Genomic DNA, 98,455 nt, shown 5'->3' with positions numbered 1-98,455 from the left:
GATTCGCGAAGGTGGCCGTACCGTCGGTGCCGGTGTCGTTGCAAAGGTTATCGAGTAAATCGAGTAGAATAGTCGGCTTGCTGTAGAAGCTGTGCAGTACCCGGGCCTTTCCTGCGGCTCTCCGCCGCGGGAAAGGCCTACGCTCTTTATCTAGTCTGGCGGAGCAAGTCCGCCTCGCTCTTTTCAAGGAATTGTCATGCAGAACCAAAAAATCCGTATTCGCCTGAAGGCTTTCGACTACCGCCTGATCGACCAATCGGCTGCCGAGATCGTCGATACGGCGAAGCGGACGGGTGCAATCGTACGTGGCCCGGTGCCGCTGCCGACGCGCATCCAGCGTTTCGACATCCTGCGTTCGCCGCACGTCAACAAGACGTCGCGCGATCAGCTCGAAATCCGTACCCACCTGCGCCTGATGGACATCGTCGACCCGACGGACAAGACCGTCGACGCACTGATGAAGCTCGATCTGCCGGCTGGTGTGGACGTCGAAATCAAGCTGCAGTAAGACCCCCGGCGCCGCCTGGATTGCCAGACGGTGCTAAGTCTTTGATTGCTTGCGGAAAACGAGAAAGGACGTTATACTTGACGTCTTTTCGCGCATCTGCGCAAAAAATCGGTGTGTCCCTATCGAGCCTTTACCTCGAAAAGGGCAGGAAAAAGCACCGGTACTTTGTAAATTAGCCCCGACCAATCGCAGTCGGGAATGGAGAAAACGATGAGCCTTGGACTCGTAGGTCGCAAGGTTGGCATGACCCGTATCTTCACGGCCGATGGGGACTCGATTCCCGTTACCGTGCTGGACGTGTCCGACAACCGCGTGACGCAGATCAAGACTGTTGAAACCGACGGCTACACGGCCGTTCAGGTTGCGTTCGGTACGCGCCGTGCATCGCGTGTGACGAAGCCGCTCGCAGGTCATCTCGCCAAAGCTGGCGTTCAAGCCGGTGAAATCCTCAAGGAATTCCAGATCGACGCCGCAAAGGCCGCCGAGCTGTCGAATGGCGCCGTGATCGGTGTGGATCTCTTCTCGGAAGGCCAGAAGGTCGACGTGCAAGGCACCTCGATCGGTAAGGGCTACGCCGGTACCATCAAGCGTTACAACTTCGCATCCGGCCGTGCATCGCACGGTAACTCGCGCTCGCACAATGTGCCGGGCTCGATCGGTATGGCGCAGGATCCGGGTCGCGTGTTCCCGGGTAAGCGCATGACCGGTCACATGGGTGACGAGACCGTGACGGTCCAAAACCTCGAAATCGCACGTATCGACGCAGAGCGCAAGCTGCTGCTCGTGAAGGGTGCTGTTCCGGGTGCGAAGGGCGGCAAGGTTTTCGTGACGCCGGCCGTCAAGGCCCGCGTGAAGAAAGGAGCGCAATAATGGAACTGAAGCTCCTGAACGCTAATGGTCAGGAAGGTGCTGCAGTCAACGCGTCGGACGTCGTGTTCGGCCGTGACTACAACGAAGCCCTGATTCACCAGATCGTCGTCGCTTATCAGGCGAACGCTCGTAGCGGCAACCGCGCGCAGAAGGATCGCGAGCAGGTCAAGCACACCACCAAGAAGCCGTGGCGCCAGAAGGGTACGGGCCGTGCTCGTGCCGGTATGTCGTCGAGCCCGTTGTGGCGTGGCGGTGGTCGCATCTTCCCGAATTCGCCGGAAGAAAACTTCTCGCACAAGGTCAACAAGAAGATGCATCGCGCAGGTCTCTGCTCGATCTTCTCGCAGCTGGCCCGCGAAGGCCGCATCTCGGTCGTGGAAGAGCTCTCGCTCGAAGCGCCGAAGACGAAGCTGCTGGCCGAAAAGTTCAAGGCCATGGGTCTCGAATCCGTGCTGGTCATTACCGACACGGTCGACGAGAACCTGTATCTCGCGTCGCGCAACCTGCCCCACGTGGCAGTCGTTGAGCCGCGTTTCGCCGACCCGCTCTCGCTGATCTACTTCAAGAAGATTCTGATCACGAAGGCTGCGGTCGCCCAGATCGAGGAGTTGCTGTCATGAGCGAGATTCGCAAGAACGATCATCGTTTGATGCAGGTCCTGCTCGCGCCGGTGATCTCCGAAAAGGCGACGCTGGTGGCGGACAAGAACGAACAAGTCGTGTTCGAAGTCGCGCCGGACGCGACCAAGCAGGAAGTCAAGGCTGCTGTCGAGCTGCTGTTCAAGGTGGAAGTCGATTCCGTCAACGTTCTGGTCCAGAAGGGCAAGAACAAGCGCTTCGGCCGTTTCGTCGGCAAGCGCAAGGACGTGAAGAAGGCGTACGTCTGCCTGAAGCCCGGCCAGGAAATCAACTTTGAAGCGGAGGCCAAGTAATCATGGCAATCGTGAAAGTTAAGCCGACTTCGCCCGGTCGCCGCGCGATGGTGAAGATCGTCAACAAGGAATTGCACACGGGTGCGCCGTACGCGCCGCTGCTCGAAAAGCAATCCTCGAAGGCGGGCCGCAACAACAACGGTCACATCACGACGCGTCACCAGGGTGGCGGTCACAAGCAGCACTACCGTGTGATCGATTTCCGTCGCAACAAGGACGGCATTCCGGCAAAGATCGAACGTCTCGAGTACGACCCGAACCGTAGCGCGAACATCGCGCTGGTTCTGTACGCAGACGGCGAGCGCCGCTACATCATCGCTCCGAAGGGTGCGACGGTGGGTCAACAGCTGATGTCGGGTTCGGAAGCGCCGATCCGCGCGGGCAACGCCCTGCCGATCCGCAACATCCCGGTCGGTACGACGATCCACTGCATCGAAATGCTGCCGGGCAAGGGCGCGCAAATGGCGCGTTCGGCTGGTACGTCGGCAATGCTGCTGGCCCGTGAAGGCGTCTACGCGCAGGTTCGTCTGCGTTCGGGCGAAATCCGCCGCGTGCACGTCGAGTGCCGCGCGACGATCGGTGAAGTCGGCAACGAAGAGCACAGCCTCCGTCAAATCGGTAAGGCTGGCGCGAACCGCTGGCGCGGTATCCGCCCGACGGTCCGTGGCGTTGCAATGAACCCGGTCGATCACCCGCACGGTGGTGGTGAGGGCAAGACAGCTGCTGGTCGCGATCCGGTGAGCCCGTGGGGCACGCCGACGAAGGGCTACCGTACCCGCAGCAACAAGCGCACGACGAGCATGATCGTCCAGCGCCGTCACAAGCGTTAAGGAGTAGGCAATGGCACGTTCTATCAAGAAAGGTCCGTTCTGCGACGCCCATTTGCTGAAGAAGGTTGAGGCGGCTGCAGCTACGCGCGACAAGAAACCGATCAAGACCTGGTCGCGTCGTTCGACGATCCTGCCGGACTTCATCGGCCTGACGATCGCCGTGCATAACGGCCGTCAACACGTTCCGGTGTATGTCACGGAAAACATGGTCGGCCACAAGCTTGGCGAGTTCGCACTGACCCGTACGTTCAAGGGTCACGCGGCCGACAAGAAGGCCAAGAAATAAGGGGCAATCAAGATGGAAGTGAAGGCAATTCATCGCGGTGCCCGCATCTCGGCGCAGAAAACGCGCCTTGTGGCTGACCAGATCCGCGGTCTGCCGGTTGACAAGGCACTGAACGTTCTGACGTTCTCGCCGAAGAAAGCGGCCGGCATCGTGAAAAAGGTTGTGCTCTCGGCGATCGCAAACGCGGAACACAACGAAGGCGCCGATATCGACGAGCTCAAGATCAAGAGCATCTACGTCGACAAGGCGGCTTCGCTGAAGCGTTTCACCGCGCGCGCCAAGGGCCGCGGCAACCGCATCGAGAAGCAATCCTGTCACATCACTGTGACGGTCGGGAATTAAGGAGCCATACGATGGGACAGAAAATTCATCCGACTGGCTTCCGTTTGGCCGTCAGCCGCAATTGGGCTTCGCGTTGGTACGCGAACAACAACAATTTCGCGGCGATGTTGAAGGAAGACATCGGTGTTCGTGAATACCTGAAGAAGAAGCTGAAGAACGCTTCGGTGGGCCGTGTTGTGATCGAGCGTCCGGCAAAGAACGCCCGCATCACGATTTACAGCTCGCGCCCGGGTGTGGTGATCGGCAAGAAGGGCGAGGACATCGAACTCCTCAAGGCCGAACTCCAGAAGCGCATGGGCGTTCCGGTTCACGTGAACATCGAGGAAATCCGCAAGCCGGAAACCGATGCTCAACTGATCGCCGATTCGATCACGCAGCAGCTCGAGCGCCGGATCATGTTCCGCCGCGCGATGAAGCGCGCGATGCAGAACGCGATGCGTCTGGGTGCCCAGGGCATCAAGATCATGAGCGCCGGCCGTCTGAACGGTATCGAAATCGCACGTACCGAGTGGTACCGCGAAGGTCGAGTGCCGCTTCACACGCTGCGTGCCGACATCGACTACGCAACTTCGGAAGCCAAGACGACGTACGGCATCATCGGCGTGAAGGTTTGGGTCTACAAGGGCGATACGCTCGGCCGCAACGACGCACCGGTGGTGGAAGAAGTCGCCGAAGAAAAGCGTCCGCGCCGCAACGCGCGCCCGGGCGATCGTCGTCCGCGCCGTGATGGCGAAGGCGCACCGGGTGCCCGTCGTGGCGCCCCGCGCCGTGGCGCTGCCGGCGGTGACGGCAAGACTGGAGAATAACGATGCTGCAACCGAAACGCAGGAAGTATCGCAAAGAGCAGAAGGGTCGTAACACCGGCGTCGCCACTCGCGGCAACGCAGTGTCGTTCGGTGAATACGGCCTGAAGGCTATCGGTCGTGGTCGCCTGACCGCGCGTCAGATTGAAGCGGCGCGTCGTGCAATGACGCGTCACATCAAGCGTGGCGGCCGCATCTGGATCCGCATTTTCCCGGACAAGCCGATCTCGCAAAAGCCGGCAGAAGTGCGTATGGGTAACGGTAAGGGTAACCCGGAGTACTACGTCGCCGAGATCCAGCCGGGCAAGATGCTGTACGAAATGGACGGTGTGTCCGAAGAACTGGCCCGTGAAGCCTTCCGTCTGGCTGCAGCCAAGCTGCCGCTGAAGACGGTCTTCATGGTTCGCCAGCTCGGCGCCTAAGGAGTGAATGATGAAGGCATCCGAACTTCACCAGAAAGACAAGGCCGCGCTCAATCAAGAGCTGTCGGACCTTCTGAAGGCGCAATTCGGCCTGCGCATGCAACTCGCGACCCAGCAGCTCACGAACACGAGCCAGCTGAAGAAGGTTCGTCGCGACATCGCACGTGTGCGGACCGTCCTGACTGAGAAGGCGAACCAGAAATGAACGAAAGCGTGAAAACCTCGCTTAAGCGGACGCTGGTCGGCAAGGTCGTCAGCAACAAGATGGACAAGACGGTCACCGTCCTGGTCGAGCGTCGCGTCAAGCACCCGATCTACGGCAAGTACGTCGTGCAGTCGAAGAAGTACCACGCGCACGACGAGTCGAACACGTACAACGAGGGCGACCTCGTTGAAATCCAGGAAACGCGTCCGATTTCGCGGACCAAGGCCTGGACCGTGTCGAAGCTGATCGAAGCAGCACGCGTCATCTAAACAGTGACGCAACACCACCCCGGGGCCGCAGGTTGCAAAACCTCCCGGGGCGGAGAAGTTGTTGAAATCGCTAACGATTTCGCTTGCTAGGCCAAGATTATCGAGTTATAGTCTTGGTCTTCCCTCTTTATGGGCTCGTTGTTGGCAAAGCAGCGGGCAAAAGTAGTGGGGGAGGTGGTTCGGGCGCCAGCCCGGATCTGCAAGATTCACCGGAATGCGATGGCCGGTTTCGTTTGCCGTCGCTGCTGTTCTAACCCAAGCAGCTGAGCGGTCGTTCTAGTGGCGGCGCGGCTGACGGGACCAAGACTGACCGGATGTGCCATGGTGGCGCGACCGGATTAAGTTGGGAAAGATAAACCATGATCCAGACCGAAACTCGGCTTGAAGTGGCCGACAACACGGGTGCACGTGAAGTCATGTGCATCAAGGTGCTCGGCGGCTCGAAGCGTCGTTATGCCAGCATTGGCGACATCATCAAGGTGAGCGTCAAGGAAGCAACGCCGCGTGGGCGCGTGAAGAAGGGCGAAATCTACAACGCTGTTGTGGTTCGCACTGCGAAGGGCGTGCGCCGTCAAGACGGCTCGCTGATCAAGTTCGATGGCAACGCCGCCGTGCTTTTGAACACCAAGCTTGAGCCGATCGGCACCCGCATTTTCGGGCCGGTTACGCGTGAGCTGCGTAGCGAACGATTCATGAAGATCGTTTCGCTGGCGCCGGAAGTGCTGTAAGGAGTCGCGATGAACAAGATTCGCAAGGGTGACGAAGTCATCGTCATCACCGGCAAGGACAAGGGCAAGCGCGGCGTCGTGCTGGCCGTTGGTGAAGAGCGCGTCACCGTCGAAGGCATCAACATCGCCAAGAAGCATGTGAAGCCGAACCCGATGAAGGGTACGACGGGCGGCGTGGAAGCCAAGGCGATGCCGATTCAGATTTCGAACGTCGCGCTGGTCGACGCGAACGGCAAGCCGTCGCGCGTGGGCATCAAGGTCGAAGGGGACAAGAAGGTCCGTTTCCTGAAGACGACCGGTGCTGTTCTGAGCGCCTGACGCTGCGGAGTAAAAAATGGCACGTTTGCAAGAATTTTATAAAGAGAAGGTCGTTCCCGGCCTGATCGAGAAGTTCGGTTACAAGTCGATCATGGAAGTGCCGCGCCTCACCAAGATCACCCTGAATATGGGTGTTGGCGAAGCCGTCGCTGACAAGAAGGTCCTCGAGCACGCCGTTGGCGACCTCACCAAGATCGCCGGCCAAAAGCCGGTTATCACGAAGTCGCGCAAGGCAATCGCCGGCTTCAAGATCCGCGAAGGTTATCCGATCGGCACGATGGTCACGCTGCGTGGCCAGGCAATGTACGAATTCCTCGATCGTTTCGTGACGGTTGCGCTGCCCCGCGTGCGCGACTTCCGCGGTGTGTCGGGCAAGGCGTTCGATGGCCGTGGTAACTACAACATCGGTGTGAAAGAGCAGATCATTTTCCCCGAAATCGACTACGACAAGATCGACGCGCTGCGTGGGCTGAACATCAGCATCACGACGACCGCGAAGACCGACGAAGAAGCAAAGGCACTGCTCGCCGGCTTCAAGTTCCCGTTCAGAAACTGAGGTTACCGTGGCTAAACTGGCACTGATCGAACGTGAAAAGAAGCGCGCTCGTCTGGCAGCGAAATTTGCGCCGAAGCGCGCAGCGCTGAAGGCGATCATCGACGACCAAAGCAAGTCGGAAGAAGAACGCTACGCAGCTCGCCTCGAACTGCAACAGCTGCCCCGCAACTCGAACCCGACCCGCAAGCGTAACCGCTGCGCGATCACGGGTCGTCCGCGCGGCACCTTCCGTAAGTTCGGTCTCGCACGTAACAAGATTCGTGAAATCGCGTTCCGTGGTGAGATCCCTGGCGTCACCAAGGCGAGCTGGTAATAGGAGAAACATAAATGAGCATGAGTGATCCTATCGCCGATATGCTGACTCGCATCCGCAATGCGCAGATGGTCGAGAAGGTTTCGGTGCAAATGCCCTCGTCGAAAGTCAAGATTGCGATCGCGCAGGTCCTGAAGGACGAAGGTTATATCGACGACTTCGCGGTGAAGACCGAAGGTGCGAAGTCGGAATTGAACATCGCGTTGAAGTACTACGCTGGCCGTCCCGTTATCGAGCGCCTCGAGCGCGTCTCGAAGCCGGGTCTGCGCGTGTACCGCGGCCGCAACGACATCCCGCAGGTCATGAACGGCCTGGGCGTTGCGATCGTGTCGACGCCCAAGGGTGTGATGACGGACCGCAAGGCTCGCGCCAATGGCGTGGGTGGCGAAGTCATCTGCTACGTCGCTTAACGCCGAAGGAGAAGAAACATGTCTCGAGTAGGTAAGAGCCCGATCGCGCTGCAAGGCGCAGAGGCGACGCTCAGCGACGAGAAGATTACCGTCAAGGGCCCGCTGGGTACGATTTCGCAGGCAGCGAACCGCCTCGTGAAGGTGGTGAACGACAGCGGCACGCTGAAGTTCGAGCCGACCGACGAAAGCCGCGAAGCGAATGCGATGTCGGGCACGATGCGCGCGATTGTCGCGAACATGGTGCAAGGCGTGACGAAGGGCTTCGAGCGCAAGCTGACGCTGGTTGGCGTCGGTTACCGTGCTCAGGCGCAAGGCGACAAGCTGAACCTGTCGCTGGGTTTCTCGCACCCGGTGGTGCACCAGATGCCGGAAGGCATCAAGGCCGAGACCCCGTCGCAAACGGAAATCGTGATCAAGGGGATCGACAAGCAGAAAGTTGGCCAGACCGCTGCCGAAGTGCGCGGTTATCGCCCGCCTGAGCCCTACAAGGGCAAGGGTGTGCGTTACGCCGACGAGGTTGTGATCCTCAAAGAAACGAAGAAGAAGTAAGGGTGCGCAATCATGGATAAGACTCAATCTCGCCTGCGCCGCGCTCGTCAGACGCGTCTCAAGATCGCTGAGCTGCAGGTCGCGCGCCTGGCCGTGCATCGCACGAACACGCACATCTATGCGCAAGTGTTCTCGCCCTGCGGCACCAAGGTGCTCGCCAGTGCGTCGACGCTCGAAGCCGAAGTGCGTGCGCAACTGGCTGACCAGTCGGGCAAGGGCGGCAACGTCGCCGCTGCCACGCTGATCGGCAAGCGTATCGCAGAAAAGGCCAAGGCTGCCGGCATCGAATCCGTCGCCTTCGACCGCTCGGGTTTCCGCTACCACGGCCGCGTGAAGGCGCTGGCTGAGGCTGCGCGCGAAGCCGGGCTCAAGTTCTAAGGAAGGAATTCGTCATGGCAAAGATGCAAGCGAAAGTTCAGGCTGACGAACGCGACGACGGCCTTCGCGAAAAAATGATTTCGGTCAATCGCGTGACCAAGGTCGTGAAGGGTGGCCGTATTCTCGGCTTCGCCGCACTGACCGTGGTTGGCGACGGTGATGGCCGCGTCGGTATGGGCAAGGGCAAGGCGAAGGAAGTGCCGGTCGCTGTCCAGAAGGCGATGGAACAAGCTCGCCGCAACATGTTCAAGGTGCCCCTGAAGAACGGCACGCTGCAACATGAAGTGCACGGCCAGCATGGCGCTTCGAAGGTCCTCCTCGCTCCGGCGAAGGACGGTACCGGCGTGATCGCCGGCGGCCCGATGCGCGCGGTGTTCGACGTGATGGGCGTGCAGAACGTCGTGGCCAAGAGCCACGGTTCGACGAACCCGTACAACCTCGTTCGTGCGACGCTGGACGGCCTGCGCAAGCAGTCCACCCCGGCTGACATCGCGGCGAAGCGCGGCAAGTCCGTCGAAGAAATTCTGGGCTAAGGGTGGGCACCATGTCTGAAAATACTGTCAAGGTTCAGCTCGTCAAGAGCCTGATTGGGACCCGCGAATCGCACCGTGCCACCGTGCGCGGTCTCGGCCTGCGCCGCCTGAACTCGGTTTCCGAGCTGCAGGACACGCCGGCTGTGCGCGGCATGATCAACAAGGTCTCGTACCTCGTTAAGGTCATCGGTTAAGCGCACGCGGACCAAAGACTCCAGGAGTTGAAAATGGAATTGAATAACCTGAAGCCGGCAGAAGGCGCGAAGCACGCAAAGCGTCGCGTCGGTCGCGGCATCGGCTCCGGCCTCGGCAAGACTGCCGGCCGTGGTCACAAGGGTCAGAAATCGCGTTCGGGCGGCTTCCACAAGGTTGGCTTCGAAGGCGGCCAGATGCCTCTGCAGCGTCGTCTGCCGAAGCGCGGCTTCACCTCGCTCACGAAGGAATTCGTGGGTGAAGTGCGCCTCGCCGACCTCGAAAAGCTGCCGGTCGACGAAATCGATCTGCTGGCGCTGAAGCAGGCAGGCCTCGTTGGCGAACTGACCCGGAGCGCAAAGATCATCGCCACCGGCGAAATCAAGCGCAAGGTCGTGGTCAAGGGTCTGGGTGCGACGAAGAATGCGCGTGCTGCGATTGAAGCAGCAGGCGGTTCTTTTGCCGAGTGATTGTGAGTGGTGCGCGCGGGTTCGCCCGCCGTCACTAGCATCTGCATCGGAGAAGCTACTTGGCTACTAGCCCGAGTCTCGCAAAAACCGGTCGCAGCGCTCCGAAGTTCGGCGACCTGCGCCGGCGTGCAGTGTTCCTGCTGCTGGCGTTGGTCGTTTATCGCATCGGCGCGCATATTCCGGTGCCGGGCATCGACCCGGACCAGCTGGCGAAGCTCTTCCAGAGCCAGGCGGGCGGCATTCTTGGCATGTTCAACATGTTCTCGGGTGGCGCGCTGTCGCGGTTCACGATCTTCGCGCTGGGTGTGATGCCGTATATCTCGGCCTCGATCATCCTGCAGCTGATGGCGATCGTCTCGCCGCAGCTGGAAGCGCTGAAGAAGGAAGGGCAGGCAGGACAACGCAAGATCACGCAGTACACGCGGGTCTTCACGGTGGTGCTGGCGACGTTCCAGGCGTTCGGCATCGCAGTCGCGCTGGAAAACCAGCCGGCGCTCGTGATCGATCCGGGGATGGTGTTCCGCCTGACGACGGTCGTGACGCTCGTGACCGGCACGATGTTCCTGATGTGGCTTGGTGAGCAGATCACGGAACGCGGCCTCGGCAACGGCATCTCGATCATCATCTTCGGCGGGATCGCAGCGGGCTTCCCGAATGCGGTCAGCGGCCTGTTCTCGCTGGTGCAGACCGGCTCGATGGGTCCGTTCTCCGCCATCCTGGTGGTCGTGCTGATCGCGGCGGTGACGTATCTGGTGGTGTTCATCGAACGCGGCCAGCGCAAGATCCTCGTGAACTATGCGAAGCGTCAGGTCGGCAACAAGATTTACGGCGGGCAGTCGTCCCACCTGCCGCTGAAGCTGAACATGTCGGGTGTGATTCCGCCGATCTTCGCGTCGTCGATCATCCTGTTCCCGGCGACAGTCCTGAACTGGTTCAGTTCGGGTTCGCGAAACAGCTGGTTCGCGGACACGCTGCACAACGTGGCCGAAGCCCTCAAGCCCGGCCAGCCTGTGTATGTGTTGCTGTACGCGTTGGCGATCGTGTTCTTCTGCTTTTTCTACACCGCACTGGTGTTCAACAGCAGGGAGACGGCCGACAACCTGAAAAAGAGTGGCGCGTTCGTACCGGGTATCCGTCCTGGCGATCAAACGGCCCGCTATATCGACCGCATCCTCACGCGTCTCACGCTGGCCGGTGCGATCTATATCGTGTTCGTTTGCCTGCTGCCGGAATTTCTGGTGCTGCGCTGGAATGTGCCGTTTTATTTCGGCGGAACGTCGCTGCTGATCATTGTCGTCGTCACAATGGACTTCATGGCGCAGGTGCAGTCGTACGTGATGTCGCAACAATATGAATCGCTGCTCAAGAAGGCTAACTTCAAGGGTGGCGGCGTCCCGATGCGTTAAAAAGGACCTATGGCCAAAGACGATGTAATCCAGATGCAGGGTGAGGTTATCGAAAACCTCCCCAATGCGACCTTCCGGGTGAAGCTGGAAAATGGCCATGTCGTTTTGGGACATATTTCCGGAAAAATGCGGATGCACTACATCCGCATTCTCCCGGGCGACAAGGTGACGGTTGAATTGACGCCTTACGATCTGTCGCGTGCGCGGATCGTGTTCCGGGCGAAGTGATTTAGAAAAAGGGTAATATCATGAAAGTGATGGCATCGGTAAAGCGCATTTGCCGTAACTGCAAAATCATCAAGCGCAACGGCGTCGTTCGCGTGATCTGCAGCTCGGACCCGCGCCACAAGCAGCGTCAAGGCTGATTAGCGCGCTTGCGCTTTTTGTTTGAGGAAAAACAATGGCTCGTATCGCAGGGGTTAACATCCCGAACCACCAGCACACGGAAATCGGCCTGACGGCAATTTTCGGTATCGGCCGCACGCGTTCGCGCAACATCTGCGTGTCCGCTGGTGTCCCGTTTGACAAGAAGGTCAAGGACCTGAACGACGCGGATCTGGAAAAGCTGCGTGAGGAAGTGGGCAAGTTTGTCGTCGAAGGCGATCTGCGCCGTGAAGTGACGATGAACATCAAGCGCCTGATGGACCTCGGCTGCTACCGCGGCGTGCGCCATCGCAAGGGCCTGCCCCTGCGTGGCCAGCGTACGCGTACCAACGCACGTACGCGCAAGGGTCCGCGCCGCGCAGCGCAGTCGCTGAAGAAGTAAGCGGAACTGACAGTTACAGGAAAACGTAATGGCTAAGGCTTCGAACAACACCGCGGCGCAACGCGTTCGCAAGAAGGTTAAGAAGAACGTCGCCGAGGGCGTGGTTCACGTTCACGCGTCGTTCAACAACACCATCATCACGATCACCGATCGTCAAGGCAACGCGCTTGCCTGGGCGACCTCGGGTGGCCAGGGCTTCAAGGGTTCGCGCAAGTCGACCCCGTTCGCAGCTCAGGTCGCAGCCGAGTCGGCTGGCCGCGTGGCGATGGAATACGGCGTGAAGAACCTCGAAGTGCGAATCAAGGGCCCCGGCCCGGGTCGCGAATCGGCGGTGCGCGCGCTGCACGGTCTTGGCATCAAGATCACCGCGATCTCCGACGTGACGCCGGTTCCGCACAACGGCTGCCGTCCGCCGAAGCGCCGTCGTATCTAAGGCGTCGCGTTAGCCGTTTGCCTGTACCGCCGGCAAGGCGTGTGCAGGCTCTCGGCGTTATTGAATTGACTAAGCCCACCGTTCGGTTCAAAGAGCCGGACTAGCGCGTAGGCAGGGTGTCCCCCGCTCCCGCGTGATTCATTATCGAAGGAAAGCAACGTGGCACGTTATATCGGCCCGAAGGCCAAGCTGTCCCGCCGTGAAGGCACCGACCTCTTCCTGAAGAGCGCACGCCGCTCGCTCGCCGACAAGTGCAAGCTCGACAGCAAGCCGGGTCAGCACGGCCGCACCTCGGGCGCCCGCACGTCCGACTACGGCACGCAGCTGCGCGAAAAGCAGAAGGTCAAGCGCATCTACGGCGTGCTCGAGCGTCAGTTCCGCCGCTACTTCGCGGAAGCGGACCGCCGCAAGGGCAACACCGGCGAAAACCTGCTGCAACTGCTCGAGTCGCGTCTCGACAACGTCGTGTACCGCATGGGCTTCGCCTCGACCCGCGCTGAAGCGCGCCAGCTCGTGGGCCACAAGGCTCTCACGCTGAACGGCGTCGTCGCGAACATCCCGTCGATGCAGGTCAAGGCAGGCGACGTCGTCGCCATCCGCGAAAAGGCCAAGAAGCAGGCTCGTATCCTCGAAGCCCTGTCGCTGGCCGAGCAAGGCGGCATGCCGGGCTGGGTCGCTGTCGATGCGAAGAAGTTCGAAGGTACGTTCAAGAGCGTGCCGGATCGCAGCGACATCGCTGGCGACATCAACGAAAGCCTGATCGTCGAATTGTATTCGCGCTAATCGGATTGACGGCCGGGGTCACCTCTGTGCTTCGCGCAGGAGGGAGCCTCGGCTGTTTTTTTCAGGTTGTTGCCATCTCAGCCTTATCGGTGTAACGAGCCGAGGGTATTGAAAAGGAAAACCTATGCAAACCAGTTTGTTGAAACCCAAGATCATCGCTGTGGAATCGCTCGGCGACAACCACGCGAAAGTGGTCATGGAGCCGTTCGAACGCGGTTATGGCCACACCTTGGGTAACGCGCTTCGGCGCGTGCTGCTGTCGTCGATGGTGGGCTACGCGCCGACCGAAGTGACGATCGCAGGCGTCGTGCATGAGTATTCGACGCTCGATGGTGTGCAAGAGGACGTGGTCAACCTGCTGTTGAACCTGAAGGGTGTGGTGTTCAAGCTGCATAACCGTGACGAAGTGACGGTTACGCTGCGCAAGGAAACCGAAGGCGTCGTGACGGCGGGCGACATCGAACTGTCGCACGACTGCGAAGTCATCAACCCGGATCACGTGATCGCGCGCCTGACGAAGGGCGGCAAGCTCGACGTCCAGATCAAGGTCGAAAAGGGCCGCGGCTATGTGCCGGGCAACGTGCGCCGCTACGGCGAAGAGTCGGCCAAGATCATCGGCCGTATCGTGCTGGACGCGTCGTTCTCGCCGGTTCGCCGCGTGAGCTACGCCGTGGAAAGCGCGCGTGTCGAACAGCGTACCGACCTCGACAAGCTCGTGATGAACATCGAAACCAACGGCGTGATCTCGCCTGAGGAAGCGATCCGCCAGTCGGCGCGCATCCTCGTGGATCAGCTGTCGGTGTTCGCTGCTCTGGAAGGCACGGAAACGGCGGCGGAAGCCCCGTCGCGCGCACCGCAGATCGACCCGATCCTGCTGCGTCCGGTGGACGATCTCGAACTCACGGTTCGCTCGGCGAACTGCCTGAAGGCCGAGAACATCTACTACATCGGCGACCTGATCCAGCGCACCGAGAACGAGCTGCTCAAGACCCCGAACCTGGGTCGCAAGTCGCTCAACGAGATCAAGGAAGTGCTCGCTTCGCGCGGTCTCACGCTCGGCATGAAGCTCGAAAACTGGCCGCCGGCTGGTCTCGACAAGTAATTGTAGGTGGCAAGGGCGCGGATTTTCCTTTAGAATCCGCGTCTTGCCTTTTTCACGTACCGGCCCGTGCCTTGGGGGTAACAATCCCAGCAAGGCGATAGAAGAGCTGGATCAAAACTTTGTTTCAAGGAAACTGAAATGCGTCACCGTCATGGTCTGCGGAAACTGAACCGCACGAGCAGCCACCGTCTGGCAATGCTCCGTAACATGTCCAACTCGCTGATCGAGCACGAAGTCATCAAGACGACGCTGCCGAAGGCGAAGGAACTCCGTAAGGTTGTCGAGCCCCTCATCACGCTCGGCAAGAAGCCGTCGCTCGCGAACCGCCGTCTGGCGTTCAACCGCCTGCGCGATCGTGACTCGGTCACGAAGCTGTTCGACGTGCTCGGTCCGCGTTTCGCGAACCGTCCGGGCGGCTACCTGCGCATCCTGAAGTTCGGCTTCCGCGTCGGCGACAACGCACCGATGGCGCTCGTCGAGCTGCTCGACCGTCCGGAAGTGGCGGAAGAGAACGTGCAAGAAGCGGAATAAGCTTCCGGCGGCGCTCGCGCCGTTGCGCACCGACGTTATGCAGAAAAGCCAGGCCTTGCCTGGCTTTTTTGTTTTGAGGCGCGGAATAAACGCGCACGGCCGGCGTTTGCCTTGCATCGTCCCCCGTTGCCGGGCGCGGCCGGAAGGCCAGGGCGGCCGGTGGTACGATAACGTCCTGCGTGAAATTTCGCGCCGGAGTTCGACGTGACCCTCAATGTGACCTTGATGCTGACCACGGTGCCCGACGCCGCAACGGCCGACCGCCTGGCCGCGGACGCGCTGGCGCAGCGGCTTGCTGCCTGCGTGACGCGGCAGGGTGCGGTCCATTCGCAGTATCACTGGCAGGGCAAGCTCGAATCCGCCGACGAAATCCCGTTGCTTTTCAAGACGAGCGTGGCCCGCGCGGCCGAACTCGAACAGTTCATCCAGACCCGGCATCCCTACGACACGCCCGAGATCCTCTCGTGGCAGGTGAGCGCGTCGAACGCGTACGGACAGTGGGTCAATGCCGAAACCCAGCGTCCCATTCATGTTTAACCGTTTCGAACGGCGCGTGCGCGCCGGTTTGCCTCTCCTGCTCGCGCTTGTCTGCTGCACGCTTTCATTGCTGGTCGCGGCGCCGCCTGCTCATGCCGACGACGATTTCCTGCCGCCCGATCAGGCGTTCAGCTTCAGCGCGGCCGAGCAGCCGGGCGAAGTGGACGTGCACTTCAAGATCGCCGACGGCTACTACATGTACCGCGAACGCTTCGCCTTCGCGACGCGCAACGGTACGGCCACACTCGGTACGCCCGATATTCCGCCCGGGCACGTCAAGTTCGACCCGACCTTCCAGAAGAACGTCGAGACCTACCGCAACGAGCTGACGATCCGCGTGCCGGTGAAAAGTGCGAGCGGTCCGTTCGACCTGGCCGTGACATCGCAGGGCTGTGCCGACGCGGGCGTCTGCTATCCGCCCGCCGAGCACGTTTATCGCGTGAGCGGTGCCGCGCTGCAGGCGGCTGCCTCGGGCACGACCCAGGGTGTCGGCGCGGGGCAAAGCGCAGCGGCACCGGCCGCCGCCGCGAGCGAACCTTGGTACGAGCGCGCGACGAGCGCGGACTACGCGCAGTCGCTGCTTCAGGGCGGTGGCTTGTTCGCCGTGGTCGGCCTGTACTTCGTCGCGGGCATCGTGCTGAGCCTCCTGCCGTGCTCGTATCCGATGATCCCGATTCTCTCGGCGATCATTGTCGGCGAGGGCGCGCGCGTGACGCGTGCGCGCGGTTTCACGCTCTCGTTTGTCTACGTGCTCGGCATGGCGCTCGTCTATACCGTGCTGGGCATCGCGGCGGCGCTCGTCGGCCAGAGTCTGGGGGCCTGGCTGCAGAACCCCTGGGTGCTGGGCGCGTTCGCGCTGTTGCTCACCGCGTTCGCCGTGACGCTCATCGCCGGCTATGACATCGTCTTGCCGCAACGCTGGCAGGACGGCGCCTCGCGTGCCTCGCAGGGGCGCTCGGGCGGGAAGTTCGCCGCCGTCGCGGCAATGGGGGCGATCTCCGCACTCGTCGTGGGCGCCTGCATGACTGCGCCGCTTTTCGCCGTGCTCGCGTTTATCGCGCACACGGGCAATGCCGTGCTGGGCGGCGCCGCGCTCTTCGCAATGGGGATCGGTCTGGGCGTGCCGCTCATGATTATCGGGCTTGGCGCGGGCACGCTGTTGCCGCGCGCGGGCACCTGGATGGAAGGCGTGAAGGTGTTCTTCGGCGTCGTGCTGCTGGCGGCCGCGCTGTGGATCGTCTGGCCGGTGCTTGGCGCCACGGCGCAGATGCTGCTTGGCGCGCTGTGGCTCCTGCTTGCCGCTGCCGCGCTCGGGCTCTTCTCGCCGCATGGGGGTGGGCAGGGCGTCTGGCGGCGCCTGGGCCGGGGCGTGGGTGCGGCCTTCGCGATCTGGGCGGCAACGCTGCTGGTCGGTCTCGCAGCGGGTTCCACCGATCCGCTGCGCCCGCTCGGCGTGCTGGCCGCGCGCATGGACGGCGCGGGAGTGGCCGCCGGCGTGGCCGCCTCGCCGAACGGACCGGCTGCCGGCGCACTGGCCTTCGCTACGGTGGCCACACCGGCACAGCTCGACGCAGCTTTGGGGACCTCGGGCAAAGGCTCGATGCTCGACTTCTACGCGGACTGGTGCGTAAGCTGCAAGGAGATGGAGAAGTTCACGTTCAGCGATCCGCGCGTCGCGGCACGGCTCAAGCAATTCGACCTGCTGCGCGCCGACGTCACCGCGAACAACCCTGCCGACCAGGCGTTGCTCAAGCGCTTTGGCCTGTTCGGGCCGCCCGGCATCATCTTCTTCGACGACAAGGGCCACGAAGTGCTGCGCGTGGTGGGCTACGAGAGCGCGGACCGCTTCCTCGCGCGCCTCGATCAGTTTCAGGCGCCGGCAGCGTCGCCTGTTCCGCAGTCCTGATCGATTCCGTTCGATAGCGGCTCGGCTCGCGTAAAGAGAAAAGGGCACGTCTTGATCGACGTGCCCTTTTTCTATGTGCGGTTTGCTTCGGAGGACTTAACAGCGGGTTTTACTTCTGCGCGCGCAGCAGCCGGGCGGCGTCGAGCGCGAAGTACGTGAGAATGCCATCGGCGCCTGCGCGCTTGAACGCGAGCAGCGATTCCATCATCACCTTGTCGTGGTCGAGCCAGCCGTTTTGCGCGGCGGCCTTGAGCATCGCGTACTCGCCGCTCACCTGGTACACGTAGGTCGGGTAGCGGAACTCGTCCTTCACGCGCCGCAGGATGTCGAGATACGGCATGCCGGGCTTGACCATCACCATGTCCGCGCCTTCCTCGATATCGAGGCGCACTTCGCGCAGTGCCTCGTCGGAGTTGGCCGGGTCCATCTGGTAGGTCATCTTGTTGCTCTTGCCCAGATTCGAGGCCGAGCCCACCGCGTCGCGGAACGGTCCATAGAACGCCGAAGCATATTTGGCCGAATAGGCCATGATCTTCGTATGGATGTGGTTCTCGCTTTCCAGCATCTCGCGAATGGCGCCGATACGGCCGTCCATCATGTCGGAGGGCGCCACGATATCGACACCCGCCTCGGCCTGCGTGCGCGCCTGCGCGACGAGGATCTCGACGGTTTCGTCGTTGATCACGTAGCCGTTTTCGTCGAGCACGCCATCCTGGCCGTGGCTCGTGTACGGGTCGAGCGCGACATCGCACAGCACGCCCAGATCCGGGAAGTGCTTCTTCAGTTCGCGCACGGCGCGCGGGATCGTGCCATCGGGGTTCGTCGCTTCGATGCCGTCCGGTGTCTTCAGTGCCGGGTCCACCGCGGGGAAGAGCGAGAGCACCGGCACGCCGAGTTCGACGCATTGCCCGGCGACGCCCATCAGGAGGTCGATCGACACGCGATCGACACCGGGCATGGACGGCACGGCTTCTCGCACGTTGTTGCCGGCGACGACGAATACCGGGTAGATCAGATCGTTGGTGGTGAGAAGATTTTCGCGCATCAGGCGGCGCGAGAAGTCGTCACGGCGCATGCGGCGCGGACGATGATGCGGATAGAAGCTCATGTCGGCGGATAGATCTGGATCGAACTGCGGTGTATCGAACTGCGTTCCCGGGGCTCCGGAAACTTTCCAGGACAATGGTATATCATACCGATCGAGCGAGGCGCTCTGCGCCGGACTCCCCGCTTCTCCTCCCTGAGCGGGTGCCTGTCGTTTTTCGATAAGGCTGTTTAACCCGCCGGCACTTACGGCGGGTTTTTTTATGTGCAGCCGAAATGTGCAGAGCGCGGGCAAAACGGGCGCGGCCGAACCTGTGGCGGGTGCCAGCGGGTCTGCGAAAAAGGGGTGCGGCCGGGCGTTCCGTGTGCGCTGCCGCACACTCGCCCGCAGAAATATCGTTAAGCGGCGGGGCCTTGGGCGGCTTCGCCTGCAGGCTCGCCGCCGGCGACCGGCACGAGCCAGCTTTCGATCAAGGCGTGCGCCTCCTCGAGGCCGACGCGCTTGAGCGCCGAGAAGAGTTGCGCGGTCAACTTGCCTTCATAGCCCTGCTGACGATATTCCTCGAAGGCCTTCTTCGTCGTGCGCAGCGAGAGCGTGCATTCCTGACGCGTCAATTTGTCACATTTGGTGAGGAGCGCGTGGATCGGTTTGCCCGTGGGAGCGAACCACTCGATCATGCGGCGGTCGAGTTCGGTGAGCGGGCGGCGCGCGTCCATCATCAGGATCAGGCCGCACAACTGGGCGCGCGTGGCCAGATATTGGGACAACAGCATTTCCCAGTGTGCCTTCGACGCCTCCGGCACCTGGGCATAGCCGTAGCCCGGCAGGTCCACCAGATAGCCGACGGGATCGTCCTCCGGGCCTACCGAGAAATAGTTGATGTGCTGGGTGCGGCCCGGCGTCTTCGAGGCGAAGGCGAGGCGCTTCTGGTTGCACAGCAGATTGATCGCGGTGGACTTGCCGGCATTCGAGCGGCCGGCGAACGCGATTTCCGGCCGCGCGGTGGCGGGCAGGTCGCGCAGGTGGTTCACCGTCGTGAAAAAGCGGGCTTGATGCAGCAGGAATGCCATCTGGGAAACCACAATATGAGACAACGTCGCGGCTTTGCCGCGGGCCCGGAGGCGGCCGGGAGGGAATCGGAGATATCGGGGCGAGGCCCGACTGGCGCGGTTGCGTCCACCGCGCTATTGTACAATGCGATGGTTTACTGAATACCCGTGAGGCCAGCGCGGGCCTTTCGAGGTAGATCGGTCGCTGTCGTACTTTGCAGAACCTGATTCCCACAAGACGAAACAAGGTGCGCGAATGAATCGACTGGGCAAGTCCTTGAAGGTGCTTGAATTTGCGATAGCGGCGGGTTTGACAGCAGGTCTTACGATGATGGCGGCACAAACGGCGGCAGCCGATCCGGCCAAACCGGACATTGCCCGCGGCCAGGCCATCGCCTCCCAGGTGTGCGCAGCCTGCCACGGCGCGGACGGCAACAGCACCGGCGGCGCCTATCCCAAGCTCGCCGGCCAGCACGCCGAATATCTCGTCAAAGAACTCAAAGACTTCAAATCGCAGGGTGGCAAGCCCCCTGCGCGTAATAACGCGATTATGGCGGGCTTCGCCTCGGCGCTGTCGGATCAGGATATGATCAACGTCGCTGCCTGGTTCGCCTCGCAGACACCGAAGCCCGGCTACGCGCACGATGCGAAAACCGTGCCGCTCGGCCAGACGATCTGGCGCGCGGGGATCGCCGACAGGGGCGTGCCGGCGTGCGCGGCTTGCCACGGGCCTACCGGGCAGGGCATTCCGATCCAGTATCCGCGCCTTTCGGGTCAGTGGTCGGAGTACGTCGTCGCGCAGCTCGACGCCTTCCAGCAGGGCACGCGCAACAACAACGAGGCGATGCACACGATCGCGCACCGGCTGTCGGACGACGAAATCAAGGCCGTGGCCGACTACGCGGCGGGCCTGCATTAACGGCCGGCGTCGATTACGCCGGCGGGGCGAAGAACAAGAAAAAGGGTGAAGGCGCCGTGTGCGAGCGGTGGCCCGTCACCCTTTTTTGCTGTCTGGCGAAGATCGGATCGCCGTTAGAAGCGGAGTTTGAATGAGCGTCACCACCTCGGGTTTGGAGTTGAACGTACGCCAGAAGGCGGTGCGAAGCGCGGTCGAGCTGATCAGTTCGATGCGTTTCGCCATCGCGCTGCTCGTGGTGCTGGCCATCGCGAGCATCATCGGCACGGTGCTGACGCAGGACGATCCGTACCCCAATTACGTCAACCAGTTCGGCCCGTTCTGGGCCGACATCTTCCGGTCGCTGAGCCTCTACACGGTCTATAGCGCCTGGTGGTTCATGATGATTCTCGGCTTTCTCATCGTGTCGATCTCGCTGTGCGTGATCCGCAACGCGCCGAAGATGGTCGCCGACGTGAAGAGCTGGAAGGACAAGGTCCGCGAAGGCAGCCTGCGCGCGTTCCATCACAAGGGCGAGTTCGCGCTTGCGGACGCCTCGCGCGAGCAGACCGCCGCGACGCTGCGCAAGCTCGTCGAGCGGCTCGGCTACCGCCTCGTCGTGCGCGAGTCCGAGGGCGCCACGCTCATCGCCGCCAAGCGCGGCGCGCTCACGAAGATCGGCTACATCTTCGCTCACCTCGCGATCGTGGTGATCTGCCTCGGCGGCCTGCTCGACAGCAATCTGCCCATCAAATTCCAGATGTGGCTCTTCGACAAGACGCCGATCCGCAGCAACGCCGTCATCAACGACATCGCGCCCGACCACCGGCTCGCCGCCTCGAATCCCACCTTCCGCGGCTACGCGTGGGTGCCCGAGGGCCAGTACGTCTCGACGGCGATCCTGAACCAGCCCGACGGCTCGCTGATCCAGGACCTGCCGTTCTCGATCCAGTTGAACAAGTTCATCGTCGATTACTACTCGACCGGCATGCCCAAGCTGTTCGCGAGCGACATCGTCGTGATCGACCACAAGACCGGCCAGCGCATACCGGCGCGCGTCGAGGTGAACAAGCCGTTCGAGTACGACGGCGTGTCGATCTATCAGTCGAGCTTCCAGGACGGCGGCTCGCAGATGTCGATGACGGCCTGGCCGATGGCCGGCGCGAGCGCGCAGAGCTTCCCGGTGGGCGGCACGATCGGCAACACCTCGCCGCTGAAGCTTCCGGCGGACGAAGCGGTGCCGGGCGTCGATGGCCAGACCATCGAGTTCGCCGATTTTCGCGCCATCAACGTGGAGAACATCTCGAACGGCAGCGGCGCGAACGACGTGCGCGGCGTGGCGCACCAGTCGTTCAAGGAGGCGTTCGACGAGCGCCTCGGCTCGGGCGCGAAGTCGTCGAAGCCGCTCGACCTGCACAACATCGGGCCTTCGGTGCAGTACAAGATCCGCGACAAGGACGGCCAGGCGCGCGAGTACAACAACTACATGCTGCCCGTCGACGTAGGCGGCGCGCGCATGTTCCTCGCGGGCATGCGCGATAACCCCGACGATCCGTTCCGTTATCTGCGCATTCCCGCCGATGCGGGCGGCACGCCGAAGGAGTGGATGCTGCTGCGCGCCGGGCTCGAAGACCCGAAACTGCGCGCCGAGGCGGCGCAGCGCTTTGCGGCGCGCTCGGTCCCCGATTCGAACAAGGAACTCCAGCAGCATCTGGAGGACAGCGCCCTGCGCGTGCTGACCCTGTTTGCGGGCACGGGCCAGCCGGGCGTGAAGCCCGTGGACCCGCAGGACGCAGGCGGCTTCCAGGCGGTAGCGGCCTTCATCGACAAGTCGGTGCCGAAGGACCAGCAGGAGAAGGCCGCGGGCCTGCTGCTGCGCATGCTGGAAGGCGCGACGTGGGATCTCTGGCAACTTGCGCGCGAGCAGGCGGGCGAGCCCGATCTCAAGCCCGACGCCGATTCCGCGCGTTTCGTGCAGGATTCGATCAACGCGATTTCGGACAGCTTCCTGTACGGCGCGCCCGTCTATCTACAGCTCGATTCATTCAGGCAGGTGCAAGCTTCGGTATTTCAGTTGACGCGCGCACCGGGCAAGAAAGTCGTGTATCTTGGCAGCCTGCTCCTCGTGCTGGGCATCTTTTCGATGTTCTACGTGCGCGAGCGGCGGCTGTGGTTCTGGCTCAAGGATGCAGACAGGGACAAGAATGGTCACGGCGTGGATGTCATCATGGCCATGTCGACCGCACGCCGGACCCTCGACTTCGAAAAGGAGTTTGCCCGCACCCGCGACGCGGTAGGCCGCGCGCTGGGCGTGGCGCCCCAGGCTGAGTCCGGCGGCAAGGACGGCGGGGGCGATGAAAGCGGGCCGGACCGTGCGCTTCGATCCACGGATTCTGACGATCAACACCGGTAAGCCCATGGACTTGACCCAGGTTTCCTCTTCCGCAAACGCCCGGCGCACGAGCCGCCCGGCGGCGGCAGGCGGTGCGCGCGACAGCGCGCACGACGCCCTTCAAGACGCGCTCTTCGACGAACGCCCTTTCCTGCGCCGCCTGTCGGTCGTGGACTGGCTGTTCGCGCTTGCGCTGGTGGGGGGCGCGGGTTTCGCGCTCTCGCGCTACCACGCGCACATGAACTACTACGACAAGCTGGTGCTGTGCGGCACGGTGCCGGCGCTCGTCGTGCTGGGCTGGCGCTGGAAGCCGTCGCGCCTCCTGATGGCCTCGATCGCGGTGCTCTCGATCGGCGCGATCCAGCTCTATCAGGGGGATCTTGCGCGCGCGGATTCGGCGTTCTTCCTCAAATACTTCCTGTCGAGCCAGTCGGCCATCCTGTGGATGAGCGCGCTCTTCGTGCTCGCCACGCTGTTCTACTGGATCGGCCTCGTGTCGCGCTCGGCAACGGGCGGCGCGATCGGCTCGCGGCTCACGTGGGCTGCGGTGCTGATGGGCTTCGTCGGCCTGATGGTGCGCTGGTACGAGTCCTACCTGATCGGCGCGGATGTGGGCCATATCCCCATCTCGAACCTCTACGAAGTGTTCGTGCTGTTCAGCCTCATCACGGCGCTCTTTTATTTGTATTACGAAAGGCACTACAACACGCGCGCGCTCGGCGCCTTCGTGCTGCTCGTGATCAGCGCGGCCGTGGGCTTCCTGATGTGGTACTCGATCTCGCGCGACGCCCAGCAGATCCAGCCGCTCGTGCCCGCGCTGCAAAGCTGGTGGATGAAGATCCACGTGCCGGCGAACTTCATCGGCTACGGCAGCTTCGCGCTTTCGGCGATGGTCGGCGTGGCCTACCTGATGAAGGAGCGCGGCGTGCTGGCGGACCGCCTGCCCGAACTCGACGTGCTCGACGACGTCATGTACAAGTCGATCGCCGTCGGCTTCGCGTTCTTCACCATCGCGACGATTCTCGGCGCGCTCTGGGCCGCGCAGGCGTGGGGCGGCTACTGGAGCTGGGACCCCAAGGAAACCTGGGCGCTGATCGTCTGGCTCAACTACGCAGCCTGGCTGCACATGCGGCTCATGAAGGGCCTGCGGGGCGGGATCGCCGCCTGGTGGGCGCTCACCGGCCTGCTCGTGACCACGTTCGCCTTCCTGGGCGTGAACATGTTCCTGTCGGGCCTCCATAGTTACGGCAAGCTGTAACTTTCTCCGCCCGCAGGACGAACTAACCGTCGGATGCTTCGCACCGGCGGTTTTTTTTCGTTCCCAAGGAAGGTTCGGGTAGCCCGCGTGTTAGTCCCGATGTGGACAGTGGCGGCCCGAACGACAAGGAGTGGCACTATGTGGACCAGGCGCAGCAGCAGGATCCTCCTCAATGGCGACGACATCGCCGCGAGCGAGATCACGCCTCAAAAGGTATTCGAGCAGCGCAGACGCCTGCTGCAGGCAGCGGGTGCGCTCGCGCTCGGCGGCATTGCGGGGCCATTCGGCGCCACGCGTGCGTTCGCCGAGTATTCGTCGCCCGACCCCAGGGCGCAAAAGCTCGCGGCAAAGACTGACGCGAAATTCGTCGCGCTCGACAAGGCGACGCCGTACAAGGATGTCACCACCTACAACAACTTCTACGAGTTCGGCACCGACAAGAGCGATCCGGCCGAGAACGCGCACACGCTGCGGCCGCGCCCGTGGCGGGTGAGCGTGGAGGGCGAGGTGAAGAACCCAAAGGTGTACGACATCGACGAGATTCTCAAGCTCGCGCCGCTCGAAGAACGCGTGTACCGGCACCGCTGCGTGGAAGGCTGGTCGATGGTGATTCCGTGGATCGGCGTGCCGCTGTCCGAACTGATCCGCCGCGCGCAGCCCACCGGCAACGCGCGCTACGTGCAGTTCATCACGCTGGCTGACCCTTCGCAGATGCCGGGCCTCGCGCAGCCGATTCTCGACTGGCCGTATTCCGAAGGCCTGCGCATGGATGAAGCCATGAACCCGCTCACGCTGCTCACGGTGGGCCTCTACGGCCAGGTGCTGCCGAACCAGAACGGCGCGCCCGTGCGTATCGTCGTGCCGTGGAAGTACGGCTTCAAGAGCGCCAAGTCGATCGTGAAGATCCGCTTCGTGGAGGCGCAGCCGCCGACGAGCTGGAACACCTATGCTGCGAACGAGTACGGCTTTTACTCGAACGTGAATCCGAACGTCGATCACCCGCGCTGGAGCCAGGCCACGGAGCGGCGCATCGGCGAGGACGGCTTCTTCACGCCCAAGCGCAAGACGCTCATGTTCAACGGCTACGGCGACCTGGTGGCGTCGATGTATCAGGGCATGGATCTGCGCAAGAACTTCTGACGCGCAAGCCCCGAGGCAGTCATGGAGCAACCGATGGAATCGACAACGACACCCGGCACCGCGCCCGCCGCGGCAACGGCCGGAACCCCGCGCGCGGCCGCGCAGCGTCCGGCCGGGAAAGTCCGCGCCGGAGCACCCGCGGGGCCGCGCTGGCTGCCGTGGGCGAAGGTGGCCGTGTTCGTGGCGGCCTGGTATCCGCTCGCGCGCATCATCCTCTTTGGCGTGACCGGGCAGATCGGCGCGAACCCGATCGAGTTCATCACGCGCTCGACGGGCCTCTGGACGCTCGTGTTCCTCTGCATCACGCTGGCGGTCACGCCGCTGCGCAAGCTGACGGGCTGGAACACGCTGATCCGCTTTCGCCGCATGCTCGGCCTCTATGCGTTTTTCTACGCCGCGCTCCACTTCACGACCTATATCTGGTTCGACAAGTGGTTCGACGTGGCGGCGATGCTCAAGGACGTCGGCAAGCGGCCGTTCATCACGGTGGGTTTCGCGGCGTTCGTGCTGCTGATTCCGCTTGCCGTCACCTCGACGCGCGGCATGGCGCGCCGGCTCGGGCGCCGCTGGCAGACGCTGCATCGGCTGATCTATCCGATCGGCGTGCTGGCGATCCTGCACTTCTGGTGGATGAAGGCGGGCAAGCACGATCTCGCCCAGCCGAAGCTCTATGCGGCGATCGTGATTGTGCTGCTGGGCTGGCGGGTGGGGGCGTGGCTCCTCGCGCGATATCGGGCGGGCGCGGGCGGCGGGACGCGGTCTGTGTAGGCGCGGTACGTCTCGGCACTGCGTTCCGCGTGCGCGTAAAAAAAGCGACGTCTCGTTCTTCGAGGCGTCGCTTTTTTGTTTCCTGCGCTCTGCGGCGCCCGGGGTCAGTCCGGCAGGATCTGTTCGCCGGCGAGCAACTGCGCCACGGTCTCGCGTGCGCGCGCGACATGCACGTGCGTGCCGTCGACCAGCACTTCGGCGGCGCGCGGACGCGTGTTGTAGTTCGAACTCATCACGAAGCCGTAGGCGCCCGCCGAGCGGATCGCGAGCAGGTCGCCCGGCTCGATCGCGAGCGTGCGGGCGCGGCCCAGCCAGTCGCCGCTTTCGCAGACGGGGCCGACCACGTCGTAGGTCTGTGCGGCCACGTTGCGCCCGGCCACGGGCTCGATCGCGTGGTACGCGTCGTACATCGCGGGACGCGCGAGGTCGTTCATCGCGGCATCGACGATGGCGAAATTCTTCTCCGCGCCCGGCTTCAGGAACTCGACGCGCGTGAGCAGCACGCCGGCGTTGCCGACGAGCGAGCGGCCCGGCTCGAAGAACACGTCGCGTGCGCGGCCCGTCTTCGCGCCATGCGCTTCGATGCGATCGAGCACCGTGCGCACGAACGCGCCGATTTCGGGCGGCGTTTCGTCGTCGTAGCGAATGCCGAGGCCGCCGCCGACGTCGATGTGATGGATCTGCACGCCGTCGGCCTCGATCTGGTCCACGAGTTCGAGCAGCTTGTCGATGGCGTCGAGGTACGGCGCGATTTCGGTGATCTGCGAACCGATATGGCAGTCGATGCCGACCACCTCGAGATGCGGCATGGCGGCGGCCGTGCGATAGGTGGCCCGCGCGTCGTCGAACGCCACGCCGAACTTGTTCGCCTTCAGGCCCGTCGAGATGTACGGGTGCGTCTTGGGATCGACATCGGGATTCACGCGCAGCGAAACCGGCGCCTTCTTGCCGAGCGCGCCCGCCACGGCGTTCAGGCGGTCGAGCTCGGGAATCGATTCGACGTTGAAGCACTTCACGCCTGCTTCGAGCGCCGTACGCATATCGTCGGCCGTCTTGCCGACGCCGGAGAACACCACGTTTTCCGCTTTGCCGCCCGCGGCCAGCACGCGGGCGAGTTCGCCGCCCGAGACGATGTCGAAGCCGGCGCCGAGGCGCGCGAACACGTTGAGCACCGCGAGATTGCTGTTCGCCTTGACGGCAACGTGCACGGACGCGCGGCGGCCTGCGCAGGCGTCGGCGTAAGCGTGCCATGCGGCAGTGAGGGCTTCGCGCGAATACACGTAGAGCGGGGTGCCGAACTGCGCGGCGAGATCGTTGGCGCAAACGCCTTCGACGTAAAGGGTGCCGTCGATGCGGTGGAAAGCGGGCTGGGTCATGCGAGCGTCTTATTCGGTTGGCGTGGCGCTGGAGGCCGGCTGCGGGCTGGCCGGTTCCGTCGGGGTGGTGCTGAGCCCGGTATCAGGAGACAGCGAGAGCGGCGTGCCGGACGTGTCGGGAATCGAGCCTGCCTCAGTGTCTGAGGCACCTGAAGCGCCCGATGCTGCATCCGCGGCGGCTGTTCCGGTGTCCTGCGTTTCGAAGTTGGGCTTGGCGGGAAGCGGCGGCACCGCGGGCATGTAGAGCGGCCCGCGTTGCCCGCAGCCGGCGAGTGCCGCGGCTGCAAGGATTGCCGAAATCGCTAGAATGGCGCCGCGCGCCGGTGCACCGCGCTTCGCCATGCCGGACGCTGCCACTCCGCGCGTCGCAGCGCGCATCCTCGAAATGGCACGCATAATTGTCCCTGAATGAATAACCGATGGAGTTTAGCATGACCGACAGTGACTACCTGAGCCGTGCGGAAGCCGTGCTGGCAGCGGTGGAGCGCGCCGTCGACGAGGCCGATGCCGATATCGAACTCGAACGCAGCGGCAATGTTCTGACGCTCGAATTCGAGAACCGGACCAAGATCATCGTGAACCTCCAGCCGCCGATGAGCGAGATCTGGATCGCGGCCAAGGCGGGCGGTTTTCACTACCGCCACATCGACGGCGAATGGCGCGATACGCGCGCCGGCACGGAGTTCTTTTCGGCGCTGTCGGCCTATGCGACCGAGCAGGCAGGCGAGCCGGTCAGCTTCGAGCCGTGATTGAGTGCGCCGGCGCGTGACGCCGGCGTGCGCGTTTTTCGCGCAGCATGGGTGAGAAGCGGCGGCGGCCCGCCAGGCGCCGCCCACCCGATCACCCGGTCCCCCGCCTGTTCAGTGCCCGCGGAACAGGTTCATGATGTCCTCCTTTTCCTTCGCATTCACCTGCTCCGGCTCCGGCGCCTGGGTTGCGTCGCCGGCACCGGTCACGTCCGAAGCGCCGCTCGCCGCGGCGTCGAGCGCGGCCTGGCTGATGCCGACCGTGGAGACGAAGCCGTTGCCCGGCGTCATGTCGGCGTAGTAGAGCTCGTCGCCGAGCGTCACCACGCCGTCGGGCATCGGCATCCGGTATTCCGGCACGCCGTTGAGCGCCTTCGCCATATAGTCGATCCACACCGGCAGCGCGAGGCCGCCGCCCGTTTCCTTGTCGCCGAGGCTGCGCGGGTTGTCGTAGCCCATCCACGCGATCGCCGCGAGCGTGTGCTGGTAGCCCGCGAACCAGGCGTCGCGCGAGTCGTTGGTGGTGCCGGTCTTGCCCCCCAGGTCGGTGCGCCTGAGGGCGTTGGATTTGGCGCCCGTGCCGCGCTGCGCGACGCTCTGCAAGAGGCTGTTCATGATGTACGCGTTGCGCGGGTCGATCGCGCGCGGCGCATTCTGCTGCGCGACGAGCGGCTGCGCCTGCGCCACCACCATGCCGCGCTGGTCGGTCACCTCGGCGATCAGATACGGATTCACACGGTAGCCGCCGTTGGCGAACACCGAATAGCCTGCCGCCATCTGCAGCGGCGTGACGAGACCCGCGCCGAGCGCCATGGGCAGATAGGCCGGATGGCGGTCGGCGTCGAAGCCGAAGCGCGTGATGTACTGCTGCGCGTACTTCGTGCCGATATGGTTGAGGATGCGGATCGACACGAGGTTCTTCGATTTCATGAGCGCCGTGCGCATCGTCATCGGGCCATCGAAGCCGCCGCCGTAGTTCTTCGGCTCCCAGGCCTGGCCGCCCGTTTCGGCGGCGCTGAAGAAGAGCGGCGCGTCGTTGATGATCGTGGCCGGTCCGAGCCCCTTGTCGAGCGAAGCCGAATAGATGAACGGCTTGAAGCTCGATCCCGGCTGACGCCAGGCCTGCGTCACGTGGTTGAACTTGTTCTTGTTGAAGTCGAAGCCGCCCACGAGCGCGCGCACCGCGCCGTCCTGCGGCACGACCGAAACGAAGGCCCCTTCGATCTGCGGCAACTGGGTGATCGACCAGTCGCCCGCGTCGTTGCGCACGAGCCGGACGATCGCCCCGGGGCGGATGCGCTGGCTGGGCTGCGCGCGCGGGCCGAGCGCGAACTGCGCGAAGCGCAGGCCGTCGCCCTGGAGCGTTGCCGTATTGCCGTCGATGAACGTGGCCTGCACCTGCTTCGGGCTGGCGGCGGTCACGACTGCCGCGACGAGTTCGCCATTGTCGGGGTGTTCGAGCAGGGCGTCGTCGATGGCCTGCTCCCGGTCGTCGGCGTCGGCGGGCAGGTCGATGAACGCTTCGGGGCCGCGGTAGCCGTGGCGCCGCTCGTAGTCCATGAGGCCCTTGCGCAGCGCGCGGTAGGCCACGTCCTGGTCGGCGGAATCGATGGTCGTTACGACGTTCAGGCCGCGCGTGTAGGCCTCTTCGTGGTACTGCGCATACATCATCTGGCGCACCATTTCGGCCACGTATTCCGCGTGAACGCTGTATTCCTTGCCTGCACTCTTGACGACGAGCGGTTGCTTCACCGCCTCGTCGTACTGGTCCTGCGTGATGTAGTGCAGCTCCAGCATGCGCTCGAGGATGTACTCCTGACGAACCTTCGCCCGCTTCGGATTGACGACCGGGTTATACGCGGACGGCGCCTTGGGCAGGCCCGCGAGCATCGCGCACTCGGCGAGCGTGAGGTTCTTCAGATCCTTGCCGAAATACACGCGCGCCGCGCTCGCGAAGCCGTACGCGCGCTGCCCGAGGTAGATCTGGTTCATGTAGACCTCTAGGATCTGGTCCTTCGAGAGCTTCGACTCGATCTTGTAGGCAAGCAGCATCTCGTAGATCTTGCGCGTATAGGTCTTTTCGCTCGAGAGAAAGAAGTTGCGCGCGACCTGCATGGTGATCGTGCTCGCGCCTTGCGTGGCGTGCCCGTTGGTGAGCGCGACGACACCCGCGCGCGCAATGCCGGTCAAATCCACGCCGCCGTGGTCGTAAAAGCGCGCGTCCTCGATCGCGAGCACGGCTTTCTTGAGATTGTCCGGCACGTCCTGGATGTGCACGATGTCGCGCCGTTCTTCGCCGAATTCGCCGATCAGCACGTGGTCGCGCGTGTAGATGCGCAGCGGCACCTTCGGCCGGTAATCGGTGAGCGCGTCGAGCGACGGCAGGTTGGGCGTCGCAACGATCAACGCATAGCCGAGCACCAGCGCCACGCAGGCGATGCCCGCCACGATCAGGCCCGCGAAGCCGATCAGCAGCTTGGCCCACCACGGGCGGCGCCGCCGCCCGGGAGCAGGCGGCGTGGGCGGCGGAACGGAGGACGGGGACGAAGTTTCTTGCATACGGATACCGGAAAAACAGTCCGGCGATTATAGCCGCCCACCCGTGTCGCTTTCTAAACGCTTACACGGGCGCGGCCGGAACCATGGGAACCGCCAGACGCATATCCGCACTCTAGACGCGGCCCTCGGGCAAGACCAGCGGCGGCGGTGAGGTTTGGCCGTTCGGCCGAGTATTCGCGGACCCCGCGGGTTCGCACAATGATCCTCACCGCAAATGCCGCGAATGGTTCGTGGCGGGCGTAGCGAGTGGGGGATTGCAATGAACTTCGGGAAACCGATGTTGCTGGGCGCGCGCCGTTTTGCGGCGGGAGTTGACGTGGCGGCGCGCGGAATCACGCTGGCGGTGCTGAGCCGGCGTCTGTTCGGCTCGAGCCCGTTGCGCCTTGAGTGGCTGGCGAGTGTGCCGCTGGCGCGCGAGGCCATGGCGGGCGGGGATATCGTCGATCGGGATGCGGTCGTGGAGGCTTTGCGCAGCGCGTTCGGGCAGGTGCCGCGCGAGTGCCTGGGCGCTTCGATGCGCTGCGCCATGGCGCTGCCCGCGAGCGCCACGCTCGTCGCGACCGTGCCGCTGGCGCAGCTCGCGCCTCTGGGCTGCGCGGCGGACGAATCGCGGATCTACGCCGAACTCGAACCGCTCGTGCTGGCGGAGGCGGAGCGCGTGGCCGGCATCGAGCGTCACGAGCTCGCCGTGGACTGGCGCGTGGCGCCGTGGGCCGGCGCGCTGCCGGGTGGCACGCAGGTCACGATCGCCGCCACGGCGCGGGCGCATCTGGAGGCGCGCATCGAATGCGCAGCCATGGCGGGCGTCACCTTGAGCGCGGTGGACGACGAAGCGCATGCCGCGCTGCGCGCGATGCGCCACGCGGCTGCGTACGAACTGTCGCCGCACGAGCCTTACGTGGCGCTGTGGATCGGCGCCGAGGGCATCCGCGGTTGGGCGATGGCCGACAACGCGATTGCGCGCGAGATGCGCTTTCCTGCGCTCGAATATGCGGACCTCGTCGAGGCGCTGCGCGACCTCGTGCGGGACGAACAGGCGGGCTGCGCGGTGGTTGCGGGCGACATCGGCCTGCTTCGCGGCGTGCACTTCACGCTCCGGGATATGGGTGACGTGCTGGGCTGCCCGATCCTGCCGTTCGAATGCGCAGCGCTGGCCGACCCCGAGCGGCCGCTGGCGGCGGACCTGCTGCACAACCCGGCCTGTGCGGTGGCATTCGGCCTTGCGCTGCGCGGAGTGAGCGAATGAGGGGCGGGGGCCGCAGCATTGGGAATCGCACGGCGTTGGGCGTGGGATTCAACCTGCTGCCGTGGCGGCAGCGAGAGATGCGCCGGCGGCGCCGCCACAGGCTATTCGAATGGTGCGCGGCGCTGCTGCTGGGATGCACGTGTGCGGCGCCACTCGCGGCATGGCAACGGTGGCTGCGCGGCGAGGCAGAGGCGAAGCGCGAGACGCTGGAGCAGGCGGCGGCGCGACTGAGCGCGCCGCTAGCCGAGGCGAGGCGGCTGGAGAGCGAGGCAACGGCGCAACGTACCGCTGCGGAACTGGCGCAGCGGCAAGCGAAGCCGCTCAATCATCTGGTGACGCTGTTCGATGCGCTGGCCAGTGAGGCAACGGTCGGTGTCGTGTTGCAGCAGGTCGCGCAGCACGACAACGAAACGGAGCTTCAGGCGACGGCCGCCGACGAGACCGCGGCCGCTGCGTGGCTCGAACGACTGCGGACCTTGCCCGAGGCTGACGCCGTGAACGTGCGCGAGCTGAAGCGGGCCGCCCCAGCGAGCGGCGCGAAACAACAGACTGCCCCGGTGCAACCGATCCGCGTGATTGCGCGGCTTGTCTGGCGCGACGCCGCGACAGCGGCAAAGCCGGTGGCGGCCAGTAGCGCCATGGAAAAGAGGAGTGCGAAATGAATGGTGTGTTGAGCGGGCGTGTGACGTTGTTTGAGGGCGGAAACGGCGGCGCCCTGCGCCGTTGGGCGCTTTTGCATACGTGGAATGCGCGGCAGCGGCTCGGTGTCTTCGTGGTGCTGGCGGCACTTGCCGCGGGGCTTGCAGGTCTTGCCTGCGTCGCATGGGATCTCGCCGGGCTGCATGCAGCCGAGGCGGCTTTGGCCAATGCCGCAAGCTCTCTTTCGAAAGCGCAGCGAACCGTGAGCAGTTTGCCTGCGCTCCGGGCCGCGGCGGCGTCAGGAGCGTCCAGGCCGCGCCAGTACGCGGATTCCGCGGCCGACGAGGTGCGCGGCGTGTCCGAGCTCGCAGTGAGATCGGGCTTGTCCTTGTTGTCGCTCGAACCGGCGGCGTCCGGCGGATCGGGCGCAGAGGCTTACCGCATGCTCAAGCTGACCGCGCAGGGCGGTTTTGCGCAGATGCAAAGCCTGCTGGTCGGACTGACCGTGGCGCCGGGTTTGATCGTTCCCGTCGAAATCTCGATCAAGCGCAACGCAGGCAACGGGCTTTCGATTAGCGCGGCGCTGCAGGTTTTTGAACGGTTGCCTGCTGTTCATTTGAGTCGCCACGCCGCCGGCAACGAAGTCTCGCAAATCGATCCGTTCGCGGATGGCCTGGCCGTGGCGGCAGCCGCAAGTTCGCTGCGACTCGCTGGCATCCTGCAGGACAGTGGGAATATCGTCGCGCTCGTCGAAACGCCGACGAGTACCGAGGCCGTGAAAGCCGGACAGCCATTCGGCGCGGGCCGTATCGAGCAGATTGCCCCGACGCACGTGCTGCTCTCGTCCGGCGGCGCGAGCCAGCGGCTGGCCTGGGCGGAGGAGCCGAAATGAGGGGCCTGCACGCGGCGTTATTGACGCTGGCTTGCGCGGGATTCGTGGTCGATGCCGAATCCGCCGTGCCGCCGCCTCTGCCCACGCTGGAAACCGGCGCACGCGCCATCGCGCGCTATTCGGTGCCGCCGTTGCCTGACGGTGCCGATGGAGACGGCGCCACGGGTTGGACGCCCAATCCTTTCGCGAGCGAGACGAACGGAGCGAGCGAGACGAACGGCGCCCCGGGCGCCGGGGCGCAAGGCGCGGTGGGACGCGCTGGCGACGCCCCACGCAGCGGCTCCGGTGCGAGTGCGGGCGCGGGAACGAGCACGGGCGCCGCAGCCACGGCCGGCGAGCCGCTGGAAGGGCCGCCCGTCCCAATGCGTGCGTTGCCGCGGCTGAGCGATCCCGCGTCGAAGTCCGATGGTTTGCCGCCCGACCGCCCGATCACGCTGAACTTCCAGCGAGCGGAGCTCTCTGCCGTGCTCCAGGCGTTCGCGGCCTTCACCCGACTCAACATCGTAGCCAGCGAACGCGTGCGCGGCCAGGTGACGCTGCGGCTGAACCGCGTGCCGTGGCGTGTAGCCTTCGATCTGCTGCTGGAGGTGAACGGGCTCGCGATGGAGCGCACCGGCAACGTCATCTGGGTCGCGCCGGCCGCCGATCTGGCCGCCCGCGAGCGGCAGCGTTTCGAAGCGCACGCGCGGGCCGCCGAACTGGAGCCGCTGGCGAGCCGCGCGTTCGAACTGCACTACGCGCGCGCCGAGGACGTCCGGCGCCTCCTGAACGGTTCGGGTACGCAGCGCGCCCTTTCGAAGCGCGGCGCCGCGGTGGCCGACGCGCGCACGAACCTGCTCTTCGTGACCGATCTGCCCGCACGCCTCGACCAGATGGCCGACCTGATCGAACTGCTCGATACGCCCGCCCGGCAGGTGCTGATCGAGGCGCGCATCGTCGAGGGGGAGGAGGGGCTGTCGCGCGAACTGGGTGTGCGGCTGGGACTCGCGTCCACGAGCGCCGATGGTCAGGTGCGCGGTCTGCACGGCGCTCAGGACGGCACGCTCTACGACCTCACGGCCGGCGCGCTCTCGGGCTTCGGCCCCGCGCAGGCCGGGATTTCGCTGCTGGCCGCGGGTGCCACGCGCCTGCTCGATATCCAGTTGAGCGCGCTCGAGGCCGAGGGGCGCGGGCGCGTGGTGTCGAGCCCGCGCGTCGTCACGGCCGACCGCACGCGCGCCATCGTCGAGCAGGGCACCGAGGTGCCCTACCAGGCGAAAGTCGCGCAGGGGGTGTCCGGCGTGCAATTCCGCCGCGCGAGCCTGAAGCTGGAAGTCGAGCCGCAGATCACGCCCGATGGACACGTGATTCTGGACCTCGACGTGGCCAAGGACAGCGTTGGCGAGCAGACCGCCGGGGGGCCCGCAATCAATACGAAACACGTGCAGACGCGCGTCGAGATCGAGGACGGCGGCACCGTGACGATAGGCGGCATCGACGCGACCGACGACCGCGACGATGTGACGCGTGTGCCGCTCCTGGGCAAAATACCCATCCTGGGCGCGCTTTTTTCGCATCGGGCGCACCGCGACCAGCGCAGCGAACTGGTGGTGTTCATCACGCCGCGCGTCGTCGGTGAGAATTGACCCCCAATTAACGCGAGCCTGTCGCAAAGAGCCGCGGCGGCCCGCGTGGACCGGCCGCGCGCCGCCGGCGGCCGCTGCCGCCACGGCCCGCAGGCTCGACAACCCCGCCGCTTTGCCAGTAAGCTGCGGCACCAACCTCAACCTGGAAACGCTGCAAGTGCGGGACGCAAACGCCAATGTTTTTTTCGTAGGGCTCATGGGCGCCGGCAAGACGACCGTGGGCCGGGCGGTCGCGCGCCGGCTGGAGCGTGAGTTTTTCGACTCCGACCACGAGATCGAGGCCCGTACGGGCGCACGCATTCCGGTGATCTTCGAGCTGGAAGGCGAGCCGGGCTTTCGCGAGCGCGAGGCCCATATGATCGACGAACTGACGAACCGCGAGGGCATCGTGCTCGCGACCGGCGGCGGCGCCGTACTGCGGCCCGAGAACCGCGCGGCGCTCAAGGCGCGCGGCTTCGTCGTCTATCTGCGCGCGACGCCGCACGACCTGTGGCTGCGCACCCGCCGCGACAAGAACCGGCCGCTGCTGCAGACCGAAGACCCGAAGGCGCGGCTGGAAGCGCTTTATGAAGTGCGCGACCCGCTCTACCGCGAGGTCGCCGACTTCGTCATCGAAACGGGCCGGCCGTCGGTGAACGGGCTCGTCAACATGGTGCTGATGCAGCTCGACATGGCCGGCGTCGCGCGAACCCCGGCGCGCTGAGGGCGCGTCAGTCATAATGGCCAGCATGATTACCGTCAACGTCGAACTGGGCGACCGCGCCTACCCCATCCACATCGGCACCGGCCTCATCGGTCAGACGGCGCTCTTTGCGCCGCATATCGCGGGCAAGTCGGTGACGATCGTCACGAATACCGTCGTCGATCCGCTGTACGGCGACACCCTGCGTGCCGCACTCGCGCCGCTCGGCAAGGACGTCAGCACCGTGGTGCTGCCGGACGGCGAGGCGCACAAGAACTGGGAAACGCTCAACGCGATATTCGACGCGCTCCTCACCGCGCGCGCCGACCGCAAGACCACGCTGATCGCGCTCGGCGGCGGCGTGACGGGCGACATGACGGGCTTCGCCGCGGCCTGCTACATGCGCGGCGTGCCGTTCATCCAGGTGCCGACCACGCTGCTTTCGCAGGTCGATTCGTCGGTGGGCGGCAAGACGGGGATCAACCATCCGCTCGGCAAGAACATGATCGGCGCGTTCTACCAGCCGCAGGCCGTGATCGCCGATATCGGCGTGCTCTCCACGCTGCCGCCGCGCGAGCTGGCGGCCGGCATCGCCGAGGTCATCAAGACCGGCGCCATTGCCGACGCCGGATTTTTCGACTGGATCGAGGCGAACGTCGAGGCGCTGAACCGCTGCGATCCGCAGGCGCTCGCGCACGCGGTGAAGCGCTCGTGCGAGATCAAGGCATCCGTGGTGGCAGCCGACGAGCGCGAAGGCGGTCTGCGCGCGATCCTGAACTTCGGTCACACGTTCGGCCATGCGATCGAGGCGGGTCTCGGTTACGGCGAGTGGCTGCATGGCGAGGCGGTGGGCTGCGGCATGGTGATGGCGGCCGATCTCTCGGTGCGGCTCGGCCATCTGGACGAAGCCTCGCGCGAGCGGCTCGTGCGCGTGGTGGCGGCCGCGAAGCTGCCGGTGCGCGCGCCCGCGCTCGGCGCCGGCCGCTATGTCGACCTGATGCAGGTGGACAAGAAGGCCGAAGGCGGGGCGATCAAGTTCATCCTGCTGAAACGCTTCGGCGACACGCTGATCACGCGCGCGCCCGACGAGGCCGTCGCGGCTACGCTCGCCGCCACGACGAAGGACTGAGCGCGCCGCCCACACAGCTTGCGGAGGAACCGGTGAGCGACAGTCGCAGCGAACATTCAGCCGGCCAGAGCCAGATAGGCGGCGCGAGCGCTCAGCGTGCCGCTGCGCTCGAGGCGGGGCTCGCGCCCTACGCGGCTCGCGCGAGCGAGACGCGCGGACGGCGCTATCCCGAGCCGCCGCCTGCCGCGCGCAGCGAATTTCAGCGCGACCGCGACCGCATCGTCCACTCCACCGCGTTCCGCCGGCTCGAGTACAAGACCCAGGTGTTCGTGAACCACGAAGGCGATCTTTTTCGCACGCGGCTCACGCACAGCCTCGAAGTCGCGCAGATCGCGCGCTCGGTCGCGCGCAACCTGCGCGTGAACGAGGATCTCGTCGAAGCGATCTCGCTGGCTCACGATCTCGGCCATACGCCGTTCGGCCATGCCGGGCAGGATGCGCTCAACGACTGCATGCGCGAGCATGGCGGCTTCGAGCACAACCTGCAGAGCCTCGCCGTGGTGGACGAACTCGAAGAGCACTACGGCGCCTTCAACGGCCTGAATCTGTGCTTCGAGACGCGCGAGGGCATCCTCAAGCATTGCTCGCGCGAGAACGCGCGGCGGCTTGGCGATCTGGGCGAGCGCTTCCTGCTCGGGCGTCAGCCGTCGATCGAGGCGCAGATCGCCAATATCGCGGACGAGATCGCGTACAACAATCACGACGTGGACGACGGTCTGCGTTCCGGCCTGCTCGCCATCGAGCAACTGGCCGAAGTGGAACTCTGGCAGACGCACTACGAGGCGGCGTGCGCCGACTTTCCGCGGATCGAGGGGCGGCGCCTCGTTCACGAGACGGTGCGGCGCATCATCAACACGCTCGTCGTCGATCTGATCGAGGAGACGAGCCGCAATCTGGCCCGGCACGCACCGCGCTCGCTCGACGAGGTGCGCGCCGCGCCGCCGCTCGTGGCCCACAGCGCGGGCGTGGCCGCGCAGGCCGCGGCCCTCAAGCGCTTCCTCTACCGCAACCTGTACCGGCACTATCGCGTGATGCGCATGGCGAACAAGGCGCAGCGCGTGGTGAAGGGCCTCTTCGAAGCCTTCTCGGACGATTCGCGCCTCCTGCCGCCCGCTTACCAGTCGCCCGACGCTTCGGCGCAGCCGCGGCTGATCGCGCACTACATTGCCGGCATGACCGACCGGTACGCATTGAAGGAATACCGGCGCCTCTTCGTCGTCTCCGACGACGTCTGACTGCAGCGCTTCTACTTTCCGGAGTTCAACGGATGAAATCCTGGCCGTATCCGCGCGTCTGCGCGCACCGGGGCGGCGGCACGCTCGCGCCCGAGAACACGCTGGCGGGTCTGCGCACGGGCGCCCGCTTCGGGCACACGCTGGTGGAGTTCGACGCCAAGCTGTCGGCCGACGACGTCGTCTTCCTGCTGCACGACGACACGGTGGCGCGGACCTCGAACGGCCAGGGCGCCGCGGCGCAACTGCGTTACGACGAAATCGCCGCGCTCGACGCCGGCAGCTGGCGCGATGCCCGCTTCGCGGGCGAGATCATGCCCACGCTCGCCCAGGTGGCCGCGTGCTGCCGCGAAGAAGGGCTGGCGGCGAACGTGGAGATCAAGCCGTGTCCGGGCAGGGAGCGGGAGACGGGGCGGCTCGTGGCGCTTGAGGCCGCGCGGCTGTGGAGCGGGGTGACGCCGCCGCCGCTCCTGTCGTCGTTTTCGTTCGATGCGCTCGCCGCCGCCTCCGAGGCGGCGCCCGATCTGCCGCGCGGGCTGCTATTCGAGCACGTGCCCGCGGACTGGCGCGAACAGACCGCCGATCTGGCGTGCGTATCGCTGCACGCGAGCCACCGCTACCTCGACGAGGCCCTCGTCGATCGCATCAAAGCGGCTGGGCTGCACATGCTCGTCTATACGGTGAACGACCTCGAACGCGCCCGGCTGCTGGTGAGCTGGGGCGTCGATACGATCTGCACCGACCGCATCGACCTGATCGGCCCGCACGCGCTCGACGACTGAACGACGGGCGCCGGGGCGCCCGGACGAGCCGCCTTATCCGCGGCTGCGGGCCATCAGCGCGCCGGCAATCAGCGCAATGCCGCCGACGATGGCAATGGCCTGCCACGGATTGGCGTGCACGTAGTCGTCGGCCTGGGTGAACGCCTCGTCGGCGCGCTCGCGTGCCGCCACGCGCGCGACTTCCAGGCGCTCGCGCGCCGCATCGAGGCGCTTGCGAACGTCTTCGCGCAGTTGGGCCGCGTCGGCCTGGGTGCCTTCGCCGAGCGTGGTTTCGAGTTCGGCGAGGAGGTCGCGCAGTTCGTCGGCGATATCGGCCGCCGCACCGCGGCCGCGGCGTGCAATGCGCCGCGCGCGGCGGCCCGTCTTGGTCCAGGACTCTCCGAGGGCGTCTCGCGTATTGGGAAATGCGCTCATGAATGGCTCCGTATTTGACTGACCGTGCTGACTCAGGTCCAGGGTTTGCTTTACCCGCGAAAGCGGGCGGAATCAGGAGCAGTATTGCGCAAATCCGGTGCCCGGCACGCGAAGGTGTGCACACGGATGGTTGCAAAGGCCCGCCGGACGGCGCTCTGCGCCAGGGCGTGCGCTTAGGTGATTACGGGGACAGCACGGTTTTTCGCAGAGGCATAGAATCAAGGAAAGCCTGCGTGTTCCTCGGCAAGCTGGCCGGCGAAAACGGTGGGACGGGAGGGCAAGCGCCGCCCGCCGCAGGGAGCCACGAGGGCCGGCGGCGAGCGGATGAAGCAAGGGAAGCGCGACTAAAACGCGGGTGATGCAGGCGGCGCTTTAGAACGCGTAGCCGACCTTCAGGAACGTGACGATCGGGTTCAGGTGGATCTTCGCTTCCGAGCGTTGCGACAGCACGCCCACCTGGGTCTGCTTCTGCGTGTCGAGGGTGGCGATCACGTTGACCGGGATGTACGAAACCGAGAAGCCCGCGAACCAGTGCTTCGTGAAGTTGTAGTTGAAGCCCACATTAAATACCGGTGCCCAGGAACGATCCGTGGAAACGCTGGTCGGACCCCCAAGAGCCGGGCTGTTGACGAAGTTGCCGTTGGTGATCTTGGCGTCCGTGAACCAGACATAGGTGGCACCAATGCCGACATACGGGCGGAACTTCGCTTCAGGCGTGTTGAAGTAGTACTTCAGGAGGAGCGCCGGGCTCCAGAGGCGCGCCTGGCCCAGCTTGCCGAACTGGTTCAGCTGGCCCTCGCCGTTCAGGTTGAACTTCGGCGGAATGCCGAGTTCGGTTTCGGCGGCGATGTGGTCGGTGATGAAGTAACCGAAGCTGATGCCCAGCGTGTCGGAGGAACCGACGCCGGCGCCGGTGTTGCCGACCTGTTCGTTGATGGGGTTGCCGCCTACGCTGTCGATCTTGAGCGGGTCACTGGAGTCCTGCGGTGCGAAGTGGAACCATCCTGTCGTGACGTAGAACGTGTTGGCTGATTGAGCGTGTGCTGCCGAAATACCGGCGAGCGCGGCGATACCTGCCAGCGCCTGTTTTAATTTCATATATGTGCTCCTCCATAAAAGGCCCGCTCATTATGAACACAACGTTTGCAACAGACCATATGCGACCGTTAGAGGCTTCTCCCTAAGCGCCGCTAGGTTTCCGCCTAAGCCGCATCAGAGGTGCAGCAAGCCCTGGAGCGGCCTGGCGGGTCTGCGGGTATTCACCAACGGACTAATGGAAAATCGAGCATGGCACGGCTTGCACGTCTTTATGTCCCCGATCAGCCGCAGCACGTGATCCTGCGCGGGCTCGACCAGCAGCCCGCATTCGTCGATGACCAGGACTACGAGCTCTTCATCGATTGCCTGAAGGCGGCGGCGCGCGATCATCATCTGGCGGTTCATGCGTGGGTGTTGATGCCCGGCGCGGTGCAACTGCTCGTCACTCCATCCGACGAATCGAGCCTGCCGAAGGCGATGCAGGCCGTCGGGCGGCGCTACGTGGCGCACTTCAACCGGCGTTACGCGCGGCGCGGCACCCTCTGGGAAGGCCGCTATCGCGCCACGGTGATCGAGGGGGAGAAGTTCTTCCTGCTCGCGAGCCGGGTGGTCGAGCTGGCGCCGGTGCGCAATCATCTCGTCGCGGCCCCCGAGGATTACCGGTGGTCGAGCTACCGGCACCATATCGGCCTGACCGTCGATAGCCTCATCACCGACCATCCGCTGTACTGGGCGCTCGGCAATACGCCGTTCGAGCGTCAGCGCGCGTATCGCGAACTCTGCGAGCAGCCGCTCGACGAGCGCGAGACCAACCAGCTGATGCAGGCCACGCTCAAGGGCTGGGTGCTCGGCAGCGACACCTGGCGCGACTGGGCTTCGCGTTCGGCGAACCGCCGTGTTTCGCCGCTGCCGCGCGGCCGGCCGCGCAAGGTGCGCGAAGCGCCCACGCCGGCCGGTGCGCAGCCGGCGTCCCAGACGCCTGCGGGAGCGACGTCGCCGGCGGCCGGGTTTCCGGGGTCAAATCAACCGGCGCCTGCAGCGCATGGCGGGTCTGGCGCAGCGTCCGGACAACCGGGTGGTCAGTCTGCAACACATTCGGGTGCGCATTCGGGTGGCCAGGGCGACGATTCAGGCGGTCATGCACCCAGTTCGCCCGCCGCAGGCGAGAGCCCGCCGGCAAGCACCCCGCCGGCTCACGGCGAGCGCAAGCCCGGTACCGGCGCACACTGATTCTTTTCAGGATCAAGGGGTTAGCGGAAGAAGCGGCGTCTGCGGACGCCGCTTTCTTTTGCCCTCTTTTGATATGGCACTAATAAAATAATGTGCAGATGCACCATCTTGATAATTGGGGTTCAAACATGCAGTTTTATTTGCATGCCCTTGATTCGTCGCGTATATTCGCCTTTCGGCTCCCCACACGCGCACAACGCAGGGAGCTCACATCGCCCGCGCAACGCCGTACCCCGGTTCTGACTGACGGCGGGAAACAAAAGACGGAATCAACGGCCAGCCATGGCCATTCTTGGACGGTGTCCCCATGAACGATCACCTGCAGCGCGCCGCGGTGCCCGCCGCGCAAGGTCTGTATGACCCGCAAAACGAACACGACGCGTGCGGCGTCGGTTTCGTCGCCCATATCAAGGGCAAGAAGAGCCACGAAATCATTCAGCAAGGTCTGAAGATTCTCGAAAACCTCGACCACCGGGGCGCCGTGGGCGCCGACCCGCTGATGGGCGACGGCGCGGGCATCCTGATCCAGATTCCGGACGCCTTCTATCGCGAGGAAATGGCCAAGCAGGGCGTGACGCTGCCGCCGGCCGGCGAATACGGCGTGGGCATGATCTTCCTGCCGAAGGAACATGCTTCGCGTCTCGCGTGCGAACAGGAACTGGAGCGCACGGTGCGCGCCGAAGGCCAGGTCGTGCTGGGCTGGCGCGACGTGCCGGTCGATCACGCCATGCCGATCTCGCCTACCGTCAAGGCGAGCGAGCCGCTGATCCGCCAGATCTTCATCGGCCGCGGCAAGGACGTGATGGTTACCGACGCGCTCGAGCGCAAGCTGTACATCATCCGCAAGACCGCGAGCCACCGTATCCAGGCGCTCAAGCTCAAGCACGGCAAGGAATACTTCGTGCCGTCGTGCTCGGCGCGCACGGTCGTCTACAAGGGCCTGCTGCTCGCCGGCCAGGTGGGCGTGTACTACCGCGACCTGCAGGACGAGCGCGTGGTGTCGGCGCTCGCGCTCGTGCACCAGCGCTTCTCCACGAACACCTTCCCGGCGTGGGAGCTGGCTCACCCGTACCGCATGATCGCCCACAACGGCGAAATCAACACCGTGAAGGGCAACGTGAACTGGCTGAACGCGCGCACCGGCGCGATCGCCTCGCACGTGCTGGGCGACGACCTGCCCAAGCTCTGGCCGCTGATCTACCCGGGCCAGTCCGATACGGCTTCGTTCGACAACTGTCTCGAACTGCTCGTGATGGCGGGTTATCCGCTCGTCCACGCGGTCATGATGATGATCCCGGAAGCGTGGGAGCAGCACACGCTGATGGACGAGAACCGCCGCGCGTTCTACGAGTACCACGCCGCGATGATGGAGCCGTGGGACGGCCCCGCCGCGATCGCCTTCACCGACGGCCGCCAGATCGGCGCGACGCTCGACCGTAACGGCCTGCGTCCGGCGCGCTACATCGTCACCGACGACGACCTCGTCATCATGGCCTCGGAAGCCGGCACGCTGCCGATCGCCGAGTCGAAGATCGTCAAGAAGTGGCGCCTGCAGCCGGGCAAGATGTTCCTGATCGACATGGAGCACGGCCGCATCATCGACGACAAGGAACTGAAGGACAACCTCGCCAACGCCAAGCCCTACAAGAGCTGGATCGACGCCGTGCGCATCAAGCTCGACGAGATCGAGCCGAAGGCGGAAGACGTCGCGACCGCGCGCGCCGAAGCCGCCGCGCTGCTCGACCGTCAGCAGGCGTTCGGCTATACGCAGGAAGACCTCAAGTTCCTGATGGCGCCGATGGCGATGTCGGGCGAGGAAGCCGTGGGTTCGATGGGCAACGACTCGCCGCTGGCCGTCATGTCCAACAAGAACAAGACGCTCTTCAACTACTTCAAGCAGCTCTTCGCGCAGGTCACGAACCCGCCGATCGACCCGATCCGCGAGAACATGGTCATGTCGCTCGTGTCGTTCATCGGCCCGAAGCCGAACCTGCTCGACACCAACAACATCAACCCGCCGATGCGTCTCGAAGTGTCGCAGCCGGTGCTCGACTTCAAGGACATCGCCAGGATCCGCGCGATCGAGCAGTACACGGGCGGCAAGTTCAGCTCCTACGAGCTCAACATCTGCTACCCGGTGGCCTGGGGCAAGGAAGGCATCGAAGCGCGCCTCGCGTCGCTGTGCGCGGAAGCCGTCGATGCGGTGAAGTCCGGCTACAACATCCTGATCGTCTCGGACCGCCGCGCGGACCGCGACAACGTCGCGATTCCGGCGCTGCTCGCCACCTCGGCGATCCACTCGCACCTCGTGCAGCATGGCCTGCGCACGAGCACGGGCCTCGTCGTGGAAACGGGCGCGGCGCGCGAGACGCACCACTTCGCGCTGCTCGCGGGCTATGGCGCGGAAGCCGTGCATCCGTACCTCGCGATGGAAACGCTCGCGCAGATGGCTCAGGGCCTGTCGGGCGACCTCTCGGCCGACAAGGCGATCTACAACTTCACGAAGGCGGTCGGCAAGGGTCTGCAGAAGGTCATGTCGAAGATGGGCATCTCCACGTACATGTCGTACACGGGCGCCCAGATTTTCGAAGCGGTCGGCCTCGCCGACGACCTCGTGCAGAAGTACTTCAAGGGCACGGCTTCGAAGGTGGGCGGCATCGGCCTCTTCGAAGTGGCCGAGGAAGCGATCCGTCTGCATCGCGACGCGTTCAGCGACAACCCCGTGCTCGCGAACATGCTCGACGCCGGCGGCGAATACGCGTTCCGTATCCGCGGCGAAGACCACATGTGGACGCCGGATGCGATCGCCAAGCTCCAGCACTCGGCGCGCAGCAACTCGTACCAGACGTACAAGGAATACGCGCACCTCATCAACGACCAGACGAAGCGTCACATGACGTTCCGCGGCCTGTTCGAATTCCGCATCGACCCGGCGCGCGCGATCTCGATCGACGACGTCGAGCCGGCCAGGGAAATCGTCAAGCGCTTCGCCACGGGTGCGATGTCGCTCGGCTCGATCAGCACGGAAGCGCATGCGACGCTCGCCGTCGCGATGAACCGCATCGGCGGCAAGTCGAACACGGGTGAAGGCGGCGAAGACGAGAAGCGCTATCGCAACGAACTGCGCGGCATTCCGATCAAGAACGGCGACACGATGCAGTCGATCATCGGGCCGGAAGTCGTCAGGGACATTCCGCTCAAGGACGGCGATTCGCTGCGCTCGAAGATCAAGCAGGTCGCGTCGGGCCGCTTCGGCGTGACGGCCGAGTACCTTTCGTCGGCGGACCAGATCCAGATCAAGATGGCGCAGGGCGCGAAGCCCGGCGAAGGCGGCCAGCTGCCGGGCCACAAGGTGTCGGACTACATCGGCAAGCTGCGCTACTCGGTGCCGGGCGTGGGCCTCATCTCGCCGCCGCCGCACCACGACATCTACTCGATCGAAGATCTCGCGCAACTGATTCACGATCTGAAGAACGTGAACCCGGTGTCGTCGATCTCGGTGAAGCTCGTGTCCGAAGTGGGCGTGGGTACGGTGGCCGCGGGCGTGGCGAAGGCCAAGGCCGACCACGTCGTGATCGCGGGCCATGACGGCGGCACGGGCGCTTCGCCGCTCTCGTCGCTCAAGCACGCCGGCACGCCGTGGGAACTCGGCCTTGCCGAAACCCAGCAGACCCTGGTGCTGAACCAGTTGCGCGGCCGCATCCGCGTGCAGGCCGACGGCCAGATGAAGACGGGCCGCGACGTGGTGATCGGCGCGCTGCTCGGCGCGGACGAATTCGGCTTCGCCACGGCGCCGCTCGTCGTGCAGGGCTGCATCATGATGCGCAAGTGCCACCTGAACACGTGCCCGGTCGGCGTCGCGACGCAGGACCCGGTGCTGCGCGCGAAGTTCTCGGGCCAGCCCGAGCACGTCGTCAACTTCTTCTTCTTCATCGCCGAAGAAGTGCGCGAAATCATGGCGCAGCTCGGCATCCGCAAGTTCGACGACCTCGTCGGCCGGGCGGACCTGCTCGACACGCGCAAGGGCGTGGAGCACTGGAAGGCGAAGGGCCTCGACTTCTCGCGCGTGTTCTATCAGCCGCAAGTGGCCGCGGAAGTCGCGCGCAAGCACGTCGATACGCAGGACCACGGTCTCGACCGCGCGCTCGACCATACGCTGATCGAGAAGGCGAAGGCTGCGATCGAGAGCGGCGAGCATGTCTCGTTCATCCAGCCGGTGCGCAACGTGAACCGTACCGTCGGCGCGATGCTGTCGGGTGTGGTCGCGAAGAAGTACGGCCACGACGGCCTCTCCGACGACGCGATCCACATCCAGCTCAAGGGCACGGCGGGCCAGAGCTTCGGCGCCTTCCTCGCGAAGGGCATCACGCTGGATCTCGTCGGCGACGGCAACGACTACGTGGGCAAGGGCCTGTCGGGCGGCCGCATCATCATTCGTCCGACGAACGATTTCCGTGGCAAGTCCGAAGAAAACATCATCTGCGGCAACACGGTGATGTACGGCGCGATCGAAGGCGAATCGTTCTTCCGCGGCGTGGCGGGCGAGCGCTTCTGCGTGCGCAACTCGGGTGCCACGGCCGTTGTGGAAGGCACGGGCGATCACGGCTGCGAGTACATGACGGGCGGCACGGTGGTCGTGCTGGGCGAGACGGGCCGTAACTTCGCGGCTGGCATGTCGGGTGGCATCGCGTTCGTCTACGACCCGGACGGCACGTTCGCCGGCAAGTGCAACCGCGCGATGGTGACACTCGACCCGGTGCTCCAGCAGGCCGAGCAGGAACGCACGGTGGACCGCGCGCTGTGGCACGCGGGCGAGACCGACGAAGTGCTGCTCAAGGGGCTTATCGAGCGTCACTTCCAGTTCACCGGTTCGCCGCGCGCGAAGGCGCTGCTCGAAAACTGGGATGCGGCACGCCGCCAGTTCGTGAAGGTGTTCCCGACGGAATACAAGCGCGCACTGGCCGAACTGGGCGCGAAGAAGGCGAACCCGGCGAACTCGGAAGTGCTGGCTGCCTGAAGCCGCCCCGTACGGCCAGGACGGACCGTACAGACGAAGGAGCGCCCGCCGCGCGAACGCAGAATGCGCGCGGCGGCGGGCGCCGATCCCCTCACCGAATACATGGATGGACGAGAGCCAAATGGGTAAGGCAACCGGTTTTCTCGAGTACGAGCGCCAGCACGAGGCGTACGAAGCACCGCTCACGCGCGTGAAGCACTACAAGGAGTTCGTCTCCGCACTCAGCGACGCGGACGCGAAGCTCCAGGGCGCGCGCTGCATGGACTGCGGCATTCCGTTCTGCAACAACGGCTGCCCGGTCAACAACGTGATCCCCGACTTCAACGACCTGGTGTTCCGCCAGGACTGGAAGACGGCGATCGAGGTGCTGCACTCCACGAACAACTTCCCCGAGTTCACGGGGCGCATCTGCCCGGCGCCGTGCGAAGCGGCCTGCACGCTCGGCATCAACGACGACCCCGTGGGCATCAAGTCGATCGAGCACGCGATCATCGACAAGGCCTGGGCCGAGGGCTGGGTTGCGCCGCAGCCCGCGAAGCACAAGACCGGCAAGAAGGTTGCCGTGGTGGGCTCGGGCCCCGCCGGCCTCGCCGCTGCGCAGCAGCTTGCGCGCGCCGGGCACGACGTGACGGTGTTCGAGAAGAACGACCGCATCGGCGGCCTGCTGCGCTACGGCATTCCCGACTTCAAGCTGGAGAAGTGGCTGATCGATCGCCGCATGCGCCAGATGGAAGCCGAAGGCGTGACGTTCCGCTCCAACGTGTTCATCGGCCGCGGCGAGCTGCCCGCGTTCATCGGCAACACGGCGAAGGAAACCATCACGCCCGATCAGCTGAAGGAGCAGTTCGACGCCGTGGTGATCGCGGGTGGTTCGGAAACGCCGCGCGACCTGCCGACGCCGGGACGCGAGCTGCAGGGCATCTACTACGCGATGGAATTCCTGCCGCAGCAGAACAAGGTCAACGCGGGCGACAAGCTGGCGGACCAGCTCGTGGCGAAGGGCAAGCACGTCATCGTGATCGGCGGCGGCGACACCGGGTCCGACTGCGTGGGCACCTCGAACCGCCATGGCGCGAAGAGCGTCACGCAGTTCGAGCTGCTGCCGCAGCCGCCCGAAGCCGAGAACAAGCCGCTCGTCTGGCCGTACTGGCCGGTCAAGCTGCGCACCTCCTCGTCGCACGAGGAAGGCTGCCAGCGCGACTGGTCGGTGGCGACCAAGCGCTTCGAGGGCAAGAACGGCAAGGTCGAGAAGCTCGTCGCCGCGCGCGTGGAGTGGAAGGACGGCAAGATGGTCGAAGTGCCCGGTTCGGAGTTCGAAATGAAGGCCGATCTCGTGCTGCTCGCCATGGGCTTCACGCAGCCGGTTTCGCCCGTGCTCGAGGCGTTCGGCGTGGACAAGGATGCGCGCGGCAACGTGCGCGCCTCGACCGAAGGCGAGAAGGCGTATTACACGTCGGTCGACAAGGTGTTCACGGCCGGCGACATGCGCCGCGGCCAGTCGCTCGTGGTTTGGGCGATCCGCGAGGGCCGCCAGTGTGCGCGTTCCGTCGATGCGTATCTGATGGGTAGCTCGGAGTTGCCGCGTTAAGGCGCGGATATGGGACCAGAGTAAGCGCTAAAGCGCTAACTCTGGTCGACACGCGAAGGCCGTCAATGTGCGCGTTCCGTCGATGCGTATCTGATGGGCAGCTCGGAGTTGCCGCGTTAGTTGACGAAGAAGCACGAACGAGCCGTAGCGTTGCGAAGCCGGGGCGCCCATCGGGGTGCCCCGGCTTTTTTACGTCCGCCCGAACGGGGTACCATGACGCGATCCGCTTCCGTTCCCGGCCCCGACCATGTCCGAAGCCCGCGAAACCGATCAGTGGCGGCGCTGCTTCATTGCGCTCGCGCCTGACGCCGCATCGCGCGACGCGCTGGCCGCGCTCGACGTGCCCCCCAACGCGCGGCGCGTGCCCTACGCGCAACTGCACCTCACGGTGGCGTTCATCGGCGCGATGTCGTTCGGGCAGGGCGAAGTGCTTTCGCGCCGGCTAGCCGAGCACGCGCCGCCGTTACTCGCCCCTTTCGCGCCCGCGCGGGTGACGAAGATCGAATGCTGGCCGGGCCGTACGCAGCCGCGGCTGATGGTGGCGGTGCTGGCGATGTCGGAGGTCTTCACGGCGCTCGACTGGCGCGTGCGTTCGCTAATGGGCGAGGTGGGATTGCCGCTCGATGCGCGCGCCTTCCGCCCGCACGTGACGCTTGCGCGCTTCGCGCGCGATGCGGCAGCCGGGCCGGCAACGAGAGACGGCGAGGCGCTGCCGTCGCTGCGGTTCGAGTCGCTCGTGCTCTATTCGAGCACGCTCGCCCGCCAGGGCGCGCGCTACGACGCGCTCGCCAGCGTGGCGCTGGCCTGAACTGAACGGACGGCGTAGCGCCAACGGCTTTCAGCGCAAAAAAACTCAATGCCCGTTGCGCCGGTAGCGCGCGAGCGTGAGCCCGTCCAGGTCGATCTCGGGCGTGTGCTGCGTGACGAGATCGGCAACCACGCGTCCCGAGCCCATCGACATCGCCCAGCCCGTCGAGCCGTGCCCCACGTTGAGCCAGAGCCCTTCCACTCCGCAGGCACCGAGGAGCGGTGCGCCGTCCGGCACCATCGGCCGCCGCCCCACCCAGAACTGCGCCGACGAGGGCGTTGCCGCGTGCGGGAACCAGTCGTCGAGCACCTTCATGAGCGTTTGCAGCGCCTGCTCGCGCAGCGTCGCGCGATGATTGCCGAGCTCCGCCGTCCCCGCCACGCGCAGATACGGCCCGAAGCGCGTGATGGCCGTCTTGAGCGATTCGTCCATGAGCGCGGCGCGCGGCGCCTTTTGCTCATCCACCACCGGCAGCGTGGCCGAGTAGCCCTTCACGGGATAGAGCGGCACCCGCACGCCGAGCGGCGCGACAAGCGCCGCGCTCTCCACGCCGAGCGCGACGATCACGGCGTCGGCCGCGAGCGTCTGCGGCGCGGCGTCCTCGGCGGACGTTTGCGCCGACGTCTTCAGCACCTCGGTCGGCGCCCGGCGCTGCTCGCGCCGGTTGAGCTTGCCGCGCCCGGCGCGCACGCGCACGCCGCGCACCTTGCCACCCTCGGCCGCCAGCGCCTCGATTTCGGTATCGAACAGAAAGCGCACGCCGCGCGCTTCGCATACGGCGCGCAATTCGCGCGTGAAGCGGGCGCAGTCGCCGGCTTCGTCGTCGGGCAGGTAGATGCCGGCCACGGGTTTCGTGCGCGCCCAGGCGAGGCCCGGCTCGACCTGGGCGCAGGCCGCGGCGTCGAGTTCGCGGTAGCCGATGCCCGCATCGCGCAGCACGGCGAGCGCGGGCTGCGCGAGTTCGAGATCGTAGTCGCTGCGAAAGAGCTGGAGATAGCCCTGGCTGCGCCCGTATTCGAACGCGTGCGTTTCGCGAAACGCGTTCAGGCAGGCGCGGCTGTAATAGGCGATGCGCTGCATGCGCTGTTTGTTCACACGAAAGCGCTCGAGGTCGCATTCGCGCAGCCATCGTGCGATCCAGCGCCATTGGGCGGGGTCGAGCGTGGGCCGGAAGATGAGCGGCGAGGTGGGCTTGAGGAGATATTTGAGCAGCTTGGCCGGCATGCCCGGCGCGGCCCACGGGGTGACGTAGCCGGGCGCGATCACGCCCGCGTTGCCGAAGCTCGTGCCGAGCGCGACGCCCGGCTCGCGCTCGATGACCGTGACGTCGCAGCCCCGTTCGCTCAGGTAATACGCGGTTGCGACGCCGATCACACCGGCGCCGAGGACGATCGTTTTCATGCCGGTCGATTCGGGAGGGACGGACGGTATTGCAGCATGTTCGTGCTCATTGTGCAGCGGACCCCGCAACGAGCGCCTTGCCCCTGGTTTCGGGCAGGCAGAGCGCGCTGACGATCACGAGCAGATAGCCCGCGCCGGCCACGGCGCCGATCGCCTTCACGAGCGACATGGACTGCGCGAGCGTGCCGACGAGGATCGGGAAAAACGAGCCGAGTCCGCGCCCGAGGTTGTAGCAGAAGCCCTGGCCGGAGCCGCGGATCGCGTTCGGATAGAGCTCGGAGAGATAGGCGCCGACGCCCGCGAAAATGCCCTGCACCACGATGCCGAGCGGAAAGCCGAGCAACAGCATGGCGCCGTTGGTGATGGGCAGCATGGTGTAGGCCATGCCGAGCGCGAACGAGCCGATCGCGAACAGGATGAACGAGGCGCGCCGCCCGATGCGGTCCGAGAGAATCGCGCCGACGATATAGCCCGTGAACGAGCCGACGATCAGCACGATCAGATAGCCGCTCGTGTTGAACACCGAGAGGTGGCGCACGGTTTTCAGATAGGTGGGCAGCCAGGTGGTGATGGCGTAGTAGCCGCCCAGCATGCCGGTGCACAGCGCGCTGCCGAGCAGCGTGGTGCCGAGGTGGGCGGGCGCGAAGATCTGCAGGAAATGGGCCTGGGTGGCACCGCTTTCGCGGGCACGCCGCGTCTGGATGAAGATCTCCGGGTCGCTCACGTTGCGGCGCACATAGAGGATCCAGAGCGCCGGCACGATGCCGATCCAGAAGCACGCGCGCCAGGCGAGCCCTTCGGGCAGGAGGGCGAAGAAGGCCCAGTAGAGGATCGCGGCCGCGGCCCAGCCGAACGACCAGCTGCTCTGCACCGTGCCCACGGCCTTGGCGCGATGCTGGGGCGAGCGGATCGTCTCGGCCATCATGATCGTGACGACCGACCATTCGCCGCCGAAGCCGAAGCCCTGCAGCGTGCGCGTGGCGAGCAACTGCCAGAACGAGTTCGTGAAGCCGGAGAGGCAGGTGAAGACCGCGAAGGTTGCGATGGTCCACTGCAGCACGCGCACCCGGCCGTAGCGGTCGGCCAGCACGCCGGCGACCCAGCCGCCGATCGCCGAGGAAATCAGCGAACTGGTGGCGATCATCCCGGCTTCGCCCTTGCTCATGCCCCAGGTGGTGATCAGCGTGGGGATCAGGAACGAGTAGATCATGAAGTCGAACGCGTCGACGGCATAGCCGCCGAAGCCGGCGTAGAGCGTGCGGCGCTCGCGCGCGCTCAGCTCCGTGAACCAGTGGAACGATCCCATCGCGTGTCTTCCCCCGTTGTTGCCCTGCCATGACCGGCGGCGCCGTGTGCGGCGTGAATGCTGGAGCGGGGCTATTTTAAGGGGTGATCGGGGGTGCAGGCGAGGGCGGCGAAATAGAGGGGTGCGCTTCGTGCGTGCGCCGGGGTTCCGTTGGGTTCCGCCGGATTCGATAGCAAGCGAACGAACCAGCGAACGAACCAGCGGAAAAACCTCGTGCGGCGCGGCCGTGCGATGCCGCAAAACTCGCCCGGGCGGCCTAGCCCAGTGTGAGTCCGCCGTCGATGTGGATCACCTGGCCGGTGATGTGGCGGGCGGCGCGGGAGAGCAAAAAGGCGATGAGTTCGGCGATATCGGCGGGTTCGGCCACGTGGCCCAGCGGCGTTTCCTCGGCCGCGCGGGCCCACGCGGGGGCATTCGCGGGCGTCGGGCCCTGATCCTTGCGCGTATAGCCCGGCGCCACGCAGTTCACCGTGACGCCGTGCGGCGCGAGTTCCGCCGCCGCGGTTTTGGCGAGCGATTCGAGTGCCGCCTTGGCGGCGGCGGTGGCGGCGAACGGTGCGTCGGCGCGGTAGCGGTGCGCAACGAACGAGCTGAGCGCCACGACGCGGCCGCACGCCGAAGCGGCGAGCGCCGCCTGGGCGCCGCGCACGAGGGCCGCGAAGGCCGCCGGCATGGCGGCGAAGGAGGCATCGAGCGCCGCGGCGTCGAGCGATGCGAGCGTCTGGCGCTGCGCGTGGCCTGCGTTGGCGACCAACTGGTCGAGCGCGCCGAAGCGCGCCAGCGTGGTTTCGACGACGCGGCGCGCCGCGCCCGGTTCGGCGAGATCGGCGCAGACGGTCGCGCACGTCGCACCCTGGCCCGCGCACGCCGCGGCGACCGCGGCAAGACGCGCCTGCGCCGCTTCGTCGGCGCCGCGCGCATGCAGCATGAGCGCGACGCCCGGCGCGGCAAGCCGCCGGGCGAGCGCAGCGCCGATACCCGCGCCCGCGCCGGTGATCAGGACGACCCGTTCGTGCGCGCCCGTGCTCATGCGGCGATGCGCTCTTCGGGCATGCGCTCGATCTCGAGCGTTTCGTCGTGGAACGCCGCGAGCGACTCGCGATGCGCCACGCTCACGATGGCCGCCTTCGGCAGGCGCTCGTTGAAGAGCTTGTAGAGACGGCCTTCGTTGTCGGAGTCGAGGGCGCTCGTCGCTTCGTCGAGGAACAGGTAGTCGGGCTTGTGCAGCAGCACGCGTGCGCCCGCAAGCCGTTGCTGCTCGCCCGGCGAGAGCACGCGCGTCCAGTGCGCCGCTTCGTCGAGGCGATCGGCGTAGTCTTCGAGCCGGCACGCGCGCAGGGCTTCGCGGCACTCCTCGTCGCTGTAGTCGGTGGCGGGCGACGGGTAGGTGAGCGCGGCCTTGAGCGTGCCGATCGGCAGGTAGCTTTGCTGCGGAATGAACATCATGCGCGCATCGACGGGGGCGTCGATCGAGCCTTCGCCGAACGGCCAGAGGCCCGCGAGCGCGCGCATCAGCGTGCTCTTGCCGGCGCCCGACGGGCCGCGCACGAGCCAGCGCGAGCCGGGCTTGATGGCGATGTCGCGCACTTCGGAAAGCGGCAGGCCGTTGGGCAGGGACAGCTTCAGATGTTCGGTGGACAGCGCGTTGGCATCGACATAGTGCAGGTTGATGCCGCCGTGTTCGGTGGCGGGCGAAACGGTTTCCTTCAGGCGCGGCGAGTGAACCACGCGCACGAATTCGCGCAGACGGTTGACGGTGGCGCGCCATTCGACGAGGGTCGAGTAACTGTTCATGAACCAGGAGAACGAATCGCTCACGGTGCCGAACGCCCCGGCGATCTTCATCAGCACGCCGAACGAGAAGGCGCCCGCAAAGTAGCGCGGCGCCGCGACGACGAGCGGGAAGATGATGGCAATCTGGCCGTAAAAGCTCAGCACGAAGGTGAGGCGCTTCGTGTACTTCATCACGCGCCACCAGTTTTCGCGAATGTGCTCGAAGAGCCCCTGCGCATTGCTGCGCTCGGTGTCCATGCCGTCGTAAAAGGCAATCTGCTCGGCGTTTTCGCGCAGGCGGATGAGGCCGAAGCGGAAGTCCGCCTCGACTTTCTGTTGCTGATAGTTGATCGACACGAGCGGATGGCCGGCCTTCTGCGTCACGAAGGAGCCGAACACGGCGTAGAGCAGGGCGGCCCAGACCATGTAGCCCGGAATCGAGATGGGCGTGCCGCCCAGCGAGAACGTGAGCGCGCCCGCCAGCGACCAGAGGATCGTGATGAACGAAATCAGCGTGACGACCGTCGAGAGCAGGTCGAGCGTGAGCGCGAGGGTCGTGTTGGCGAATGATTGCAGGTCGTCGCTGATCCGCTGGTCGGGGTTGTCGGCCAGACGATCGCGCTCGATACGGTAGAACGCGCCCTGGTCGAGCCACTCGTTCAGAAAGCGCGTCGTGAGCCATTGACGCCACCGGAAGCCCAGCATCTGGCGCAGATAGCGCCCGTACACCGCGAGGATGATGAACGCGAACGCGAGTACGGTGAAGATCATCAGCAGATGCGGGAAACGCTTGACGTCCTTGCTCTGCAGCGCGTCGTAGAAGTCGCCGTTCCAGCTGTTGAACCGGACGTTGATCCACACCACGGTCAGATTGATGACGATGATCGTGGCAAGGAGGCCCCAGGCGACCCAGCGTTCCTCGGATACCCAGTAGGGTTTGATCAGGCTCCAGGCCGAGATCTTTTCAGGCTGATCCGGCGTGGCGCGGGGAGAAAGGTTGGTCATGTGCGTCCCGATGTTGGCCCGGCTCCGGAGCCGGAAAAAAGCAAAGCGTGCGGCGCGGCACGATGGTGCTGCGATTTTGTGGCCGACCGCTTAAGCGGGGCTTAACAGGGGTTGTGTCGAGGTTGGGTTTTGCGGCCCATTGTCTCACCGCAGCCGGCCGGCGGACGGCCCGCAAGCGTTCCGGGCATTGTGCCAGAGCGCGCGCGGCGCCCGCCAAACGGGACGCTCCGGATGGCCGTGCGTTTGACGGGCGCCGGGGCCGCGACGGGAACCCGGCGGGCGCGCCCGCGCGGCCCGGGAGGGCCGCGCCGCCGGGGTTTGCGGGCGCCGGGCCTTTTGTGGTCTAATGACTGCTGACGAAACAGGGGTGCTTCGCCGGCATGCCGTGCATGTCGCCGTGAGGCTGAGAGAGACCCTTCGCACCCGATCCGGGTAATACCGGCGCGGGAAGTTTCCGGAAAGTCTTGCTGGATCCATTTCCAGTTTCCCGCCGGGCAAGCGTGCATGGGAGCCGTGTTCCATCGCCCCACGCGCCTGTCCGGCCGGCCTTGCCAGCCGGTTTCGTCCTTGGGTACGTCTGCTGTTGCCGTACGGAAAGGATACGATGACCGCCTATTCCTCAGTTTATTTAGCCCGCGCGTTTGTCCGGGCTTCTGTCTGCACATCTGCCGGCGTTGCTGCGCGCTTCGTTGCTCGCGCAAGCTTCGGCGCGACGCTCAGGCGCGCGTTCGCTCGCAGCGGGGTGCCATCATGAGCGGCACGCGCGCCACGGCTGCCATGCCCGATTTCGCCGTGCTCGGCGGCGGCCTTTCCGGGCGCCTCGTCGCGTGGCGTCTTGCCGGCGCGGGGCATCGCGTCGCGCTCTACGAGCGCGGCGGCCCTGAAGGCGCCGATGCTGCCGCATGGGTGGCCGCCGCGATGCTCGCGCCGCTTGCCGAAGCCGCCGTGGCCGAACTGCTCATCACCGAACTCGGCGTCGCGTCGCTGCAAACGTGGCCGCAGATACTCGCGGCACTGCCCGAGCCCGTGTTCTTCCAGCACAACGGCACGCTCGTGGTCTGGCATCACGCCGATCGCACCGAGGCGCCGCTCTTCGAACGCCGCGTGCGCGCGAACGCGCCGCAGTGGCTGGCGGAAGAGGGCTTCGTCGCGCTCGCGGGCAACGAGCTCGACGCGGCGGAGCCGGCGCTCGCCGGGCGCTTCGCGCGCGGCTGGCTGCTGCCCGGCGAAGGCCAGCTCGATAACCGCCAGGTGCTGCACGCGCTGGCGGCGGGCCTCGCGCAGCGGGGCGTCGAAACGCACTGGCACACGCCGGTAGACGATGCCGATCTGCCGCCCGCGCGCGTGACGATCGATTGCCGTGGCCTCGGCGCCAAGCCCGCCCTGCCCGCACTGCGCGGCATCCGCGGCGAAGTGGCGCGCGTGCACGCACCCGGCATCGGGCTCACGCGGCCCGTGCGCCTCTTGCATCCGCGCTACCCGCTCTATATCGCGCCCAAGCAGAACGACCTCTACGTGATCGGCGCGACCGAGATCGAGGGCGAGGACATGTCGCCGGTGAGCGTGCGCTCCGCGCTCGAACTGCTGAGCGCGGCGTTTGCCGTGCATCCGGCTTTCGGCGAGGCGCGCATTCTCGAACTCAATTCGCAATGCCGCCCCACGCTCCCCGATCATCGCCCGGCGTTGATCTGGGACGGCGCACGGACTTTGCGCGTGAACGGCCTGTACCGGCACGGCTTCATGATTGCGCCCGCCGTGGCCGACGAAGCGGTGCGCTGCGGGCAGGCGCTGCTCGACGGCGGCGTCGCCGACCGGGACGCCTTCGAAGCCTGGCGCCACGGCTCGCGCTGGAGCGCGATGCTGCACGACGGCGCCGCTCACTGCGAACGTGAAGCACTGAACGCGAAGTAAACAGAATCGATATGGACATACAGATCAACCAGAAACCGCTCGCACTGCCCGAAGGGGCGACCGTTGCCGACGCGCTGGCCGCGTTCGGCGCGCGTCCGCCCTATGCCGTCGCGCTGAACGGCGACTTCGTCGCGCGCGCCCAGCACGTCGCGCGCACGCTTCACGCGGGCGACCGCCTCGACGTCGTGAGTCCGGTGGCCGGCGGCTAAGCCGCGCGCCACTGCGAGCCCGACCCGAAACCGCCAGGGATTTCATCGCCATGACTACCTCTTCCTCCGCCGACGCGCTCACGCTCTACGGCGAAACCTTCGCGAGCCGCGTGCTGCTCGGCACGTCGCGCTACCCGTCGCTGCAGTCGCTCTCCGATTCGATCGATGCGGGGCGCCCCGGCATGATCACCGTCGCGCTGCGCCGCCAGATGAACGAAGGCACCGCCGAGGCGGGTTTCTTCGACCTGCTCAAGCGCCACGGCGTGCCGCTCCTGCCGAACACGGCGGGCTGCCTCACCGTGAACGAAGCCGTGACGACGGCCCACATGGCGCGCGAGGTGTTCGAAACCGACTGGATCAAGCTCGAACTGATCGGCGACGACTACACGCTGCAGCCGGACCCGGTCGGCCTGATCGAGGCCGCCTCGCGTCTCGTGAAGGACGGCTTCAAGGTGCTGCCGTATTGCACCGAGGACCTCGTGATCGGCCGGCGTCTGCTCGACGCGGGCTGCGAGGCGCTGATGCCGTGGGGCGCGCCGATCGGCACCGGCAAGGGCGTGATCAATCCGTACGGCCTGCGCGTGCTGCGCGAGCGGCTGCCCGACGTGCCGCTGATCGTCGACGCGGGCCTCGGCCTGCCGTCGCACGCCGCGCAGGTGATGGAGTGGGGCTTCGACGGCGTGCTGCTCAACACGGCGGTCGCGCAGGCCACGCATCCCGACGCGATGGCGCGCGCGTTCGCGCTGGGCGTGGAGGCGGGCCGCGCCGCGTATCTCGCCGGGCCGATGGCCGAGCGCGAAGCGGCGGTGGCGAGCACGCCGGTCGTGGGCATGCCGTTCTGGCACCAGGATGGAGGCAAATGATGACCGAAACGCTGCGACTGCAAGACCGCGAACTGTTCTGGCCGCCGGCCGACGAACTCACGGCCACGGCGGAGCGCATTCGCGCGCGCCTCGGCGACTGGCCGCCCACGCATGCGCCGTGGCGCATCTGCCTCACCGCGCCGGACACGCCGAACGGCGGCGACCTGATTGTCGCGACCGACGCGGCACCGCATCTGCCGGACATCGCGCGCTGGATGACGGCGGGCGCGGGCGTGATCGAAGCGGCCGCGGACGATGCGAACGCGGGCCGCCTTGCCCGTGTAACGCTGCATCTGGGCGGCGAGCGCTACGCACTGGAAGGCGAGCTGGCCGAGGACTGGGTGCCGGCGCTGGCGGCCTTCCTCGACTGCGGATTCGATCCGCACGACGCGCTAGCGCTGGCGCTCGCGTGGCGCGACGGCGACGAGGCCCGTGACGACGCGTGGCCCGTGGATATCGCGCGCTTTCCGCGCGTGCTGGGCTTGCCCGCCGCGCCGGCGCAGCCGTTTGCTTCGTGCCCGGCGAAGCTCGGCCTCTACCCGGTGCTGCCGACGGCCGACTGGGTGGAGCGCGTGCTCGACTACGGCGCGCAAACCGTGCAGTTGCGCAGCAAGCAGCCGAAATCGCCGCAACTCGTGCACGAAATCGAGCGCTGCGTTGCGGCCGGTCGCCGGCACGGCGACGCCCGCGTGTTCATCAACGACCACTGGCAGGAAGCGCTGGCCGCGGGCGCGTACGGCGTGCACCTCGGCCAGGAGGACCTGCGCGAAGCGGATCTCGGCGCGCTGGCGGCGGCAGGCGTGCGGCTCGGCCTTTCGACGCACGGCTACTTCGAGATGCTGACGGCGCTGCACTTCCGCCCGAGCTACGTCGCGCTCGGCGCGGTTTTTCCCACCACGACCAAGGCCATGCCGACGGCGCCGCAGGGGCTGCGTCGCCTCGCGCGCTATGTGAAGCTGCTGGAGGGCGTGGTGCCGCTGGTGGCGATCGGCGGCATCGACGGCGCGGTGCTGCCGCAGGTGCTCGCAACGGGGGTGGGCTGCGCGGCCGTCGTGCGCGCGGTGACCGAGGCGGCCGATCCGGCTGGCGCGGTTGCTGCATTGCGCAACGCGTTTACGCAATAATGGCCCGCCGGTGGGACGCCGGGCGCAGCGCGCCCAGGTCCCGCCGGGGTGGCCGGTTGGCGTCTCTTACCGGTCGGAATTCGGGATAGGGCGCGTCACGGCAGCTTTTTCATGATGGCCCTATAATCCCGCCTTCGTGTAAATAGACTGTCAGCCTACGTGCCATCATCTTCTGAGACCCTGCTGGAGCTGCGCGACGTCGATTTCGGCTATGGAGATCGGCTCGTCCTGTCCGGCCTGAACATGCGCTTCGGGCGCGGTCAGGTCGTGGCGGTCATGGGCGGCTCGGGCGGCGGCAAAACCACGGTGCTGCGCCTGATCGGCGGGCTCGTGCGCGCCCAGCGCGGCCAGGTGCTGTTTCATGGCGAGGATATCGGCGCGCAGTCGCGCGAAGGCCTCTACGCGCTGCGCCGCAAGATGGGCATGCTGTTCCAGTTCGGCGCGCTGTTCACCGACATGTCCGTGTTCGAGAACGTGGCCTTCGCGCTGCGCGAGCACACCGACCTGCCCGAAGAACTGATCCGCGATCTCGTGCTGATGAAGCTCAACGCGGTCGGCCTGCGCGGCGCGCGCGAACTTGCGCCTTCGGAAATCTCGGGCGGCATGGCTCGCCGCGTGGCGCTCGCGCGCGCCATCGCGCTCGACCCCGAACTCATGATGTACGACGAGCCGTTCGCAGGCCTCGACCCGATCTCGCTCGGCATCACGGCAAACCTCATCCGCACGCTCAACGACGCACTCGGCGCGACCTCGATCCTCGTCACGCACGACGTGCCGGAGTCGTTCGCGATTGCCGACTACGTGTACTTCCTCGCCAACGGCGGCGTGCACGCCCAGGGCACGCCGGCCGAGCTGCGCGCTTCCACGGACCCCACGGTGCGCCAGTTCATCGACGGCGCGCCGGACGGCCCGTTCCGTTTCCACTACCCGGCGAACGAGTCGCTCGCCGCGGACTTCGGCATCGGCGGAGGCCGCTCATGATCGGCGCCATCAGTTCGCTCGGGCGCGCGGTGCTCGACCAGATCGCGCGCGCCGGCCATGCGGCGCGCTTCTTCGTGCGCCTCGTGGTCGAATTCTTTCCGCTTTTGCGGCGCCCGCGGCTTGTCACGAAGCAGATCCACTTCGTCGGTAATTATTCGCTGTTGATCATTGCCGTTTCGGGGCTCTTCGTGGGCTTCGTGCTCGGCCTGCAGGGCTACTACACGCTCAACCGCTACGGCTCCGAGCAGGCGCTGGGGCTGCTGGTGGCGCTCTCGCTCGTACGCGAGCTCGGGCCGGTCGTCACGGCGCTGCTCTTCGCGGGCCGCGCCGGCACGTCGCTCACGGCCGAAATCGGCCTGATGAAGGCCGGCGAGCAGCTTACCGCCATGGAAATGATGGCCGTCGATCCCGTGCGCATCGTGGTCGCGCCGCGCATGTGGGCAGGCGTGATCGCCATGCCGATCCTCGCGGCGATCTTCAGCGCGGTCGGCATACTGGGCGGCTACGTGGTGGGCGTGCTGCTGATCGGCGTCGATGCGGGCGCGTTCTGGTCGCAGATGCAAGGCGGCGTGGACGTCTGGACCGACGTGGGCAACGGCGTGATCAAGAGCATCGTGTTCGGTTTCGCCGTGACGTTCACCGCGCTCTACCAGGGCTACGAAGCCAAGCCGACGCCCGAGGGCGTTTCGCGTGCGACCACCAAGACGGTCGTGTACGCGTCGCTCGCGGTGCTGGGCCTCGACTTCCTGCTTACCGCACTGATGTTTAGCTAAGCCGCGCCGGGCGCGTGCCGCGCTGGGCGGCGCGCGCCGCGGCCCGCAGCAGACGGCCGGCACCGGATGCCGCCGCAACGGATTCTGATGGGATGACGATGAAAAAGAATGCTCTCGACTTCTGGGTCGGCCTGTTCGTGGTGCTGGGCTTTATTGCGCTGCTGTTTCTCGCGCTGAAGGCCGGCAACATGAGCTCGCTGTCGTTCCAGTCCACCTACCCGGTGAAGCTCAGGTTCGACAATATCGGCGGCCTCAAGCCGCGCGCGCCCGTGAAGAGCGCGGGCGTGACGGTGGGCCGCGTGGCCTCGATCGGCTTCGATACGAACACCTACCAGGCGCTGGTCACGATCAATATCGACCAGCAGTACCAGTTTCCGAAGGATACGTCCGCGAAGATCCTGACCTCGGGGCTGCTCGGCGAGCAGTACATCGGTCTGGAGCCGGGCGGCGACACCGAAATGCTCAAGGCGGGCGACACCATTTCGATGACGCAATCGGCGATCGTGCTCGAGAATCTGATCAGCCAGTTCCTTTACAGCAAGGCGGCGGATTCGGGGGCTGCGAAACCGGCGGCCGGCAGCGGCACGGCCCCGGCGCCCGCAGAAGCGGGCTCGGGCGCGGCAGGCAAATAAGGAGAACAACAATGTTCACGATGCGCATGCGCGCGGCCGCGATCGGTGTGGCGGCGTTTGCTCTCGCGGGGTGCTCGACGGTACAGACGCCGTCGAAGGACGACCCGTGGGAGGGCCTCAACCGCACGATGTTCACCTTCAACGACAAGGTGGACCAGTACGCACTGAAGCCGGTGGCCCAGGGCTACGTGAAGGTGACGCCGCAGCCGGTGCGCGACAGCGTCACGAACTTCTTCTCGAACATCGGCGACGTCTACAACGCGGCGAACAACATCCTGCAGTTGAAGATCGCCGACGGTGTCGAGGACATCATGCGGATCGTGATCAACACGGTCTTCGGGGTCGGTGGCCTGTTCGACGTGGCGACGCTCGCGAAGCTGCCCAAGCACAACCAGGATCTGGGCCTCACGCTCGGCCATTACGGCGTGCCGGCCGGCCCGTACCTCGTGCTGCCGCTGTTCGGCCCGAGCACGGTGCGCGACGCCGTGGGCACGGCGGGCAACTACTTCATCAACCCGCTCACCTATGTCGATCCGGCGGCGCTCAGCTGGGGGCTCTACGGCCTGAACGTGGTCAGCACGCGGGCGAACCTGCTCGGCGCGAGCGACATTCTCGAGGGCGCCGCCATCGACAAGTACTCGTTCGTGCGCAACGGCTACCTGCAGCGCCGCCGCTATCAGCTTTCCGACGGCAAGGGCGACGCATCGTCGAATCTGCCCGACTACGGCGAAGGTGCGCCGCCGCCGAAGTACGAGGATGTCGATCAGGGCGCGGCGCCGGCCACGGCAGCTTCGGGAACGCCCGCTGCGGCGGGTCTTGCTCCGGCGCCGCTCGTCGGCCCGACGGGGGCCGTTGCGCCGGCCGGCGCTTCGGATACGACCGTGCCGGCCGACCAGATGGTGCCGCCCGCGCGCGTGGGCTATCCGTCGCTGCTGCGCCTGCGTTGAGGCGGCTGTTCGGGTCTTTTCGCGCATAGATCAGACAAAAAGCACTGCAACTGGCCGGCGTAACAACCAGAAACGCTTGTCGCAGAATCTTTGCGGTTCTTGGGTGGAGCCTCACGGAACTCGCGTGATATCGTTGGCTCCAACGGGGCGCTTCCTCCCCATTACGCAGGACGAGATATGAAAAAATTCTTTCTGTTTCCGCTTTTCGCCATGTTTTTTGCGATGACGGGCGTCGCCTCGGCGCAGACCGTGGACACCAGCGACCCGGACGCGATGGTCAAGTCCATCACCCAGCAGGTGATGGACCAGATCCGCGGCGACAAGTCGATCCAGGCGGGCGATCTCGACAAGATCACCCAGCTCGTGAACGAGAAGATCCTGCCGTACACGGACTTCCGCCGCACGACGCAACTCGCGATGGGCCGCAACTGGCGCACGGCCACGCCGGATCAGCAGGCGAAGGTCATCGAGCAGTTCAAGATGCTCCTGATCCGCACGTACGCGGGCGCGCTCGCCCAGGTGCGCGACCAGCAGATCCAGTACAAGCCGTTCCGCGCGAACCCGGACGACACCGATGTCGTCGTGCGCTCGACCGTCATGAACAACGGCCAGCCGATCGAGCTCGACTACCGCCTGTACAAGACGCCGCAAGGCTGGCGCGTGTATGACATCAACGTGCTCGGCGCGTGGCTGATCCAGGCATACCAGCAGCAGTTCCAGGAAAAGATCCAGCAAGGCGGCGTGGACGGCCTGATCCAGTTCCTCACGCAACGCAACCAGCAGCTCGCCGCGGGCAAGACCTCGTGAGCACACGCTTCGATACCGGCGCCACGCTGACCCTCGAGAGCGCGAAAGCCGCGCTCTCGGCGGGTCTCGCCCGGATTGCGCAGGGCGCGAGTGCCGTGGACTGCGCGCCGCTCACGCATTTCGATTCCTCGGCGCTCGCCGTGCTGATCGCATGGCAGCGCGCCGCGCGCGAGCGCGGCGCCACGCTCGACGTCCTCAACCTGCCCGCCAAGCTCGCGAGTCTCGCGCACGCCTACGGCGTCGATTCGCTCCTCCACGAGCGACATTGACGCGCAGCGGGCCATCGGCCCGTTGCCTTCCCCCTCTTCGGGCCAGGTCGGGCCTTCCGACTTTGCCCTATAATCAACCGTTTTTTGGGCATTGCCACCGGATTCTCGGCGGCCGGACGGCGCCACGAGCTGTCCCCCAATTCCCGGTCTCCCCGCAGCATTGATGCACTTACACAGCCGCACCGCCATGAGACGGGCGGCGCTCGAGTCATGCCAGCCATAGAAATCCGTAACGTCAAGAAGCGCTACAAAGAGCTGCAGGCGCTCAAGGGCGTCAGCTTCACGGTCGAAGAGGGCGAATTCTTCGGGCTGCTCGGTCCGAATGGCGCGGGCAAGACGACGCTCATCAGCATCCTGGCGGGCCTCGCGCGTGCCGACGAAGGGTCGATCGCCGTGCGCGGCCACGACGTCGTCGAGGACTACCGCAACGCGCGCCGCAGTCTCGGCGTCGTGCCCCAGGAACTCGTATTCGACCCGTTCTTCACGGTGCGCGAGACGCTGCGCATCCAGTCCGGCTATTTCGGCCTGCGCAACAACGACGCGTGGATCGACGAGGTGATGGCGAACCTCGACCTCACCGAAAAGGCCGACGTCAACATGCGTGCGCTCTCGGGCGGCATGAAGCGCCGCGTGCTGGTCGCGCAGGCGCTCGTGCATCGTCCGCCCGTGATCGTGCTCGACGAGCCGACCGCCGGCGTCGACGTCGAACTGCGCCAGACGCTCTGGAAGTTCATCGCGCGCCTGAACCGCGAAGGCCACACGATCGTGCTGACCACGCACTATCTCGAAGAGGCCGAAGCGCTGTGCGACCGCATCGCCATGCTGCGCCGCGGCGAGGTGGTGGCGCTCGAGCGCACGAGCGCGCTCCTGCAGCGCTTCGCCGGCACGCAGCTTTTCCTGCGTTTCTCCGAAGGCGTGCTGCCCGCCGAGCTGCGCGCGCTTGAAGTCGATCCGTCGAATGCCGACGTGCACCAGCATCTGCTGCGCCTCGCGAATTACGACGAGGTCGAGCGCATTCTCGCGCTGTGCCGCGCGAACGGCTGCCGGCTAGAGGAAATCGAGGTCCGCAAGGCCGATCTGGAGGATGTTTTCGTGCAGGTGATGAGCGCGCCGGAAGTGATCGAGGGGCTGGCATGAGCGGGTTCCGCACGCTGTTCTACAAGGAAGTCCTGCGCTTCTGGAAGGTGGCTTTCCAGACCGTGCTCGCGCCCGTCATCACCGCGCTGCTTTATCTGACGATTTTCGGCCACGCGCTGCGCGGCCACGTGCAGGTGTATCCGGGCGTGGAGTACACGAGCTTCCTGATCCCCGGCCTCGTGATGATGAGCGTGCTGCAGAACGCGTTCGCGAACAGCTCGTCGTCGCTGATCCAGTCGAAGATCACCGGCAATCTGGTGTTCGTTCTGCTGCCGCCGCTCGCCGCCTGGGAGATGTTCGGCGCTTACGTGCTCGCCTCCATCGTGCGCGGGCTCGCGGTCGGCGCGGGCGTGTTCGTCGTGACGATCTGGTTCATTCCGGTGAGCTTCGCGGCGCCGTTCTATATCGTGGCCTTCGCGGTGCTCGGCTCGGCCATTCTCGGCACGCTCGGCCTCATCGCCGGCATCTGGGCCGAGAAGTTCGACCAGCTCGCCGCGTTCCAGAACTTCCTCATCATGCCGCTCACGTTCCTCTCGGGCGTGTTCTATTCGACCCATACGCTGCCGCCCGTGTGGCGCGAAGTGTCGCGGCTCAACCCGTTTTTCTACATGATCGACGGCTTTCGCTACGGTTTCTTCGGTTTGTCCGACGTGAATCCGTTCGCGAGCCTCTCGATCGTTTTCGTCTTTTTCGTGGCGCTCGCCGCGCTCGCGATGCGTCTGCTCGCGACCGGCTACAAGCTGCGCCACTAAGCAGGACAGGAGCTTCTCACCATGTTGCCGACTCCGGAACAGGTCAAGCAGTACATCGGCGCAGGGCTCGCGTGCGAGCACCTCGAAGTGGAAGGCGACGGCCAGCACTTCTTCGCGACCATCGTCTCGTCGTCGTTCGAAGGCAAACGTCTGATCCAGCGCCATCAACTGGTCTACGCCGCGCTCGGCGACCGCATGCGCGAGGAGATCCACGCGCTCAGCATGAAGACGCTCACGCCCGCCGAATGGCAGAACGCATAATCCGGAATATCAGTGCGAATCACCCAGGACAAAGACAGCGCCGCCAGTGGCGCCACCGCTGAAGCGAAGACCGCGGCGCCGCAGGCAGGCCGTACCGATCAGGAAACCTCAGGCATGGACAAACTCGTCATCGTCGGCGGGCAGAAGCTCGCGGGGGAAGTGGCCGTTTCCGGCGCGAAGAATGCGGCGCTGCCCATTCTGTGCGCGGGCCTTCTGAGCGCGGAGCCGGTTCATCTCGAGAACGTGCCCAACCTGCAGGACGTGCGCACCACGCTCAAGCTGCTCAACCAGATGGGCGTGCGTACAGAACAGGCGGGCAGCAGCGTGCAGCTCGACGCTTCGGGCGTGACTCATCTCGTCGCGCCCTACGAACTCGTGAAGACCATGCGCGCTTCGATTCTCGTGCTCGGGCCGCTCGTCGCGCGCTTTGGCGAGGCGAAGGTGTCGCTGCCGGGCGGCTGCGCGATCGGCGCGCGCCCCGTGGACCAGCACATCAAGGGCCTGCAGGCGATGGGCGCCGAGATCACGATCGAGCACGGCTTCATCGAAGCGCGTGCGAAGCGCCTGAAGGGCGCGCGCATCGTCACCGACATGATCACGGTCACCGGCACGGAAAACCTGCTGATGGCCGCCGTGCTCGCCGAGGGCGAAACGGTGATCGAGAACGCTGCGCGCGAGCCCGAAGTGAGCGATCTCGCGCACCTGCTCGTGGCGATGGGGGCGAAGATCGAGGGCATCGGCACCGACCGCCTCGTGATCCAGGGCGTGGATAAGCTGCACGGCGCCACGCACACGGTCATTCCCGACCGCATCGAAGCCGGCACGTTCCTGTGCGCGGTGGCGGCCGCCGGCGGCGACGTCATGCTGCGCCACGTGCGCCCGGGCATTCTGGATGCCGTGGTCGAGAAGCTGCACGAAGCCGGCGTGACGATCGAAGAGGGCGACAACTGGATGCGCGTGCGCATGGACGGCCGCGCGCGCGCCGTGAACGTGCGCACCTCCGAATACCCGGCTTTCCCGACCGACATGCAGGCGCAGTTCATGGCGCTCAACGCGCTGGCGGACGGCACCTCGCAGGTGGTGGAAACGATCTTCGAGAACCGCTTCATGCACGTGCAGGAACTCAACCGCCTCGGCGCGAGCATCACCATCGACGGCAATACGGCGCTGGTGGCGGGCGTCGAGAAGCTTTCGGGCGCGAAGGTCATGGCCACCGACCTGCGCGCGTCGGCGAGCCTCGTGATCGCGGGCCTGTGCGCCGAAGGCGAAACGCTGATCGACCGCATCTATCACCTCGACCGCGGCTACGACCGCATGGAAGAGAAGCTCACGAAGATCGGCGCGAACGTGAAGCGCATCAAGGGGAACGCAGCATGAGCACCGTCCAGACGCCGGCTGCGGCGGCAGGCGCGCCGCTCACGCTCGCGCTTTCGAAGGGCCGCATTTTCGAGGAGACGATGCCGCTCCTCGCCGCCGCGGGCGTGCAGGTGGCCGAAGATCCGGAGACCTCGCGCAAGCTGATCCTGCCGACCACCGATCCGAACCTGCGCGTGATCATCGTGCGCGCGACCGACGTGCCGACCTACGTGGAATACGGCGCGGCGGACTTCGGCGTGGCGGGCAAGGACGTGCTGCTCGAACACGGCGGCAGCGGCCTGTATCAGCCGATCGACCTCGACATCGCGTGCTGCCGCATGTCGGTGGCCGTGAAGGCGGGCTTCGACTACGCGAACGCGGTGCGCCAGGGCGCGCGCCTGCGCGTCGCCACGAAATACACGGAAACCGCGCGGCAGCATTTCGCGGCGAAGGGCGTGCACGTCGATCTCATCAAGCTCTATGGCTCGATGGAACTGGCGCCGCTCGTGGGCCTCGCCGACGCGATCGTCGATCTCGTCAGCTCGGGCGGCACGCTGCGCGCGAACAATCTGGTCGAGGTGGAGGAGATCATGCCGATCTCGTCGCGCCTCGTCGTGAACCAGGCGGCGCTCAAGCTGAAGCGCGCCGCGCTGCGGCCTTTCATCGACGCGTTCGAACGCGCGTCGCGGCGCGGCGCGGACGTGGCCGGCCAAAGCACGTAAAACACGTAAAGCGCGGGGCAAGACCGGCCGGGACACGGCGTCGTCGGCGCGAGGGGCTTCAAGGCACCGCGCGCACAATCGTTACGGATGGGTATCAGCATGGCTATCACGATTCGCAAACTCGATTCCAGCGTCGGAGGTTTCAAAAAGGCGCTGCACGCGGTGCTCGCGTTCGAGGCGAGCGAAGACGAGGCGATCGAGCGCTCGGTGGCGCAGATTCTTGCCGACGTGAAAGCGCGCGGCGACGCTGCGGTGCTCGAGTACACGAACCGCTTCGACCGGCTTTCGGCGGCGAGCGTCGCGTCGCTCGAGCTGCCGATGAGCGAGCTCGAAGCGGCGCTGGAGAGCCTCCAGCCCAAGCAGCGCGCGGCGCTCGAAGCGGCGGCGGCGCGCGTGCGCGGCTACCACGAGAAGCAGCGCATCGAGTGCGGCTCGCATAGCTGGCAGTACACCGAAGCGGACGGCACGGTGCTCGGCCAGAAAGTCACGCCGCTCGACCGGGTGGGCCTGTACGTGCCGGGCGGCAAGGCGGCGTATCCGTCGTCGGTGCTGATGAACGCGATTCCCGCACGGGTTGCGGGCGTGCGCGAGATCGTCATGGTCGTGCCCACGCCCGACGGCGTGAAGAATCCGCTCGTGCTGGCGGCGGCGCTGCTGGGCGGCGTGGACCGCGTGTTCACGATCGGCGGCGCCCAGGCCGTGGCGGCGCTCGCCTACGGCACCGCGACCATTCCGGCCGTGGACAAGATCTGCGGCCCGGGCAACGCCTACGTGGCCTCGGCCAAGCGCCGCGTGTTCGGCACGGTGGGCATCGACATGATCGCCGGGCCCTCGGAAATCCTCGTCCTGTGCGACGGCACGACCGACCCGCGCTGGGTGGCGATGGACCTGTTCTCGCAGGCCGAGCACGACGAACTTGCGCAGTCGATCCTGCTGTGCCCGGACGCGTCGTTCATCGCGCGCGTGGAGGAGGCCATCGGCGAGCTGCTGCCGACCATGCCGCGTGCCGACGTGATCGCCACGTCGCTCACGAACCGCGGCGCGCTGGTGAAGGTGCGCGACATGGCCGAAGCCTGCGCGATCGCCAACGAGATCGCGCCCGAGCACCTCGAAATCTCGGCGCTGGAGCCGCAGAAGTGGGGCAACGAAATCCGCCACGCGGGCGCGATCTTCCTCGGCCGCTATACGAGCGAGAGCCTCGGCGACTACTGCGCGGGGCCGAATCACGTGCTGCCTACGTCTCGTACCGCACGTTTCTCGTCGCCGCTCGGCGTCTATGATTTCCTCAAGCGCTCGAGCGTCATCGAGGTCAGCGCGGAAGGTGCGCAGACGCTCGGCGAAATCGCCGCGGAACTCGCCTATGGCGAGGGCCTGCAGGCGCATGCGCGCAGCGCCGAATACCGGATGAAGCCGCTCTGAGCCACGCGCTTGCTTCGGCGCGTCCGGCGAAGGCAGGCCGGGCGGGCCGGAGAGGCGCCTGCGCGCCGCCCTTGTTCCGGCATGCCGGGCCGGCGCGCCCCACGGCAAACGAACGACCCACGAGACAGTTGCGATAACCAGCGCGGCTTCGAAGCCGCCCGATAGAGGCCGGTGCGCCTCCCAGGCGCCGCCCATCCGACATGACCACACCACACGATATCCTGCGCCCCGACGTTCTCGCGATGACGAGCTATCCGGTGCCCGAGGCCACCGGCTTCGTGAAGCTCGACGCCATGGAAAACCCGTTCGCGCTGCCGGCCGGCCTCGCGGCGCAACTGGGCGAGCATCTGGCGGGCGTGGCGCTCAACCGCTATCCGGCGCCGCGCCCCGAAGCCCTCATCGCGAAGCTCAAGGCCGTCATGGGCGTGCCGGCCGACTGCGACGTGCTGCTCGGCAACGGCTCGGACGAGATCATCAGCATGATTACGACGGCATGCGCGAAGCCGGGCGCGAAAGTGCTCGCGCCGGTGCCGGGCTTCGTGATGTATGCGATGTCGGCGAAGTTCGCGCAGGTCGCGTTCGTGGACGTGCCGCTGCGCGCCGACTTCGCGCTCGACGCCGACGCCGTGCTCGCGGCCATCGCCGCGCACCGCCCCGCCGTGATCTGGCTCGCCTACCCGAACAACCCCACGGGCACGCTGTTCGACGACGCCGATATCGAGCGCATCATCGCGGCCGCGCAGGCGGCGCAGGGACTCGTGGTGATCGACGAGGCCTACCAGCCGTTCGCGCAAAAAAGCTGGATGCCGCGCGCGGGCGAGTTCGACAACGTGGTGGTGATGCGCACCATGTCGAAGCTCGGACTCGCGGGTATCCGCCTCGGCTATCTGGCCGGGCGCCCCTCGTGGCTCAACGAATTCGACAAGGTGCGCCCGCCGTACAACATCAACGTGCTCACGCAGGCGGCCGCGAATTTCCTGCTCGATCACGTGGATGTGCTCGACGCGCAGGCCGCGCAACTGCGCGCCGAACGTGCCGTGCTGGCGGGCGAAGTGGCGAAACTGCCGGGCGCCGAGGTGTTCGAAAGTGCCGGCAATTTCCTGCTCGTGCGCGTGCCGGATGCGGCCGCGGTGTTCGATACGCTGCTCGCGGCGCGGATGCTGATCAAAAACGTGAGTAAAATGCACCCATTGCTGGCGAATTGTGTTCGCCTGACGGTCGGGACACCCGACGAAAACGCGCAGCTCCTCGCCGCGCTGAAGCTCGTCCTGAAGTGAGCTTCGTTCTCTAACTCTCCTGTCACGGGCTGTTTGAAGGAAATTGCCATGCGCGTCGCGCAAGTCGTTCGCAACACCAGCGAAACGCAAATCCGCGTGAAGATCAATCTGGACGGCACCGGCGAGCAGAAGCTCGCGACCGGCGTGCCGTTTCTCGATCACATGCTCGACCAGATCGCACGACACGGTCTGATCGACCTGGAAATCGAAGCGCATGGCGACACCCATATCGACGACCACCATACGGTGGAAGACGTCGGCATCACGCTCGGCCAGGCCGTGGCGCAGGCGATCGGCGACAAGAAGGGCATCCGCCGCTACGGCCATGCCTACGTGCCGCTCGACGAAGCGCTCTCGCGTGTCGTGATCGACTTCTCGGGCCGTCCGGGCCTCGAGTTCCACGTGCCGTTCACGCGCGCGCGCATCGGCACGTTCGACGTCGATCTGTCGATCGAGTTCTTCCGCGGCTTCGTCAACCACGCGGGCGTGACGCTCCACATCGACAATCTGCGCGGGCTGAACGCCCACCATCAGATGGAAACCGTGTTCAAGGCGTTCGGGCGCGCGCTGCGCCAGGCCGCCGAGCTTGACGAGCGCGCGGCGGGCAAGATTCCGTCCACGAAAGGCAGCCTTTAATCCGCAACTCAACCTGGGCGACGACTGGCGAAACGAGCGACGGCGGGCGTTGCGTTTCCGTGGCACGCCCGGCGGCGCGCCTTTGCGCCGATGTCTGGCCGTTCAGGTGTGAGGATTGGATGACGGGCGTGGGCCGGCGTGGAAAGCGCTCCGCATGGGGCGGCGCCGTTTGAGGCACGTCAGGTGGCTTAAAGCGTGACGACTTAAAGCGAAGTAATGCCAGGAGCAGGGCCTGCGCGGCCCGATTCGAGATGAAGACTTCAATTGCGATTGTGGATTATGGGATGGGCAACCTGCGCTCGGTGGCTCAGGCGCTGAAGCAGGCTGCGCCGGAAGCCGAGGTGGCCATCGTCGAGCGTCCCGAGGCGATCCGCGCGGCCGACCGCGTGGTGCTGCCGGGCCAGGGCGCGATGCCCGACTGCATGCGCTCGCTCGCCGAATCCGGCCTGCAGGACGCCGTGATCGAGGCATCGCGCACCAAGCCGCTGATGGGCGTGTGCGTGGGCGAGCAGATGCTGTTCGACTGGAGCGCCGAAGGCGACACGAAGGGCCTCGGCCTTTTGCCCGGCAAGGTCGTGCGTTTCGAACTGGAAGGCCGGCTGCAGGACGACGGCTCGCGCTTCAAGGTGCCGCAGATGGGCTGGAACCGCGTGCGCCAGGCGCGCTCGCATGCGCTGTGGGACGGCGTGCCCGACGGCAGCTACTTCTACTTTGTGCACAGCTACTATGTCGTGCCCGACGAGGCGGCCCATTCGGTGGGTGAAACGCCGTACGGCGCCGCCTTTACCTCGGCTGTGGCGCGGGATAACATCTTCGCCACCCAATTTCACCCGGAAAAAAGCGCCGCGGCGGGTTTGCGCCTTTATCGCAACTTCGTCCACTGGAACCCGTGACAACCCGTGCGGGCTTCTCGCGACGCCTAGACATCGACCGTTCGGCCAACGTGGCTGCCAGGCCGATCTGCGCAGCCAATCCGCCGAAAGAGTTGTACTAAACTAGCGAAACGGCGTCGGATCGGGCCTTTTTTCCGCCGGTGCCGGCTGTTTTCAACCCCATTCCCAGATAACACCCGATAGCTATGCTGCTGATTCCGGCCATCGATCTCAAAGACGGTCACTGCGTGCGCCTCAAGCAAGGCGATATGGACCAGGCGACGATTTTCTCCCAGGAGCCGGCGGCCATGGCCCGGCACTGGCTCGAGCGGGGCGCGCGGCGTCTGCACCTCGTCGACCTGAACGGCGCGTTCGCAGGCAAGCCGAAGAACGAAGACGCCATCCGCGAGATCATCGCGGAAGTGGGCGACCAGATTCCCGTGCAACTGGGCGGCGGCATTCGCGACCTCGACACCATCGAGCGTTACCTGGATGACGGCCTTTCGTACGTGATCATTGGCACCGCCGCCGTCAAGAATCCGGGCTTCCTTCAGGAAGCGTGCACGGCATTCGGGGGCCACATCATCGTCGGCCTCGACGCGAAGGACGGCAAGGTCGCCACCGACGGCTGGAGCAAGCTCACGGGCCACGAAGTGGTGGATCTCGCGCGCAAGTTCGAGGACTACGGCGTCGAATCGATCATCTACACCGACATCGGCCGCGACGGCATGCTGCAGGGCATCAACATCGAAGCCACGGTGCGCCTTGCCCGTGCGGTGAAGATCCCCATCATCGCGAGCGGCGGGCTGTCGAACATGGCCGACATCGACGCACTTTGCGAAGTGGAAGACGAAGGCATCGAAGGCGTGATCTGCGGCCGCGCGATCTATTCGGGCGACCTGGACTTTTCGCAGGCCCAGACGCGCGCGGACAGCCTGCGCGAATCGGACGACGCCTGACCCCATCGACTCGCAACACCGGCAAGATCATGGCTCTACCCAAACGCATCATCCCCTGTCTTGACGTGACCGCCGGGCGGGTCGTCAAGGGCGTCAATTTCGTCGAACTGCGCGATGCCGGCGACCCCGTCGAAATCGCGCGCCGCTACGACGACCAGGGCGCAGACGAACTCACGTTCCTCGACATCACGGCCACCTCCGACCAGCGCGACCTGATCCTGCCGATCATCGAAGCGGTGGCCTCGCAGGTGTTCATTCCGCTCACGGTGGGCGGCGGCGTGCGCGCCGTGGAGGACGTGCGGCGCCTGCTCAATGCGGGCGCGGACAAGATCAGCATGAATTCGTCTGCGGTAGCGAATCCGCAACTCGTGCGCGCCGCGGCGGACAAATACGGCTCGCAGTGCATTGTCGTCGCCATCGACGCCAAGCGCGTCGCACCTTCCGGCGTAGCGACGCCCGGCGTAGCGACGCCCGGCGCGCCCACGCGCTGGGAAGTGTTCACGCACGGCGGCCGCAAGGCCACGGGCATCGACGCGGTGGAGTGGGCGTGCAAGATGGCCGAACTGGGCGCGGGCGAGATCCTGCTCACGAGCATGGACCGCGACGGCACCAGGAGCGGTTTCGACCTCGATCTCACGCGTGCCGTCTCCGACGCCGTGCCGATTCCCGTGATCGCCTCGGGCGGTGTGGGCGGCCTGCAGGATCTGGCGGACGGCGTCGTGAAGGGCCACGCCGACGCGGTGCTGGCGGCGAGCATTTTCCACTACGGCGAGCACACGGTGGGCGAGGCGAAGCGCTTCATGGCCGATCGGGGTATTTCGGTGAGGTTGTGACGTGACGACGAACGCTATCGAAAAAGCGGCCTGGCTCGACAAGGTCAACTGGGACGCCAACGGTCTCGTACCCGTGATCGCGCAGGAGGCGACCACGGGCGACGTGCTGATGTTCGCGTGGATGAACCGCGAGGCGCTCGCGAAGACGGTCGAAACGGGCCGCGCGGTGTACTTCTCGCGCTCGCGCCAGCGCCTGTGGTTCAAGGGCGAGGAGTCGGGCCACGTGCAGCACGTGCGCGAGATCCGCCTCGACTGCGATGAAGACGTCGTCCTGCTCAAGGTGGAGCAGGTTTCGGGCATCGCGTGCCACACGGGCCGCCACTCGTGCTTTTTCCAGCAATTCGAAGGCACGGTGGAGGAGGGCCGCTGGGTCGCCGTCGATCCCGTGCTGAAAGACCCTGAACACATCTACAAATGACGCAACCCACCCCCCACGACACCTTGCTGCGCCTCGCCGCGGTGATCGACAGCCGCAAGGGCGGCGACCCGGACGCTTCCTACGTCGCGCGCCTGTTCCACAAGGGCGACGACGCGGTGCTCAAGAAGATCGGCGAAGAGGCGACCGAAGTCGTGCTCGCGGCGAAGGACGTGCGCCAGGGCGGCGCGCCGACGGCGCTGGTGGGCGAAGTGGCCGATCTGTGGTTCCACTGCCTCGTGGCGCTGTCGCATTTCGACCTGAGTCCGGCCGACGTGCTGGCCGAGCTGGAGCGCCGCGAAGGTCTTTCGGGGCTCGAGGAAAAAGCGCTGCGCAAGAGCCGCGAGCGCGAGGAAAGCGGCGACTGAGCCGGCGGCCCCGCGGCCTGGCCCGGTTTTCAATGGCAACGCTGCATCTGAACGCGCCGGCTGCCTGCCTCACCGCAGCCGCTGTCGATTCACCCCGCTGTCGATTCACCGCTGTCGATTCACCGCTGTCGATTCACCGATTGGGAGACGCACAGCATGTCCATGCCAGGCGGATATCCGCCTCCTACCGTTCGGGATCCGCTCGAAGCGGATCGTCTGCGCAGCCTGCGCACCTTCACCCACGTGCTCTACGCGCTCTATGCCGTGTACTGGCTCACGGGCGGCGTTTCGGTGCTGATCGCGATCATCCTGAACTACCTCAAGCGCGACGAGGCGCTCGGCACGCCCTACGAGCAGCACTTCACCTGGCAGATCCGCACCTTCTGGCTGGGCCTCGCCGGCCATCTGATCGCGCTGGCTTTCTTCATCGTGCTGATCGGCATTCCCTTGCTGTGGGCTGTCGCAATCTGGACGTTGTACCGTATCATCAAAGGGTGGCTGTACCTGTACGACAACAAGCCGCTTGCCGACCCGCGCGGGTGGCTCTGAACGAGCGCGCCCACTGCCGTCCTTCGCCCGGAGCACCATGAGTCACGACCGCAGCACCTGCCTTTTTTGCAAGATTGCCGACGGCGTCATCCCGAGCACCCGGGTGTACGAAGACGACGAATTTGTCGCCTTCCGCGATATCCGTCCCGCGGCGCAGACGCATGTGCTCGTCATTCCCCGTCGGCATATTTCCACCCTTTCGGATTGCGACGAAAACGACGCGCCGCTGCTTGGTAGAATGTTCGTGCGGGTTGCGCGTCTGGCGAAAGAACTGGGCGTGGCATACACGGGCGGCGACACCGGGTTTCGCACCGTCGTGAACACGGGGCCTGGCGGCGGGCAGGAGGTGTATCACCTGCACGCGCATCTGCTGGCCGGGCCGCGTCCGTGGCATCGCATGGGCTGAATGCCACGCTCGCGCCACACTGCACCGGCACTATTTTCGAGTCGCGTCATTTCCCGCTGCGGGGTGGCGCAAATAAAGCGGCGCGCCCATCGCGCACCGCGGATTGCCTGCCGCGCATGAGGCGCGGCGACGGGGTCAAGGAGAATTGGAATCATGGGTTCGTTGAGCATCTGGCACTGGCTGATCGTTTTGCTGATCGTGGCGCTTGTCTTCGGCACGAAGAAACTGCGCAATATCGGCAGCGACCTGGGCGGCGCCGTGAAGGGTTTCAAGGAAGGCATGCGTGACGGCGAGACGCCCGAAGGCGACGCCCAGAAGCGCGAACTGCCGGCGGCCGGCGGCACGGTCGATGTCGAAGCCAAGGACAAGACCTCGCGTCCGAACGACTACCGCTAAGGCGGCCGGTCGTCCCACCTCAGGCTGACGGAAAGCTCCATCCATGCTCGATCTGGGTCTCACCAAGATGGCGCTGATCGGCGTCGTCGCGCTGGTCGTGCTCGGGCCGGAGCGGTTGCCGCGCGTCGCGCGCACCGCCGGGGCCCTGTTTGGCCGCGCACAGCGCTATATCAACGACGTCAAGGCGGAAGTCACGCGCGAGATCGAACTCGACGAACTGCGCCGCATGAAGACCGACTTCCAGGAAGCGGCGAGCAACGTCGAAAAGACCGTTCAGGACAATCTGCGCAAGCAGGAGACCGAACTCAACGACGCGTGGGCCACCGGCACCTCGGTGTCGCCGAGCATTGCAGGCGGTGCGCCGGGCGTGACGGCGGAGTCGGTTGCCGAGGTGCCCGGCGACACGTCCTCCTGGCGCAGCGTCAACGCGGGCGCGCCGGCCAAACGCAAGAACTGGCGCGTGAAGCAGGCTGCGGCGCCGCTCTGGTACAAGCGCGCCACGCTGCGGCGCACGCGTGTCCAGTCGGGCGCGGCGCGCGTCGCGCAGCACACGCCGGCCAGCCTGCGCCGTCCGGTGCGTTTCTTCTGATGCCCATCTTGCGCACGTCCATCATCAATCGAGGGCCGGTGTGAGCGACCCCCAGCAAAAACAGGATGAAGGTACCGAAGAGACCTTCATCTCCCATCTCGTCGAACTGCGCGACCGCATCATCCGTGCGGGTATCGCGGTCGTTGTCGTGTTTATCGGGCTCGTGTACTGGGCGCCGGACATCTTCCGGCTGCTCGCGCGCCCGCTCATGCAGAACCTGCCGCGCGACGGCAAGATGATCGTCACCGACGTGACCGGTTCGTTCTTCGTGCCGATGAAGGTCACGATGCTGGTCGCGTTCGTGATCGCGCTGCCGGTCGTGCTCTACCAGATCTGGGCCTTCGTGGCACCGGGCCTCTACCAGCATGAGAAGAAGCTCGTGGCACCGCTCGTCGCGAGCAGCTACACGCTCTTTCTGTGCGGCATGGCGTTCGCCTACTTCGTCGTGTTTCCGACCATCTTCCGCGTCATGGCGCACTACAACGCGCCGCTGGGCGCGGAGATGACGACCGATATCGACAATTACCTGAGCTTCGTGCTCACCATGTTCCTTGCGTTCGGCGTGACCTTCGAGGTGCCGATCGTCGTCGTGCTGCTGGTGCGCATGAACCTGCTCACGGTGAAGAAGCTCAAGGAAATCCGTCCGTACGTGATCGTCGGCGCGTTCATTGTCGCGGCCGTCGTGACGCCGCCGGACGTGTTCTCGCAGCTTATCCTCGCGTTGCCGCTGATCGTGCTTTATGAGGCCGGGATCATTGCCGCGCGTATTTTCGTCGGCACCGGCGAGAAAGCCGCAGACGAAAGCCAGGCGGCCAGCAGCTAGGGGCCAGTAGTTAGGGGCCAGTCGCTAGAGCCAGTGCGCCGCCGCCGATCTCAGGCTCTGGGGTGGCCCAGGCGGCCATCCGATTCGAGCAGCAGGCCACGCCAGTAAAAAAGGCCGCGAACGGTGAGTTCGCGGCCTTTGTCTTTTGCGGGCTTGGTGCCCGAAGCCTGAGGCGATCAGCCGCCGTTGTCGTCGTCCTCGCCGTCTTCCTGCTCCGGCTGCTTGGGCGGCGGCGGCCGCTTGCCGATCAGCACGTCCAGATCCATGTCCTTGTTCTTGCGCACGAGATGAATCCTGGCGTCCGTGCCGGGCTTGATCTGCGCGATCACGTTCAGAAGCCGCGTCGTATCGGTGATTTCCTCGCCGTTTACGGAAAGCAGAATGTCGCCCGGCTTGATGCCGGCCTTGTCGGCGGGGCCGCCCTGCAGCACGCCTGCCACGATCGCGCCCGACTTCTGGTTCAGTCCGAACGATTCGGCGATCTCGGGCGTCACGTCCTGCGGCTCCACGCCGATCCACCCGCGCGTGACCGAGCCGGTGGTGATGATGCTCTCCAGCACGCTGCGCGCCGTGGACACCGGAATCGCGAAGCCGATCCCGAGCGAGCCGCCCGAGCGCGAATAGATGGCCGTGTTGATGCCGAGCAGGTTGCCGTTCACGTCCACGAGCGCGCCGCCGGAATTGCCGGGGTTGATGGGCGCATCGGTCTGGATGAAATTCTCGAAGGTGTTGATGCCGAGGTGATTGCGCCCGAGCGCGCTGATGATGCCCATCGTGACCGTCTGGCCCACGCCGAACGGGTTGCCGATGGCGAGCACCACGTCGCCCACGCGTGCCTGGTCCATGCGGCCGAGCGTGATGGTGGGCAGGTTCGGCAGGTTGATCTTGAGCACCGCAAGGTCGGTTTCCGGATCGATGCCGATGACCTTTGCGTTGGTCGTGCGGCCGTCCGAGAGCGCGATTTCGATCTGATCGGCGCCGTCGATCACGTGCTGGTTCGTTAGAATGTAACCGTCCGGACTGACAATGACGCCCGAGCCGAGATTGGCGGCCGGCTGTTCCTGCTGCTTGCGGTTGTTGTTCTGATTGCCGAAGAAGTAGCGAAATAGCGGGTCGTTCTGGCGCGGATCGGGCGGAAGCGATCCGTCCTTGCTCGAAAACACGTTGACGACCGCGGGCATGGCCTTCTGGGCCGCATCCGCATAGGAGCCCTGCGCCGTGCCGCCGCCGAGGCCGGGCGCCACCTCCCGCAGAGCCACGATCGGTTCGGCAAGCTGCTTGCCGAACTGCCCCTGATGCTGCAGCCACTGCGGCTTGAGCGTCGCGACGATGAACATCAACGCGAGCAGGACCGTCACCGCCTGGGCGAAGAACAGCCAAAAGCGTCTAAGCATTTGAAGATTAGAGGATTATATGGATCGGATCGAACTGGAATTGTATCTGAACAATCTTCTCGAAGCCGCGCGCTTCAAGGACTATTGCCCCAACGGCCTGCAGGTGGAGGGGCGCCGCCGCGTGGAGAAGATCGCGACCGGCGTGACCGCCTCGCTCGCGTTTCTCGAGGCCGCGCTGGAGTGGGGCGCCGACGCCGTGCTGGTCCATCACGGCTACTTCTGGAAGAACGAGGCGCCGCAGGTCACGGGCCGCAAGTACCGGCGCATGAAGACACTGCTTCAGAACGATCTGAGCCTCTTTGCCTACCATCTGCCGCTCGACAGCCATCCGGAGCTCGGCAACAACGCCCAGCTCGGCGCACGGCTCGGCTGGATCGGCGAGCAGCGTTTCGGGGAGCAGGATCTCGGCTGGATGGCGACGCTGCCCATGCCCATCACGCTCGCGCACTTTACGGCGCAGGTCGAGCAGACGCTGGGCCGCACGCCGCTCGTGCTGGGCGACCCGGACTGGGAGCTGCGCCGCGTGGCCTGGTGCACGGGCGCGGCGCAGGGCTTTTTCGAGGCCGCGATCGACGCTGGCGCCGACGTCTTTCTCACCGGCGAGATCTCCGAGCCGACCTTCCATATCGCGGCGGAGAGCGGCGTGGCATTCCTCGCGGCGGGCCATCACGCGACCGAGCGCTTCGGCGTGCAGGCCGTGGGCGCGCACCTCGCCGATGTATTCGGCATCGAACATCTTTTCATCGACATCCACAATCCGGTTTGATTGCGCTTTGAGCACGTTTTGAGTGGATTATGCGTTGCATGAGCCAGCGCGTTTGCACTGGCCGCTGCACGAAATGTATTCAAGAGTCGTTTACAAAAGCAGAATGAAAAGACTCTTTTTCGTGCGGGAAAACCCCGATATATCAAGGACTTCGCGCGCTTTTTGGAAGTCGCCCCTTGTAAATGCCGACTCCATTCGCGCAAACTAGCGTTCGGTGGTAATGAGGGCAGTGAAGCGCGTAGTAAAGCGGGAAAGCACGGCGTGACGGATAAATCCAACTCAGAAGTGGGGCGATGTGATGCGAGACAATGAAAATGACCGCGTCGATGGCAGCCGCCGTACCTGGCTGATTGCGACGTCCGTAGCAGGTGGCATAGGAGGCGTCGCCACCGTCGTACCGTTCGTAGCTTCGTTTGCACCATCCGAGAAGGCGCGCGCCGCCGGGGCGCCCGTCGCAGTCGATATCACCGGTCTGGAACCCGGCAGCATGATGACGGTGGCCTGGCGCGGCAAGCCGGTGTGGATCCTCAATCGCACCGACCGCATGATGGCCGATGTCGTGAAGGCCGATCCCGAACTGGCCGACCCGAACTCCGAGCATCCGTTCTCCATGCCGATGCCGGCGTACTGCAAGAACGAATACCGCTCGCGTCCCGAGCACAAGAACATCCTCGTGGCCGTGGCCGTGTGCACCCATCTGGGCTGCACGCCGACGCCGCGCTTCCAGGAGGGCCCGCAGCCCAACCTCCCCGACGACTGGCCCGGCGGCTTCCTGTGCCCGTGCCACGGCTCTACCTACGACCTCGCCGGGCGCGTGTTCAAGAACAAGCCCGCGCCGCAGAACCTCGACATCCCCCGGTACATGTTCGTGTCCCCCACGCAGATCGTGATCGGCAAGGACGAACAAGGAGAAGCGTAATGGCGACGGGAACCGACAACAAGGTTGAGACGACGGGACTGCTCGGCTGGATCGACAGGCGTTTCCCGCTCACGGCGACATGGCGCGCGCATGTGTCCGAGTACTACGCGCCCAAGAACTTCAACTTCTGGTACTTCTTCGGCTCGCTGGCGCTGCTCGTGCTGGTGAACCAGATCGTCACCGGCATCTTCCTCACCATGAACTACAAGCCCGACTCGACGCTCGCGTTCGCGTCGGTCGAGTACATCATGCGCGAAGTGCCATGGGGCTGGCTGATCCGCTACATGCACTCCACGGGCGCCTCGATGTTCTTCGTGGTCGTCTATCTGCACATGTTCCGCGGGCTTTTGTACGGTTCTTACCGCAAACCGCGCGAACTCGTCTGGATCTTCGGCTGCGCGATCTTCCTGTGCCTGATGGCCGAGGCCTTCTTCGGCTACCTGCTGCCGTGGGGCCAGATGTCGTTCTGGGGCGCCCAGGTGATCGTGAACCTGTTCTCGGCGATCCCGTTCATCGGGCCGGACCTCTCGCTCTGGATACGCGGCGACTATGTCGTGTCGGACGTCACGCTCAACCGCTTCTTCGCGTTTCACGTGATCGCGATTCCGCTCGTGCTGATCGGGCTGGTCGTCGCGCACATCGTCGCGCTGCACGAAGTGGGGTCGAACAACCCCGATGGCATCGAGATCAAGGAGAAAAAGGACGCGAACGGTATTCCGCTCGACGGCATCCCGTTCCATCCCTATTACTCCGTGCACGACTTCATGGGCGTGTGCATCTTCCTGATGATCTTCGCGGCAATCGTGTTCTTCGCGCCGGAGATGGGGGGCTACTTCCTCGAAGCGAACAACTTCATCCCGGCCAATCCGCTGCAGACGCCGCCCGAGATCGCGCCGGTCTGGTACTTCACGGCGTTCTACGCGATGCTGCGCGCCACCACCGACCCGTTCAAGATCGTGCTGATGATCGTGATCGCCTTGCTCGGGCTGCTCTCGCTCGTGCGGGCGCGCGGCAAGTGGCGCGTGGGGCTGCCGGTGCTGGCGATCCTCGTGATCCTCGCCATGTATTTCACCGAATCGAAGTTCTGGGGTGTCGTGGTGATGGGCTCGGCGGTGATTTCGCTCTTCTTCCTGCCCTGGCTCGACCGGGCGCCGGTGAAGTCGATCCGCTACCGGCCGACCTTCCACAAGGTTTTCCTCGGGATTTTCGTCGTCGCGTTCCTGACGCTGGCATTTTTGGGGACAAAACCACCGTCTCCCGCGGCCACGCTGATCGCGCAGGTTTGCGCCCTCGTGTATTTCGCCTTTTTCCTCGGCATGCCGGTCTGGACGCCGCTTGGCACGTTCAAGCAGCCGCCGGACCGCGTGCGGTTCAAGCCCCATTAACCTGCGAGCGAGGAAACCATGACGACGAAATCCCTTTTTGCGGCGCTCACCCGCGTGGGCGCCGGCTTTGGCGTGGCGGCGCTCGCGCTGGTCTGGGCGCTGGCGGCTGCGCCCGCGCAAGCCCAGGAAAACATTCCGCTCGACCGCGCACCCGATAACGGCGAAAATCTTGCTTCGCTGCAACACGGCGCGCAATTGTTTGTAAACTATTGCCTGAACTGCCACAGTGCGAACCTGATGCGCTACAGCCGGTTGCAGGATATCGGCATCCCGCAGAAGCAGATCGAGGACAATCTTCTGTTCACGACCGACAAGGTCGGCAACACGATGTCGATCGCCATGCGGCCGGACGATGCGAAAGCGTGGTTCGGCGTGGCGCCGCCGGACCTCTCCGTCGAGGCGCGCGCACGCGGGCGCGACTGGCTGTACACGTACCTGCGCAGCTTCTACCGCGACGACACGCGCCCGACCGGCTGGAACAACCTCGTGTATCCGAACGTGGGCATGCCGCACGTGCTCTGGCAACTGCAGGGCATCCGCACGGCGAAGTTCGAGGACACGACGGACGCGGAAACCGGCGAGAAGGTCCACAGCTTTACGGGGTTCCAGCAGGTCACGCCGGGGACGCTCTCGCCGGTGGATTATGATTCTGCCGTGGCCGATCTGGTGGCGTACCTGGGGTGGATGTCCGAACCGGAGCAGAAGACCCGCAAGCAGCTTGGCGTGTGGGTGCTGCTGTTCCTCGGCGTCCTGAGCTTTTTTGCGTGGCGACTGAACGCTGCGTACTGGAAAGATATCAAATAGGCACGTCCTGACCGACGTGGGGCCGGCGCCGCGAGCAAACCGTCTGGACGCTGTCTGACGGACCGTTCGCCCGCTGGCCTTTTGGGTTTATTGAGGAAATGTAAATCATGATGGTTCTGTACTCCGGCACTACCTGCCCGTTCTCCCAGCGTTGCCGGCTGGTGTTGTTCGAAAAGGGCATGGACTTCGAAATTCGCGACGTCGACCTGTTCAACAAGCCGGAAGACATCGCCGTGATGAACCCGTATGGTCAGGTGCCGATCCTGGTCGAACGCGACCTGATTCTGTACGAATCGAACATCATCAACGAGTACATCGACGAGCGCTTCCCGCATCCGCAACTGATGCCGGCCGACCCGGTGCAGCGCGCCCGCGCGCGCCTGTTCCTGCTCAACTTCGAGAAGGAACTGTTCGTGCACGTGAGCACGCTCGAAAACGAGAAGGGCAAGGCGGCCGAGAAGAACCACGAGAAGGCGCGCCTCGCGATCCGCGACCGCCTCACGCAGCTCGCGCCGATCTTCCTGAAGAACAAGTACATGCTGGGCGAAGAGTTCTCGATGCTCGACGTCGCGATCGCACCGCTCCTGTGGCGCCTGGATCACTACGGCATCGAACTGTCGAAGAACGCCGCGCCGCTGATGAAGTACGCCGAGCGCATTTTCAGCCGTCCGGCGTATATCGAAGCGCTCACGCCTTCGGAAAAGGTGATGCGCCGCTAAGCCTCCCGGGCAATCAGGGGGTGCACGCGCGCGGCCTGCAGGGCGCGCGCGTGCACCCCGGCAAAGGATCGTTGATGCAAGAGATTTCCACGAAGCCGTACCTGCTTCGCGCGCTGTACGAATGGTGCACCGACAACGGCTTCACGCCGCATGTCGCGGTGCGGGTCGATAACCGGACACGCGTGCCGCGCCAGTTCGTGCGCGACGGCGAGATCGTGTTGAACATCAGCTTCGAGGCGACGAGCCAGCTGCAGATGGGCAACGAGATGATCGAGTTCCACGCCCGCTTTTCCGGCAAGTCGCACAAGATCGAGGTGCCCGTGGCGAACGTGCTGGCGATCTACGCGCGCGAGAACGGGCAGGGCATGGCATTTCCGGTCGAAGCCGCGGCAGGCGACGCCAACGACGTGCTGCCTTCCGCTCAGGACGAGCACGAAGAGGCGGGCGCCGGTGAATCGCACGAAGTGGCCGACGCGGCACCGCAGGCCGTCGAGCCGGATGTGCCCGAGAAGGGCGGTGACGACGGTGCGAAGGGTGGCAAGGGCCACCTCAAGATCGTGAAATGAGGTAGAATCGCGGGCTACGCCGGCTTAGCTCATCTGGTAGAGCAGTTGATTTGTAATCATCAGGTGGCGGGTTCGAGTCCTGCAGCCGGCACCATTTCATCTATGTAGCGTCTTGATTTCGCTGCATATTTTTGCATCGTTGGCGTAAATCTGGCGTAATGCCAACTCGGCGGCCGGCGTGCCGCCTGATCTGCGCCGATGACTGTCAACTGCGCCGCAAGGCCGATTCCCCGTATTCCAGGTTTGGCATCCGGAAAAAGGCAGCCGGAGTAACCGGACGCCTGAAAATCCCTCAAAACCGTGTGAGGCGAGGCTTCCGGCGATTCGAAAGAAGGTAATCAAAAGGTAACCATGAAGTAACTGGTTACCTTTTTTTATCGGTCACCTCTTTCCAATTTCCCCCCTGCAAATCAGCCGGTCTTGTTCATGGCTCCATTCTCAAGCGTTGGAGTCTCCACAAAACCCGGGGCAATTCAATCGTCGAGACGTCTTGCGACGGCCGCTTTTTTAGTGATAGCCCGCGTCACCGCTCCTGATTTTGCCCTTGAACACCCGATATTGCATCGCGTTGTAAAGCAGTATCACCGGCAAGATTATCGCTGTGCCCACAAGTAGAAAAAGCTGACTGGAGTGGCTGGACGAAGCATCCCAGATCGTCAGTGAAGGCGGAACCAGATGCGGCCATATGCTGATCAGAAGCCCGCTATACCCGAGAAAGCACACCGCCAGGGTCAACACGAACGGCAACGCTTCATGGCCCAGACGCACGGCACGAAGGATGCCCCCCACGCACGCAAGTACCAGGACCGGAACCGGCAGGAACCAGCCGAGATTGCCGCTACCGAACCAGCGATGCGCGATGTCGGGCAAGCCCAGCACCGTCCACACACTGATCAAACCGATCATGCCGAGTAGCGCAGGGGCGAGCCGGCGCATCAGCGCACGCATGTTGCGTTGCAAGTCGCCCTCCGTCTTGAGGATCAACCAGCCGCAACCGAGCGTGATATACGTGACCCATACGCCGATGCCGCAAAAGAGACTGAACGGCGAAAGCCAGTCAAACGCGCCGCCCGAGAAGCGGGAGTCGGTAATCCGCGTGCCTTGCAGCAGCGAGCCCAGCACGATGCCTTGACACAGCGCGGCGAGCGCCGACCCCACGATGAACGCGAGATCCCAGGCCGGCCGCGTGCGCTTCGCCCTGGAGCGCAGTTCGAACGCTGCGCCGCGAAAGATCAGGCCGACCACCATCAGGATCAGCGGCAGATAGTTGGCCGGAAGGAGTGTCGAATACACGATGGGAAACGCTCCGTATAGCGCCGCACCGCCGAGCACGAGAAAGGTCTCGTTGCCGTCCCATACCGGTGCAATGGTATTCATCATTACATCGCGGTCCTCTTTTGCCTCGAAAAAAGCAAACAGCAGTCCGATGCCCAGGTCGAAACCGTCCAGCATGACGTAGATGAAAACACCCAATCCAATGACGGCCGCCCAGATTACGGGGAGATCGATCTGCATGACATCACTCCGTTTTCAGCGCATCAAGCGCGCGATTGTTCAACATCGGGTGTTTGCGCAACTCATCCTCTCCGAGGTGCCCTTCCGGTCCGTGCTTCATCATTCGCAGCATGTAGTAGATGCCAGTGCCGAAAACCAGAAAATAGACGACCACGAGGATCAGCAGCGAGACGCCCACCTGCTGCGCGTCGACCGGTGCGAGCGAGTCGGCGGTGCGCAATACGCCATATACGGTCCACGGCTGCCGCCCTACCTCCGTCGTAATCCAGCCGGCCAGCAGAGCAACGAGCCCGGAAGGCCCCATATACAGCACCAGCCGCTGATACCAGCGTGCCTCGTACAGGCGGCCGCGTATTCGCAGCAGCAGTCCAAGCAGCGCGGTCAGCAGCATGAGCATGCCGAGGCCCGCCATGATGCGAAAAGTCCAGAAGACGATTGGCGAAAACGGTCTATCCTGCGGTGGAAATTCTTTCAGACCGCGAATTTCACCCGTCCAGCTATGCGTGAGAATGAGGCTGCCTAGATGGGGTATCTGGATTGCGTAGCGAGTGACCTCTGCGTTCATGTCGGGCAGGCCGACGAGATTCAGCGCGGTACCGCCATGTTCGGTTTCCCATAGCCCTTCTATTGCCGCGATCTTTGCCGGCTGGTAACGGCGCGTGTTGAGCCCATGTGCGTCGCCCACCACAATCTGGATGGGTGTCAGCAACAACAGTATCCATAGAGCCATCGAGAAGCTGCGGGTGACCGGTGCGTCGCGCCTGCCGTGAAGTAAATGCCATGCGCCGCACGCGGCGACGATGAAGCCGGCGACAATGAAGGCCGCAATCGTCATATGCGCGAGCCGATACGGAAACGACGGATTGAAAATGATCTTGAGCCAATCGACGGGAACGATGCGCCCGTTTTCGATGGCATAGCCTTGCGGCGTTTGCATGAAGCTGTTCGACGCGAGTATCCAGAACGTCGAAATCAGCGTTCCGAGCGCAACCATGAGCGTCGCGAAGAAATGCGCTCGCGGGCTCACGCGTTGCCAGCCGAAGAGCATCACGCCTAGAAAACCTGCTTCGAGAAAGAATGCGGTCAGGACTTCATAGGTCAGCAACGGGCCGGTGATGTTGCCCGCGACGGTCGAAAATCCGCTCCAGTTCGTGCCGAACTCATAAGCCATTACCACGCCGGAAACGACACCCATCCCAAAGCCCACGGCGAAGATCCGCGACCAGAACGCGAACATCTGGCGGTATGCGCGGTTGCCGGTGAAGAGCCAAAGCGCTTCGAGCACGGCCAGAAAGCTGGCCATGCCGATGCTGATCGCCGGAAAGACGATATGGAATGACACCGTGAATGCGAACTGCAGCCTCGCGAGATGAAAGGCATCGAGAATATTCATGACCGTTATTGCCTCTTCTAACGAATCGATGTTTTTGACCTGAATCGCGATCGTGCCGCAACCGGATCGCCGCTTTAACGCGCGATCTCGCCATGTCGAGGGCAATGCGGAAACGCGCTGCCGATGTCGACAATGGCAACTCGGTGGCTCGGCACCCATGCCAGTCTGAGGTACCTTGAAACGGGCCTCTATCCCCCGAACAGGGGGAAACGGGAAAGCCGTACCCGCTCCTGTTCCGTATAGGCGGCGGGAGCGACGCTTCGAGATGCGCCGCCTGATCGGCGGAGTCTCGTTAAATGAAGTGGAAATCGATGCGCTACCCCCAAGAGGGGGATGGATGTATTTTTTTCGCTCGCCGAAACTCCGGGGGTTGATACCGAGAGAAGGGGAGCTGTATGAGCACGAAGGTTGCGAAGGTTATTGTCGACGCCCTCCAGGCTGCCGGGGTCAAGCACTGCTATGGCATTGTCGGCGACACGCTCAATATGCTCGTCCACGCGATGAGCGAAAGCGAGATCGAGTGGGTCCACATGCGCCACGAGGAAGCGGGTGCTTTCGCCGCGCAAGGCGAAGCGTTGGCGACGGGAGCACTGACTGCGGTGGCAGGCAGTTGCGGTCCGGGCAGCCTGCATTTCATCAATGGCGTGATGGAGGCGAACCGCAATCGTGCACCCGTGATTGTGATTGCGACTCAGATCCCTCGCGACGAACTCGGTTTCGACTTTCCCCAGGAGGTCGATTTCAAGGCGATCTATTCGAGTTGCACGGTGTACTGCGACATGATCCTGACACCCGAGCAGGCGAGACGAAAAACGGTGGCGGCCTGCCAGGCCGCGCTCGGCAAGCGGGGCGTTGCTGTCCTGATTGTTCCCGCGGATATTTCGCACGCGGAAGTGAAGGACGATCCCCCATTTTCGGTACATCACCGTGTGCCGGTTGTTCGCCCGAATGACGCGGACCTCGCGCTGGCGGCGGATATCCTCAATGCAGGCGAGCGGATCGCAATCTACGGCGGTTCCGGTTGCCGCGGCGCTCACGCCGGGATTCTGGCCGTCGCCGATCGCCTCAAGGCGCCGATCGCACGGACCTCCCGGGCCAAGGATGCCCTCGAGTACGACAATCCCTTCGACGTGGGCATGACCGGTGTCATTGGCAATCCGGCCGGTTATCGCGCTGTACGCGAATGCGATACGCTTTTGCTGCTCGGAGCAGATTTCGCCTGGCGTCAATACTATCCGGATCACGCCAGGATCGTTCAGATCGACATCGATCCGACTCATCTTGGACGACGTCACCCGGTCACGCTCGGTCTCGTAGGGGACATCGAGGCGACGATGGATGCGCTGTTGCCGCTGCTCAAGGAAAAATCCGATCCGACCTGGCGCGAGCAGTCCGTCAAGCGCTACCAGGAGGTCGTCGCGAAGGAGAAGGAAAAGGCCGCGGATTCCGATCGCGAATCCATTTCAGGCATCTATTTGACGGAAGTCATCGATCGCCACGCGGCTGCGGATGCGATGATTACGGCCGACGATGGCACGCCCACCGTATGGGCACATCGCTATTTCACGGCGACCCGCGATCGCCGGTTCTTCGCAAGCATGCTTCACGGCACCATGGCCGCGGCGATGCCGACGGCGCTTGGCCTCCAGAAGTCCCTGCCGGGGCGGCAGGTCATTTCGCTTTCCGGTGACGGCGGTCTCAGCATGCTGTTCGGCGATCTCCTGACCGCAGTCCAGGAAAACCTGCCGATCAAGGTAGCGGTCTTCAATAACGGCAAGCTCGGTTTCATCGACATCGAGCAGAAGTCCGAGGGACTGCTTCCGCTCCACACGAATCTGCAGAACCCGGATTTCGGCAAGGTTGCCGAGGCCATGGGCCTATGGGGGCATAGTGTCTCGAAAAAATCCGAGCTCGAAGAGGCCGTGGCGACGTGGCTCGCCCAGCCCGGTCCGGCGCTACTCGACGTCAAGGTCGAAAGCATGACTCTGGTCATGCCGCCGAACATCGAATTCGGCCCGGCTTACGGCATGGCGCTGTATTCGGCTCGAGCCGTACTGCACGGACAGAGCCAGGATCTGCTCGAAATGGTGCAACAGAACTTCCTGTAAGTGGAAAACGGACATGTTCGATGTTGACGTCCAGCGCTTTGAGTAGGGCAAGTCGTCATCTCGACTGTGAAACGCGATTTTTCTGATCGGAGGCACGATATGACCACCGCAGCGGATTACGTCATTGAGACCTTGGCGCAGGCCGGCGTGAAACGCATTTATGGCGTCGTCGGCGATTCGCTCAATGGCATTTCCGACTCTCTTCGGCGTTCCGGCGAGATCGACTGGATTCACGTGCGGCACGAAGAAGGAGCGGCGTTTGCCGCCGGCGCAGAAGCGCATCTGACTGGCGAGCTCGCGGTGTGTGCGGGCAGTTGCGGGCCAGGCAACTTGCATCTGATCAACGGGCTGTTCGATTGTCATCGCAGTGGCGTACCGGTGCTCGCGATCGCCGCGCACATTCCGAGCACCGAGATTGGCATCGACTACTTTCAGGCGACGCACCCGGAAACGCTCTTCAAGGAGTGCAGTCACTACGTCGAGCTCGTGTCGAGCGTCGAGCAGTTGCCGCAGATCCTGACCCGCGCGATGCGCGCCGCGGTGGGTCGGCGCGGCGTGGCGGTCGTCGTGATTCCCGGCGACGTCGCGCTGTCGGCGACCGACGCGAAGGTCGCGCCGTGGCTCGTGCCATCGCCGCCGGTACTGCGTCCGGCCGACAGCGAAATCTCGCGCCTCGCGGGCATGCTGCACGCGGCGTCGCGCATCACGCTGATGTGCGGTGCGGGCTGCGCGGGCGCGCACGACGAAGTGATCGAGCTCGCGAAGCGCCTGAAGGCCCCCATCGTGCACTCGCTGCGCGGCAAGGAATACGTCGAGCACGACAATCCCTACGACGTCGGCATGACCGGAATGATCGGCTTCGCGTCGGGCTACGCCGCGATGAAGGCCTGCGACATGCTGCTGCTGCTGGGCGCCGATTTCCCGTACCGCCAGTTCTATCCGGAGCACGCGAAAATCGCGCAGATCGACGTGCGGCCCGAAGCGCTCGGCAACCGCTGCCCGCTCGATCTCGGCCTGATCGGCACGGTCAAGGATACGCTCGCGGCGCTCCTGCCCGTGCTCGACGAAAAGACCGATTCGGCCCACCTCGACAGCGCGCTCAGGCACTACCGGCAGGCGCGCGAAGATCTCGACGCGCTCGCGGAAAGCAATCCGTCGAGCGACACGATCCATCCGCAGTACGTGACGAAGCTCGTGAGTCAGCTCGCGGCCGACGACGCAATCTTCACCTGCGATGTCGGCACGCCGGTCGCGTGGACCGCGCGCTACCTGAAGCTGAACGGCCGGCGCCGGCTCGTCGGTTCGTTCAATCACGGCTCGATGGCGAATGCGATGCTACATGCGATCGGCGCGCAGGCGGCGTTCCCCGACCGCCAGGTGATCTCGATGTCCGGTGACGGCGGCTTCACGATGATGATGGGCGAGTTCATCACGCTGATCCAGGCGGGACTGCCGGTGAAGCTGATCGTGCTGAACAACGGCACGCTCGGCTTCGTCGAGATCGAGATGCGCGCGTCGGGCTTCGTCGATACCGGTACCGAGCTCGTCAATCCGAACTTCGCGCGCATGGCCGAGGCGGTCGGCGTGAAGGGTATTCGCGTCGAGAAGCCGCAGGAGCTCGAAGGCGCGATTGCCGCGGCGCTAGCGCACGACGGGCCCGCACTCGTCGACGTCGTGAGCGCACGCCAGGAACTGATCATGCCGCCGAAGACAACCGTCGACGAAGCATGGCACTTCGGCCTCTTCATGATGAGAGCGGTCATGGACGGGAGCGGCAAGGCATTGATCGATCTCGCGAAAGTGAACTTGACGCGATGAACTGCGTTGCATCGTGCCGGGCCCCGCGGCACCCGCGGCACCCGCGGCACCCGCGGCCCAGATGAATGGGCCATGGATGACGCCAATTCGCGATGCTTCATTGCCCGCAGCGAGGGGAGGGAAGGCGATGTCGAGTCGTAGGCGGCGGGGGTGTCGTGTCGCGTCGGTCGTGGTGTCGTGTGCGGCGCTGGCCGGCTGCAGCGATGCGCCGTCGGTCGGCGTGCTGGGCGCGTACTTTCCTGAATGGATGTTCTGCATCGCGGGCGGCGCGGCACTCGTGGCATGCGTGCACGTGTTGCTCTCGCGCAGGGGCCGCGCGGGTTGGCTCACGCCGCCCGCGATCATCTATCCGGCGCTGACGGTGCTGTTCTCCATCGCGTTGTGGGCCGTCGTCTTCAATCTGTAACCGACCGTTTGTTCATGGGCGCTTCCCTCAAGACGGGCACCGCAAAACGACGTCCGCGAACGTGGCCCGCGATACTGCTGATCGTGCTGGCCGCGATTGCGATCGTTGCCGTGATCTGGCGTGTCGATGCCGAGCCGCGCACGGACGACGCGTACGCGTATGCGGACACGATCGGCGTGTCGCCGGAAGTCAGCGGCGAGATCGTCACGCTCGCGGTGCGCGACAACCAGGCGGTGAAGCGGGGCGACTTGCTGTTCGAGATCGACCCGCGGCCGTACCGGTATGCACTGGAACGTGCGGAGGCCTCGCTCGCGCAACTCGACGCGCAGATTCCGCTGGCGCAGCGCAGCGTGAACGCGCAAGTGTTCGGCGCGGCTGCCGCGAAGTCGGCGGTCGCGCGCGCGCAGGCGACCGGGAAGCAGGCCGCGGATACGCTGGCGAGAATGGAGCCGCTGATCGGAAAAGGATATGTGTCGGCGGACGACCTGGACCGTGCCCGCACCGCGCAACGCTCCGCGCAGGCCGAACTCGAAGCCGCGCAGGCGCAGGAACGCGAGGCGCAGGCGGCCATCGGCAGCGTCGACGTGCTCGTCGCGCAGCGCGCAGTGCTGACCGCCGAAATCAACGCAGCGCGGTTGAACCTGGAGTACGCGACGGTGCGCGCGCCGTTCGACGGCCGGGTCGTCGGGCTGCGCACCTCGGTCGGGCAATATGTGTCCGCGCAGAAGCCGGTCTTCACGCTGATCGATACCCGGCACTGGTACGTGATCGCCAATTTCCGCGAGAACGAACTCGGCAACATCCGGCCCGGCACGCCTGCGACCGTGTATCTGATGAGCAATACCGGCATCCGCTTCAGCGGCTCGGTCGACTCGATCGGCTTCGGCGTCGATCCGCAGGACGGCGGCGACACCGCGAACGGCCTGCCGAACATCCAGCGCAGCATCAATTGGGTGCATGTCGCCCAGCGCTTCCCGGTGAAGATCGCGGTCGATCATCCCTATCCCGACCTGTTCCGGATCGGTGCGTCCGCGATCGCGGTGCTGCGGCCGAAGCCCGGCGACGATCGCGCCCGCCGGGCGGCCCACGACGGAGCGTCGTCGTGAACAGCCCGGCGGGCGTAGGGCGCCAGCTCGCATGGCCGCGGCCGCTCGCGCAGCTTGCGGCCTTCCTGCGCCAAGAGCTTGCCGCGTTTCCGGGGCGCGGCAACGTGATGCTTCGCTGCGTGCTCGGCAGCGCGATCGTCATCGTCGCGTCGATGACGCTGCAGGTGCCGGAACTGCCGGTGTCGTTGATCGCGGTGTTCTTCGTCACCCAGGCGAACGTGGTGCTGACGCGCCTTGTCGGCGTCATGCTCATGGTCGGCACGACCCTGGCGGTGGCCTGCACGATCGGCGTCTACACGCTGACGTTCGACTACCCGCTGCTGCGCATCGTCGTCGCGAGCGCGATCTTCTTCTGCTGCACGTATCTGATGCGCGCGGTGACGAAGCTCGGGCTGGTGTTTTTTCTGATGGCGCTGGTCGTGATCTACGCGCAGACCTTCGCCGATCTGACCGACAACGCGGAAGCGCTGGTGCGCAGCGTGCTGTGGGTCTGGTCGGCGGTCAGCTACCCGGTTGCGGTTGCGCTCGTCGTCAACACGCTGTTGCTGCCGGCGGAGCCCGAGCGGCAGTTGCGCAGCGCGATGCAGCGGCAACTTGCGACCGTCGACGCGCGGCTCGACGCCGTGACCGGCGCGCAGGCGCGAAGCGTGCGGATCGGCCCGCCCGATTTGCAGCGTAATGCGTTGTCGCTGCAGAAGCTGCTGCGTTTCGCGACCATGCGGCGCCGCTACGGCGCACAGGACGCGTCGGCGATGCTCGCTTGCGTGACCGCGGTGTCGCGCGTCGTCGAGGCCGCCGCGTCGCTGCCCGACGATGCGCTTGCGCGCGACGCCGGACAGATCGCGGCCATTCGCGCGGTACAGGGCGACCTCGGATCGCTCGGCCGCGCGATCGGCGACGACGCGCAGTGGCCGCGCTGGACGGCGTCCACTTCCGCGCCGGTATCGACCGCGATCGCCGAAGTCGATGCGATGCAACGCGCGCTCGGTGCATTGCTTGACGCGACGGCGGCCGCTGCGCCCTCATCGCAGTCCGATGCGCGGGCTCCGCGGGCAGCCGGCGCTGAAACCGCCGCGCCGAAGCCGGCGGCGCCGGGCACGCTGCTCGAGCCGGACGCGTTCGCGAATCCGCGTTACGCACGCTTCGCGCTGCGTACGCTGCTGTCGGTGCTGATCTGCTATGTGTTCTACAACGCGGTGAACTGGCCAGGCATCCATACGGTGATGCTGACCAGTCTCATCGTTGCGCTGCCGAGCCTGGGGGCATCGCGTCGCCACGGCCTGCTGCGGATCTGCGGCGCGCTGATCGGCAGCGGGCTCGCGCTGTTCATGGTCGTGTTCGTGATTCCGCACCTGGAGAGCGTGCCCGGGCTGCTGCTGATGAGCCTGCCGGTGATCGCCCTCGGCGCGTGGGTGTCGGCGGGGTCCGAGCGCATCGGCTATGCCGGCATTCAGATCATGTTCACCTTCGCGCTGGCGTTGCTCGAATCGTTTTCGCCGCCATCCGGTCTCACCGAAATCCGTGACCGGATGGTGGGCATTCTGCTTGGCGTCGGCGTTGCCACCTTCGTCCAGATGTCGGTGTGGCCGGAGGGCGAAGCGGATGCGCTGCGGGGGCAACTCGCGTCGGTGCTGCGCGAGATCGCGGCGCTTGCCCGGGCGAATGCGCAGGCACTCTCGGCCGGGGCGCGCGCGAGTGCCGCGTTGCCGCTCGCGTCGGCAACCTGGGCGAAGCTCGCGGATTGCGACGCGGTGCTCGCGCGCGTGGCGCTCGAACCCGACTGGCGTGAAGGCGAGCCGGAGCGCGTCACGCTGCTGTCGCAGACAGTGCTTGCGCAAAGCCGCGCGCTGCTGGTCGCGATCGAAGCGTTTCACGACGAGTCGATGGCCGATGCGCTGGAGGGCGCACCGGCCGACCGCACAAGCCCATTTCAGTCGAACGTCGCGGATGTGCTCGAACGCTACGCGACGCAGCTTGCGGCGCAGCCGCCGGAAGCGCGCACGCCGGCTGTGGTCGACGCGGCCGGATGGCTTGCCGCGTGCGCAGGGGAAGAGGGCGCGGCGCGTGCGGCAGCGCTTTCGCGGGAGGTGCGGCGCATCAATTCGGCGCTCATCGGATTGCCGCGCTGGACATCCGGCTCCGAAGTACCCGATGCACCGGCGGCCACGAGGTGATGCGATGAGGCGCTTCGTTTGCCGCCAGCTCGTGCCGCTCGCGCTGCCGTTTTTCGCCGCGTGCGCGGTCATCCGTCACGACAGTCCGCCTGCCGCAGTCATCGCGCCGCAGCAGATCCGGGTCGCCGCCGACATCCGTCTCGCGGACGAAGCCTGGCCATCCGCGCGCTGGTGGGAGCAGTATCACGACCCGCAGCTCGATACGCTGATCGAGCTGGCGCTGGCCCACGCGCCAACGCTCGCGATTGCGCGCGAGCATGTGTCGCAGGCCCACGCGCAGGTCGAACTGGTCCGCGCGGCGGCGGGGCTGCAGATGAGCGCGCTCGCGGAGGCCGACCGCGAGCACGTCTCCGCGCACGGTTTTCTCAGTGCGTACGCATCGCATGATCCCGCGATCGGCGCCTACGGCCCGTGGTACTGGACGGGCCTCGCGGGCCTGGGCACCCATTACGACATCGACATCTGGGGCAAACAACGCGACCTCGTGCGCGCGGCGCTCGGCGAGCAAAACGCGCGGCGCGCGGAGGAGGCGCAGACCGGGCTGGAACTGTCCACCGGCGTCGCGCGGCTCTACTACGGTATCCAGACCACCTGCGCGAGCCTCGACCTGCTGCAGCAACTGCGCGAGGTTCGCGCGTTCGAGCTCGATACGCGCAAGGCGCGCCACGAGCGCGGTCTCGAAGCGCTGACCCAGACCGAGACCGCGCGCTCCCAACTGCTCGCGATCGACCAGCAGATCGCGTCGGCCGGCGAGCAGATCGTGCACGCGCGCGAGGCACTGCGCGCGCTCGCGGGCCTCGGCGCCGACGATCTGCCGCCGATCGCGCCGGTGCCGTTGCCCGCGCCGTCGGCTGCGCTGCCTTCGACGCTGTCTTACGAACTGCTCGCGCGCCGTCCGGACCTGCAGGCGATGCGCTGGCTCGTGCAGGCGTCCCTCGACCGCATCGATGCGGCGAAAGCGGCGTTTTACCCGAGCTTCGACATCAGTGCGTTCTTCGGCTTCAACGCGCTGCGCATGCGTGACCTGTTCATGCATTCGAGCCAGCAGATCAACCTCATTCCCGGCCTGACGTTGCCGATTTTCGACGGCGGCCGCCTGAACGCGAACCTGCATGGTGCCCGCACGGCCAGCAACACGTTGATCGAGCAGTACGACCAGGCGGTGCTCGACGCGGTGCGCGACGTCGCACAGGAGGGCAGCGCGATCGACGATCTCGATCAGCGCGTGCAGTTGCAGCGCCAGCGGATCGACGCACTGCAGTTCGTAAGCGACAGTGCCGACGCAAGCTACCGGACTGGCCTCGCCGACCGGGCCAATGCTCTACAGGCGGAGGAACCGCTGCTGGAAGGGCGACTCGCGCTCGTTGAATTGAGTGGTGGCGAGATCGAAGCGGGCATTGCGCTGACCGAGGCGCTCGGTGGCGGCTACCGCAATGACGATCTGCCGCCGGCGCTGGCCGAAGCGCCGGCGGCGAGGGTGCGATAGAGGGCGGATGCACCCGGACCGACCTTGCGACTTCCGGTGCACGCTTCATGGGCCGCACGGCTTGCGGGCCCGGAACGAGGCTCTCGCCGCGTAGTTCACGGAGTCCATGACGAGGTACAGGAATGCAGCAGTCCGCGCATTGCAAAGACCGGTCTTACCTCAAGCAGATTGGCTGGTTCGTTCTTCTCTGGCTGATCGGAGTATCCGGCGCCATGTTGCTGGCGCTGCCATTTCGTCTGCTTGTCGCGATGGCCGGGGCCCGCTGATGGCGACGACGGATATCTTCGATCCATCAGATCATTCACCCGATAGGGAGATGGGCATGCTGGAATGGCACGAACTATACGATGGTGGCTCCGTGGAAGCGGAGCAAAAGATCTTTGCCGGATTGGCCGATCAAATGCTCACGATTCAGGAGGCCAGTCGCCGGAAAACCGGAAGCGATCAACCTGACCGCACGCTGCACGCCAAGATGGTTGCTGGCGTAACGAATGCGCGATTGATCGTCGACGAGGCACTTCCCGCAATTTTTCGGGTGATGCATTTTCAGCCCGGCGCAACGTTACCCGTGGCGGTGCGGTTTTCCAACGCCAGCGCAATCCCTCAGCCTGATTTCGCGCCGGACATGCGCGGTGCGGCGTTGAAGATCGGACTCGATGGCGACGACGTGCATGATTTGCTCATGACCAGCTATCCGGTTTCGCACGCGCGAGATGCCAGGCAATTCGTCGAGTTTGCGGTCATTGCGCAGGGGCCTCGGGAAACGTTCGTCGAGCGGCTCGTTGCAAGCTTCGGGGAGGACGAGGCGAAGCGCATGATGGACAACGTGCAGGAAGCTTCTCGGCCGTGCCCCAGTCTTGCGACGCAACGATTCTGGAGCCGGGGTGCCATCCTCTGGGGACAAATGCCCGTGCGTTTCGATTTGCGTCCGGTGGCCCAAAACGTGCCATCCGCTTCGGCAGGCGAAGCGCCGGATTTTCTTCGGGCAGAATTAGCAAGTCGTCTCGCGTCGGGCGATGTCTTGTTCCGCCTGGCTTTACAGCCATTTGTGAGCGAAAAGGAAACGCCGATCGAAGATGCGAGCGTGCAGTGGAAAGAAGACGTGTCCGCGCCGGTTGAAATCGCCACACTGGTTATTTCGCAGCGATTGCTCGACGGCGAAGAAGGGAAGAAACAAGCCGGGGTGGTGGCTTCGATGGCGTTCAACCCGTGGAATGCTCCCGCTTCGTTCCGGCCTCTCGGTAATTTGAATCGTGTCAGGGGACTGGTGTATGGGATGAGCGCGGCACGGTGGCAGCGCGGGAGACCAGCGAAGGTTGTCGTGGACGGGATCGATACGCCGGGGCGAATGGATGAAGACGGCCCCCGTTTGGGGGATTGATCGTAATGTCCGCTGGTTCCAGGATGATCTGCGATCCGCCTGCCAGCGAGCCAGGCCAGCAGGCTTCGGCGATCCGCATTTCATTTCAGGCAACCCGCCGTTCTGCCCGGAGCGGCTGATCTTGTCGAGGCCGTCTGTGACGAAAGACATCGATCTGATCGCGCTTACGGCCGAAGTCGTTGCCAGTTTCGTATCGTGCAACCGATTGCCCGCAGCCGAGCTGCCGGCGTTCATCTCGAGCACCTATGCCGCGCTGGCCGCTTTGCGGGCGACGCCGGCAGCCGGGCTGCGTGCGGCAGTTCCGGTCGAGGAGTCCGTGCATGACGACTATCTCGTCTGTCTTGAGGACGGGCGCCGGCTCAAGTCGCTCAAGCGCTACCTCCAACGACACTTCTCGATGACCCCCGACGAATATCGCGCCAAATGGGGGCTGCCGGCCAGCTATCCGATGGTCGCGCCAGCCTACTCCGCGCTGCGCTCGTCAATTGCAAAGCGTCATGCTGCCGGCGCGTCCCAATCACGCCGGCGCAATCCGGCCTGAGTGCCCGGCTCGCGAAGCACGCCGCACCCGATCAGGGGATTTTCCAGCAGGCGCTATTGCCGAGGCGGGGCGAGCGCCTGGCGTGGGGCTGCGACGTCCGCTGCCAGGGCCGGTCACCGGGCTGCCCCGTGACCGGATTACAAATCCCGTCGATACGGCTTTCATTTTATTTTTGATCAGCGCAATTCAACGTAACGACGCATCCTTTACCAAAAAAATACCGAATCAACACGCTTTTCCGCACGTCAATGTCTAGGCTGGATATCACCGCGTTTGTCATGCGGTTTTGGCGACCGATGTGCGACGGAGCGTGCGATGAGCGAAGCGGTAGCCTGTGAAACTCCTCGGGAATGGGCCAGACCTGATTTTCCCTCCCACTACGTATGGGCGCAGTTCGATTTCCGTGCGAACCGCGGATCTCATGTCCTGCAGCCGGCGCTGCCGCGCATTCGGCTCGAGATCGCCCGCGCCTGGCAAATGGTGATTCGCCTCAAGGGCGTGGAAGCGCTGGCGATCGCGCAACGGATCGAACGGCAGCCCGGCTCGTCGTTGGGACCGGCGACGATGGCCGTGCGCTGCGAGCTTGCCGCCATCAAGGCAGCGGCATTCGTGCTGCGGGACGACGGGGAAGCCGCACTGGCTGCCGCGCTCGCTGCGCTGCGACTGGGTGCGGCGTCGCCGACCGCGCACGTCGCATTGACGGTATGCCGCTGCATCTATTGGCGCCTTGGCGATCTGGACAGCTTTCATGCGGTAGAGCGCTGCAAGTCCGGCGTACAACCGGGTCGCCTGCGCACGCTTACCACCATGCTCGACCTTGCACTTGATGCCGCAGTCGAGCTCGGCCAGATGCGCTTTCATTCGGCTCGTTTGCTGGCCAGCGATGCGCTCGATGTGGCTCGCTGTTTCATCGGCAATATCGTGCCGATCGACTCGCTTCCCGCGTGCGTGATGGCGCAGCTCATGTATGAAGAGGGGCGCCTGGATGAGGCGGAGGCGCTCGTATCGACGCGGCTGGCGGGTATCCGGCAAGGCGGCGCGATCGAGGGAGCGGTACGGGGCTTGGGTCTGCTGGCACGCATCGCAGCGAACCGGAACCGGCTGGAACAGGCGCTAGCGCTGCTTGCCGAGGCGAACGGGCTCGCCACGAAGCACGATTGGCCGCGCCTGCAAGCCGCAAGCCTCGCCCAGCAGGTCGAGTTATACGTTGCCGCAGGCCGGTTCGACGAGGCGCAGCGCCATGCCCACAGGCTCGGCATACTGGCCGCGCAGTGCG

Annotated in this window: 105 protein-coding genes, 1 tRNA gene, 3 pseudogenes and 1 riboswitch (1 of these 110 cut by a window edge); of the genes and pseudogenes, 95 read left to right on the top strand and 14 right to left on the bottom strand. The window is 65.1% G+C overall.

What is annotated here, in order from left to right; all coding sequences use genetic code 11:
• Positions 1-196: 196 nt before the first annotated feature.
• The 31 genes from rpsJ to dsbD all read left to right on the top strand — a co-directional run bounded on the left by rpsJ (position 197) and on the right by dsbD (position 17,377).
• A complete protein-coding gene (rpsJ, locus tag BFE01S_RS26835) occupies positions 197-508 on the top strand; it encodes a 30S ribosomal protein S10 (protein WP_017777154.1) in 312 nt (103 codons plus the stop codon).
• Positions 509-718: 210 nt separating this feature from the next.
• Positions 719-1,378 carry a 50S ribosomal protein L3 gene (rplC, locus tag BFE01S_RS26830; protein ID WP_028228159.1) on the top strand — a complete coding sequence of 220 codons (660 nt, stop codon included), beginning with the start codon at positions 719-721 and terminating at the stop codon, positions 1,376-1,378.
• Positions 1,378-1,998: a 50S ribosomal protein L4 gene (gene rplD / locus BFE01S_RS26825; protein WP_028213350.1), complete on the top strand. Its 621-nt coding sequence runs from the start codon at positions 1,378-1,380 to the stop codon at positions 1,996-1,998. Before rplC ends, rplD begins: the two co-directional genes overlap by 1 nt.
• Positions 1,995-2,309 carry a 50S ribosomal protein L23 gene (rplW, locus tag BFE01S_RS26820; protein ID WP_027797284.1) on the top strand — a complete coding sequence of 105 codons (315 nt, stop codon included), beginning with the start codon at positions 1,995-1,997 and terminating at the stop codon, positions 2,307-2,309. Before rplD ends, rplW begins: the two co-directional genes overlap by 4 nt.
• A gap of 2 nt (positions 2,310-2,311) precedes the next feature.
• On the top strand, positions 2,312-3,139 hold the full coding sequence (gene rplB, locus BFE01S_RS26815) for a 50S ribosomal protein L2 (protein ID WP_028228158.1): 828 nt from the start codon (positions 2,312-2,314) through the stop codon (positions 3,137-3,139).
• A gap of 10 nt (positions 3,140-3,149) precedes the next feature.
• On the top strand, positions 3,150-3,425 hold the full coding sequence (gene rpsS / locus BFE01S_RS26810) for a 30S ribosomal protein S19 (protein ID WP_027797286.1): 276 nt from the start codon (positions 3,150-3,152) through the stop codon (positions 3,423-3,425).
• A gap of 12 nt (positions 3,426-3,437) precedes the next feature.
• Positions 3,438-3,767 carry a 50S ribosomal protein L22 gene (rplV, locus tag BFE01S_RS26805; protein ID WP_004199272.1) on the top strand — a complete coding sequence of 110 codons (330 nt, stop codon included), beginning with the start codon at positions 3,438-3,440 and terminating at the stop codon, positions 3,765-3,767.
• An 11-nt stretch (positions 3,768-3,778) separates the two neighbouring features.
• Positions 3,779-4,573, top strand: a complete 795-nt coding sequence (gene rpsC, locus BFE01S_RS26800) for a 30S ribosomal protein S3 (protein ID WP_028228157.1) — start codon at positions 3,779-3,781, stop codon at positions 4,571-4,573.
• A gap of 2 nt (positions 4,574-4,575) precedes the next feature.
• A complete protein-coding gene (gene rplP / locus BFE01S_RS26795) occupies positions 4,576-4,992 on the top strand; it encodes a 50S ribosomal protein L16 (protein WP_027797288.1) in 417 nt (138 codons plus the stop codon).
• A gap of 10 nt (positions 4,993-5,002) precedes the next feature.
• Positions 5,003-5,197, top strand: coding sequence for a 50S ribosomal protein L29 (rpmC, locus tag BFE01S_RS26790; RefSeq protein WP_028228156.1), 195 nt, complete (start codon positions 5,003-5,005; stop codon positions 5,195-5,197).
• Positions 5,194-5,466, top strand: coding sequence for a 30S ribosomal protein S17 (gene rpsQ, locus BFE01S_RS26785; protein ID WP_028228155.1), 273 nt, complete (start codon positions 5,194-5,196; stop codon positions 5,464-5,466). Before rpmC ends, rpsQ begins: the two co-directional genes overlap by 4 nt.
• A gap of 359 nt (positions 5,467-5,825) precedes the next feature.
• Positions 5,826-6,194: a 50S ribosomal protein L14 gene (rplN, locus tag BFE01S_RS26780; RefSeq protein ID WP_028213345.1), complete on the top strand. Its 369-nt coding sequence runs from the start codon at positions 5,826-5,828 to the stop codon at positions 6,192-6,194.
• Positions 6,195-6,203: 9 nt separating this feature from the next.
• Positions 6,204-6,512 (top strand): 50S ribosomal protein L24, encoded by a 309-nt coding sequence (gene rplX / locus BFE01S_RS26775; protein WP_028228154.1) that lies wholly within the window; start codon positions 6,204-6,206, stop codon positions 6,510-6,512.
• Between the two features lie 16 nt (positions 6,513-6,528).
• Positions 6,529-7,068 (top strand): 50S ribosomal protein L5, encoded by a 540-nt coding sequence (gene rplE, locus BFE01S_RS26770; RefSeq protein WP_028228153.1) that lies wholly within the window; start codon positions 6,529-6,531, stop codon positions 7,066-7,068.
• A 7-nt stretch (positions 7,069-7,075) separates the two neighbouring features.
• Complete coding sequence (gene rpsN, locus BFE01S_RS26765) at positions 7,076-7,381, top strand: 30S ribosomal protein S14 (RefSeq protein WP_028228152.1); 306 nt, start codon at positions 7,076-7,078, stop codon at positions 7,379-7,381.
• 14 nt (positions 7,382-7,395) lie between these two features.
• Positions 7,396-7,791, top strand: a complete 396-nt coding sequence (rpsH, locus tag BFE01S_RS26760) for a 30S ribosomal protein S8 (protein WP_028228151.1) — start codon at positions 7,396-7,398, stop codon at positions 7,789-7,791.
• 18 nt (positions 7,792-7,809) lie between these two features.
• Complete coding sequence (gene rplF, locus BFE01S_RS26755; protein ID WP_028228150.1) at positions 7,810-8,340, top strand: 50S ribosomal protein L6; 531 nt, start codon at positions 7,810-7,812, stop codon at positions 8,338-8,340.
• A gap of 12 nt (positions 8,341-8,352) precedes the next feature.
• Positions 8,353-8,718 (top strand): 50S ribosomal protein L18, encoded by a 366-nt coding sequence (gene rplR, locus BFE01S_RS26750; protein ID WP_028228149.1) that lies wholly within the window; start codon positions 8,353-8,355, stop codon positions 8,716-8,718.
• Positions 8,719-8,732: 14 nt separating this feature from the next.
• The gene (rpsE, locus tag BFE01S_RS26745) at positions 8,733-9,251 is read left to right on the top strand and encodes a 30S ribosomal protein S5 (protein ID WP_028228148.1); all 519 of its coding nucleotides are present in this window, start codon (positions 8,733-8,735) and stop codon (positions 9,249-9,251) included.
• 11 nt (positions 9,252-9,262) lie between these two features.
• Positions 9,263-9,445 carry a 50S ribosomal protein L30 gene (gene rpmD, locus BFE01S_RS26740; protein ID WP_028228147.1) on the top strand — a complete coding sequence of 61 codons (183 nt, stop codon included), beginning with the start codon at positions 9,263-9,265 and terminating at the stop codon, positions 9,443-9,445.
• Positions 9,446-9,478: 33 nt separating this feature from the next.
• Positions 9,479-9,913 carry a 50S ribosomal protein L15 gene (rplO, locus tag BFE01S_RS26735; protein WP_028228146.1) on the top strand — a complete coding sequence of 145 codons (435 nt, stop codon included), beginning with the start codon at positions 9,479-9,481 and terminating at the stop codon, positions 9,911-9,913.
• Positions 9,914-9,972: 59 nt separating this feature from the next.
• On the top strand, positions 9,973-11,319 hold the full coding sequence (gene secY, locus BFE01S_RS26730) for a preprotein translocase subunit SecY (RefSeq protein WP_028228145.1): 1,347 nt from the start codon (positions 9,973-9,975) through the stop codon (positions 11,317-11,319).
• 9 nt (positions 11,320-11,328) lie between these two features.
• Positions 11,329-11,547 carry a translation initiation factor IF-1 gene (infA, locus tag BFE01S_RS26725; protein ID WP_004521905.1) on the top strand — a complete coding sequence of 73 codons (219 nt, stop codon included), beginning with the start codon at positions 11,329-11,331 and terminating at the stop codon, positions 11,545-11,547.
• Positions 11,548-11,567: 20 nt separating this feature from the next.
• On the top strand, positions 11,568-11,684 hold the full coding sequence (rpmJ, locus tag BFE01S_RS43445) for a 50S ribosomal protein L36 (RefSeq protein ID WP_027819338.1): 117 nt from the start codon (positions 11,568-11,570) through the stop codon (positions 11,682-11,684).
• A gap of 35 nt (positions 11,685-11,719) precedes the next feature.
• A complete protein-coding gene (gene rpsM / locus BFE01S_RS26715; RefSeq protein WP_028228144.1) occupies positions 11,720-12,085 on the top strand; it encodes a 30S ribosomal protein S13 in 366 nt (121 codons plus the stop codon).
• Between the two features lie 28 nt (positions 12,086-12,113).
• Complete coding sequence (gene rpsK, locus BFE01S_RS26710; RefSeq protein ID WP_017777173.1) at positions 12,114-12,518, top strand: 30S ribosomal protein S11; 405 nt, start codon at positions 12,114-12,116, stop codon at positions 12,516-12,518.
• Positions 12,519-12,677: 159 nt separating this feature from the next.
• Positions 12,678-13,301: a 30S ribosomal protein S4 gene (gene rpsD / locus BFE01S_RS26705; protein ID WP_028228143.1), complete on the top strand. Its 624-nt coding sequence runs from the start codon at positions 12,678-12,680 to the stop codon at positions 13,299-13,301.
• 124 nt (positions 13,302-13,425) lie between these two features.
• Positions 13,426-14,403: a DNA-directed RNA polymerase subunit alpha gene (locus BFE01S_RS26700; RefSeq protein ID WP_028228142.1), complete on the top strand. Its 978-nt coding sequence runs from the start codon at positions 13,426-13,428 to the stop codon at positions 14,401-14,403.
• Positions 14,404-14,541: 138 nt separating this feature from the next.
• The gene (rplQ, locus tag BFE01S_RS26695; protein ID WP_027797304.1) at positions 14,542-14,934 is read left to right on the top strand and encodes a 50S ribosomal protein L17; all 393 of its coding nucleotides are present in this window, start codon (positions 14,542-14,544) and stop codon (positions 14,932-14,934) included.
• A gap of 225 nt (positions 14,935-15,159) precedes the next feature.
• Positions 15,160-15,471 (top strand): divalent-cation tolerance protein CutA, encoded by a 312-nt coding sequence (cutA, locus tag BFE01S_RS26690; RefSeq protein ID WP_174464468.1) that lies wholly within the window; start codon positions 15,160-15,162, stop codon positions 15,469-15,471.
• Complete coding sequence (gene dsbD, locus BFE01S_RS40305; RefSeq protein ID WP_084170181.1) at positions 15,464-17,377, top strand: protein-disulfide reductase DsbD; 1,914 nt, start codon at positions 15,464-15,466, stop codon at positions 17,375-17,377. The genes cutA and dsbD overlap by 8 nt, the downstream gene beginning before the upstream one ends.
• Before the next feature lie 109 nt (positions 17,378-17,486).
• Here the strand turns inward: dsbD and hemB are convergent, their stop codons facing one another.
• Entirely contained in the window at positions 17,487-18,485 is a 999-nt protein-coding gene (gene hemB, locus BFE01S_RS26680) for a porphobilinogen synthase (protein WP_028228140.1), read from the bottom strand.
• Between the two features lie 335 nt (positions 18,486-18,820).
• The gene (yihA, locus tag BFE01S_RS26675; protein WP_028228139.1) at positions 18,821-19,492 is read right to left on the bottom strand and encodes a ribosome biogenesis GTP-binding protein YihA/YsxC; all 672 of its coding nucleotides are present in this window, start codon (positions 19,490-19,492) and stop codon (positions 18,821-18,823) included.
• 235 nt (positions 19,493-19,727) lie between these two features.
• Between yihA and BFE01S_RS26670 the strand changes: the two genes are divergently transcribed.
• From BFE01S_RS26670 to msrQ, 5 genes are all read left to right on the top strand, one after another.
• Positions 19,728-20,390, top strand: coding sequence for a c-type cytochrome (locus BFE01S_RS26670; RefSeq protein ID WP_028228138.1), 663 nt, complete (start codon positions 19,728-19,730; stop codon positions 20,388-20,390).
• 130 nt (positions 20,391-20,520) lie between these two features.
• On the top strand, positions 20,521-22,779 hold the full coding sequence (locus BFE01S_RS40300; RefSeq protein WP_084170180.1) for a cytochrome c biogenesis protein ResB: 2,259 nt from the start codon (positions 20,521-20,523) through the stop codon (positions 22,777-22,779).
• A 4-nt stretch (positions 22,780-22,783) separates the two neighbouring features.
• Entirely contained in the window at positions 22,784-24,016 is a 1,233-nt protein-coding gene (gene ccsB, locus BFE01S_RS26660; protein WP_028228137.1) for a c-type cytochrome biogenesis protein CcsB, read from the top strand.
• Positions 24,017-24,154: 138 nt separating this feature from the next.
• A complete protein-coding gene (gene msrP, locus BFE01S_RS26655; protein ID WP_028228136.1) occupies positions 24,155-25,156 on the top strand; it encodes a protein-methionine-sulfoxide reductase catalytic subunit MsrP in 1,002 nt (333 codons plus the stop codon).
• Positions 25,157-25,177: 21 nt separating this feature from the next.
• The gene (gene msrQ, locus BFE01S_RS26650; RefSeq protein ID WP_028228135.1) at positions 25,178-25,924 is read left to right on the top strand and encodes a protein-methionine-sulfoxide reductase heme-binding subunit MsrQ; all 747 of its coding nucleotides are present in this window, start codon (positions 25,178-25,180) and stop codon (positions 25,922-25,924) included.
• 104 nt (positions 25,925-26,028) lie between these two features.
• On the opposite strand, the gene lysA is transcribed toward msrQ, so the two are convergent.
• The gene (gene lysA / locus BFE01S_RS26645; protein WP_028228134.1) at positions 26,029-27,300 is read right to left on the bottom strand and encodes a diaminopimelate decarboxylase; all 1,272 of its coding nucleotides are present in this window, start codon (positions 27,298-27,300) and stop codon (positions 26,029-26,031) included.
• A gap of 9 nt (positions 27,301-27,309) precedes the next feature.
• Positions 27,310-27,642: an LPS translocon maturation chaperone LptM gene (lptM, locus tag BFE01S_RS26640; RefSeq protein ID WP_042338650.1), complete on the bottom strand. Its 333-nt coding sequence runs from the start codon at positions 27,640-27,642 to the stop codon at positions 27,310-27,312.
• A gap of 89 nt (positions 27,643-27,731) precedes the next feature.
• Between lptM and cyaY the strand changes: the two genes are divergently transcribed.
• Positions 27,732-28,049 (top strand): iron donor protein CyaY, encoded by a 318-nt coding sequence (gene cyaY / locus BFE01S_RS26635; RefSeq protein WP_028228132.1) that lies wholly within the window; start codon positions 27,732-27,734, stop codon positions 28,047-28,049.
• A gap of 111 nt (positions 28,050-28,160) precedes the next feature.
• Here cyaY and BFE01S_RS26630 read toward each other — a convergent pair whose 3' ends face one another.
• Positions 28,161-30,605 carry a penicillin-binding protein 1A gene (locus tag BFE01S_RS26630; protein WP_042338648.1) on the bottom strand — a complete coding sequence of 815 codons (2,445 nt, stop codon included), beginning with the start codon at positions 30,603-30,605 and terminating at the stop codon, positions 28,161-28,163.
• 259 nt (positions 30,606-30,864) lie between these two features.
• Here BFE01S_RS26630 and pilM point away from each other — a divergent pair, with 259 nt between their 5' ends.
• From pilM to ugpQ, 8 genes are all read left to right on the top strand, one after another.
• Entirely contained in the window at positions 30,865-31,851 is a 987-nt protein-coding gene (pilM, locus tag BFE01S_RS26625; protein WP_028228130.1) for a type IV pilus biogenesis protein PilM, read from the top strand.
• A 41-nt stretch (positions 31,852-31,892) separates the two neighbouring features.
• Positions 31,893-32,513 carry a fimbrial assembly protein gene (locus BFE01S_RS40295; RefSeq protein ID WP_156967159.1) on the top strand — a complete coding sequence of 207 codons (621 nt, stop codon included), beginning with the start codon at positions 31,893-31,895 and terminating at the stop codon, positions 32,511-32,513.
• Entirely contained in the window at positions 32,510-33,382 is an 873-nt protein-coding gene (locus tag BFE01S_RS26615) for a hypothetical protein (RefSeq protein WP_028228129.1), read from the top strand. Before BFE01S_RS40295 ends, BFE01S_RS26615 begins: the two co-directional genes overlap by 4 nt.
• A complete protein-coding gene (locus BFE01S_RS40290; RefSeq protein ID WP_042338644.1) occupies positions 33,379-35,007 on the top strand; it encodes a type IV pilus secretin PilQ in 1,629 nt (542 codons plus the stop codon). The genes BFE01S_RS26615 and BFE01S_RS40290 overlap by 4 nt, the downstream gene beginning before the upstream one ends.
• Before the next feature lie 151 nt (positions 35,008-35,158).
• Entirely contained in the window at positions 35,159-35,710 is a 552-nt protein-coding gene (gene aroK / locus BFE01S_RS26605) for a shikimate kinase AroK (protein ID WP_028228128.1), read from the top strand.
• A 25-nt stretch (positions 35,711-35,735) separates the two neighbouring features.
• Positions 35,736-36,818, top strand: coding sequence for a 3-dehydroquinate synthase (aroB, locus tag BFE01S_RS26600; RefSeq protein ID WP_028228127.1), 1,083 nt, complete (start codon positions 35,736-35,738; stop codon positions 36,816-36,818).
• 74 nt (positions 36,819-36,892) lie between these two features.
• Positions 36,893-38,053: a deoxyguanosinetriphosphate triphosphohydrolase gene (locus tag BFE01S_RS26595; RefSeq protein ID WP_042338671.1), complete on the top strand. Its 1,161-nt coding sequence runs from the start codon at positions 36,893-36,895 to the stop codon at positions 38,051-38,053.
• Between the two features lie 32 nt (positions 38,054-38,085).
• The gene (gene ugpQ / locus BFE01S_RS26590) at positions 38,086-38,832 is read left to right on the top strand and encodes a glycerophosphodiester phosphodiesterase (RefSeq protein WP_028228125.1); all 747 of its coding nucleotides are present in this window, start codon (positions 38,086-38,088) and stop codon (positions 38,830-38,832) included.
• Between the two features lie 33 nt (positions 38,833-38,865).
• Here the strand turns inward: ugpQ and BFE01S_RS26585 are convergent, their stop codons facing one another.
• Together BFE01S_RS26585 and BFE01S_RS26580 are read right to left on the bottom strand one after the other, a co-directional pair.
• Complete coding sequence (locus BFE01S_RS26585) at positions 38,866-39,246, bottom strand: DUF883 family protein (RefSeq protein WP_028228124.1); 381 nt, start codon at positions 39,244-39,246, stop codon at positions 38,866-38,868.
• A 372-nt stretch (positions 39,247-39,618) separates the two neighbouring features.
• Positions 39,619-40,344 (bottom strand): OmpW/AlkL family protein, encoded by a 726-nt coding sequence (locus tag BFE01S_RS26580; RefSeq protein ID WP_028228123.1) that lies wholly within the window; start codon positions 40,342-40,344, stop codon positions 39,619-39,621.
• A gap of 189 nt (positions 40,345-40,533) precedes the next feature.
• Here BFE01S_RS26580 and BFE01S_RS40285 point away from each other — a divergent pair.
• The 4 genes and pseudogenes from BFE01S_RS40285 to thpR all read left to right on the top strand — a co-directional run.
• Positions 40,534-41,229: pseudogene (locus BFE01S_RS40285) on the top strand (transposase); the annotation flags it as partial.
• 592 nt (positions 41,230-41,821) lie between these two features.
• Positions 41,822-46,531: a glutamate synthase-related protein gene (locus BFE01S_RS26570; protein WP_028228122.1), complete on the top strand. Its 4,710-nt coding sequence runs from the start codon at positions 41,822-41,824 to the stop codon at positions 46,529-46,531.
• 121 nt (positions 46,532-46,652) lie between these two features.
• Entirely contained in the window at positions 46,653-48,119 is a 1,467-nt protein-coding gene (locus BFE01S_RS26565; protein ID WP_028228121.1) for a glutamate synthase subunit beta, read from the top strand.
• A 247-nt stretch (positions 48,120-48,366) separates the two neighbouring features.
• Positions 48,367-48,927 carry an RNA 2',3'-cyclic phosphodiesterase gene (gene thpR, locus BFE01S_RS26560; RefSeq protein ID WP_028228120.1) on the top strand — a complete coding sequence of 187 codons (561 nt, stop codon included), beginning with the start codon at positions 48,367-48,369 and terminating at the stop codon, positions 48,925-48,927.
• A gap of 45 nt (positions 48,928-48,972) precedes the next feature.
• On the opposite strand, the gene BFE01S_RS26555 is transcribed toward thpR, so the two are convergent.
• From BFE01S_RS26555 to BFE01S_RS26540, 4 genes are all read right to left on the bottom strand, one after another.
• The gene (locus BFE01S_RS26555) at positions 48,973-50,328 is read right to left on the bottom strand and encodes a D-amino acid dehydrogenase (RefSeq protein WP_028228119.1); all 1,356 of its coding nucleotides are present in this window, start codon (positions 50,326-50,328) and stop codon (positions 48,973-48,975) included.
• Between the two features lie 46 nt (positions 50,329-50,374).
• The gene (locus tag BFE01S_RS26550; protein WP_028228118.1) at positions 50,375-51,634 is read right to left on the bottom strand and encodes an MFS transporter; all 1,260 of its coding nucleotides are present in this window, start codon (positions 51,632-51,634) and stop codon (positions 50,375-50,377) included.
• Positions 51,635-51,890: 256 nt separating this feature from the next.
• Entirely contained in the window at positions 51,891-52,664 is a 774-nt protein-coding gene (locus BFE01S_RS26545) for an SDR family NAD(P)-dependent oxidoreductase (protein WP_028228117.1), read from the bottom strand.
• Positions 52,661-54,412: an ABC transporter ATP-binding protein/permease gene (locus tag BFE01S_RS26540; RefSeq protein ID WP_028228116.1), complete on the bottom strand. Its 1,752-nt coding sequence runs from the start codon at positions 54,410-54,412 to the stop codon at positions 52,661-52,663. The genes BFE01S_RS26545 and BFE01S_RS26540 overlap by 4 nt, the downstream gene beginning before the upstream one ends.
• Positions 54,413-54,765: 353 nt before the next feature.
• Positions 54,766-54,879: riboswitch (TPP riboswitch) on the top strand.
• 283 nt (positions 54,880-55,162) lie between these two features.
• Here BFE01S_RS26540 and BFE01S_RS26535 point away from each other — a divergent pair.
• The 29 genes and pseudogenes from BFE01S_RS26535 (at position 55,163) to tatC (ending at position 76,698) form a co-directional block, all read left to right on the top strand.
• Positions 55,163-56,323, top strand: a complete 1,161-nt coding sequence (locus BFE01S_RS26535; RefSeq protein ID WP_042338640.1) for an FAD-dependent oxidoreductase — start codon at positions 55,163-55,165, stop codon at positions 56,321-56,323.
• Between the two features lie 11 nt (positions 56,324-56,334).
• The gene (thiS, locus tag BFE01S_RS26530; protein WP_028228114.1) at positions 56,335-56,532 is read left to right on the top strand and encodes a sulfur carrier protein ThiS; all 198 of its coding nucleotides are present in this window, start codon (positions 56,335-56,337) and stop codon (positions 56,530-56,532) included.
• Positions 56,533-56,582: 50 nt separating this feature from the next.
• On the top strand, positions 56,583-57,395 hold the full coding sequence (locus BFE01S_RS26525; RefSeq protein WP_028228113.1) for a thiazole synthase: 813 nt from the start codon (positions 56,583-56,585) through the stop codon (positions 57,393-57,395).
• Positions 57,395-58,519 (top strand): thiamine phosphate synthase, encoded by a 1,125-nt coding sequence (thiE, locus tag BFE01S_RS43440; protein WP_084170179.1) that lies wholly within the window; start codon positions 57,395-57,397, stop codon positions 58,517-58,519. Before BFE01S_RS26525 ends, thiE begins: the two co-directional genes overlap by 1 nt.
• Before the next feature lie 159 nt (positions 58,520-58,678).
• Positions 58,679-59,500 (top strand): ABC transporter ATP-binding protein, encoded by an 822-nt coding sequence (locus BFE01S_RS26515; protein WP_028228111.1) that lies wholly within the window; start codon positions 58,679-58,681, stop codon positions 59,498-59,500.
• A complete protein-coding gene (mlaE, locus tag BFE01S_RS26510) occupies positions 59,497-60,273 on the top strand; it encodes a lipid asymmetry maintenance ABC transporter permease subunit MlaE (protein WP_028228110.1) in 777 nt (258 codons plus the stop codon). Before BFE01S_RS26515 ends, mlaE begins: the two co-directional genes overlap by 4 nt.
• Before the next feature lie 92 nt (positions 60,274-60,365).
• Positions 60,366-60,905, top strand: coding sequence for an outer membrane lipid asymmetry maintenance protein MlaD (mlaD, locus tag BFE01S_RS26505; RefSeq protein WP_028228109.1), 540 nt, complete (start codon positions 60,366-60,368; stop codon positions 60,903-60,905).
• An 11-nt stretch (positions 60,906-60,916) separates the two neighbouring features.
• Positions 60,917-61,852, top strand: coding sequence for an MlaA family lipoprotein (locus BFE01S_RS26500; protein ID WP_028228108.1), 936 nt, complete (start codon positions 60,917-60,919; stop codon positions 61,850-61,852).
• Between the two features lie 177 nt (positions 61,853-62,029).
• Complete coding sequence (locus tag BFE01S_RS26495) at positions 62,030-62,659, top strand: MlaC/ttg2D family ABC transporter substrate-binding protein (protein WP_028228107.1); 630 nt, start codon at positions 62,030-62,032, stop codon at positions 62,657-62,659.
• Complete coding sequence (locus tag BFE01S_RS26490; RefSeq protein WP_028228106.1) at positions 62,656-62,928, top strand: STAS domain-containing protein; 273 nt, start codon at positions 62,656-62,658, stop codon at positions 62,926-62,928. Before BFE01S_RS26495 ends, BFE01S_RS26490 begins: the two co-directional genes overlap by 4 nt.
• 210 nt (positions 62,929-63,138) lie before the next feature.
• On the top strand, positions 63,139-64,065 hold the full coding sequence (locus BFE01S_RS26485) for an ABC transporter ATP-binding protein (protein WP_028228105.1): 927 nt from the start codon (positions 63,139-63,141) through the stop codon (positions 64,063-64,065).
• Positions 64,062-64,817 (top strand): ABC transporter permease, encoded by a 756-nt coding sequence (locus tag BFE01S_RS26480; RefSeq protein WP_028228104.1) that lies wholly within the window; start codon positions 64,062-64,064, stop codon positions 64,815-64,817. Before BFE01S_RS26485 ends, BFE01S_RS26480 begins: the two co-directional genes overlap by 4 nt.
• A gap of 21 nt (positions 64,818-64,838) precedes the next feature.
• Positions 64,839-65,078, top strand: coding sequence for a BolA family protein (locus BFE01S_RS26475; protein ID WP_028228103.1), 240 nt, complete (start codon positions 64,839-64,841; stop codon positions 65,076-65,078).
• 114 nt (positions 65,079-65,192) lie between these two features.
• Positions 65,193-66,455 (top strand): UDP-N-acetylglucosamine 1-carboxyvinyltransferase, encoded by a 1,263-nt coding sequence (gene murA / locus BFE01S_RS26470; protein ID WP_042338636.1) that lies wholly within the window; start codon positions 65,193-65,195, stop codon positions 66,453-66,455.
• Positions 66,452-67,156 carry an ATP phosphoribosyltransferase gene (hisG, locus tag BFE01S_RS26465; RefSeq protein ID WP_028228101.1) on the top strand — a complete coding sequence of 235 codons (705 nt, stop codon included), beginning with the start codon at positions 66,452-66,454 and terminating at the stop codon, positions 67,154-67,156. The genes murA and hisG overlap by 4 nt, the downstream gene beginning before the upstream one ends.
• A 99-nt stretch (positions 67,157-67,255) precedes the next feature.
• The gene (hisD, locus tag BFE01S_RS26460) at positions 67,256-68,575 is read left to right on the top strand and encodes a histidinol dehydrogenase (protein WP_028228100.1); all 1,320 of its coding nucleotides are present in this window, start codon (positions 67,256-67,258) and stop codon (positions 68,573-68,575) included.
• A 200-nt stretch (positions 68,576-68,775) separates the two neighbouring features.
• On the top strand, positions 68,776-69,852 hold the full coding sequence (hisC, locus tag BFE01S_RS26455; RefSeq protein ID WP_028228099.1) for a histidinol-phosphate transaminase: 1,077 nt from the start codon (positions 68,776-68,778) through the stop codon (positions 69,850-69,852).
• A gap of 48 nt (positions 69,853-69,900) precedes the next feature.
• Positions 69,901-70,488: an imidazoleglycerol-phosphate dehydratase HisB gene (hisB, locus tag BFE01S_RS26450; RefSeq protein WP_028228098.1), complete on the top strand. Its 588-nt coding sequence runs from the start codon at positions 69,901-69,903 to the stop codon at positions 70,486-70,488.
• Between the two features lie 251 nt (positions 70,489-70,739).
• Positions 70,740-71,381, top strand: a complete 642-nt coding sequence (hisH, locus tag BFE01S_RS26445) for an imidazole glycerol phosphate synthase subunit HisH (RefSeq protein WP_028228097.1) — start codon at positions 70,740-70,742, stop codon at positions 71,379-71,381.
• Positions 71,382-71,566: 185 nt separating this feature from the next.
• Positions 71,567-72,319, top strand: a complete 753-nt coding sequence (gene hisA / locus BFE01S_RS26440; protein ID WP_028228096.1) for a 1-(5-phosphoribosyl)-5-[(5-phosphoribosylamino)methylideneamino]imidazole-4-carboxamide isomerase — start codon at positions 71,567-71,569, stop codon at positions 72,317-72,319.
• Positions 72,320-72,348: 29 nt separating this feature from the next.
• Positions 72,349-73,152, top strand: coding sequence for an imidazole glycerol phosphate synthase subunit HisF (gene hisF / locus BFE01S_RS26435; protein WP_028228095.1), 804 nt, complete (start codon positions 72,349-72,351; stop codon positions 73,150-73,152).
• 1 nt (position 73,153) lies between these two features.
• The gene (gene hisI / locus BFE01S_RS26430; RefSeq protein WP_028228094.1) at positions 73,154-73,570 is read left to right on the top strand and encodes a phosphoribosyl-AMP cyclohydrolase; all 417 of its coding nucleotides are present in this window, start codon (positions 73,154-73,156) and stop codon (positions 73,568-73,570) included.
• Positions 73,567-73,935 (top strand): phosphoribosyl-ATP diphosphatase, encoded by a 369-nt coding sequence (locus tag BFE01S_RS26425; RefSeq protein WP_028228093.1) that lies wholly within the window; start codon positions 73,567-73,569, stop codon positions 73,933-73,935. Before hisI ends, BFE01S_RS26425 begins: the two co-directional genes overlap by 4 nt.
• 156 nt (positions 73,936-74,091) lie before the next feature.
• The gene (locus BFE01S_RS26420; RefSeq protein WP_028228092.1) at positions 74,092-74,484 is read left to right on the top strand and encodes a DUF4870 family protein; all 393 of its coding nucleotides are present in this window, start codon (positions 74,092-74,094) and stop codon (positions 74,482-74,484) included.
• Positions 74,485-74,521: 37 nt separating this feature from the next.
• Positions 74,522-74,890, top strand: a complete 369-nt coding sequence (locus BFE01S_RS26415; RefSeq protein ID WP_028228091.1) for a histidine triad nucleotide-binding protein — start codon at positions 74,522-74,524, stop codon at positions 74,888-74,890.
• A 153-nt stretch (positions 74,891-75,043) separates the two neighbouring features.
• Complete coding sequence (gene tatA / locus BFE01S_RS26410; protein ID WP_028228090.1) at positions 75,044-75,286, top strand: Sec-independent protein translocase subunit TatA; 243 nt, start codon at positions 75,044-75,046, stop codon at positions 75,284-75,286.
• 43 nt (positions 75,287-75,329) lie between these two features.
• A pseudogene (tatB, locus tag BFE01S_RS46620) lies at positions 75,330-75,606 on the top strand (Sec-independent protein translocase protein TatB); the annotation flags it as partial.
• Positions 75,607-75,692: 86 nt separating this feature from the next.
• Positions 75,693-75,875 (top strand): annotated as a pseudogene (gene tatB, locus BFE01S_RS46615) (Sec-independent protein translocase protein TatB); the annotation flags it as partial.
• Positions 75,876-75,915: 40 nt separating this feature from the next.
• Positions 75,916-76,698, top strand: coding sequence for a twin-arginine translocase subunit TatC (tatC, locus tag BFE01S_RS26400; RefSeq protein WP_028228088.1), 783 nt, complete (start codon positions 75,916-75,918; stop codon positions 76,696-76,698).
• Positions 76,699-76,874: 176 nt separating this feature from the next.
• Here tatC and BFE01S_RS26395 read toward each other — a convergent pair whose 3' ends face one another.
• Positions 76,875-78,092, bottom strand: a complete 1,218-nt coding sequence (locus BFE01S_RS26395; protein ID WP_028228087.1) for a Do family serine endopeptidase — start codon at positions 78,090-78,092, stop codon at positions 76,875-76,877.
• Between the two features lie 19 nt (positions 78,093-78,111).
• Here BFE01S_RS26395 and BFE01S_RS26390 point away from each other — a divergent pair, with 19 nt between their 5' ends.
• The 7 genes from BFE01S_RS26390 (at position 78,112) to BFE01S_RS26360 (ending at position 83,345) form a co-directional block, all read left to right on the top strand.
• Entirely contained in the window at positions 78,112-78,858 is a 747-nt protein-coding gene (locus BFE01S_RS26390; protein WP_028228086.1) for a Nif3-like dinuclear metal center hexameric protein, read from the top strand.
• 298 nt (positions 78,859-79,156) lie between these two features.
• Complete coding sequence (gene petA, locus BFE01S_RS26385) at positions 79,157-79,777, top strand: ubiquinol-cytochrome c reductase iron-sulfur subunit (RefSeq protein WP_028228085.1); 621 nt, start codon at positions 79,157-79,159, stop codon at positions 79,775-79,777.
• Positions 79,777-81,162 (top strand): cytochrome b, encoded by a 1,386-nt coding sequence (locus tag BFE01S_RS26380; RefSeq protein WP_028228084.1) that lies wholly within the window; start codon positions 79,777-79,779, stop codon positions 81,160-81,162. Before petA ends, BFE01S_RS26380 begins: the two co-directional genes overlap by 1 nt.
• Before the next feature lie 18 nt (positions 81,163-81,180).
• Positions 81,181-81,966, top strand: a complete 786-nt coding sequence (locus tag BFE01S_RS26375; protein ID WP_042338631.1) for a cytochrome c1 — start codon at positions 81,181-81,183, stop codon at positions 81,964-81,966.
• A 107-nt stretch (positions 81,967-82,073) separates the two neighbouring features.
• Positions 82,074-82,685: a glutathione S-transferase N-terminal domain-containing protein gene (locus tag BFE01S_RS26370; RefSeq protein WP_027797364.1), complete on the top strand. Its 612-nt coding sequence runs from the start codon at positions 82,074-82,076 to the stop codon at positions 82,683-82,685.
• A 74-nt stretch (positions 82,686-82,759) separates the two neighbouring features.
• Positions 82,760-83,251 (top strand): ClpXP protease specificity-enhancing factor, encoded by a 492-nt coding sequence (locus tag BFE01S_RS26365; protein WP_028228082.1) that lies wholly within the window; start codon positions 82,760-82,762, stop codon positions 83,249-83,251.
• A gap of 18 nt (positions 83,252-83,269) precedes the next feature.
• Positions 83,270-83,345: transfer RNA gene (locus tag BFE01S_RS26360), tRNA-Thr, on the top strand.
• Positions 83,346-83,758: 413 nt separating this feature from the next.
• On the opposite strand, the gene cydB is transcribed toward BFE01S_RS26360, so the two are convergent.
• Positions 83,759-84,766 carry a cytochrome d ubiquinol oxidase subunit II gene (cydB, locus tag BFE01S_RS26355; RefSeq protein ID WP_028228081.1) on the bottom strand — a complete coding sequence of 336 codons (1,008 nt, stop codon included), beginning with the start codon at positions 84,764-84,766 and terminating at the stop codon, positions 83,759-83,761.
• 4 nt (positions 84,767-84,770) lie between these two features.
• Positions 84,771-86,159 (bottom strand): cytochrome ubiquinol oxidase subunit I, encoded by a 1,389-nt coding sequence (locus tag BFE01S_RS26350; RefSeq protein WP_028228080.1) that lies wholly within the window; start codon positions 86,157-86,159, stop codon positions 84,771-84,773.
• Between the two features lie 395 nt (positions 86,160-86,554).
• On the opposite strand from BFE01S_RS26350, the gene BFE01S_RS26345 reads away from it, so the two are divergent.
• From BFE01S_RS26345 to BFE01S_RS26300, 10 genes are all read left to right on the top strand, one after another.
• A complete protein-coding gene (locus BFE01S_RS26345) occupies positions 86,555-88,267 on the top strand; it encodes a thiamine pyrophosphate-dependent enzyme (protein ID WP_028228079.1) in 1,713 nt (570 codons plus the stop codon).
• Positions 88,268-88,366: 99 nt separating this feature from the next.
• Positions 88,367-90,085 carry a ubiquinone-dependent pyruvate dehydrogenase gene (poxB, locus tag BFE01S_RS26340; protein WP_028228078.1) on the top strand — a complete coding sequence of 573 codons (1,719 nt, stop codon included), beginning with the start codon at positions 88,367-88,369 and terminating at the stop codon, positions 90,083-90,085.
• Between the two features lie 127 nt (positions 90,086-90,212).
• Positions 90,213-90,491, top strand: coding sequence for a YtcA family lipoprotein (locus BFE01S_RS26335; protein ID WP_042338629.1), 279 nt, complete (start codon positions 90,213-90,215; stop codon positions 90,489-90,491).
• A gap of 14 nt (positions 90,492-90,505) precedes the next feature.
• Positions 90,506-91,597 (top strand): multidrug transporter subunit MdtN, encoded by a 1,092-nt coding sequence (mdtN, locus tag BFE01S_RS26330; RefSeq protein WP_028228076.1) that lies wholly within the window; start codon positions 90,506-90,508, stop codon positions 91,595-91,597.
• Positions 91,594-93,771: an FUSC family protein gene (locus BFE01S_RS40280; protein WP_052420994.1), complete on the top strand. Its 2,178-nt coding sequence runs from the start codon at positions 91,594-91,596 to the stop codon at positions 93,769-93,771. The genes mdtN and BFE01S_RS40280 overlap by 4 nt, the downstream gene beginning before the upstream one ends.
• A 4-nt stretch (positions 93,772-93,775) precedes the next feature.
• The gene (locus BFE01S_RS40275; protein WP_042338627.1) at positions 93,776-95,257 is read left to right on the top strand and encodes an MdtP family multidrug efflux transporter outer membrane subunit; all 1,482 of its coding nucleotides are present in this window, start codon (positions 93,776-93,778) and stop codon (positions 95,255-95,257) included.
• Positions 95,258-95,379: 122 nt separating this feature from the next.
• Positions 95,380-95,523 carry a hypothetical protein gene (locus BFE01S_RS45145; RefSeq protein WP_169742670.1) on the top strand — a complete coding sequence of 48 codons (144 nt, stop codon included), beginning with the start codon at positions 95,380-95,382 and terminating at the stop codon, positions 95,521-95,523.
• On the top strand, positions 95,523-96,638 hold the full coding sequence (locus BFE01S_RS26310; protein WP_028228075.1) for a catalase: 1,116 nt from the start codon (positions 95,523-95,525) through the stop codon (positions 96,636-96,638). The genes BFE01S_RS45145 and BFE01S_RS26310 overlap by 1 nt, the downstream gene beginning before the upstream one ends.
• The gene (locus tag BFE01S_RS26305) at positions 96,610-97,179 is read left to right on the top strand and encodes a MucR family transcriptional regulator (RefSeq protein WP_084170177.1); all 570 of its coding nucleotides are present in this window, start codon (positions 96,610-96,612) and stop codon (positions 97,177-97,179) included. Before BFE01S_RS26310 ends, BFE01S_RS26305 begins: the two co-directional genes overlap by 29 nt.
• 315 nt (positions 97,180-97,494) lie before the next feature.
• Positions 97,495-98,455 carry the 5' portion of a LuxR family transcriptional regulator gene (locus BFE01S_RS26300; protein WP_084170176.1) on the top strand. Its footprint extends 677 nt past the window's final position, so only the first 961 of its 1,638 coding nucleotides appear in the window; the start codon lies at positions 97,495-97,497; the stop codon falls past the right edge of the window.

It is taken from the genome of Paraburkholderia ferrariae NBRC 106233, assembly GCF_000685035.1.
GTDB lineage: Bacteria > Pseudomonadota > Gammaproteobacteria > Burkholderiales > Burkholderiaceae > Paraburkholderia > Paraburkholderia ferrariae.
The sequence above is the reverse complement of the archived record's forward strand: the minus strand, read 5'-3'. Positions and strand labels throughout refer to the sequence as shown.

Coding starts and splice junctions, on each gene's coding strand:
- rpsJ (WP_017777154.1), top strand. CDS start 197: ATGCAGAACCAAAAAATCCGTATTCGCCTGAAGGCTTTCGACTACCGC.
- rplC (WP_028228159.1), top strand. CDS start 719: ATGAGCCTTGGACTCGTAGGTCGCAAGGTTGGCATGACCCGTATCTTC.
- rplD (WP_028213350.1), top strand. CDS start 1,378: ATGGAACTGAAGCTCCTGAACGCTAATGGTCAGGAAGGTGCTGCAGTC.
- rplW (WP_027797284.1), top strand. CDS start 1,995: ATGAGCGAGATTCGCAAGAACGATCATCGTTTGATGCAGGTCCTGCTC.
- rplB (WP_028228158.1), top strand. CDS start 2,312: ATGGCAATCGTGAAAGTTAAGCCGACTTCGCCCGGTCGCCGCGCGATG.
- rpsS (WP_027797286.1), top strand. CDS start 3,150: ATGGCACGTTCTATCAAGAAAGGTCCGTTCTGCGACGCCCATTTGCTG.
- rplV (WP_004199272.1), top strand. CDS start 3,438: ATGGAAGTGAAGGCAATTCATCGCGGTGCCCGCATCTCGGCGCAGAAA.
- rpsC (WP_028228157.1), top strand. CDS start 3,779: ATGGGACAGAAAATTCATCCGACTGGCTTCCGTTTGGCCGTCAGCCGC.
- rplP (WP_027797288.1), top strand. CDS start 4,576: ATGCTGCAACCGAAACGCAGGAAGTATCGCAAAGAGCAGAAGGGTCGT.
- rpmC (WP_028228156.1), top strand. CDS start 5,003: ATGAAGGCATCCGAACTTCACCAGAAAGACAAGGCCGCGCTCAATCAA.
- rpsQ (WP_028228155.1), top strand. CDS start 5,194: ATGAACGAAAGCGTGAAAACCTCGCTTAAGCGGACGCTGGTCGGCAAG.
- rplN (WP_028213345.1), top strand. CDS start 5,826: ATGATCCAGACCGAAACTCGGCTTGAAGTGGCCGACAACACGGGTGCA.
- rplX (WP_028228154.1), top strand. CDS start 6,204: ATGAACAAGATTCGCAAGGGTGACGAAGTCATCGTCATCACCGGCAAG.
- rplE (WP_028228153.1), top strand. CDS start 6,529: ATGGCACGTTTGCAAGAATTTTATAAAGAGAAGGTCGTTCCCGGCCTG.
- rpsH (WP_028228151.1), top strand. CDS start 7,396: ATGAGCATGAGTGATCCTATCGCCGATATGCTGACTCGCATCCGCAAT.
- rplF (WP_028228150.1), top strand. CDS start 7,810: ATGTCTCGAGTAGGTAAGAGCCCGATCGCGCTGCAAGGCGCAGAGGCG.
- rplR (WP_028228149.1), top strand. CDS start 8,353: ATGGATAAGACTCAATCTCGCCTGCGCCGCGCTCGTCAGACGCGTCTC.
- rpsE (WP_028228148.1), top strand. CDS start 8,733: ATGGCAAAGATGCAAGCGAAAGTTCAGGCTGACGAACGCGACGACGGC.
- rpmD (WP_028228147.1), top strand. CDS start 9,263: ATGTCTGAAAATACTGTCAAGGTTCAGCTCGTCAAGAGCCTGATTGGG.
- rplO (WP_028228146.1), top strand. CDS start 9,479: ATGGAATTGAATAACCTGAAGCCGGCAGAAGGCGCGAAGCACGCAAAG.
- infA (WP_004521905.1), top strand. CDS start 11,329: ATGGCCAAAGACGATGTAATCCAGATGCAGGGTGAGGTTATCGAAAAC.
- rpmJ (WP_027819338.1), top strand. CDS start 11,568: ATGAAAGTGATGGCATCGGTAAAGCGCATTTGCCGTAACTGCAAAATC.
- rpsM (WP_028228144.1), top strand. CDS start 11,720: ATGGCTCGTATCGCAGGGGTTAACATCCCGAACCACCAGCACACGGAA.
- rpsK (WP_017777173.1), top strand. CDS start 12,114: ATGGCTAAGGCTTCGAACAACACCGCGGCGCAACGCGTTCGCAAGAAG.
- BFE01S_RS26700 (WP_028228142.1), top strand. CDS start 13,426: ATGCAAACCAGTTTGTTGAAACCCAAGATCATCGCTGTGGAATCGCTC.
- rplQ (WP_027797304.1), top strand. CDS start 14,542: ATGCGTCACCGTCATGGTCTGCGGAAACTGAACCGCACGAGCAGCCAC.
- cutA (WP_174464468.1), top strand. CDS start 15,160: ATGCTGACCACGGTGCCCGACGCCGCAACGGCCGACCGCCTGGCCGCG.
- dsbD (WP_084170181.1), top strand. CDS start 15,464: ATGTTTAACCGTTTCGAACGGCGCGTGCGCGCCGGTTTGCCTCTCCTG.
- hemB (WP_028228140.1), bottom strand. CDS start 18,485: ATGAGCTTCTATCCGCATCATCGTCCGCGCCGCATGCGCCGTGACGAC.
- yihA (WP_028228139.1), bottom strand. CDS start 19,492: ATGGCATTCCTGCTGCATCAAGCCCGCTTTTTCACGACGGTGAACCAC.
- BFE01S_RS26670 (WP_028228138.1), top strand. CDS start 19,728: ATGAATCGACTGGGCAAGTCCTTGAAGGTGCTTGAATTTGCGATAGCG.
- BFE01S_RS40300 (WP_084170180.1), top strand. CDS start 20,521: ATGAGCGTCACCACCTCGGGTTTGGAGTTGAACGTACGCCAGAAGGCG.
- ccsB (WP_028228137.1), top strand. CDS start 22,784: ATGGACTTGACCCAGGTTTCCTCTTCCGCAAACGCCCGGCGCACGAGC.
- msrP (WP_028228136.1), top strand. CDS start 24,155: ATGTGGACCAGGCGCAGCAGCAGGATCCTCCTCAATGGCGACGACATC.
- msrQ (WP_028228135.1), top strand. CDS start 25,178: ATGGAGCAACCGATGGAATCGACAACGACACCCGGCACCGCGCCCGCC.
- lysA (WP_028228134.1), bottom strand. CDS start 27,300: ATGACCCAGCCCGCTTTCCACCGCATCGACGGCACCCTTTACGTCGAA.
- lptM (WP_042338650.1), bottom strand. CDS start 27,642: ATGGCGAAGCGCGGTGCACCGGCGCGCGGCGCCATTCTAGCGATTTCG.
- cyaY (WP_028228132.1), top strand. CDS start 27,732: ATGACCGACAGTGACTACCTGAGCCGTGCGGAAGCCGTGCTGGCAGCG.
- BFE01S_RS26630 (WP_042338648.1), bottom strand. CDS start 30,605: ATGCAAGAAACTTCGTCCCCGTCCTCCGTTCCGCCGCCCACGCCGCCT.
- pilM (WP_028228130.1), top strand. CDS start 30,865: ATGAACTTCGGGAAACCGATGTTGCTGGGCGCGCGCCGTTTTGCGGCG.
- BFE01S_RS26615 (WP_028228129.1), top strand. CDS start 32,510: ATGAATGGTGTGTTGAGCGGGCGTGTGACGTTGTTTGAGGGCGGAAAC.
- BFE01S_RS40290 (WP_042338644.1), top strand. CDS start 33,379: ATGAGGGGCCTGCACGCGGCGTTATTGACGCTGGCTTGCGCGGGATTC.
- aroB (WP_028228127.1), top strand. CDS start 35,736: ATGATTACCGTCAACGTCGAACTGGGCGACCGCGCCTACCCCATCCAC.
- ugpQ (WP_028228125.1), top strand. CDS start 38,086: ATGAAATCCTGGCCGTATCCGCGCGTCTGCGCGCACCGGGGCGGCGGC.
- BFE01S_RS26585 (WP_028228124.1), bottom strand. CDS start 39,246: ATGAGCGCATTTCCCAATACGCGAGACGCCCTCGGAGAGTCCTGGACC.
- BFE01S_RS26580 (WP_028228123.1), bottom strand. CDS start 40,344: ATGAAATTAAAACAGGCGCTGGCAGGTATCGCCGCGCTCGCCGGTATT.
- BFE01S_RS26570 (WP_028228122.1), top strand. CDS start 41,822: ATGAACGATCACCTGCAGCGCGCCGCGGTGCCCGCCGCGCAAGGTCTG.
- BFE01S_RS26565 (WP_028228121.1), top strand. CDS start 46,653: ATGGGTAAGGCAACCGGTTTTCTCGAGTACGAGCGCCAGCACGAGGCG.
- thpR (WP_028228120.1), top strand. CDS start 48,367: ATGTCCGAAGCCCGCGAAACCGATCAGTGGCGGCGCTGCTTCATTGCG.
- BFE01S_RS26555 (WP_028228119.1), bottom strand. CDS start 50,328: ATGAAAACGATCGTCCTCGGCGCCGGTGTGATCGGCGTCGCAACCGCG.
- BFE01S_RS26550 (WP_028228118.1), bottom strand. CDS start 51,634: ATGGGATCGTTCCACTGGTTCACGGAGCTGAGCGCGCGCGAGCGCCGC.
- BFE01S_RS26545 (WP_028228117.1), bottom strand. CDS start 52,664: ATGAGCACGGGCGCGCACGAACGGGTCGTCCTGATCACCGGCGCGGGC.
- BFE01S_RS26540 (WP_028228116.1), bottom strand. CDS start 54,412: ATGACCAACCTTTCTCCCCGCGCCACGCCGGATCAGCCTGAAAAGATC.
- BFE01S_RS26535 (WP_042338640.1), top strand. CDS start 55,163: ATGAGCGGCACGCGCGCCACGGCTGCCATGCCCGATTTCGCCGTGCTC.
- thiS (WP_028228114.1), top strand. CDS start 56,335: ATGGACATACAGATCAACCAGAAACCGCTCGCACTGCCCGAAGGGGCG.
- BFE01S_RS26525 (WP_028228113.1), top strand. CDS start 56,583: ATGACTACCTCTTCCTCCGCCGACGCGCTCACGCTCTACGGCGAAACC.
- thiE (WP_084170179.1), top strand. CDS start 57,395: ATGACCGAAACGCTGCGACTGCAAGACCGCGAACTGTTCTGGCCGCCG.
- mlaE (WP_028228110.1), top strand. CDS start 59,497: ATGATCGGCGCCATCAGTTCGCTCGGGCGCGCGGTGCTCGACCAGATC.
- mlaD (WP_028228109.1), top strand. CDS start 60,366: ATGACGATGAAAAAGAATGCTCTCGACTTCTGGGTCGGCCTGTTCGTG.
- BFE01S_RS26500 (WP_028228108.1), top strand. CDS start 60,917: ATGTTCACGATGCGCATGCGCGCGGCCGCGATCGGTGTGGCGGCGTTT.
- BFE01S_RS26495 (WP_028228107.1), top strand. CDS start 62,030: ATGAAAAAATTCTTTCTGTTTCCGCTTTTCGCCATGTTTTTTGCGATG.
- BFE01S_RS26485 (WP_028228105.1), top strand. CDS start 63,139: ATGCCAGCCATAGAAATCCGTAACGTCAAGAAGCGCTACAAAGAGCTG.
- BFE01S_RS26480 (WP_028228104.1), top strand. CDS start 64,062: ATGAGCGGGTTCCGCACGCTGTTCTACAAGGAAGTCCTGCGCTTCTGG.
- BFE01S_RS26475 (WP_028228103.1), top strand. CDS start 64,839: ATGTTGCCGACTCCGGAACAGGTCAAGCAGTACATCGGCGCAGGGCTC.
- murA (WP_042338636.1), top strand. CDS start 65,193: ATGGACAAACTCGTCATCGTCGGCGGGCAGAAGCTCGCGGGGGAAGTG.
- hisG (WP_028228101.1), top strand. CDS start 66,452: ATGAGCACCGTCCAGACGCCGGCTGCGGCGGCAGGCGCGCCGCTCACG.
- hisD (WP_028228100.1), top strand. CDS start 67,256: ATGGCTATCACGATTCGCAAACTCGATTCCAGCGTCGGAGGTTTCAAA.
- hisC (WP_028228099.1), top strand. CDS start 68,776: ATGACCACACCACACGATATCCTGCGCCCCGACGTTCTCGCGATGACG.
- hisB (WP_028228098.1), top strand. CDS start 69,901: ATGCGCGTCGCGCAAGTCGTTCGCAACACCAGCGAAACGCAAATCCGC.
- hisH (WP_028228097.1), top strand. CDS start 70,740: ATGAAGACTTCAATTGCGATTGTGGATTATGGGATGGGCAACCTGCGC.
- hisA (WP_028228096.1), top strand. CDS start 71,567: ATGCTGCTGATTCCGGCCATCGATCTCAAAGACGGTCACTGCGTGCGC.
- hisF (WP_028228095.1), top strand. CDS start 72,349: ATGGCTCTACCCAAACGCATCATCCCCTGTCTTGACGTGACCGCCGGG.
- BFE01S_RS26425 (WP_028228093.1), top strand. CDS start 73,567: ATGACGCAACCCACCCCCCACGACACCTTGCTGCGCCTCGCCGCGGTG.
- BFE01S_RS26420 (WP_028228092.1), top strand. CDS start 74,092: ATGTCCATGCCAGGCGGATATCCGCCTCCTACCGTTCGGGATCCGCTC.
- BFE01S_RS26415 (WP_028228091.1), top strand. CDS start 74,522: ATGAGTCACGACCGCAGCACCTGCCTTTTTTGCAAGATTGCCGACGGC.
- tatA (WP_028228090.1), top strand. CDS start 75,044: ATGGGTTCGTTGAGCATCTGGCACTGGCTGATCGTTTTGCTGATCGTG.
- BFE01S_RS26395 (WP_028228087.1), bottom strand. CDS start 78,092: ATGCTTAGACGCTTTTGGCTGTTCTTCGCCCAGGCGGTGACGGTCCTG.
- BFE01S_RS26390 (WP_028228086.1), top strand. CDS start 78,112: ATGGATCGGATCGAACTGGAATTGTATCTGAACAATCTTCTCGAAGCC.
- petA (WP_028228085.1), top strand. CDS start 79,157: ATGCGAGACAATGAAAATGACCGCGTCGATGGCAGCCGCCGTACCTGG.
- BFE01S_RS26380 (WP_028228084.1), top strand. CDS start 79,777: ATGGCGACGGGAACCGACAACAAGGTTGAGACGACGGGACTGCTCGGC.
- BFE01S_RS26375 (WP_042338631.1), top strand. CDS start 81,181: ATGACGACGAAATCCCTTTTTGCGGCGCTCACCCGCGTGGGCGCCGGC.
- BFE01S_RS26370 (WP_027797364.1), top strand. CDS start 82,074: ATGATGGTTCTGTACTCCGGCACTACCTGCCCGTTCTCCCAGCGTTGC.
- BFE01S_RS26365 (WP_028228082.1), top strand. CDS start 82,760: ATGCAAGAGATTTCCACGAAGCCGTACCTGCTTCGCGCGCTGTACGAA.
- cydB (WP_028228081.1), bottom strand. CDS start 84,766: ATGCAGATCGATCTCCCCGTAATCTGGGCGGCCGTCATTGGATTGGGT.
- BFE01S_RS26350 (WP_028228080.1), bottom strand. CDS start 86,159: ATGAATATTCTCGATGCCTTTCATCTCGCGAGGCTGCAGTTCGCATTC.
- BFE01S_RS26345 (WP_028228079.1), top strand. CDS start 86,555: ATGAGCACGAAGGTTGCGAAGGTTATTGTCGACGCCCTCCAGGCTGCC.
- poxB (WP_028228078.1), top strand. CDS start 88,367: ATGACCACCGCAGCGGATTACGTCATTGAGACCTTGGCGCAGGCCGGC.
- BFE01S_RS26335 (WP_042338629.1), top strand. CDS start 90,213: ATGTCGAGTCGTAGGCGGCGGGGGTGTCGTGTCGCGTCGGTCGTGGTG.
- mdtN (WP_028228076.1), top strand. CDS start 90,506: ATGGGCGCTTCCCTCAAGACGGGCACCGCAAAACGACGTCCGCGAACG.
- BFE01S_RS40275 (WP_042338627.1), top strand. CDS start 93,776: ATGAGGCGCTTCGTTTGCCGCCAGCTCGTGCCGCTCGCGCTGCCGTTT.
- BFE01S_RS45145 (WP_169742670.1), top strand. CDS start 95,380: ATGCAGCAGTCCGCGCATTGCAAAGACCGGTCTTACCTCAAGCAGATT.
- BFE01S_RS26310 (WP_028228075.1), top strand. CDS start 95,523: ATGGCGACGACGGATATCTTCGATCCATCAGATCATTCACCCGATAGG.
- BFE01S_RS26305 (WP_084170177.1), top strand. CDS start 96,610: ATGAAGACGGCCCCCGTTTGGGGGATTGATCGTAATGTCCGCTGGTTC.